Annotated in this window: 98 protein-coding genes, 16 tRNA genes, 1 rRNA gene and 1 pseudogene (1 of these 116 running past the window's edge); 20 read left to right on the top strand and 96 right to left on the bottom strand. The window is 63.5% G+C overall.

Translation table 11 applies throughout. The features are described from left to right. Positions 1-934 carry the 3' portion of a PdaC/SigV domain-containing protein gene (locus BMZ79_RS14470; RefSeq protein WP_177222146.1) on the top strand. 206 nt of this gene lie to the left of the window's left edge, so the window shows 934 of its 1,140 coding nt (coding positions 207-1,140); the start codon falls outside the window, past its left edge; its stop codon occupies positions 932-934. Positions 935-1,075: 141 nt separating this feature from the next. On the opposite strand, the gene BMZ79_RS14465 is transcribed toward BMZ79_RS14470, so the two are convergent. The 6 genes from BMZ79_RS14465 to BMZ79_RS14440 form a co-directional block, all read right to left on the bottom strand. Beyond that, entirely contained in the window at positions 1,076-2,155 is a 1,080-nt protein-coding gene (locus BMZ79_RS14465) for a sulfate ABC transporter substrate-binding protein (RefSeq protein WP_090641224.1), read from the bottom strand. Positions 2,156-2,231: 76 nt separating this feature from the next. Next, positions 2,232-3,296, bottom strand: coding sequence for a sulfate/molybdate ABC transporter ATP-binding protein (locus BMZ79_RS14460; protein ID WP_090641223.1), 1,065 nt, complete (start codon positions 3,294-3,296; stop codon positions 2,232-2,234). 3 nt (positions 3,297-3,299) lie between these two features. Continuing rightward, complete coding sequence (locus BMZ79_RS14455; protein ID WP_090641222.1) at positions 3,300-4,097, bottom strand: sulfate ABC transporter permease subunit; 798 nt, start codon at positions 4,095-4,097, stop codon at positions 3,300-3,302. Further along, a complete protein-coding gene (gene cysT / locus BMZ79_RS14450) occupies positions 4,094-4,897 on the bottom strand; it encodes a sulfate ABC transporter permease subunit CysT (RefSeq protein WP_371263726.1) in 804 nt (267 codons plus the stop codon). Before cysT ends, BMZ79_RS14455 begins: the two co-directional genes overlap by 4 nt. Before the next feature lie 247 nt (positions 4,898-5,144). After that, positions 5,145-5,777 (bottom strand): YigZ family protein, encoded by a 633-nt coding sequence (locus BMZ79_RS14445; RefSeq protein WP_090641220.1) that lies wholly within the window; start codon positions 5,775-5,777, stop codon positions 5,145-5,147. 9 nt (positions 5,778-5,786) lie between these two features. Then, the gene (locus tag BMZ79_RS14440) at positions 5,787-7,136 is read right to left on the bottom strand and encodes a glucose-6-phosphate isomerase (protein ID WP_090641219.1); all 1,350 of its coding nucleotides are present in this window, start codon (positions 7,134-7,136) and stop codon (positions 5,787-5,789) included. 373 nt (positions 7,137-7,509) lie between these two features. On the opposite strand from BMZ79_RS14440, the gene BMZ79_RS14435 reads away from it, so the two are divergent. After that, positions 7,510-8,418, top strand: a complete 909-nt coding sequence (locus BMZ79_RS14435; protein WP_090641218.1) for an NAD(P)-dependent oxidoreductase — start codon at positions 7,510-7,512, stop codon at positions 8,416-8,418. A 238-nt stretch (positions 8,419-8,656) separates the two neighbouring features. On the opposite strand, the gene BMZ79_RS14430 is transcribed toward BMZ79_RS14435, so the two are convergent. The 4 genes from BMZ79_RS14430 to BMZ79_RS14415 all read right to left on the bottom strand — a co-directional run bounded on the left by BMZ79_RS14430 (position 8,657) and on the right by BMZ79_RS14415 (position 13,490). Beyond that, positions 8,657-8,974 (bottom strand): pyrimidine/purine nucleoside phosphorylase, encoded by a 318-nt coding sequence (locus BMZ79_RS14430; protein ID WP_090641214.1) that lies wholly within the window; start codon positions 8,972-8,974, stop codon positions 8,657-8,659. A 105-nt stretch (positions 8,975-9,079) separates the two neighbouring features. After that, positions 9,080-11,095, bottom strand: coding sequence for a transketolase (gene tkt / locus BMZ79_RS14425; protein ID WP_090641212.1), 2,016 nt, complete (start codon positions 11,093-11,095; stop codon positions 9,080-9,082). Positions 11,096-11,403: 308 nt separating this feature from the next. After that, on the bottom strand, positions 11,404-12,300 hold the full coding sequence (purU, locus tag BMZ79_RS14420) for a formyltetrahydrofolate deformylase (RefSeq protein WP_090641210.1): 897 nt from the start codon (positions 12,298-12,300) through the stop codon (positions 11,404-11,406). A gap of 62 nt (positions 12,301-12,362) precedes the next feature. Further along, positions 12,363-13,490, bottom strand: a complete 1,128-nt coding sequence (locus tag BMZ79_RS14415) for a deoxyribonuclease IV (RefSeq protein ID WP_090641208.1) — start codon at positions 13,488-13,490, stop codon at positions 12,363-12,365. Between the two features lie 217 nt (positions 13,491-13,707). Here BMZ79_RS14415 and BMZ79_RS14410 point away from each other — a divergent pair, with 217 nt between their 5' ends. Together BMZ79_RS14410 and BMZ79_RS14405 are read left to right on the top strand one after the other, a co-directional pair. Further along, the gene (locus BMZ79_RS14410) at positions 13,708-14,139 is read left to right on the top strand and encodes a DUF2621 family protein (RefSeq protein WP_090641206.1); all 432 of its coding nucleotides are present in this window, start codon (positions 13,708-13,710) and stop codon (positions 14,137-14,139) included. Between the two features lie 79 nt (positions 14,140-14,218). Next, positions 14,219-15,124, top strand: coding sequence for a TIGR01777 family oxidoreductase (locus BMZ79_RS14405; RefSeq protein ID WP_090641203.1), 906 nt, complete (start codon positions 14,219-14,221; stop codon positions 15,122-15,124). A gap of 196 nt (positions 15,125-15,320) precedes the next feature. Here the strand turns inward: BMZ79_RS14405 and BMZ79_RS14400 are convergent, their stop codons facing one another. The 10 genes from BMZ79_RS14400 to BMZ79_RS14355 are packed head-to-tail and all read right to left on the bottom strand — an operon-like array spanning position 15,321 to position 25,985. Continuing rightward, positions 15,321-17,120 carry a DUF6382 domain-containing protein gene (locus tag BMZ79_RS14400; protein ID WP_090641201.1) on the bottom strand — a complete coding sequence of 600 codons (1,800 nt, stop codon included), beginning with the start codon at positions 17,118-17,120 and terminating at the stop codon, positions 15,321-15,323. Between the two features lie 21 nt (positions 17,121-17,141). Further along, positions 17,142-17,660 (bottom strand): A24 family peptidase, encoded by a 519-nt coding sequence (locus BMZ79_RS14395; protein ID WP_090641199.1) that lies wholly within the window; start codon positions 17,658-17,660, stop codon positions 17,142-17,144. Continuing rightward, a complete protein-coding gene (locus tag BMZ79_RS14390; protein WP_143088957.1) occupies positions 17,653-18,780 on the bottom strand; it encodes a TadE/TadG family type IV pilus assembly protein in 1,128 nt (375 codons plus the stop codon). Before BMZ79_RS14390 ends, BMZ79_RS14395 begins: the two co-directional genes overlap by 8 nt. Further along, on the bottom strand, positions 18,743-20,944 hold the full coding sequence (locus tag BMZ79_RS14385) for a hypothetical protein (RefSeq protein WP_090641196.1): 2,202 nt from the start codon (positions 20,942-20,944) through the stop codon (positions 18,743-18,745). Before BMZ79_RS14385 ends, BMZ79_RS14390 begins: the two co-directional genes overlap by 38 nt. 52 nt (positions 20,945-20,996) lie before the next feature. After that, complete coding sequence (locus BMZ79_RS14380) at positions 20,997-21,710, bottom strand: TadE/TadG family type IV pilus assembly protein (RefSeq protein ID WP_090641194.1); 714 nt, start codon at positions 21,708-21,710, stop codon at positions 20,997-20,999. Beyond that, positions 21,700-21,891 (bottom strand): Flp1 family type IVb pilin, encoded by a 192-nt coding sequence (locus BMZ79_RS14375; protein ID WP_090641191.1) that lies wholly within the window; start codon positions 21,889-21,891, stop codon positions 21,700-21,702. Before BMZ79_RS14375 ends, BMZ79_RS14380 begins: the two co-directional genes overlap by 11 nt. A 34-nt stretch (positions 21,892-21,925) precedes the next feature. Then, complete coding sequence (locus tag BMZ79_RS14370) at positions 21,926-22,780, bottom strand: type II secretion system F family protein (protein WP_090641187.1); 855 nt, start codon at positions 22,778-22,780, stop codon at positions 21,926-21,928. A 13-nt stretch (positions 22,781-22,793) separates the two neighbouring features. Next, entirely contained in the window at positions 22,794-23,639 is an 846-nt protein-coding gene (locus tag BMZ79_RS14365; protein ID WP_256252741.1) for a type II secretion system F family protein, read from the bottom strand. Next, positions 23,636-24,874: a TadA family conjugal transfer-associated ATPase gene (locus BMZ79_RS14360; protein ID WP_090641184.1), complete on the bottom strand. Its 1,239-nt coding sequence runs from the start codon at positions 24,872-24,874 to the stop codon at positions 23,636-23,638. The genes BMZ79_RS14365 and BMZ79_RS14360 overlap by 4 nt, the downstream gene beginning before the upstream one ends. A 13-nt stretch (positions 24,875-24,887) precedes the next feature. Further along, positions 24,888-25,985 (bottom strand): P-loop NTPase family protein, encoded by a 1,098-nt coding sequence (locus BMZ79_RS14355; protein ID WP_143088956.1) that lies wholly within the window; start codon positions 25,983-25,985, stop codon positions 24,888-24,890. Between the two features lie 315 nt (positions 25,986-26,300). Between BMZ79_RS14355 and BMZ79_RS14350 the strand changes: the two genes are divergently transcribed. Beyond that, positions 26,301-26,930, top strand: coding sequence for a nitroreductase family protein (locus BMZ79_RS14350; protein ID WP_371263725.1), 630 nt, complete (start codon positions 26,301-26,303; stop codon positions 26,928-26,930). Positions 26,931-27,078: 148 nt separating this feature from the next. Here BMZ79_RS14350 and ndk read toward each other — a convergent pair whose 3' ends face one another. Continuing rightward, positions 27,079-27,561 (bottom strand): nucleoside-diphosphate kinase, encoded by a 483-nt coding sequence (gene ndk / locus BMZ79_RS14345; RefSeq protein ID WP_090641178.1) that lies wholly within the window; start codon positions 27,559-27,561, stop codon positions 27,079-27,081. Positions 27,562-27,793: 232 nt separating this feature from the next. Next, a complete protein-coding gene (locus tag BMZ79_RS14340) occupies positions 27,794-29,587 on the bottom strand; it encodes a M3 family oligoendopeptidase (protein WP_090641176.1) in 1,794 nt (597 codons plus the stop codon). 291 nt (positions 29,588-29,878) lie between these two features. Between BMZ79_RS14340 and BMZ79_RS14335 the strand changes: the two genes are divergently transcribed. Continuing rightward, entirely contained in the window at positions 29,879-30,061 is a 183-nt protein-coding gene (locus BMZ79_RS14335; protein ID WP_090641174.1) for a YycC family protein, read from the top strand. Next, complete coding sequence (locus BMZ79_RS14330; protein WP_090641172.1) at positions 30,058-30,294, top strand: hypothetical protein; 237 nt, start codon at positions 30,058-30,060, stop codon at positions 30,292-30,294. Before BMZ79_RS14335 ends, BMZ79_RS14330 begins: the two co-directional genes overlap by 4 nt. A 137-nt stretch (positions 30,295-30,431) precedes the next feature. Here BMZ79_RS14330 and BMZ79_RS14325 read toward each other — a convergent pair whose 3' ends face one another. Beyond that, positions 30,432-31,130 carry a DUF2225 domain-containing protein gene (locus BMZ79_RS14325; protein ID WP_090641170.1) on the bottom strand — a complete coding sequence of 233 codons (699 nt, stop codon included), beginning with the start codon at positions 31,128-31,130 and terminating at the stop codon, positions 30,432-30,434. Between the two features lie 23 nt (positions 31,131-31,153). Beyond that, entirely contained in the window at positions 31,154-31,537 is a 384-nt protein-coding gene (locus BMZ79_RS14320; protein WP_371263724.1) for a globin domain-containing protein, read from the bottom strand. 451 nt (positions 31,538-31,988) lie between these two features. Here BMZ79_RS14320 and ylbJ point away from each other — a divergent pair, with 451 nt between their 5' ends. The 3 genes from ylbJ to BMZ79_RS14305 all read left to right on the top strand — a co-directional run bounded on the left by ylbJ (position 31,989) and on the right by BMZ79_RS14305 (position 35,733). Further along, positions 31,989-33,062 carry a sporulation integral membrane protein YlbJ gene (gene ylbJ / locus BMZ79_RS14315; RefSeq protein ID WP_090641563.1) on the top strand — a complete coding sequence of 358 codons (1,074 nt, stop codon included), beginning with the start codon at positions 31,989-31,991 and terminating at the stop codon, positions 33,060-33,062. 132 nt (positions 33,063-33,194) lie between these two features. Then, positions 33,195-33,992 carry an NAD kinase gene (locus BMZ79_RS14310; protein WP_090641168.1) on the top strand — a complete coding sequence of 266 codons (798 nt, stop codon included), beginning with the start codon at positions 33,195-33,197 and terminating at the stop codon, positions 33,990-33,992. A 1-nt stretch (position 33,993) separates the two neighbouring features. After that, positions 33,994-35,733, top strand: a complete 1,740-nt coding sequence (locus tag BMZ79_RS14305; RefSeq protein ID WP_090641166.1) for an ABC transporter ATP-binding protein — start codon at positions 33,994-33,996, stop codon at positions 35,731-35,733. Between the two features lie 195 nt (positions 35,734-35,928). On the opposite strand, the gene BMZ79_RS14300 is transcribed toward BMZ79_RS14305, so the two are convergent. Beyond that, a complete protein-coding gene (locus BMZ79_RS14300; RefSeq protein ID WP_090641164.1) occupies positions 35,929-36,864 on the bottom strand; it encodes a YutD family protein in 936 nt (311 codons plus the stop codon). A 19-nt stretch (positions 36,865-36,883) separates the two neighbouring features. Next, complete coding sequence (gene lipA, locus BMZ79_RS14295) at positions 36,884-37,891, bottom strand: lipoyl synthase (protein ID WP_090641562.1); 1,008 nt, start codon at positions 37,889-37,891, stop codon at positions 36,884-36,886. 109 nt (positions 37,892-38,000) lie between these two features. Here lipA and BMZ79_RS14290 point away from each other — a divergent pair, with 109 nt between their 5' ends. Next, positions 38,001-39,011 (top strand): M23 family metallopeptidase, encoded by a 1,011-nt coding sequence (locus BMZ79_RS14290; RefSeq protein ID WP_090641162.1) that lies wholly within the window; start codon positions 38,001-38,003, stop codon positions 39,009-39,011. A 103-nt stretch (positions 39,012-39,114) separates the two neighbouring features. Here the strand turns inward: BMZ79_RS14290 and yunB are convergent, their stop codons facing one another. The 8 genes from yunB to BMZ79_RS14250 all read right to left on the bottom strand — a co-directional run bounded on the left by yunB (position 39,115) and on the right by BMZ79_RS14250 (position 49,510). Further along, positions 39,115-40,008: a sporulation protein YunB gene (yunB, locus tag BMZ79_RS14285; RefSeq protein ID WP_090641160.1), complete on the bottom strand. Its 894-nt coding sequence runs from the start codon at positions 40,006-40,008 to the stop codon at positions 39,115-39,117. 75 nt (positions 40,009-40,083) lie between these two features. Then, complete coding sequence (locus BMZ79_RS14280; protein WP_090641158.1) at positions 40,084-42,450, bottom strand: ATP-dependent helicase; 2,367 nt, start codon at positions 42,448-42,450, stop codon at positions 40,084-40,086. Positions 42,451-42,568: 118 nt separating this feature from the next. Further along, a complete protein-coding gene (locus tag BMZ79_RS14275; RefSeq protein ID WP_090641156.1) occupies positions 42,569-43,681 on the bottom strand; it encodes a GerAB/ArcD/ProY family transporter in 1,113 nt (370 codons plus the stop codon). Next, positions 43,678-43,923 carry a hypothetical protein gene (locus BMZ79_RS14270; protein WP_090641155.1) on the bottom strand — a complete coding sequence of 82 codons (246 nt, stop codon included), beginning with the start codon at positions 43,921-43,923 and terminating at the stop codon, positions 43,678-43,680. The genes BMZ79_RS14275 and BMZ79_RS14270 overlap by 4 nt, the downstream gene beginning before the upstream one ends. Beyond that, on the bottom strand, positions 43,920-45,206 hold the full coding sequence (locus BMZ79_RS14265) for a Ger(x)C family spore germination protein (protein WP_090641153.1): 1,287 nt from the start codon (positions 45,204-45,206) through the stop codon (positions 43,920-43,922). Before BMZ79_RS14265 ends, BMZ79_RS14270 begins: the two co-directional genes overlap by 4 nt. After that, the gene (locus BMZ79_RS14260; protein WP_090641151.1) at positions 45,203-46,294 is read right to left on the bottom strand and encodes a GerAB/ArcD/ProY family transporter; all 1,092 of its coding nucleotides are present in this window, start codon (positions 46,292-46,294) and stop codon (positions 45,203-45,205) included. Before BMZ79_RS14260 ends, BMZ79_RS14265 begins: the two co-directional genes overlap by 4 nt. Continuing rightward, a complete protein-coding gene (locus BMZ79_RS14255) occupies positions 46,291-48,288 on the bottom strand; it encodes a spore germination protein (RefSeq protein ID WP_090641149.1) in 1,998 nt (665 codons plus the stop codon). Before BMZ79_RS14255 ends, BMZ79_RS14260 begins: the two co-directional genes overlap by 4 nt. 241 nt (positions 48,289-48,529) lie before the next feature. Further along, entirely contained in the window at positions 48,530-49,510 is a 981-nt protein-coding gene (locus tag BMZ79_RS14250) for an aldo/keto reductase (RefSeq protein ID WP_090641561.1), read from the bottom strand. Positions 49,511-49,743: 233 nt separating this feature from the next. Between BMZ79_RS14250 and thrC the strand changes: the two genes are divergently transcribed. Beyond that, on the top strand, positions 49,744-51,132 hold the full coding sequence (gene thrC / locus BMZ79_RS14245; RefSeq protein WP_090641148.1) for a threonine synthase: 1,389 nt from the start codon (positions 49,744-49,746) through the stop codon (positions 51,130-51,132). A gap of 99 nt (positions 51,133-51,231) precedes the next feature. On the opposite strand, the gene BMZ79_RS14240 is transcribed toward thrC, so the two are convergent. The 6 genes from BMZ79_RS14240 to BMZ79_RS14215 all read right to left on the bottom strand — a co-directional run bounded on the left by BMZ79_RS14240 (position 51,232) and on the right by BMZ79_RS14215 (position 59,489). Then, positions 51,232-51,411 (bottom strand): DOMON domain-containing protein, encoded by a 180-nt coding sequence (locus BMZ79_RS14240; protein WP_090641147.1) that lies wholly within the window; start codon positions 51,409-51,411, stop codon positions 51,232-51,234. Positions 51,412-51,690: 279 nt separating this feature from the next. Next, positions 51,691-53,019 carry a response regulator gene (locus tag BMZ79_RS14235; protein WP_143088955.1) on the bottom strand — a complete coding sequence of 443 codons (1,329 nt, stop codon included), beginning with the start codon at positions 53,017-53,019 and terminating at the stop codon, positions 51,691-51,693. Between the two features lie 109 nt (positions 53,020-53,128). Further along, the gene (locus BMZ79_RS14230; RefSeq protein ID WP_090641143.1) at positions 53,129-55,270 is read right to left on the bottom strand and encodes a GH92 family glycosyl hydrolase; all 2,142 of its coding nucleotides are present in this window, start codon (positions 55,268-55,270) and stop codon (positions 53,129-53,131) included. Between the two features lie 378 nt (positions 55,271-55,648). After that, positions 55,649-57,301 carry an SGNH/GDSL hydrolase family protein gene (locus BMZ79_RS14225; protein ID WP_090641141.1) on the bottom strand — a complete coding sequence of 551 codons (1,653 nt, stop codon included), beginning with the start codon at positions 57,299-57,301 and terminating at the stop codon, positions 55,649-55,651. A gap of 208 nt (positions 57,302-57,509) precedes the next feature. Continuing rightward, complete coding sequence (locus BMZ79_RS14220; protein ID WP_090641139.1) at positions 57,510-58,367, bottom strand: oxidoreductase; 858 nt, start codon at positions 58,365-58,367, stop codon at positions 57,510-57,512. 234 nt (positions 58,368-58,601) lie between these two features. After that, positions 58,602-59,489, bottom strand: a complete 888-nt coding sequence (locus BMZ79_RS14215) for a helix-turn-helix transcriptional regulator (RefSeq protein WP_090641137.1) — start codon at positions 59,487-59,489, stop codon at positions 58,602-58,604. Positions 59,490-59,674: 185 nt separating this feature from the next. Between BMZ79_RS14215 and BMZ79_RS14210 the strand changes: the two genes are divergently transcribed. Then, a complete protein-coding gene (locus BMZ79_RS14210) occupies positions 59,675-60,127 on the top strand; it encodes a hotdog fold thioesterase (protein ID WP_305728347.1) in 453 nt (150 codons plus the stop codon). A 125-nt stretch (positions 60,128-60,252) separates the two neighbouring features. Here the strand turns inward: BMZ79_RS14210 and BMZ79_RS14205 are convergent, their stop codons facing one another. The 11 genes from BMZ79_RS14205 to pxpB all read right to left on the bottom strand — a co-directional run bounded on the left by BMZ79_RS14205 (position 60,253) and on the right by pxpB (position 71,837). Continuing rightward, complete coding sequence (locus tag BMZ79_RS14205; RefSeq protein WP_090641136.1) at positions 60,253-61,446, bottom strand: LLM class flavin-dependent oxidoreductase; 1,194 nt, start codon at positions 61,444-61,446, stop codon at positions 60,253-60,255. Between the two features lie 81 nt (positions 61,447-61,527). Next, entirely contained in the window at positions 61,528-62,487 is a 960-nt protein-coding gene (locus BMZ79_RS14200) for a substrate-binding domain-containing protein (RefSeq protein ID WP_090641134.1), read from the bottom strand. A gap of 57 nt (positions 62,488-62,544) precedes the next feature. Beyond that, complete coding sequence (locus BMZ79_RS14195) at positions 62,545-62,856, bottom strand: 2Fe-2S iron-sulfur cluster-binding protein (protein WP_090641132.1); 312 nt, start codon at positions 62,854-62,856, stop codon at positions 62,545-62,547. Between the two features lie 117 nt (positions 62,857-62,973). Then, positions 62,974-64,689, bottom strand: coding sequence for an FAD-binding protein (locus BMZ79_RS14190; protein WP_090641130.1), 1,716 nt, complete (start codon positions 64,687-64,689; stop codon positions 62,974-62,976). 19 nt (positions 64,690-64,708) lie between these two features. Beyond that, positions 64,709-65,494, bottom strand: a complete 786-nt coding sequence (locus tag BMZ79_RS14185) for a LamB/YcsF family protein (protein WP_090641128.1) — start codon at positions 65,492-65,494, stop codon at positions 64,709-64,711. Between the two features lie 307 nt (positions 65,495-65,801). Then, on the bottom strand, positions 65,802-67,232 hold the full coding sequence (locus BMZ79_RS14180) for a UbiD family decarboxylase (protein ID WP_090641126.1): 1,431 nt from the start codon (positions 67,230-67,232) through the stop codon (positions 65,802-65,804). Positions 67,233-67,250: 18 nt separating this feature from the next. Continuing rightward, positions 67,251-68,288, bottom strand: coding sequence for an ABC transporter substrate-binding protein (locus BMZ79_RS14175; RefSeq protein ID WP_090641123.1), 1,038 nt, complete (start codon positions 68,286-68,288; stop codon positions 67,251-67,253). Between the two features lie 151 nt (positions 68,289-68,439). Then, a complete protein-coding gene (locus tag BMZ79_RS14170; RefSeq protein ID WP_090641121.1) occupies positions 68,440-69,240 on the bottom strand; it encodes an ABC transporter permease in 801 nt (266 codons plus the stop codon). Continuing rightward, positions 69,240-70,031: an ABC transporter ATP-binding protein gene (locus tag BMZ79_RS14165; protein ID WP_090641119.1), complete on the bottom strand. Its 792-nt coding sequence runs from the start codon at positions 70,029-70,031 to the stop codon at positions 69,240-69,242. The genes BMZ79_RS14170 and BMZ79_RS14165 overlap by 1 nt, the downstream gene beginning before the upstream one ends. Then, entirely contained in the window at positions 70,021-71,055 is a 1,035-nt protein-coding gene (locus BMZ79_RS14160; RefSeq protein WP_090641115.1) for a 5-oxoprolinase subunit C family protein, read from the bottom strand. Before BMZ79_RS14160 ends, BMZ79_RS14165 begins: the two co-directional genes overlap by 11 nt. Continuing rightward, positions 71,052-71,837 (bottom strand): 5-oxoprolinase subunit PxpB, encoded by a 786-nt coding sequence (gene pxpB, locus BMZ79_RS14155; RefSeq protein WP_090641113.1) that lies wholly within the window; start codon positions 71,835-71,837, stop codon positions 71,052-71,054. The genes BMZ79_RS14160 and pxpB overlap by 4 nt, the downstream gene beginning before the upstream one ends. Before the next feature lie 357 nt (positions 71,838-72,194). On the opposite strand from pxpB, the gene BMZ79_RS14150 reads away from it, so the two are divergent. After that, complete coding sequence (locus BMZ79_RS14150; RefSeq protein ID WP_090641111.1) at positions 72,195-72,959, top strand: IclR family transcriptional regulator; 765 nt, start codon at positions 72,195-72,197, stop codon at positions 72,957-72,959. A 121-nt stretch (positions 72,960-73,080) separates the two neighbouring features. Here the strand turns inward: BMZ79_RS14150 and BMZ79_RS14145 are convergent, their stop codons facing one another. The 7 genes from BMZ79_RS14145 to BMZ79_RS14115 all read right to left on the bottom strand — a co-directional run bounded on the left by BMZ79_RS14145 (position 73,081) and on the right by BMZ79_RS14115 (position 81,131). Beyond that, complete coding sequence (locus BMZ79_RS14145) at positions 73,081-74,115, bottom strand: LacI family DNA-binding transcriptional regulator (protein WP_090641109.1); 1,035 nt, start codon at positions 74,113-74,115, stop codon at positions 73,081-73,083. Positions 74,116-74,402: 287 nt separating this feature from the next. Continuing rightward, on the bottom strand, positions 74,403-75,773 hold the full coding sequence (locus tag BMZ79_RS14140; protein WP_090641107.1) for an ABC transporter substrate-binding protein: 1,371 nt from the start codon (positions 75,771-75,773) through the stop codon (positions 74,403-74,405). A 94-nt stretch (positions 75,774-75,867) separates the two neighbouring features. Beyond that, positions 75,868-76,710, bottom strand: coding sequence for a carbohydrate ABC transporter permease (locus BMZ79_RS14135; protein ID WP_090641105.1), 843 nt, complete (start codon positions 76,708-76,710; stop codon positions 75,868-75,870). A 13-nt stretch (positions 76,711-76,723) separates the two neighbouring features. After that, positions 76,724-77,614 (bottom strand): carbohydrate ABC transporter permease, encoded by an 891-nt coding sequence (locus BMZ79_RS14130; protein ID WP_090641103.1) that lies wholly within the window; start codon positions 77,612-77,614, stop codon positions 76,724-76,726. 12 nt (positions 77,615-77,626) lie between these two features. Beyond that, positions 77,627-78,727, bottom strand: coding sequence for a Gfo/Idh/MocA family protein (locus tag BMZ79_RS14125; protein WP_090641101.1), 1,101 nt, complete (start codon positions 78,725-78,727; stop codon positions 77,627-77,629). 530 nt (positions 78,728-79,257) lie between these two features. Beyond that, entirely contained in the window at positions 79,258-80,283 is a 1,026-nt protein-coding gene (locus tag BMZ79_RS14120; RefSeq protein WP_090641099.1) for a Gfo/Idh/MocA family protein, read from the bottom strand. Between the two features lie 5 nt (positions 80,284-80,288). Beyond that, the gene (locus BMZ79_RS14115; protein WP_090641097.1) at positions 80,289-81,131 is read right to left on the bottom strand and encodes a sugar phosphate isomerase/epimerase family protein; all 843 of its coding nucleotides are present in this window, start codon (positions 81,129-81,131) and stop codon (positions 80,289-80,291) included. Positions 81,132-81,299: 168 nt separating this feature from the next. Here BMZ79_RS14115 and BMZ79_RS14110 point away from each other — a divergent pair, with 168 nt between their 5' ends. Further along, positions 81,300-82,196, top strand: a complete 897-nt coding sequence (locus BMZ79_RS14110; RefSeq protein WP_090641095.1) for a helix-turn-helix domain-containing protein — start codon at positions 81,300-81,302, stop codon at positions 82,194-82,196. Positions 82,197-82,333: 137 nt separating this feature from the next. Here BMZ79_RS14110 and BMZ79_RS14105 read toward each other — a convergent pair whose 3' ends face one another. Then, positions 82,334-89,224: an OmpL47-type beta-barrel domain-containing protein gene (locus BMZ79_RS14105; RefSeq protein WP_177222145.1), complete on the bottom strand. Its 6,891-nt coding sequence runs from the start codon at positions 89,222-89,224 to the stop codon at positions 82,334-82,336. A 348-nt stretch (positions 89,225-89,572) separates the two neighbouring features. Here BMZ79_RS14105 and BMZ79_RS14100 point away from each other — a divergent pair, with 348 nt between their 5' ends. Continuing rightward, positions 89,573-89,788, top strand: coding sequence for a hypothetical protein (locus BMZ79_RS14100; RefSeq protein WP_090641091.1), 216 nt, complete (start codon positions 89,573-89,575; stop codon positions 89,786-89,788). Positions 89,789-89,873: 85 nt separating this feature from the next. Here the strand turns inward: BMZ79_RS14100 and BMZ79_RS14095 are convergent, their stop codons facing one another. Beyond that, positions 89,874-90,674: a TrmH family RNA methyltransferase gene (locus BMZ79_RS14095; protein ID WP_090641089.1), complete on the bottom strand. Its 801-nt coding sequence runs from the start codon at positions 90,672-90,674 to the stop codon at positions 89,874-89,876. A 19-nt stretch (positions 90,675-90,693) separates the two neighbouring features. Beyond that, positions 90,694-91,371, bottom strand: a pseudogene (locus BMZ79_RS14090) (TrkA family potassium uptake protein); the annotation flags it as partial. Positions 91,372-91,505: 134 nt separating this feature from the next. On the opposite strand from BMZ79_RS14090, the gene sspI reads away from it, so the two are divergent. Continuing rightward, complete coding sequence (gene sspI / locus BMZ79_RS14085; RefSeq protein ID WP_090641085.1) at positions 91,506-91,742, top strand: small acid-soluble spore protein SspI; 237 nt, start codon at positions 91,506-91,508, stop codon at positions 91,740-91,742. A 195-nt stretch (positions 91,743-91,937) separates the two neighbouring features. Here the strand turns inward: sspI and BMZ79_RS14080 are convergent, their stop codons facing one another. The 9 genes from BMZ79_RS14080 to BMZ79_RS14040 all read right to left on the bottom strand — a co-directional run bounded on the left by BMZ79_RS14080 (position 91,938) and on the right by BMZ79_RS14040 (position 102,399). Continuing rightward, complete coding sequence (locus tag BMZ79_RS14080) at positions 91,938-93,035, bottom strand: Gfo/Idh/MocA family protein (protein WP_090641083.1); 1,098 nt, start codon at positions 93,033-93,035, stop codon at positions 91,938-91,940. 233 nt (positions 93,036-93,268) lie between these two features. Further along, the gene (locus BMZ79_RS14075; protein WP_090641081.1) at positions 93,269-94,363 is read right to left on the bottom strand and encodes a Gfo/Idh/MocA family protein; all 1,095 of its coding nucleotides are present in this window, start codon (positions 94,361-94,363) and stop codon (positions 93,269-93,271) included. A gap of 44 nt (positions 94,364-94,407) precedes the next feature. Next, positions 94,408-95,031 carry a ThuA domain-containing protein gene (locus BMZ79_RS14070; RefSeq protein WP_090641079.1) on the bottom strand — a complete coding sequence of 208 codons (624 nt, stop codon included), beginning with the start codon at positions 95,029-95,031 and terminating at the stop codon, positions 94,408-94,410. A 114-nt stretch (positions 95,032-95,145) separates the two neighbouring features. Then, complete coding sequence (locus BMZ79_RS14065; RefSeq protein WP_090641077.1) at positions 95,146-96,312, bottom strand: Gfo/Idh/MocA family protein; 1,167 nt, start codon at positions 96,310-96,312, stop codon at positions 95,146-95,148. A 60-nt stretch (positions 96,313-96,372) separates the two neighbouring features. Beyond that, the gene (locus BMZ79_RS14060; protein WP_256252738.1) at positions 96,373-97,443 is read right to left on the bottom strand and encodes a LacI family DNA-binding transcriptional regulator; all 1,071 of its coding nucleotides are present in this window, start codon (positions 97,441-97,443) and stop codon (positions 96,373-96,375) included. Positions 97,444-97,620: 177 nt separating this feature from the next. Further along, positions 97,621-99,207: a peptide chain release factor 3 gene (locus tag BMZ79_RS14055; protein WP_090641075.1), complete on the bottom strand. Its 1,587-nt coding sequence runs from the start codon at positions 99,205-99,207 to the stop codon at positions 97,621-97,623. A gap of 19 nt (positions 99,208-99,226) precedes the next feature. Beyond that, a complete protein-coding gene (locus tag BMZ79_RS14050; protein ID WP_090641073.1) occupies positions 99,227-99,856 on the bottom strand; it encodes a cyclase family protein in 630 nt (209 codons plus the stop codon). 45 nt (positions 99,857-99,901) lie between these two features. Beyond that, entirely contained in the window at positions 99,902-101,449 is a 1,548-nt protein-coding gene (gene zwf, locus BMZ79_RS14045) for a glucose-6-phosphate dehydrogenase (RefSeq protein WP_256252737.1), read from the bottom strand. A 137-nt stretch (positions 101,450-101,586) separates the two neighbouring features. Then, a complete protein-coding gene (locus BMZ79_RS14040) occupies positions 101,587-102,399 on the bottom strand; it encodes a YwmB family TATA-box binding protein (RefSeq protein ID WP_090641069.1) in 813 nt (270 codons plus the stop codon). Positions 102,400-102,517: 118 nt separating this feature from the next. Between BMZ79_RS14040 and BMZ79_RS14035 the strand changes: the two genes are divergently transcribed. Both BMZ79_RS14035 and BMZ79_RS14030 read left to right on the top strand, forming a co-directional pair. Then, positions 102,518-102,931, top strand: a complete 414-nt coding sequence (locus BMZ79_RS14035; RefSeq protein WP_090641067.1) for a hypothetical protein — start codon at positions 102,518-102,520, stop codon at positions 102,929-102,931. A 258-nt stretch (positions 102,932-103,189) separates the two neighbouring features. Further along, the gene (locus BMZ79_RS14030; RefSeq protein ID WP_143088954.1) at positions 103,190-104,530 is read left to right on the top strand and encodes a hypothetical protein; all 1,341 of its coding nucleotides are present in this window, start codon (positions 103,190-103,192) and stop codon (positions 104,528-104,530) included. A gap of 2 nt (positions 104,531-104,532) precedes the next feature. Here the strand turns inward: BMZ79_RS14030 and glp are convergent, their stop codons facing one another. Then, positions 104,533-105,861, bottom strand: a complete 1,329-nt coding sequence (gene glp, locus BMZ79_RS14025) for a molybdopterin molybdotransferase MoeA (protein WP_090641063.1) — start codon at positions 105,859-105,861, stop codon at positions 104,533-104,535. 392 nt (positions 105,862-106,253) lie between these two features. Between glp and mobB the strand changes: the two genes are divergently transcribed. Beyond that, positions 106,254-106,793: a molybdopterin-guanine dinucleotide biosynthesis protein B gene (gene mobB / locus BMZ79_RS14020; RefSeq protein ID WP_090641061.1), complete on the top strand. Its 540-nt coding sequence runs from the start codon at positions 106,254-106,256 to the stop codon at positions 106,791-106,793. 143 nt (positions 106,794-106,936) lie between these two features. Here mobB and BMZ79_RS14015 read toward each other — a convergent pair whose 3' ends face one another. The 25 genes from BMZ79_RS14015 to BMZ79_RS13895 all read right to left on the bottom strand — a co-directional run. Then, the gene (locus tag BMZ79_RS14015; protein ID WP_090641059.1) at positions 106,937-107,614 is read right to left on the bottom strand and encodes a response regulator; all 678 of its coding nucleotides are present in this window, start codon (positions 107,612-107,614) and stop codon (positions 106,937-106,939) included. Further along, entirely contained in the window at positions 107,571-108,716 is a 1,146-nt protein-coding gene (locus BMZ79_RS14010) for a sensor histidine kinase (RefSeq protein ID WP_256252735.1), read from the bottom strand. Before BMZ79_RS14010 ends, BMZ79_RS14015 begins: the two co-directional genes overlap by 44 nt. A 105-nt stretch (positions 108,717-108,821) precedes the next feature. Next, the gene (locus BMZ79_RS14005) at positions 108,822-109,508 is read right to left on the bottom strand and encodes a PspA/IM30 family protein (RefSeq protein ID WP_090641057.1); all 687 of its coding nucleotides are present in this window, start codon (positions 109,506-109,508) and stop codon (positions 108,822-108,824) included. A 2-nt stretch (positions 109,509-109,510) separates the two neighbouring features. Continuing rightward, on the bottom strand, positions 109,511-110,005 hold the full coding sequence (locus BMZ79_RS14000) for a PspC domain-containing protein (protein ID WP_090641054.1): 495 nt from the start codon (positions 110,003-110,005) through the stop codon (positions 109,511-109,513). Then, the gene (locus BMZ79_RS13995) at positions 110,002-110,700 is read right to left on the bottom strand and encodes a PspA/IM30 family protein (protein ID WP_090641052.1); all 699 of its coding nucleotides are present in this window, start codon (positions 110,698-110,700) and stop codon (positions 110,002-110,004) included. Before BMZ79_RS13995 ends, BMZ79_RS14000 begins: the two co-directional genes overlap by 4 nt. Before the next feature lie 51 nt (positions 110,701-110,751). Beyond that, a complete protein-coding gene (locus BMZ79_RS13990; RefSeq protein WP_090641049.1) occupies positions 110,752-111,042 on the bottom strand; it encodes a LiaF transmembrane domain-containing protein in 291 nt (96 codons plus the stop codon). Between the two features lie 319 nt (positions 111,043-111,361). After that, positions 111,362-112,099: a M48 family metallopeptidase gene (locus BMZ79_RS13985; RefSeq protein WP_143088953.1), complete on the bottom strand. Its 738-nt coding sequence runs from the start codon at positions 112,097-112,099 to the stop codon at positions 111,362-111,364. Further along, positions 112,077-112,484 (bottom strand): hypothetical protein, encoded by a 408-nt coding sequence (locus BMZ79_RS13980; protein WP_143088952.1) that lies wholly within the window; start codon positions 112,482-112,484, stop codon positions 112,077-112,079. Before BMZ79_RS13980 ends, BMZ79_RS13985 begins: the two co-directional genes overlap by 23 nt. A gap of 188 nt (positions 112,485-112,672) precedes the next feature. Next, positions 112,673-112,754, bottom strand: a tRNA-Leu gene (locus BMZ79_RS13975). 7 nt (positions 112,755-112,761) lie between these two features. Continuing rightward, positions 112,762-112,838 (bottom strand) — tRNA-Arg (locus tag BMZ79_RS13970). A 16-nt stretch (positions 112,839-112,854) separates the two neighbouring features. Beyond that, positions 112,855-112,928 (bottom strand) — tRNA-Cys (locus tag BMZ79_RS13965). A 9-nt stretch (positions 112,929-112,937) separates the two neighbouring features. Continuing rightward, positions 112,938-113,012: transfer RNA gene (locus tag BMZ79_RS13960), tRNA-Gly, on the bottom strand. Between the two features lie 6 nt (positions 113,013-113,018). Then, a tRNA-Gln gene (locus BMZ79_RS13955) sits at positions 113,019-113,093 on the bottom strand. 24 nt (positions 113,094-113,117) lie between these two features. After that, positions 113,118-113,193, bottom strand: a tRNA-His gene (locus tag BMZ79_RS13950). 17 nt (positions 113,194-113,210) lie between these two features. Then, a tRNA-Trp gene (locus BMZ79_RS13945) sits at positions 113,211-113,284 on the bottom strand. An 11-nt stretch (positions 113,285-113,295) separates the two neighbouring features. Then, positions 113,296-113,380: transfer RNA gene (locus BMZ79_RS13940), tRNA-Tyr, on the bottom strand. Between the two features lie 5 nt (positions 113,381-113,385). Beyond that, a tRNA-Thr gene (locus BMZ79_RS13935) sits at positions 113,386-113,461 on the bottom strand. A gap of 34 nt (positions 113,462-113,495) precedes the next feature. Then, positions 113,496-113,571 (bottom strand) — tRNA-Phe (locus tag BMZ79_RS13930). Between the two features lie 14 nt (positions 113,572-113,585). Further along, positions 113,586-113,662 (bottom strand) — tRNA-Asp (locus tag BMZ79_RS13925). A 40-nt stretch (positions 113,663-113,702) separates the two neighbouring features. Next, positions 113,703-113,779, bottom strand: a tRNA-Met gene (locus BMZ79_RS13920). A 21-nt stretch (positions 113,780-113,800) separates the two neighbouring features. Then, positions 113,801-113,876: transfer RNA gene (locus BMZ79_RS13915), tRNA-Val, on the bottom strand. A gap of 76 nt (positions 113,877-113,952) precedes the next feature. Continuing rightward, positions 113,953-114,027: transfer RNA gene (locus BMZ79_RS13910), tRNA-Glu, on the bottom strand. A 5-nt stretch (positions 114,028-114,032) separates the two neighbouring features. Next, positions 114,033-114,123, bottom strand: a tRNA-Ser gene (locus BMZ79_RS13905). A 5-nt stretch (positions 114,124-114,128) separates the two neighbouring features. Further along, positions 114,129-114,204, bottom strand: a tRNA-Asn gene (locus BMZ79_RS13900). 83 nt (positions 114,205-114,287) lie between these two features. Further along, a 23S ribosomal RNA gene (locus BMZ79_RS13895) occupies positions 114,288-114,572 on the bottom strand; the annotation flags it as partial.

The following is a 114,572-nucleotide window of genomic DNA, read 5'->3' as shown; positions in this document are numbered from 1 at the left end:
CGAGACCGATCTCGAAATTCCGGTCCTCAAAGGCATGAAAGACGCCGCCTACCAAAACGCGCTGAACGCGAACATCGCGGCGCGCGCGAAAGCGGCCGCGGACGCGATCGCCAAGCAGGCAGCCGACGACTATGCCGCCAATGACGGCTCGTACGCGTTCCGCCCATACGGCGTTACCGTCAAAGCCGAGCTGATCTCGAACGGAAGCGCGGCCGCGAACGGCGTCCTCTCGTTCCGCGTCCTGACGTATACGTACACGGGCGGCGCGCACGGCGGCACGCTCGCGGAGACGTACAACGTCCGCAACGAGGCGAAGGCAACGCCGATCAAGCTGAAGGACCTCTTCGGCGCGAACTACAAGAGCGTCGTCAACCGCGCGGTGCAAGCGGAGATGAACGCGCGCCCGGACGATTTCTTCGCCGACCAGTTCAAATCGATCGCCGATAATCAGGCGTTCTATATCAAAAACGGCGTCGCCTACGTCATCTTCCAGCAATACGAGATCGCGCCGTATGCCGCCGGCATGCCGGAAGTCGCGGTCGCGATTCCGGACGGCGGCGCGGCCGTGCCCGCGGGCGCGGTCAAGCTGCCGGTCGTGGCGAACGGCCAGAACGTGAAGGCCGTCCTGTACGCCGCCCCGGGCGATACCGTCATGGCGCCGCTGCGTTCGGTCGCCTCCGCGCTCGGCTACACGGTCAGCTACGACGCGCGCACGCATCAGACCAAGGCGACCAAGGGCAACGACTGGGCGAAAGTAACGGCCAACCTGAACCGCTATGGCTTCAAAGACATGGCGCCCTTCACGCTCGGCGCCGCGCCGGCGACGAGGAACGGCACGCTCTACGTGCCCCTGGATTTCTTCGCGCGGGTGCTGCACGCCGACCTGGCGTACACGAAGCAAGCCATTATCCTGACGTCCGCGCCGGCGAACTAACGCGAGGGGATTCCCTTTTTAGCCGTAGCCGCATACCATCGCCCGCCGCCCCGCGCGGCGGCGGGCAAGCCAGCATGAACAAGGCCCTGCCGCTTCCATCGAAGCGGTCAGGGCCTTTGTTTCGGTAGGGCGCGGCGTGCGTCAGATACCCGCCAGAATTTGGTACCAAATGCCTTTCGGCGAGTAGAGCGTATTGCGGACTTCCGCCCAGCCGCCCAGGTACGAGATATCGAACAGCCCCGGCGGCGTGACGAATCGGTCCTTGACCTCCTCCATGACGGAGGCGTTCACGGGACGGAAGCCGTACTTGGCGAGCAACCGCTGGGCGTCCGGGCTGTGCAGGTAAGCCAGGAACGCCTCCGCGACCTTGCGCGTGCCGTGCTTGTCGACGTTCTTGTCGACGACCGCCGCGGGGTTCTCGATCAGGATCGTCGAGGACGGAATCACTTCCTCGTACGGAACGCCCTGCATCTTCCGGCCCAGCAATTCGTTCTCGTAGGTAACGATTACGTCGCCGAAGCCGTATTCGAACGCCGCCATGGAGGCGCGGCCGCTCTTGTCGAGCGACTCGACGTTCCGGTGGATGCGCTCCAGAAACGCCTTGGCGTACGCCGGATCCTTCTTGCCCGTCTTCGCCTCGGATTCCTTCAAGCCCGCGCCGTACATCGCGTTGATGTCCCATTGCGCGCCGCCGGACGTCTTCGGGTTCGGATAGAGCACCTTGACGCCTTTGCGGGTCAGATCGTCCCAGTCCTTGATCCCCTTCGGATTCCCTTCGCGGGTGCCCATGACGGCGATCGACCGCGTGATCATGCCGGCGTCGCCGAACTGCTTGCGCCAGTCGGCCGTGATGAAGCCGGCCTTTTGGATTTTGTCGATGTCGCTTTCCATCGCGAGCACGGCCACGTCCGCCTCGAACCCGCCGGCGATGGCGCGCGCCTGCGTGCCGGAGGCCTCGTACGATTCCTGGAACGTCACCGTCTGCCCCGTCTCGGCCTTCCACTGCTTCGCGAACGCGGGCAGCAGCTCCGCGAACGAGTCCTTCGCGACGGAATACGCGCCGATGACGAGCGTCACGCCGCCTTTGGGCGCCGTCTGCGCGCCGCCGTCCGCCGCGCCTTCCGCGCCGCCGTCCTTCCCGCAGGCCGCCGTCAGGAGAAGCGTCAGCGCGAGAAGCGCCGTACCCGCAATCCGCCATCCTTTGAGTAGGGTAGGTTTCATTGTGCACACAACACTTTCTGTTCGGCAAGCGAGTCGCCAAGATGGGACGGCCGGCTGTCGCGCGCGGCCGGGATGCTTAGATGTAGATCGGCATCGGGTCTTCCTTCAGCTTGTTCTCCATGATCCACGTGTCGTCGTCGTTGAACAAATACGCGCGGTGGATGAGGACGCTGACCGGCTCGCCCGGCGTCAGGACGTCCTTCTCGAGCGAACGGTACGTGATCAGCTTGACGTCCCCGATCTCGACCTCGACCATCCACTCGCTGCCGCGGAAATGCAAATGCCGCACGATGCCGTCCACGGTCGCGGACGGGATGCGGAAGTCGCTCCGCTTGCCGATCTCGATGTATTCCGGCCGGATCAGCGCCTTCGTCGACGGCCAGTTGGCCGCCTCCTCGAAGCCCCGCAGCCGCTCCACGTTCTCGACGATGGTCGATTCGCCGATGAAGCTGGCCACGAACTGCGTTTGCGGGCTCTTGTAAATATCCCAAGGCGTGCCTTTCTGCTCCAGCCGCCCTTTATTGATGATCATGATCTCGTCGGCGACCTCGATCGCCTCGTCCTGGTCGTGCGTCACGAAGATCGAAGTGATGCCGAGGCGCTCGATCATGTCCTTCAGCCACGTGCGCAGCTCCGTCCGGATTTTGGCGTCGATGGCCGCGAACGGCTCGTCGAGCAGCAGCAGCTGCGGCTGCGGGGCGAGCGCCCGCGCGAACGCGACCCGCTGGCGCTGGCCGCCGGAGAGCTGGTGCGGGTAACGGTGCTCGAAGCCCTTCAGTCCCGTCAGCTCGATCAGCGACATGACGCGCTCGCGGATGACGTCCTTCTTCTCCTTCTTCACCTTCAGGCCGAACGCGACGTTGTCGTACACGGTCATATGCTTGAACAGCGCGTAATTCTGGAAGACGAAGCCGATGCCGCGCTCCTGCGGCGGCAGGTCGTTGACCCGCTTGCCGTGGAACACGATGTCGCCCGACGACGGGGATTCCAGCCCCGCGAGCATGCGGAGAATCGACGTTTTGCCGCCGCCGCTCGGGCCGAGCAGGCCGATCAGCTGGCCTTTGGCGATGTCGAAACTCACGTCCCGCACGGCGTGGAAATCGCCGAACTGTTTGTTTAAGCCGCGCACCTCGATATGCATCGTTCAATGCACTTCCTTTCTCTTCTTCGCCCATTCCATGAGCAGCAGCAGGCCGACGGAGAACGCCGCGAGCACCAGCGCGACGCTGCTGGCCTCGGTTACGTTGAAGTTCTCCACGTCCTGGTAGACGAGCGTCGTCGCCGTCTGCGTCTTGTTCATAATATTGCCGGATACGACGAGCACCGCTCCGAACTCCCCGAGCGACCGGGCGACCGTCAGCACGACGCCGTAGATGACGCCCCAGCGGATCGAAGGCCATGTCACCTTCCAGAAGGTGTACCACGAGTAGGCGCCGAGCGTCGAGGCCGCTTCTTCCTGCTGCGCGCCGATCTCCTGCAGCACCGGCATGACCTCGCGCACCATCAGCGGGAACGTGACGAACAGCGTCGCCAAGATCATGCCGGGAAGCGCGTACACGACTTTGAAGCCGATATCCTCGAAGAACGCGCCGAGCGCCGAGCTCGGTCCGAGCACGAGGACGATCATAAGGCCGCCGATGACGGGCGAGACCGCGAACGGCAGGTCGACGATGCTGTTCAGAAGGCCCCTGATCCGGCGGGACAGCCAGGTCGCCCGGACGAGGTACAGCGCGAGCATGACGCCGAACAGCGTGTTCAGCAGCGTCACGATCACGACGAGCATGCCCGTCATCAGGAGCGCGTGCAGCGATTGCTCGCGCGTGAGCGCCTCCGCGAAGCCGCTCCAGCCGTCGCCCCAGGAGCCGGCGAAAATTTTGACCAGCGGCGCGACGATCAGGATCAGAAACACCAGATACGTCAGCGCGATCCACAGCTTTTTCATTTGTCGCGCCTCCTCGCCTGAACGAGGTTGACGGCGCCGAGGATGAGGAACGACAGCGTCAGGAGCAGCACGGACACGGCCGCGGCGCCCTGCGCGTTGTCGCTTTCGATTTCGCCGAAAATGTATACCGACGCGATCAGCGTCTTGCCCGGAATGTTGCCGGCCACGAGCACGACGGCGCCGAATTCCGCCAGCGCCCGGGAGAACGCCAGCATCGCGCCGCTGATGATGCCCGGCAGCATCGACGGGAAAATCACCTGCAGAAACGTCCGCGTCCTGGACGCGCCGAGGGTGTAGGACGCCTCCTCCTCGGATTTGTCCATCTCCTCGAGCAGCGGCTGCACGCCGCGAATGACGAACGGGAACGTCACGAACACCATCGCGATGACGATCGCGGGTTCGTGGAAGACGATTTCAAAACCGAGTTTGCCGGCCAGGCCGCCCACGAGACTGTTGGGGCCGAGCAGCAGCAATATCATCAAGCCGCCGACCGCGGTCGGCAGCGCGAACGGCAAATCCACGAAGCTGTTCAGGATGCTCCGTCCGGGAAACCGGTACCGGATCAGCACCCACCCGATCATCGTGCCCAGAAGCACGTTGATCGCCGTGGCGAACACAGACAGTTTAATCGTAAGGAGAACGGCTTCCCACGCCAGCTGGTCCGTCACGCTTTGCCAGAACGGCGCCCAGCCCAGCTTGAACGACTGGGTGTAGATGCCGATGATCGGCAAGACGATCAGCAGAATGAAATAGAGCATAACGGTGCTGCGAAACCCGAAGCTCCACAAGCGGCCGCGCATTATGATATTCAAGCTGAATAACCCCCTGACGCTTTCCTTGAGGAATCGCGGTGCGGAAACGGATAATCCCCATTAAAATACTTGGTATTCACACTTTAGCAGACCACGGGATGTCTAGTCAATCCTTGGAACGGTGAAAAATCTCGCGCGAACGGCAAAACACGAAAAGCTCCCCGAAGGTCCTTTCGGAACCTCAGGGGAGCTGGCCGTTCGTTCTCGATTGGGAAGCGCGGCGGCTCGCCCGCGCCTACTCGCCGTCGATGAAATACCGGTCCTCGCCGATCGCGATGACCGCCTGGCCTTGCGTCAGGTCCGTGATCCACGCCGCGAACTTGTCCGCTTCGGGCGCCTCCGGCAGGCACGCGATGACGACGCGGTCGGTAAAATCGGTGCCGCCGACGCGGACGCCGCGCGCGCGGAATTCGTTCTCGAGCTTGCCGTACCAGGTATAGTCCACGTCGACGACGACCTCCCGGTGCAGCACCTGGGTAATGGCCTCCGCCGCCTCGATCGCCGCGACCGCGCCGTCGGTATAGGCGCGGATCAAGCCGCCCGCGCCGAGCATGATGCCGCCGAAATACCGGGTCACGACGACGGCCACGTTCTTAAGCCCTTGATGCTTGATCACTTCAAGAATCGGTTTGCCGGCCGTGCCGCTCGGCTCCCCGTCGTCGGACTGCTTCTGGCATTCGTCGCGTTCGCCGACGACGTAAGCCGAGCAGTTGTGCGTCGCGTTCCAGTGCAGCTTCTTGATCTCCTCGATGAAGGCGATCGCTTCTTCCTCCGAGGCGACGGGTCTGCCGTGGCCGATGAAACGCGACTTCTTGATGACGATCTCCTTGCTGTCCGGCCGCCGCAGCGTCCGGTAGCGGTTCAGCATGCCCGCCGCTTACAGCCGAGCTTCGAGCTCGGCTTTTTCTTTCTCGTAGCCCGGCTTGCCGAGCAGCGCGAACATGTTCTTCTTGTACGCTTCGACGCCCGGCTGGTCGAACGGGTTCACGCCCGACAGGTAGCCGCTGATGCCGCAGGCGATCTCGAAGAAGTATACCAGATAGCCGAACGTGTACGGCGTCATGTCGGCGATGTTCACGACGAAGTTCGGCACATGGCCGTCCGCGTGCGCGAGCAGCGTGCCTTCGAATGCCTTCTTGTTGACGAAGTCCATCGTCTTGCCGGTGAGGAAGTTCAAGCCGTCCAGGTTGCTTTCGTCATGGCCGATCGTGATTTGCTCGGCGACGCTGCCGACCTGAATGACCGTTTCGAAGATGTTCCGGTTGCCCTCTTGGATGAATTGGCCCATGGAGTGCAGGTCGGTGGAGAAATCGACGGCCGCCGGGAAAATGCCTTTGTAATCCTTGCCCTCGCTCTCGCCGTACAGCTGCTTCCACCATTCCGACACGAAGTGCAGCGCCGGCTCGTAGTTGACGAGAATTTCCGTCACTTTGCCTTTGCGGTAGAGCGCGTTGCGGGCCGCGGCGTACTGGTACGCCTCGTTCTCGGCCAGGGCCGGGTTGTTGTAGGCGGCGGACGCGTCCGCGGCGCCTTTCATCATGGCTTCGATGTCGATGCCGGCGGCGGCGATCGGCAGCAGGCCGACGGCCGTCAGCACGGAGTAGCGTCCGCCGACGTCGTCCGGGATGATGAAGGACTCGTAGCCCTCTTCGGTCGCGAGCTTCTTCAGGGCGCCTTTCTCGCGGTCCGTCGTGGCGTAGATGCGCTTGCGCGCTTCGGCTTTGCCGTATTTGGCTTCCAGCGCTTCGCGGAAAATGCGGAACGCGATGGCCGGCTCCGTCGTCGTGCCGGACTTGGAAATGACGTTGATCGACCAGTCGCGGCCTTCCAGCAGCTGCAGCAGATGCGTTACGTACGTGGAGCTGATGTTGTTGCCCGCGAACAGGATCTGCGGCGTCTTGCGCTGCTCCTGCGGGAGAAGGTTGTAAAAGGAATGCGACAGCATTTCGATCGCGGCCCGCGCGCCGAGGTAGGAGCCGCCGATGCCGATGACGACGAGCACTTGGGAGTCGGATTGGATTTTGTCCGCCGCTTGCTTGATCCGCGCGAATTCGTCTTTATCGTAATTCGTCGGCAGGTCGATCCAGCCGAGATAGTCCGAGCCCGCGCCGGAGCCGTTGCGGAGCTGATCGTGCGCCGTGCGCACCTGCTGCGCCAGATTGTCGATCTCGTGCTGGCCGATGAACCCGAGCGCTTTGCTGTAGTCGAAGGAAACTGCTTTCGTCATGGTTGGAACCTCCTGAAAGTTTTTTGCGATGCTTCATGGTTATTCTTCAATGCGAGCAAAAACTCGCTTCGAAAGCATGGGCTAAAGTTTTTTGCGATGTTTCATGGTTATTCTTCAATGCGAGCAAAAAACTCGCTTCGAAAGCTGAGACTTACGTTTTTGCGATGCGGCTCTATGTAGGACGGAGCAGCTCCGGCCGGGCGTCGGGACGCGCCGTTCGTCCTGCCGCGGAGCATGTCCTTTTTACGTCACGATAAGGATAATGGATTTCCTACCCAAAAACAAGGGAACCCGGGCCGAATGCAGCTTGGCCGATAAGTATGGTAAAATGGTTGGAGCCTTCACATTCGGAAACTCAAGGAGATGACGTATCATGTTCAAAATCGGCTTTATCGGCCTCGGCGTCATGGGCGAGCCCATGGCGGCCAACCTGCTGCGCAAAGGCTATCCGGTCACGGTCTACAACCGCACGCCGGGCAAAGCGGCCCAACTGCTCGAGCTCGGAGCGGCGGAAGCGAAGACGCCCGCAGCGGTTGCCGATGCCTCCGACATCATCATAACCATGATCAGCAACGACGATTCGATCCGCGAAGTCTACCACGGCGACAACGGCGTGCTCGGCGCGCTGAAGCCGGGATCCGTCGTCATCGATAGCAGCACCATTTCGCCCGCCCTCTCCCGGCAGCTGCACCAAGACATCGCGGCCAAGTCCGCGGCCTTCCTCGACGCGCCGGTCACGGGCAGCAAGCCGGCGGCGGAAAGCGGCACGCTGACGTTCATGGTCGGCGGGGACGCGCAAGTGCTGGCGAAGGTCCATGACGTGCTGGGCGCGATGGGCCGCAAGATCATCCCGATGGGCCCGGGCGGCAGCGGCTCGACCGCCAAGCTGGCCCATAACACGGTCGTCGGCATCAACGTCGCCGCGCTGCTGGAAGGCATGGCCATCGCGGCCAGCGGCGGCATCGACGCCGCCTCGTTCCTCGAGCTTGTCCAATCCGGCGGCGCCGCGAGCAAAATGGCCGAGCTGAAAACGCCGAAGCTGCTGGAACGCGACTTCGGCGTGCAGTTCTCGCTCGGCCTGATGCTGAAGGACCTGCGGCTGGCTTCGGTGCTGTCGGACGAGCTGAAGACGCCGACGCCGATTCTGGAGACGGTCAAGAGCCTGTATCAGATCGGCGACGCGATGGGCTTCGCCGACGCGGACCTCTCGGCGCTGGCGCATACCTACGAGCAATGGATCAACAAGCCGATCACGAACCACGCCGGAACGAAGGCCGAATAGGATTCACGCCGCGCGGTGCATCGCGGTCTTGCCCCAGGCCGGCTTAGCCGCGGCCTTCGCGGGTGCGCGATTCGGCGCTCCCGGGTGCGCCTAACCCGGCCGGCGCCGCACGAAAGACAAAGAAGGCTGCTCCGCCTCCCGTATATTGCGGGAGAACGCGGAGCAGCCTTCTTTGCATGCCTGACGCGACCCGGAGCCTCGGCTTGAGGCCGAGCGTCCGGTTAAGCGCGCCGGATTGTTATTCTTGAATGTACGAGCAGGCGTAATCGGTGATCGACGCGACCCGCAGCTTGAACTTGGCATTGGCCGGGACCGTGAACTCGCCTTCGCCGGCGATATGGAGCCATTCCGTTTCGCCCGGCAGCAGCACCTTCAGGTCGCCGGCGAGAATTTCCATGATTTCCTTGGCGTCCGTGCCGAATTCATAGTCGCCCGGCAGCATGATGCCGAGCGTTTTTTTCGTGCCGTCCGGGAACAGGACCGTGCGGCTGGATACTTTGCCGTCGAAGTACAGGTTGGCTTTTTTGACGACGGTGACGTTTTCGTACTGGGACATAAGGGCAATACTCCTCTGCGTGTGGGATGATGGCGATATGTAAAAAGCGGAGCTCACGGCCGCCGAAGTGGCCCTAAGCCCCGCGATTGGAACCGATGATGCGCGTTACAGCAGCCCTTTGACGTGGCTGACGACGTTCTCGACCGTGAAGCCGTACTCCTGGATGACGCGGTCGCCCTTCGCGGACGCGCCGAACTTATTGATGCCGAGCACCGCGCCTTGGTCGCCGACGTAACGCTCCCAGCCGAACGGCGACGCCATTTCGATCGCCAGGCGCGCCTTGACGTCAGGCAGCAGGACGGAATCCTTGTAGGCCTTCGATTGGCGCTCGAACAGGTCGAAGCTCGGCATGCTGATGACGCGCACGTGGATGCCTTCCTCCGCCAGCGCCTTCTGCGCGGCTACCGCCAGCTGCACCTCGGAACCCGTCGCGATCAGCTGCGCTTGCGGCTTGCCGTTCGCCGCGTCGGCGATCACGTACGCGCCTTTCGCGATGCCTTCGCGCGAATTCACGTTCGTGCCTTCGAGGATCGGCAGGTTTTGGCGCGTCAGGACGAGCGCGACCGGCTGATCCGCCTGCGAAAGCGCGTAAGCCCATGCCGAGGACGTCTCGTTCGCGTCGGCCGGACGGATGACCGTCAGCTGCGGAATGATGCGCAGGGACGCCAACTGCTCGATCGGCTCGTGCGTCGGGCCGTCTTCGCCGACCGCGATGCTGTCGTGCGTCAGGACGAACGTGACCGGCAGCTTCATCAGCGCGGAGAGGCGCACCGCAGGACGCAGGTAGTCCGTAAAGACGAAGAACGTCGCGCCGTACGGCTTCACGCCGCCGTGCAGGCTCATGCCGTTTACGGCAGCCGCCATGGCGAATTCCCGTACGCCGAAGTACACGTTGCGGCCTTCGTAGCTGCCCGGTTTGAATACCGGCAAGCCCTTCAAGTGGGTCATCGTGGAGCTTTCCAAGTCGGCGGAACCGCCGATCAGGTTCGGCACGTTGTTCGCCAGGCCGTTCAGCGCGTTGCCGGACGCCACGCGCGTCGATACCGCCTTGTCCGCGGTCGTGTACGTCGGGAGATCCTTATCCCAGCCCTCGGGCAGCTTGCCGCTGATGGCCGTTTCGAATTGTGCCGCCAGCTCCGGATAAGCGGACTTGTAGGACGCGAACAGCTTGTCCCACGCTGCGTTCGCTTGCTCGCCGCGCGTCTTGACTTCGGCGAAATGGGCGCGAACCTCGTCCGGCACGAAGAACGCCTCATGCTCCCAGCCGTAGAATTCTTTCGTCAGCTTCGTTTCGTCGGCGCCGAGCGGGCTGCCGTGCGTGCCGAGATGGCCGCCTTTGCCGCCTTTGTTCGGGCTGCCGTAGCCGATCGTCGTCTTGACTTCGATAAGGGTCGGACGGCCGAGCTCCGCTTGCGCCGCCGCGACGGCTTGACCGAGCGCGTTCAGGTCGTTGCCGTCCTGGACGCGAAGCACCTGCCAGCCGTACGCTTGGAAGCGGCCCTGCACGTTCTCGGATAACGCGAGGTTCAGCTCGCCGTCGAGCGAGATGTCGTTGGAATCGTACAGCACGACGAGCTTGCCGAGCTTCAGGTGAGCCGCCAGCGAAGCCGCTTCGCTCGCCACGCCTTCCATCAGGTCGCCGTCGCCGCAAATCGCGAACGTGAAGTGGTCGACGATGTTCAGGTCTTGCTTATTGTAAGTCGCGCCCAAGTGCGCTTCCGCCATGGCCATGCCGACCGCCATCGCGACGCCTTGTCCGAGCGGCCCCGTGGTCGCGTCCACGCCGGCCGTGTGGCCGTATTCCGGGTGGCCCGGCGTCAGGGAGCCCCACTGACGGAACTGCTGCAGCTGTTCGATCGGAAGGCCGTAGCCCGAGAGGTGAAGCAGGCTGTAGAGCAGCATGGAGCCGTGGCCCGCGGACAGCACGAAGCGGTCGCGGTTGATCCAGGTCGGATTGGACGGATTGTGGTTCATCGTCTTCGCGAACAATTGATAACCCATCGGCGCCGCGCCCATGGGCATGCCCGGATGGCCGGAGTTCGCTTTCTCGACCGCGTCGATCGCCAGGGTGCGAATGGTGTCGATGGAAAGTTGATCGATGGTTTTCTGCGTGACTGTCATTCAAATACTCCTCCTAAATCGCAATGGGTACAGCTTCGCGTTTCTCTCTATTTCTAATATTGGCAGGGAATCCCGCACTGGCTTTGAAATATTGTACCATTACCTCTTGGCCATTGCCATCTTTATTGCGGTACTGTTCTAAAATTCGACACTTAAATTATGGCCCAACATTTGCATTCTTATCGCTGTCCGTACTTAATTAAACCGACCGTCCTCGCGCATAAGCGGACAACGCGAAAAAAGCGCGCCGTTCCTCGGGGGACGGCGCGCGGGTCTTGCTTCAGGCTGATAAGTCCAAAGAAAAAAAATCAATTGAAAACGACCGTTTTGTTCTGATGCACGAGAATCCGGTCCTCGACATGCCATTTGACGGCGCGCGCGAGCACGACGCGCTCGATGGTCCGGCCGATCCGTTTCAAATTGTCGACGTCGTCGCGGTGCGTGACGCGCTGGACGTCCTGCTCGATGATCGGACCGCCGTCGAGCTCTTCCGTGACGTAATGCGCCGTGGCGCCGATGATCTTGACGCCCCGCTGGTAGGCTTGCGCGTACGGCTTGCCGCCGACGAAAGCCGGGAGGAAGGAATGATGGATGTTAATGATCCGGTTGGGGAACTGCTCGATGAATTTCGGCGAAATGATCTGCATGTAACGGGCCAGCACGATCAAATCGGCTTTGCCTTTGACCGCTTCCAGCTGGCGTTTTTCGGCTTCCGCCTTCGTGTCCGGGGTAACCGGAATGTGATGGAACGGGATGCCGAACGATTCCACGAGACCCTGCATGTCGGGATGGTTGCTCACGACCATCGCGATTTCCGCGTCGAGGTCGCCGGCCTGCCATTGCCAGAGCAGCTCCAGCAAGCAGTGGTCTTCCTTGGAGACGAAGATCGCGAGGCGTTTCTTGCGGCTGGCGCGGAACGTATTCCATTTCATGTCGAAGCGGTCCGCCACGCGGCCGAAATCTTCCTGCAGCACGGGCAGCTCGCGCTCCAGGTCGCTGAGGTCGAATTCGAAGCGAATGAAAAACATGCCGCCGCCGGGGTTCAGCGTGTATTGGTCCGATTGCACGATATTCGCGCCGTGTTCGTACAAAAATTGCGACACCGCGGCCACGATGCCGTTGCGGTCCGGACACGAGATGAGCATCCGCGCGCGGTTGGCGTTGTCCGGCCGCGGCGGCCGCGGTGCTTGATGAATGGTTTGCATGAGAGACAGTCTTCCTTCCGTCGGCGAGTGGGTAAAGCAAAGCCGGCCGAAGCCGGCGTTGATCAGGCGTTTACGAGCAGCGTCTTGCCGGCGAACCATGCCGTGATGCGCTGGTTGACCGCTTCCTCGGACAGCTCGGGCAGCACGCGGTGCTCGGCCACGAGGTCGTACAGGCGGTCCATCGGCTCGCGCGGGTCGGCTTTCTTCGCTTTCGCGTCGGTTTTAAGCACGTCCCAGACGTCCAGCACGTACTGGCGGTGATCGATGTCCTGCTTGCCGAAGAAATGGTGCAGGCGCTCGACGTCTTCCAGGAACTCGCCGCCGAAACGGTTCGACGCATCGCCGCGGAGCAGCGCGATTTCGGCTTCGTACATCGGACGCTGCGTCTTGTCTTGTTGGCCGATCCAAGGCGTTTCGAGAATGAACGGACGGCCCTTCAGCGCTTCGTGATGCACGAAATTGCGGATGGCGTCGTAGCCGATCCAGCCCGCGCCGATCGGAGCATGGCGGTCTTTCGCGGCGCCGCGCGGGTTTTTGCTGTCGTTGACGTGGACGACGGCCACGCGGTCGAGGCCGACGATGCGGTCGAATGCGCTCAGCACGCCGTCGGGGTCGTTCACGAGGTCGTAGCCGGCGTCGTGCATGTGGCACGTGTCCATGCAGACGGTCAACCGGTCGTTCGCCGCGACTTTATCGATGATGGACGCGATTTCCTCGAAGCTCCGGCCGATTTCCGTCCCCTTGCCGGCCATCGTTTCGAGCGCGATGTTGACGTTCGTTTCTTTCGTGCCGTTCAGCACTTCGTTCAAGCCTTCCGCGATCCGGGCGATGCCGTACTCCGCGTCCTTGTCCGTATAAGCGCCGGGATGCAGCACGATGTTGCGCACGCCGATCGCGTCGGTGCGGCGGATCTCCTCCTGAAGAAACCGCACGGCGAGCTCGTACGTGTCGTCTTTATAGGAACCGAGGTTAATGATGTAGGGGGCGTGCACGACGATTTCGTCGATCCCGGCCTCGCTCATCGCGGCCTTGCCTTCCGGAATGTAGAGGTCCTCCATAGGCTTGCGGCGCGTGTTCTGCGGGGCACCTGTGTAAATCATGAACGAGCTGGAGCCGTACGAGACGGCTTCGTTCGTGGCGGTGAGCAACCCTTTATCGGAAAAAGAAACGTGCGAACCGATTTTCAACATGGACGTGTAATCGCTCCTTTCGTGTATACGGCGGAAGCCTGCGAAGGGGCAGGTCCTGGTTCAATGCTTGTCCCTCCTATTTTACAAGGAACGGCGAAATAAATCTAGGTTCCGATCACGGCCGATTGTTGCGGCCGAAGGCCGGCTTGGCTTATAATAGGCATGATTTGCCGATATTTTTCGAGGCATAGAGTGCCCGCAAGAGGTGATGGTAGCGATGGCTCCGAATTGGTTCATGTATTTTATCGTGTTTTGGGCGGTCGTCATGATCGTCTTCATGTCGATCGGCGGCTATTTCATGTTCCGCAAGTTTCTCAAGGTGCTCCCCCAGCGGGACGGCAAGTCCAAGCTGGATTGGCAAAACTATTGGGTCGAGCGCAGCCGCGGCATGTGGTCCGAAGATGCCAAGGCGTTCCTCGAGAAGCTCGTGTCGCCGGTGCCGAGCGCGTTCCGCGATATCGCCAGGCATTCCATCGCGGCCAAAATCGCGCAGGTGGCGGTCGAAGGCGGCGCGGCCGAAGTCTCGCCAAGCCACTGCATCGAAGGCTACATCCGGGCCACGCCCAAACGCGACTACCGCAGTTTGATTACGTTCCTGGAGAAGGAACAGATCGATTACCGGCCGTATACCCATCTGCTGAATAAATAAGCCGCCCGGTTCGGGCGGCTTTTGTTGTACCATGAGCTTGAACGTTTGCGGCAGCAACTGGAAAATTGGAGGGATTGGCATGAAAGTAGCCGTTGCCGGCGGGACCGGTTACGTGGGGCGCCTGCTCGTCGCCGCGCTGAAGGCGCGCGGAGACGAGGTCGCGCTGATTTCCCGCTCGGGAGGAGGGGCGGCTCCGGCTTCGGGACCGCGCCGGATTACGTGGACGCAGCTCGCCGCGTCGCCCGAGGTGCTGGAGGGCTTCGACGCGATCGTGAATCTGGCCGGGGAGACGATCAGCCGACGGTGGAACGAACGCGGCAAACGGGCGATTCTGCAATCGCGGCTGGATGCCGTCGATGCGCTCGCGAAAGCCGCGGCGGCGCTGAAGCGGAAACCGGGCGTCGTCGTGAACGCCTCCGGCATATCCGTCTACGGCACCGACGACAGCATCCCCCACGACGAGGAAAGCGAGGCGCGGGGAACGGATTTCCTCGCGTCCGTCGTGGAGCAGTGGGAAGCCGCCGCGGACCGCATCCCCGTCCCCCGACTCGTCAAATTGCGAATCGGTCTCGTAATCGGCCTGGAGGACGGCGCGTTTCCGAAAATGCTGCTGCCCTACCGCTTGTTCGCGGGCGGGCGGATCGGCAGCGGGAAGCAATGGATTCCGTGGATCCACGAAGAGGACATGGTGCGTCTGATCTTGTTCTGCCTCGACCGTTCCGACATCGAAGGCCCCGTCAATGCCTGCGCGCCCGAACCGTTGACGAACGACGAATTCGGACGGGCCGTCGGCGCGGCGGCCCGCAAACCGCATTGGCTCCCGCTGCCGTCGTTCGTCCTGAAAGGCGCGCTGGGGGAAATGTCCTTCCTGCTGCTCGAAGGCTCGCGCGCGATTCCGCGCAAGGCATTGGCGCACGGCTTTGCGTTCCGGTATCGGACGGCCGACGCCGCTTTGGGACAGCTGTTCGGCCGCCAGCGGAGCTAGGGCCGATCCCTGAGCCGTTAAGAGGTGCGCGGCACGCCTTGGGCGCTCGGCTAAGCCGAGCGCTCTTCGTGCTTCGCGCTTTTAGCGCCCAACTACGCTTTCATGTCCGCTCCCCGCATAACCTTTGTTAATGTCTTGCACGATACGTTTAACCCTGAATTGCTCGCAACAATATTTACTTCCGTATTAAGAGTTGTTATCCCGCCCGAAACACGTAGACCGGTCCCTGGTCGCCCGCGAGCTGCAGCTTGTCCGTATCGGCCAGCTCGTACGTCTTGTACGGCACCATGTCGCTCCCGTTCAGCGTGCTCCCGTTCCGGGAGCCCATGTCCTTGACGGACCAGCGCCCTCCGCTGGCATGCAGCTCCACATGCGCGCGGGAAATCCCCGACGAGCGGTCGATGTAATGCACGCCTTCGCGGGAGCGGCCAATGACGAATTGCTGCTGCTCGAGCGGAATCTTTTCCGCCACGCCTCCATCGTCCCGTCTTTCCAGCCATGGAATCCGCTTGTCCGTGCCGGAATCCTCCTTAGCGTCCTGTCCGAGCAGCACCGTGACATCGTCGGAACGCGGCGATTTCGCGAATGGCTGCGCGGCGCTTGAAGACGTCGCGCCGTTCCTTATGCCGTTTGCAGGCGAAGCGGTAGATAATGGGTAGCCGGAGGGCATTGCTGGCACATGCGCGATTTCGGATGAAGCCGCGACGGACAACCCGCTCCCGGACGCAGCGCCTGCTGAAGGCATGCCCCCGGTTATTAACGTAACGGGCATCGGTCCGCAATTCCGGTATGAGGCGGCTGACGCACCAAACGGCGCTTCCCGGTCTCGCGGCTCTCGCGCCTTGATCGAGACCGGTTCCTGGAGGCGGAGCTTGGCCGATTGCGGCGAATGTTTCGGGCCGGAACCGATTTGACCGGAATTCGGCACGAACGCATCCTCGGGGGTCCATTCTTTGCCGGCTCTACAATTCGCCTCGTCGGCGGAATCCGCGCTTCTTCCCGCCCGCTTCAGCAGCACGATCGCCAACGCCCCCGTCAACAGCGTCAGTCCGGCGCATAGAAGCAGATTCGTGAGCGAAGGAGAAGCCAAGTACAGGAACCGCCAGATGACGGCCGCCGCAAGAATCCATCCCGCGCCGGCCAGCCATCCCATGCGCGACGATTCTTTCGCGGCTTTCTCGGGCATTTCCGTCAATGGCAGCTCTTCTTCCGCCGGGGCATTCATCCGTTCGCGGCCAATCGCGTTATTCCAAACCGCCTCGAGCGGCGAGTGTTCGTGCTTGTCCATGAAGATGGCCGGGTTTTCGAAGGCGCTGCGTTCATCGACGGGTTCTTGCGCAACAGCCGGCGGAGCGGCGTTCTGTTCCGGCGCCGAATATCCGCGCACGTCGGCGGCCTCTCCCGTCAGGCCCGCCCGATAGCTGGACCCGAGCAGCGAAAGCAGCGTTTGCCGGAGCAGCGTCCACGAGACGAACTCGCCGCGCAAGTGCTGAAACACCTGCTGCAGGCCGAGGCCGTCCGGCTCCGCGACGGCGCCGATCCAGCGGATCGCCATCCCGAGCACCGCCTCGCCGGCCGAGTGCACCATGCGCTTGCCCCGCAGCGGTACGTAAGCGAGAACGGCATCGTCCCAGTTTTCCCCGATGAAGATGTATTGTTCATGGAGCAGGAAACACTCCGTGCGAAGCATGTAGTGCCGGCTGTCGTCCAACGCTTCGACGACGGCGAGCAGCAAGGCGTAGAACTGAAACATCGTCAACTGCTGCGTCTGCAGCCGGTGCGACAGCATCCGCCTCCCGTTCAGCGGGTAGCGGAACGTGATTCCGCCGTCGATGTCGATCCATTCGATCGGCAGCAGCTTCGGAATGCGCTGACCCTGCAGCATTTGGATTTCGACGGCGTCAAGATCGGCCCGTTCGACGCCGGACTTCAAATCCACGATCATTTCATGGCCGCGCTTCATGGCGTAATCGACCCGAAGATCGTCGAGCAGCATAGCAATCCCTCCCAGATGAAATTAAAACGGCGCCATGCACCACGCCGTAACGGCTCCCGGCAAAACCGCGATCATGAACGGAAACCGCAGGCCGCCGGAACCCGCAATATTCGTCTCCCAAGCCGCAAGCCGGGAATCCGCCGCGATGACTGAAACGGCGACGCCCAGCAGGCGCCGGGCGAAAGTCCGCTTCAGCAGCAAAAAGGCAAGGCCCAGCAGGCCGCCGTACAAAATGGCGTACATCAGCACCTGCAAAACGGCCGCTGGCCCGACGACCGCCCCCAAAGCCGCGAAAAACTTCACGTCGCCCGCACCGATGCCTTTCAGCGCGTAGAGCAGCAGCAAAGGAACCAGTCCGGCGGCCGCGCCGAGCAGCGCCTGCAGCCCTCCGTTCCAGCCGCCGGCGGCCACATGATAAACCGCCCCTGCGGCAAAGAACACGGCGTTCAGACGGTTGGGAATCGTCATCTTGCGTATGTCGCAGACGAAAGCTGCCGCGACGAAAAGCAGCGCCAAAATAGCGGTTGCCCAGCTAACCATTCTCTCCCTCCTTCGGTTTCTTCTGAACGACGAAATGCCGCGCCGCGGCTCCTCCGTCGGAGGCCGTCACGACGATTTCCCAGACGCCCGGCGTCGTGTTGCCGGACACCAGCCACGTCCATTCGGCCAGCCCCTCTCCGTCCGTGACCATATCGCCCAAGTGCTTGGCCACGCTTTGCCCGCTTTTGTACAGCACTTCAATGGACAGGCTTCGGCCCGGGCTCGTCTTCACCACCACGCGGGCTTTATGGCCCGGGCGCGCCGGCGAAGGCTCGATCAACACGATTTGGATCGGAGAATGTTCGGAATCCGGATCGCCGCCTTTCGGCGCCGGAACGGTATCCGGCGTCCAGACGCGCTCCTCCGCCCGTTCCCGCAGCACGATCGCCTTCTTCGTAAACGGGAACCCGAGCGGAAACGAATATTCCGCTTCGATCGCCAGCGTGAGGTCGGTCTTGTCCTTCAGGTCGGGAAGCGAGAGCTTCGAGAGCCGAATCCGTTCCGGATCGAGCACGGAGGCATCGGCTTCGCGACGAAGCAGCGGCTCGATGACGGGCCGGCCGACCGTCGCGGCGGCGGTGTCCCGGATCGACTTCCAATCCCCCTTCAAAGCCGCCGAAAGCAAAGGCCCCGCCGGCGACGGAAGCCACTCTTCGAGCTTATCCGCCAAGTACTCGACGGCCGGGAGCGGTTCGTCCGAAGATGAGCCGGACGATTGTCCGTTCCATGGGGATCCGGCGGCAGCCAGGCCTTCGCCCGAGGAATCGGCGGATGGATGCCCGCCGCCGGAGTTGCCGTTCCCGGTTGAATGCCCAACCGCCTCGCTGCCTGATTCCGCGCCGCCCCCCTCCGTCCCGCCGCCCGCATCCGCGTCGTTCTCGCCGGAAGCAAGCCGATTCACGGCGAGATCGATGGGATGAATATTGGCCGCCGCCTGCCGGACCGTCTGGGAGACGGCGCCGTGAAGCGCCATCTGCGCCGCGTTCAGCCGAATCAAGCAAATGAAGAAAATGATCACCATCAGCACGATTGGAAGCGTCAAGCTCGCTTCGAGCGCGATGCTGCCGGACTCGCTCCGCCATCTAGCCGTAAGAGCTGCCGATCGTCTGCGTTTTCTCATAACGGCCATCCTTAACCTTTCCGCTCAAAATCCCGGTCGCCGTGAAGCTCCTCATCAGTCCAGGCAAAAACCAAAGATTGACCGAGGACGTCATTTCGCCCGACAATCCCGTCGCGACGTTCGACAGATCCGCGCCCGTGTTATGCTCGATGACCGCGATGACGCGGGCCGTCCTTGCTTGGCCGCCGCTGCCGTGAAGCACGAGAAAGAGGCGCAAATAATCCGCATACGTCAATTCGACGGGAACGTACTTCGAGAGCTGTGCCTTTCCGGTTTCCGCCAACGCGGTCATGTCCGCGATCGATTTCTCGATGCCGTAGAGCACGGCCGCCGACAGAATCAACAGCGGGTTGCCGAGCGCGCGGCAGGCGATCAGTCCCTCCATCGTCCGTATCGCCAGCCGCGAGGCGAAAATCTCGCCGTACGCGGCGGCTATATTCGACCCCGGCTCTCCGAAACCGTACAAAATAAATTCCGTCTCCTGGTTCTCCAGCGACAGCGATTGCGCGAACGCTTCCCGGCTGCCCCCGGCGATCACTTCGCGAAGGAGCTTGGGGTCGAACCTGCTGAAACGATGCGCGACGTATTCGTTGACGTAGAGCGGATCGCGGATCCCTTGAAGCAGGTCGCCCATCCCCCCGAACATCGTCCCCATGGAGGACAGCGCGGACTTCGCCGCATCGCCTGAATCTTCCGCAGCGCTGCCGGATGGCTCGCCGTCGGAATCGCCGTCGGTTTCGGTTGCCTGATTGAACGTCAAGTTATCCGCCGCCAGCCGCTTCGCGTCCTCGAACGCTTTCCGCTGCTCCTCCGAGCCCGGCTCGGCGGACATGCCGCCGATGATCGTCTGGACTTGGCCCCACTTCGACTGTGCCGCCGCTTCGTTGGACTTGCGCTCCTCGTCCCCGGCATGCCGGCGGCGCAGCTCCTCCTGCCTTGCCTTTAGCGCCGTTCCCGGATTGCCATAGGGACGATCGTAGTCTTGAAAGGCGCGGTTCGCGCCTGCCCATGCTTGACCGAGCGCAGCGGCGCCGCCGGGCGCCCCGACGGCGGCCCGAACGGCGGCGCCGAATCCCGCGGCCGCCCCGTCCAGCCATTCAAAAGCTTCAAGCTGCCCGTTTATTTCCTCGCGGTAACGAGCGAACCAGTCCGCTTCCATCGTGAGTCCGCCGATGGACTTCCTCGTGCCGCCGAAGCCCGCGAGCTCGCCTGGCGTCATCGACGAGGCGGTCTGCCCGCCGAGCTGCGCCCCCGCGAGGTCATCGAACCCGCCGCCGTCCTGAGATTCCTCCATTCGCTTGGCCGCCTCCGCGATCGACGCGTTCAGCCGCTCCGCCGACTGCAGCTCGGACAGAGCCCGGGCGAGACCCGTCTTCAAGCGCGCCAGCTCCCCCGAAGCGGCGGAAGCCAAAGCCGCCGAGTCGTTCAGCGCGCGGCTGCGGTAGGCTTCGATGGCATCCGCGTGCGCGGGCTGCTCGTCTTCGCCGAGCGCCGCATCCTCGCGCATCCAATTCTCGTAGTCGCCGTAGCCTCCGGCGATAGTAGATGCCGCTTCGAGCTTGGATGCGATTCCGGGCAGCCGCCCGGCGCTTTCCCGCCGGATGTCCTCGACGCGTTCGAGATGCATCTCTCGTTCTTCATAGAGGTGCTTGACATCCTCCAGCGCGCCCACCGTTGCCGATGCTTCTTTCAGTGCCGAGCCCATGGGGGCGAAACGGGAGGCGATCTCCATCGTGAAATCGATCGGCGCCTTGTACTTCATTTCTTCCAGTACTTGACGGGTGAACACCGCCTGATTGCCGAGCACCTCGTACGCGTCGACGTGGGAGGCCTCCCGACGGATGCGGAGAAGCTGAAAGCCGTTCCCGTCCTCGGGCGGCCAATTATGCTCCGCGGCCTGCGCGAACAGCTCGCCGCGGTCGGAGCCGCCTGCGCCGAACAAGCCGTAACGGGTATACAGCGCGTCGTCGTAAGCCGATAAAGCCGAGCGGACCCCGGACTGCGCGGCGAGCTCGGATTGCTTGTTGAACGCGGCGATTCTGGCGTAATCGATCAGAAGCGCCGTGAACAGCAATATGGCCGCCGTAGCAACGATTAAATACAACGAGACGGATCCGTCTTCCCGCCGCCGTGCCGGATGCCGGCCCCGCCGTTTCGTCCGCATGCATGGCGGTCCGGGCCAGCCTGCCCGACGTACGTCCCTGGCCTCCCTGCTCCTAGCCATGTTCCATCCCCTGCCGCCCGATCAAGATCGCTTGCGCCTGCTTTCGCTGATCGCCGCTCATGCCGCCCTTGAACTTGCCGGCGTAATAGCGGGCCAGCTCGACGTTCCGGATCAGCTCGACGGGATCGGCGATCGAAGCGGACGCCTCCGCCGCTGGCTCCGAATGGCCCAGAAACGCCTCCAGCACCGGAATGGAGAGCGGCTGCCGCAGCTTCGCGTCCACCCGCTTCTCCAGCGTGCCGGAGTAGCGCATCGAGCCTTGGAACGGCCCTGCGACGCGGGCGCCTTCCGCCCGCATCTTGAGGACCGGCAAGGACGCGTCTTCTTCATCGCCGTCATCGCCTCCGCCAGACCCGTTCTCGCCGACGTCGATCTCGATGCCGCCCTCCCCTTCGCCGCCTGAGGCCAAATCGAACAAGGACCGCAGCGCGCCGTTATCCGTCATGCGCCAATATAAGCCGTCGTAAGTTCCGGTCGGCCCGATGCCGCTGACGGGATCGCGGGCGCTGTTGTCCCAGCGGAAAGCCGTCCGCTCCGCCGCCAGCGAAGCGCCGTGATACGCCGCGACCGTCTGGTAAACGTACATGCTCAGCATCAGCAGCGAAATCAGCGCCACGAACAACGCCGGGAACACGAGACTCGCCTCGACCGTGAAGCTGCCCTCTTCGCGCTTAAGGAGCGCCCCGAGCGGGCGATTACTTGTCATCGAAGATCCCGCTTGCCTTGTCGTCCGCGTTATCCATCAAATTTTGCAGCAAGCCGATGATCCAATCCTTGAATATCAGCGCCAAAATAATGACGACCGCTATAATGAGCACGACCTCCAGCGTCCCCAAGCCTTCCTCGTTCTTCCAAAAGCGGCGAACCGCTTGTCCCCATTTGCGCATTTCGTTTTCTCTCCCTCGATTCGAATTTCGGCCGCTACCCGCCCATCATCAGAACGGCGGGCGCCGCGACCACGACCATAAGCACGAAAAAGATGCCGACGAGCGGAAACACCAGCTTCGACGAAGCTTCTTCCCCCCGGGCGCGGACGACGGCTTTGCGCTTCTCCCACAGCGAGTAGGACAATTCCTTCAGCGAAAGCACGAGACGGTCGCCCCCGCGCCTGTAGTTCAACAGCAGCGTCGTCGTGAAAATCGAAACCTCCTGCACGCCGCAGCGCCGGCTGAACAGCTCCATCGCCCCCGCGAACGACTCCCCGTTCCGAACGGTTTCGTTCACCCGGCGCAGCTCCGCGAGCAGCGGATGACCTTCGGGCGCGCCGCTTCGTTCCGCGCAGCGGACGAGCGACCGCTGCAGCGTCTCCCCCGCGCCGAGCAGAAGCATTAATTTATTCAGCAGCTCCGGCAGCAGCAGGACGATGTCCTGTTTGCGGCGATCCAGCTTCCGGGCGACGTCCCTCCACTTCGCGGCGGGAAGAACGAAGCCGAGCAGCAGGCCGATGACCGGCATCGCGGGCTCCCCGCTCAAGACGCCGAGCCAAGCCCCCGCGCAAACCGCCGCGCAGCCCATGCCGGCGGCTTCGGCGATGTACGCCCGGCTCGCCTCGGCGGTCCAGTCGTGCCCGTGCAAGAGCAGCAGCCTTCCGTGCAGTCCCGCGGCAAGCGGCTGCATCCGGTCGAGCAGCCCGCTCCGCTGCAGCAACTGCGAAGCGGGACCCGCGATCCACCGCCGCTTCGGCTCCTTGCTCCCGCCGCCGAAACGCTCGTTCAATAAGATTCCGTAGAACCACGCTAACGTCAGGGCCGAGCCCGCCGCCCATGCTGCCACCATATGCCCATTCCCCTTACAAGCGAATATTCATGATCTTCGACATCAACGCGTAGCACAGCCCGAGCGCCAGCAAGGCGCCGGTCAGAAGGACGTAGCCGGCGCCGCTGTACAGCGGCTTCATATATTCCGGCGCGGCCAAGCTCAGAAACGCGAGAAACACGAACGGCACCGCCATCATGATCCGCGACTCGAACCGCTTTTGTGCGATCATGACCGAGATTTCCTGCTGGACTTCCAGCTTTTCGCCGATCATTTGGGACGTTCTCCGGATGACGTCCACCATGTCTCCGCCCGACCGTTTGCAGGTCGCGAAGACGTCGGCGAACTGGGCGATGTCCTCGATTTCGGCCCGCTTGCTCAAATCCGCGAGGGCGAATTCGAGCGGCTCGCCGTAGCCCATCCGGGCGGCAAGGATCTCGAACTCGGCCAGGATTTCCGTCCCCGGGCCGGGATACAGCAGCTTCAGATCCTCCTGCGCGGCCAGAAACGCGTTCTCGACGGATCGCCCGGCCGCGAGCGAGGAAGCGATGGCATACAGCGCTTCTTTAAACTGCTGCGTCAGGCGAAGCTTGCGCCGTTCCAGCAGAAACTTACGGTACAGCCGCGGAGCCGCGATGCCGATGGCCGCCAATAGAAGCGCGGCCGGCGCCGAGCGATAGAATAAGTACGCCGCCATGAAGACGGCCGCGCCGCCGGTGAGGGCCGCCGCCGCGAACTGCCGCTTGGTCAGCCGGTAATCGCCATAGCGGACCAAGCCTTCGGAGGACCGGGCGCGCGCCTTCGCGGCTTCCGCGTCCGGCCACGCGAACCAATCCGGCCAATCCCGCCGAGGCCGATCCCGGCTCTTCTTGTTCTTCACGCCCGCTCGCCCCCCATCGTCTCCGGCATGCCTGCCATCTTCAGCTTCCATGTGCGCGACAGGCCGTTCCCGCAGCGCTTCAACCCGCCGATGACGCGGCCGTTCCGCTCGCCCTCTTCCTCGAAGCGGAACAGCGGCGAGACGGCGACCTCGCCCCCGGCCATCCCGGTCACCTCGCAAATCTCCGTCACGCGCCGGGACCGGTCGCGCAGCCGGGCGAGATGCACGATGACGTCGATGGCCGAAGCGATCTGCTGGCGGATTACCGCGACCGGCAGGTCCGCGCCGCCAAGCGCCATCGTCTCGAGACGGGCGATCATGTCGCGGGCGCTGTTGGCGTGGCCCGTGGACAAGCTCCCGTCGTGCCCGGTATTCATGGCCTGCAGCATATCGATCGCTTCGCCGCCCCGCACTTCCCCGACGATGATCCGGTTCGGCCGCATCCGCAGCGAAGCCCGAATCAGCTCCCGCATCGAAATCGTTCCCTTCCCTTCGGTATTGGCGTTGCGCGTCTCCAGCGAGACGAGGTTCGGCACGGACACGATGCGCAGCTCCGCGGCGTCCTCGATCGTGACGATCCGCTCGTCCTCGGGGATGAACTGGGACAAGGCGTTCAGGAACGTCGTCTTCCCCGATCCCGTTCCGCCGCTGATGAAGACGTTGTACTTCGCCTTGACCAGCTTCTCGAGCAGCGCGGCGGCCTCGTCCGGAATGGCGCCGAACGCGACCAGGTCCTTCATAAGCAGCGGCTTCTCCGGGAATTTACGGATCGTCATCGTCGGTCCCTTCAGCGCGACCGGAGGCAGCACGACGTGCACGCGCGAGCCGTCCTTCAGCCGGGCGTCGACGATCGGCGTCGATTCGTTGACGACGCGGTTCACCCCGGCCACGACGGACTGAATCAGATCCTCCAGCCGCTCGCGGCTCTCGAAGGCGAACGGCAGCCGCTCGAGCCGGCCGTCCCGTTCGACGAACAGCTCCTCGTGGCCGTTGATCATGATCTCCGTCACGGCGGGATCGTCCATCAGCGGCTGAATCAGGTCCAGGCCGCGAAAAGCGTGAAACAGCCGGCGAACCAGCTGCACCTTCTCGCCGGCGGGAAGCGGGTGATCGGCGCACCAGCGGAATACGGCGGCCTCGATCCGCGCTTTAAGCTCCGCGTCCGTCAGCGCGCTGTCGAGCTCAAGCTGGCCGCGGATGCGTTCCTTCAGGAGCTGCACCGTTTCTTCGTTCATCCCAACCGCCTCCTCACGCGATCCCGAGCCTGCGGATGAGCGTCTCGACGGCTCCGCGGTAATGGGGGGCCATCGCCCCGGTGCCGCTCAAATGCCCGCCGCTCGCCCATTCCTCGACGTACGGGAGCACCGCGTCGATCCGCAGGTTCCGTCCGCCGTACACGGCCGGTTCGCGGGACGATCCGCCGACCTGGACGAACCGGAACTTGGGCCGCTGGGACGCGAACGCGTCGCCGAACTTCCGCTCGCCGTAGTCCAGCGCGAGCTCGTTCTTGCGCAGGCTGGCGGCATCCGGCGTCATCAGCCACAGCACGGCGTCGCACGCTTCGAAAACGCCGGCGTGCAGCGCGTCGAGCCTGCAGTCCAAGTCGACGGCGATGCAGCCGTATTCGCCCGTGCCGGCGATCGAGGCGATCAGCCGCTTCGCCTGCTCCGCGCCGAGCGCCAGCCGCTCGTCCGGATTGTCGCTCGCCGCGATCATGTCCAAGCCGAGCGACGGATGCCTCCTTCGCAGCGCGGCGACGGCGGACGCGCCTTGCCCGGAATCGGACTGCAGCGCGTAGAGCAGCTTCGCCAGGTCCCCGCCTCCGTCGTCGTCGGCGGGCCAGGAGGCGTTCCACTGCTCGAGGTTCAAATAGAAGCTCGGCGCGCCGAGAATGCCGGCCTGCTTGGCCGCTTGCATCGCCAGCGTCGTCTTGCCCGTGCCGCCGGAAGCCGAATAGACCGCGACGACGGCGGGTCCTTTGCCCTCGCGGACGGGCTTCGGCAAGCGATTGCCGCCCGCGGCGTACAGCGCGGCGAACGCCTGCAGCAGCTGCGGCAGCGGCTGAAACTGCAGCACCTCCTGCCCGTGCCGGGACTGGCCGAGAAATTCGACGAGCGCCGCCACCGGAAGATCGGCGGGCAGTTCGCCCAGCTCGCCCAGCATGGCGGGCTGGGCGGCCAGCAAGTCGATTGCGTAGCCGCCGCGGATGAAGCCGCGAAGCGCCGCGGGATTCGTGAACGCCGTCAGCTGCCAGCTCTCGCCGAACGCGGAATCGCGGAGATAGTCCGCGAACCTCTCGACGTACTCGCCTTCCTTGACCGCCACGATCAAATGTCGTTTGCTCATGATGACGATTGCCACTCTCCTTCGAGGATGAAACGAACGCAAAAAAGCACCGTAACGTCGCAGAACTGCTGCGCGTTACGGTGCTTCCGTAGCGTAAGATGGGTTGATTTGACCATAATTTACCACGGACATACGTTCGGAGTCAACTTTTTTCTTAGGCTATCGGAACCAGAATTCTGACAACAAAATTAGTTGCTTATCTTTTGTAAGTTAATTATAATGACTATACCGACAGCACAAGAGATGCTTTGCGCATCATCCTTCGTATAAATACAAGTATTCCAATTGGAGAGGGAGAACTTATCTATGAGCCGAATCGATACGACCGCCAACCTGACGGCCGAAGAAGTCATGCGCGCGCGCGCGTCCGTGCGCCAATACAAACGCGACGTCGCGATCCCGCAAGAAACGCTGAACGAAATCCTGGAGCTGGCCGCGGCCGCGCCATCCTCGTGGAACCTGCAGCAATGGCGTTTTCTCGTGATTCAGAAGCAAGAGCAGAAGGACCTGATCCTTCCGATCGCTTACGGGCAAAAGCAAGTGTCCGACGCGTCCGCCGTCGTCGTGGTGCTCGGCGACCTGCAGGCGCACGTCACGGGCCGCGAAATCTATGAAGCCGCCGCGCGCGACGGCTACGTGCCGAAAGACGTGGCCGACAACCTGATCAAGCAAATCGAAGGGGCGTACGGAATCGAGCAAATCGCGCGCGACGAAGCGAACAAAAACGCCGGCCTGGCGGCCATGCAGCTGATGCTGGCGGCCAAAGCGAAAGGCTACGACACCGTGCCGATGGGCGGCTTCGACAAAGCGAAGCTTGTCGAAGCGCTGAACATTCCGCCTCGCTATATCCCGGTCATGATGATCCCGATCGGCGAAGCGGCGACGCCTGCTCGTCCGTCCGGCCGCCTGCCGCTCAGCCAGCTCGTCATCAACGAGTCGTTCTAATTCGAACCGGTCCAAACGCGCTACCCCATAACCCTTTATATAACGAAAGCCCTCCGATCCCGAATCCGGGACCGCGAGGGCTTTCCCTTGTTTCCGCCGCGTGTTCCGAACACTTCGGCAAACCGCCGTTTCGCGTCGAACCCGGCGGTCAATGGACCGTATGCTCGCCGCCGTGCGCTTCGTCGAGCCCCGCCAGCCAGCCGGCGCGGAGATCGTCGGCCGTCCGGCCGAAAAACAGGCCGATCTCCCGCTCCGCGCTTGCCGCCGAATCCGAGCCGTGCACGATGTTGCCCGCGATATCCATCGCGAAATCGCCGCGGAGCGTACCCGGCGCCGCTTCGACGGGATTCGTTTTCCCGATCAGGGCGCGGGCGTTCTCGACCGCGTGCTCGCCCTGCCAGATCATGGCGCACACGGGTCCCGACGTCAGATACGCGACAAGCTCGCCGAAGAACGGTTTCGCCCGCAGCTCCCCGTAATGCCGCTCCGCCAGGGCGCGGTCGATCGTCAGCATTTCGATGGCCGCCAGCTTGAAGCCCTTCTGCTCGAAGCGGGACACGATCGCGCCGATCAGCCCCCGCCGGACCCCGTCCGGTTTTACCATCACAAACGTCTGCTCTTGCTGCTGCATGCCAACCTCTCCTTCCGTGGTCGTCCGCCTCGCCGACGATGATTGATTTGCCCGATCGATCCGAAGATCGAACATGCGGCATTCATCCGATATACGCGCGAAGGGACAGAAAAACGGCGCCGACGCCCTCGCGGGCCGCACCGTTCCTTCTCTGCCTAGTATGCCACGCCAAGGGAGCTTTCATTCCTCCGCCGCGATGCCAGAACTTGCCTGAAGTCAATCCTCCGTAGCCTTACGCTTCGGTCAGCGCCAGGAACGCGTCCACGTCCGCCAGCAGCAGCGCCACCGCTTCGCGCCAGAAGCCCGGTTCCTCGAGCCGCACGCCCAGATGCTTCGCGGCCAGCTCTTCGACCGTCATGAGGCCCGTGTCCCGCAGCAGGGCCACGTACTTGTCCGCGAACGTCGCGCCTTCCTTCTTGGCGATGGCGTAGATGCCGCCGCTGAACAGATAGCCGAACGTGTACGGGAAATTGTAGAACGGCACGTCCGTCAAGTAAAAATGCAGCTTCGACGCCCAGAAATGCGGATGCAGCTCGCCCAGCGCGCCGCTGAAGGCCTCCCGCTGCGCGTCCGCCATCAGCGCGCTCAATTCCTCGTGGCTGACCATGCCTTCGCGGCGCTTCTCGTAGAACCGGTTCTCGAAAATAAACCGCGTGTGAATGTTCATGAAGAACGCCACGGCGTTCTGCAGCTTCTCGTCGAGCAGCGCCAGCTTCTCTTCGCGGTCCGTCGCCGCTTCCAGCGCGGAATCCGCCACGATCATCTCGGCGAACGTCGACGCGGTCTCCGCCACGTTCATCGCGTACTCCTGCGCCAGCGGCGGCAGGTCGTTCATGACGTGCTGGTGATAGGCGTGGCCGAGCTCGTGCGCCAGCGTCGAGACGTTGTCCGGCGTGCCGGAGTACGTCATGAAGATGCGCGTCTGCTCGCTCTTCGGGAACGCCGTGCAGAAGCCGCCGGGCCGTTTGCCGGGGCGGTCCTCCGCCTCGATCCACGCGTCGCGGAACGCCATTTCCGTAAACGCCGCCAGGTCCGGGCTGAACGCGCCGAACTGCGCCTTGATGAGCGCGGCCGCTTCGTCGTACGACACCTTCTTCTCGACTTGGCCGAGCGGCGCGTGGACGTCGTGCCAATCGAGCTTGTCCAGGCCGAGCAGCTTCGCCTTGCGCTCCAGGTAGCGCACGAGCTTCGGCTTGCCCTCCGCGACCGCCGCCCACATCGCGTCCAGCGTCGCGGCGGTCATCCGGTTCATGTCGAGCGGCTCCATCAGCACGCGATCCCAGCCGCGCTTGCCGTAGAGCTTCAGGCGGAAACCGGCGATGCGGTTCAGCGTATCGGCGCACAGATCCGCCTGCTCGCCCCAGCCGCGTTCCCATTCTTGAAAGGCGGTCTCGCGCACGGAACGGTCGCTGTTCGACAGGCGGTTGAACATTTGCCCCGCGGACAGCGCCTTCGCGGTGCCGTCCTCTTCCGTCACGTCGAAGCGGATGCGCGAGACGATCGTGTTATAGAAGTCGCCCCAGCCGTGATAGCCGTCGACCGCCAGCTCGCCGGCCAGCGCCTCCTGCTCCGGCGGCAGCTTCTCCTTCGCCGCTTCGCGGCGCTCGTTCAGCACGAACGCGACCTGCGCCGCGTCGCCGTCCTTCAGCCACGCCTCCCACGACGCGCCGTCGACGCGCAGCAGCTGCTCGTCGTAGCGGGTCAGCGCGGAATTGAACTTCGCGGACATCGTCTTCACGCGGTCGTTCAGGCCGTTCGCGGCGGCGTCCTTCATCTGCTGCGCCTGCAGGCAGGAGACGAACGAATCGGATTGGCGCAGCCGCAGCAGAATCGACTGCACCGCGGCCGTCCAGGCGCTCAGCTGCGGCCCGTTCGGCGCGGCGTCCGCCGGCAGCGCGGCAAGCTCGCCGGCCAGCGCCTCGATGTCGCGTTCCATGCCGGCCAGTTCCGCCAGAAAAGCCGCGGAACCCGAGCCGCCCGGATAAATCGCGTCCAAGTCCCAAGTCATCGGATAAGAGGTTGTCATTGGGGGTGCCTCCTCGAATAAGTTCGTATTGTCTACCATGTCGTAAAACCAAGCCGGACAAGGCCCTTTCGTCCAAACGGCCTCGGGCGCCCGGCCGGACCGGACTCGCGCGGGGACGCGGCTTTTCGGCATCCGCCTTGCGTCATCCGCCCGAAACCGAGGCCGTCCCGCATTGCGCAACGAAGCGCATCGGTGTATAACTGATTATAACGGCAAGGGCCGTCCTTTTACCAATCCTACGCAGACAAGCCTTCCGTTCCTACGATCAGATCGACAAAGGAGTTGACGAAGATGTCCCAACCGCTGCAGCTGTCCCCCGAGACGGCCGTGAAGCTGGCCAAGGAATTGAATGTTCCGCTGGAGCATCTCATGCATATGCCGAAGCATATTTTGCTGCAAAAAATCGCCGAGCTGGTGAAGGCCGACGCCAAGGCCGCGGGCGGCGACGGCGCCGAAGGAGACGGCAAACCGTGATTCCCTTCGAGCGCGCCTGGCCTTACGACGTCTTCATGAAGGACGTATACGTCGCCTCCTGCCCGTTCTGCGGGCAAGACAACGTCCTGCTCCCGATGCGGCCGAAGGAGCTGGCCGAAATCCGCGGCGGCAAAAAGAAGCTGCTCGTCTTTCCCTGCTGCCATAATAAAGTGACCGTCCTAGACACGGACCAGGACTACCTGTTGACGGACACCGTGCTGCGCCGCGCCTGAACCGCGCCTGCCGGCCGCGGCCGCATTCGATCGGCCGGACGCGCATAGCCAGCGGGCCCCGCCGGCCGAACCCTTCCGTACGAACGGCGAAGAAGCCGCCCGGACTCCCAAGTCCGGGCGGCTTCTTCGTCTTGCCGCTACGCGATGTCGGCGGCCGTATCCTCGCCGAGGCCCGTCTGTTCCTCGCGGATCAGCTGCCACTGCTCGCGGCTCGCGCGAATCATCGCGGCGTCGGTGATCTTCTTGTCGTTCACGACGCGGGAGAACCAGCGGACGGCGTCCCGCGGCTCGCCGAGGCGCCGGTGCAGCTCCCCGATCAAATACATCAGCTTGGCGTTGTTGAGCGAGACGCCTTCCGTCTCGAACACGGCGACGTACGCGTCCAGGGCGTAGCGCAGGAAGCGCCGCTCCTGCCCGGCGTTCCCCGCCGAGCGGTACAGCCAGGCGAGATGATGAAGAATGCCCGCCACCACCCGCTCCTTCTCGCCGACGATGCCCGCGCACAGCAGCGCGAGCTTGAAGCAATCCGCCGCCTGCTCCCGCGTCCGGCTGCCGCCGTAATCCCGGCGCGTCCAGCGCGAGCCGATCCGCTCGTAGTACAGCTCCCGCTTGGCGTCCGTCATGGCCGCCGCGCCGTTCTCCGTCGTCGCGAAGCCGCAGCCCGGGCAGACGAAGACGACGTAATAATCCGGGTTAACGTCGCTCTTGTACGCGGCTTGAAAGTCGGTTTCCCGGCTGTCCGCTTTCTTGAAGCTGGGACGAACGCGCGACGTTTGAAAGGAAGCACCGCAGCAGGGGCAGGTTTTGGCGGTCGAGTATAGCGGCTCCAGTTCCATTCGTCATCACGTCTCCAGATCGTTTAGGGTTGGTTGATAAAATGATGCGCCGGCCCCGAGAGCCGGTCCACGATGATCGCCTGCAGCTCCTGCGGCAGATCCGTCCCGGCCAGCGCCTCCCGCATGCATCCCAGCCAAGCCTCGGCGCGTTCCGGCGTAATGGGGAACGGCAGATGTCTGGCGCGCATCATGGGATGGCCGTACTCGTCCGAATACAGAGGGGGACCGCCGAAGAACTGCGACAGAAACAGCGTTTGCCGGTCCATGACGGGATCGATGTCGGCCGGAAACAGCGGTCCGATCAGCGGATTGCGCTGCACCTTGGGATAAAAGGCCTCCACGATCCGCCTGATTCCCGCGACGCCTCCGACGGCTTCGAAAATAGTGCTATGGTTATTCATCGTCATCTTCATCTCCGTTTTTTAGGTCTTTGGGATTAGTATAACAAACTTTTCGGTCTTTCGGCCGGGACGAAAACATCAAAAAAATGCCCTCTCGCAAGAGGGCATTGCGGCGTAGTATGAAACTTTTGAACGACGGATCAACTCTCGTAATCCTCTTCCCCGGGAGCCACCAGCGACTCGCGGATGACGTAAACGAAGGCGCAGACAAGAATGCCGGCTAGAATACTCATACCCATCACCTCTAGCGTTTGTCTTACTCCGATTGTACCATATCGCAACCAAAAAGACAGCAGGTTTTGCAAGCGTTCTCAAAAAAATATTTTTGCGCAAAACCGGCATTTTCAGGGCTTTTCCGGACGAGGTCCCCGGGGACAAGTGATGATTGTCCGCGCCGGAACATATAGCAGTAGTAGGTCCGATTCCATTCGTCCATAGGAGGGAACTCCCTTTGCATATCGTCCGGTTCCTGCTTCGTCCGTCCGTCGTTCCCGCCTGGTCGACGGCCCTGCTCGCGCTGCTGCTCGCGGCCTTTCCCGCCCAGGCGTTCGAGGCGTCCCTCCGGGGGCTCTCGATCTGGTGGGAGGTGCTGTTCCCGGCGCTCTTCCCCTTCTTCGTCATCTCCGAGCTGCTGCTCGGCTTCGGCATCGTCCACTTCTTCGGCAAAATGCTGGATCCGTTCATGCGGCCCCTCTTTCGCATCCCGGGCATCGGCGGCTTCGTCGTCACCATGGGCTACGCGTCGGGCTATCCCGTCGGGGCGCGGCTGACCGCCCAGCTCTGGGAGCAGCGGCTCATCAACCGCGCCGAGGGCGAGCGGCTCGTGGCTTTCACGACGACCTCGGACCCGATCTTCCTGATCGGCGCCGTGTCGGTCGGGTTCTTCCACAGCGCCGCGCTCGCGCCCGTGCTGGCCGCGGCGCATTACGGCGGCGGCCTGATCATCGGGCTGCTGATGCGGTTCCACGACCGCCATGCGCCGGCCAGCGCCGAGGCGAAGGCGGCGGCTCCCCGCGGATGGAAGCGCGGACGGTTCGCCGAAGCGATCCGGGCCATGCACGAGGCGCGCATGCTGGACGGCCGCTCGCTCGGCACGCTGCTGCAGGATTCGGTACAAGCCGCGCTGCGCCTCATGATCGTCGTCGGCGGCCTCGTCGTCGTGTTCTCCGTCGTCATGGAGCTGCTCCGCCAGACCGGGGGCATCGGGGTGCTTGCCGCCGCGGTACGCCTGCTGCTCGGGTTCGCGGGCGTGCCGGCCGCGCTGTCCGACGCCGTCGTGAGCGGCCTCTTCGAGGTGACGCTCGGCGCGCGCGCCGCGGGCGGAGCCGCGGGCAGCGGGCTCATGCACCAGGCGGCGATCGCCGCGTTCGTGCTCTCCTGGGCCGGCTTGTCCGTCCACGCCCAGGTCGCCAGCCTGCTTAGCCGCACGGACCTCCGCTATAAGCCTTTTCTCCTGGCCCGCCTGCTGCACGGCTTCATCGCCGCCGCGCTTATTTACGCGCTTTGGGGATGGCTCGGACCGGCCGCGTAACGTTGTGTTCGGCCCCGTTTTCGGCTATGATGCAAGAAGAAACCGGCTGACGCGCCCCGAAGCGGCCGCCGCCCGAACGCGGCGCGGACCGTCTCTTCGGAACGCCCTGCCGTGCGGAAGGGGCTAGAACTTTTGAATTACGACGTCATTGACAGAGGCGACAAGCTGTCCAAGCAGCTGGCCGCCGATTTCCATACGCTCGCGGCGGCCCGCGGTCTGAAGCGCAACGAGGAGCGGCCCGAGACGGTCATCTCCATCGGCGGCGACGGGACGCTGCTGCAAGCTTTCCATACCCACATCGACCGGATCGACGACATCGCCTTCGTCGGCATCCACACCGGCCATCTCGGCTTCTTCGCCGACTGGAAGGCCGACGAGCTGGAGACGCTGGTCGGCATGATGGCGGAGGACGAACCGAAGATCGTGCGTTACCCGCTCGCGGAAATCGTGCTCGACACGTCCGAGGGCCTGTCCACCTACATCGCGGTCAACGAATTCACCCTGAAGGGCGTGGACAACACGCTCGTCGCGGAGATCGACATCAACGACGAGCTCTTCGAGATGTTCCGCGGCGACGGCATCGTCGTCTCGACGCCGTGCGGCAGCACCGCCTACAACAAGAGCCTCGGCGGCGCGGTCATCCATCCTTCCATCGACTGTCTCCAAATCGCCGAAATCGCGTCCATCAACAACCGGGTGTACCGGACGCTCGGCTCCTCCGTCGTCCTGCCGCAGCATCACCACTGCGACATCATTTCGCGGAAGGACCAGCGGCTGCAGCTCACGTTCGACCACCTGAACATCACGCGCGACGACATCCGTTCCATCCGGTGCAGCGTGTCCACGCGCAAAATCAGCTTTGCCCGCTATCGGCCGTTCCCGTTCTGGAACCGGGTCCGGGAAGCGTTCCTGGGCTACGAACTGAAGTGATATGAACCGGTATCGCGCCTTCTACCGCCTCGTCAAGCCGTACAAGTGGCTCGTCGCGCTGACGCTGCTCATCGGCGCCGTCAAGTTCGCGATTCCGCTGACGCTGCCGCTGTTCATCAAATACGTCGTCGACGACGTGCTGCTCGCCAAGCTGCCCGCCGCCGACAAAACCGCCCGGCTGTTCAAAGCAGTCGGGCTGGCCTTTTTGATCTTCGTCGTCCTTCGCTATCCGATCGAATATTTCCGGCAATATTTCGCCCAGTTCACGACGAGCCGGGTGCTGTACGACCTGCGCAACAAGCTGTACGCGCATCTGCAGCAGCTGTCGCTGCGGTTCTACCAGAACCGCAAGTCCGGCGAGATCATCTCGCGGATGATGAACGACGCCGAGCAGACCAAGGCGCTCGTGGAGACCGGCCTCATGAACGTCTGGCTGGACATTTTCACGCTCGTCATCGCGCTCGTCATCATGTTCGGCATGAACGTGCCGCTGACGTTCGTCGCGATCGCCATTCTGCCCTTCTACGGCTATGCGGTGAAGAAGCTGTACAAGCGGCTGCGCGGGTATTCCAAATCCCGCTCCCAAGCGCTCGCCGAGATGCAGGGCTATCTGAACGAGCACGTGAACGGCATCCCGGTCATCAAGAGCTTCACGCTCGAGCGCCATGAGGAGCGGCAGTTCGGCAAACGGAACAACGCGTTCCTCGAGCGGGCGTTCGCGCTGACCCGATGGAACGCCCTCACGCAGTCGATCATTAACACGCTGACCGAGATCGCGCCGCTGCTCGTGCTCGCCGCCGGCGGCTACCTGGTCGTCCGGGACGCGCTCACCCTCGGCGAGTTCGTCGCGTTCTACGGGTATCTGGACCGGCTCTACGCGCCGCTTCGCCGGCTGGTCAACTCGTCGACCGAGCTGACCCAAGCGTCGGCATCCCTCGAGCGGGTCATGGAGCTGCTCGACGAACAGCCGGAGGTGAAGGACGCGCCGGACGCGGCGGCGCTGCCGGCGGTGCGCGGCGACATCGCGTTCGAGAACGTCTCGTTCCGCTACCAGCACGAGACGGACTGGGTGCTGCGGAACATCAACCTGACGATTCCGCGCGGGGCGACCGCCGCGCTCGTCGGCATGAGCGGCGGCGGCAAGTCGTCGATGGTCAGCCTGCTCGCCCGGTTCTACGACGTGCAGGAAGGCCGCATTCGGATCGACGGCGTGCCGATCGACCGCGTCGCGCAGCGGAGCCTGCGCGCCCACATCGGCATGGTGCTGCAGGACAACATCCTGTTCAGCGGCTCCGTTCGCGACAATATTCTGCTCGGGAGCCCCGAGGCTTCCGAAGAGGCCGTGATCGAAGCGGCCAAGCGGGCCAACGCCCATACGTTCATCCAGTCGCTGCCCCGCGGCTACGACACCGAAATCGGCGAGCGGGGCGTCAAGCTCTCCGGCGGGCAAAAGCAGCGCATCGCCATCGCCCGCGTCTTCCTGAAGGATCCCGCCATACTCGTGCTGGACGAAGCCACGTCCGCGCTCGATCTGGAGTCGGAGCACGCGATCCAGGAATCGCTCGCGGAGCTGGCCCGCAACCGGACGACGATCGTCGTCGCCCACCGGCTGTCGACGATCACGCACGCCGATCCCATCGTCGTCATGGAGCACGGGGAAATCGTCGAGCAAGGGACGCACGACGAGCTGATGGCCCGGGACGGAGCGTATGCCCGCCTCTACAACGTGCAGTATCTATAGCTTCCGGGCGAGCGCCGGAACGAACGAAAGGACCGGGCGGCGGATGGCCGCGCCCGGTCCTTTCTTGTTCGGTTTTGCCGTTGCCCTGGCGTTGCAGCGGGCGCCAGCCGGCTCCGCGAGACGAGCCGGACGCAAATAAACGGCCATGCAGGCTCAAGGCCCGCATGGCCGTTTTGCGTCGGACGCGCCAGCCGGCTATTGCTGCGGCTTCGGCGCGGAATCTTTGTTCTTGGGCTGCGAAGACTGCGGCTTCGGCTCGGAAGCCGCGGCCGCGGGCACCTTCTGATGCTGCTGGTTCGGATTGAAATGGCGTTTGCCCTTGCTGCGCTCCGAGCGCTCCGGACGTTCGCCCCGGTCCTGACGTTCGCCGCGATGCTCCCCTCGTTCGTGGCGCTCGCCGCGGTCCTGGCGCTCGCCAGGGTTCGGCCGGTCCTGGCGTTCGCCGTGGTTCGGCCGGTCTTGGCGCTCGCCCCGGTTCGGCCGTTCTTGCCGCTCGCCGCGATCCTGGCGCTCGCCCCGATCGTGCTGCTGGCCGCGTCCGCCCTGCTGGCCTTGCCGGCCTCCGTGGTCGCGGTCCTTGCCGGCCGGCTTGCGGTTCTCGCGCCCGCCGTCCTTCTCCTTGTCCGTCTCCTTCGCCGTATCCCGGTGCCGGTTGCGCTGCTGCTCGCGGCGAAGGTCCCGCTCGTGGCGGGGCATGAACTTCACGTGCTGGTTCTCCGAAGCCGGCGCCTCGACCGCCTTGGCGGCCGCGATCGCCCGGGAAGCCGTCAGGTACGCTTCCTCGGCGCTGTCCGGCACCTCGATGATCTCGATTTCGCCGTCCACGCCCGTACCGCCGTCCTCGCCCTGCTTCGCCCCGCCGGGCTGCTTCTCGAGCACGAAGTACGCGCAGCCGAAGTTGCAGTATTCGTTGATATAATCCGCCATCGAGGAGATCAAGGTGTCCCGCGTCGCCTTCGGGTGGCCGTCGCGGAAGAACCCCTTGAGACGCAGTTGATTGTAACCCCAATCCCCGACGACGTAATCGTACCGTTCCAGCACGTCGCTGTACCGTTCCCGGAACGCCTCGAGATTCCAGCCGTTTTTGTTTTCGTGAATTAATGCGTAGGTTCTGCCGCTAATATGGATCAAGGCTGCTTCTCACTCCTTCTCACAAGGATGCGGTACGGGCTTCCTCCGCGGATTTCACCTGCTCGTGCGCGTGGTACGAGCTGCGAACGAGCGGCGCCGATTCCACGTGGCTGAAGCCGCGCTTCAAGCCCTCTTCCTTCAGCTTCGCAAACTCGTCGGGATGCACGTAACGCGCGATCGGCATATGGTTCGGCGACGGCTGCAAATATTGGCCGAGCGTCAAAATATTGCAATCCACGGCGCGCAAGTCGTCCATCGCTTCCAAAATTTCGTCCCATTCCTCGCCGACGCCGAGCATGATGCTCGATTTGGTCGGGATGTCGGGCCGCATTTCCTTCGCCCGCTTCAGAAGCTCCATGGAACGCGCGTATTTCGCCTTCGCGCGGACGCGGTCCGAGAGCCGGGCGACGGTCTCGATATTATGATTCAAAATATCCGGCTTGGCATCCATGACCGCCCGCAGCGCGTCCCAGTTCCCCATGAAATCGGGAATGAGCACTTCCACGCTGCAAAGCGGAAGCTTGCGCCGGATCGCCTTGATCGTCTCCACGAAAATGCTCGCGCCGCCGTCTTTCAGATCGTCGCGCGCCACGGAGGTGACCACGCAATGGCGCAAGCCCATTTGCTCCGCGGCTTCCGCCACGCGCTCCGGCTCCTGCAGGTCGAGCTCCGTCGGCAGCCCGGTCTTCACCGCGCAGAACCGGCACGCCCGCGTGCAGATATCGCCGAGGATCATGAAGGTCGCGGTCCGGTTCGCCCAGCATTCGTAAATGTTCGGGCACTTGGCTTCCTCGCACACCGTATGCAAAGTTTTGGAACGCATCATATCTTTGAGTTCGGCATAATTGCCGCCCGTCGTCAATTTTATTCGCAGCCAATCCGGCTTAGGTTGCTTCTCTTTGGTTTTCATCGCGCTGTACCTGCTTTCCTGTTCGCTGATTCCCGTCTTATTATAGCATGTTTCGGATAAAAACCAATGATTTGCAAACCATAACAGCTGGAAGGCGCCGCTTCTCAAGGCGTCCATTTTAAGGCAACGGCCGGACGCGGCGCGCGCCGGCGACGGATCGGCGCGGCGAACGGACGGCCCCCATGTTTGGAGGCTGAACCATGTGAAATCATATGCTTTCCGCCTCATGGCGGTGCTCCCGCTCGCGCTCTCGCTGCTTCTGCAGCCGGTCGCGGGACGGGCGGCCGCGGCGGAGCCCCGGAAAAAGGAAGCCCAAGAGGAAATCTACGCCAAACGGCGCGTGCTGTACGACGAGATCAGCGTCGTGACGGGCATCCCCTGGTATCGGTTGGCCGCGGTGGACCAATACGAGCGGACGATGACCAACGCCCGCCCGAAAACGCGCGAGCAGCTCGGCGAGTACATCGGCGTGTTCGTCACCGACACGGAGTGGGCCGGCGAGCTGAACCCGGACAGCGGCGACCAGTCTCCGCTATCCATTCATTGGTTCCACGGCCTCGGGGAAGACGGCGACGGCGACGGGCTCGCGAGGCGCACGGACGATACCGACCTGATGTACGCCGTCGCCAACCACCTGCTGCAGTACGGCACGGAGGAGGACGATTTCGCCATCGGGCTGTGGCAGTATTACCACAACACGCGGGCCGTGCAGCGCATCCGGCAGTTCTCCCGCCTGTACGAGGCGTACGGCAAGCTCGACCTGTTCCGGCACGCCTTCCCCCTTCCGATCGGCGACAATTATTCGTATAAAGGGACGTGGGGGACGCGCCGAAGCTGGGGCGGCTACCGGATCCACGAGGGCACGGACATCTTCGCGAACCACGGCGTGCCCGTGCGGAGCACCTGCTTCGGCGTTGTCGAGGTGAAGGGCTGGAACCCGTACGGCGGCTGGCGAATCGGCATCCGCGACCTCAACAATTACTATCATTACTATGCGCATCTGTCCGGCTATGACAAGACGATCGCCGTCGGCACCATCGTCAAGCCGGGGCAGACGATCGGCTGGGTCGGCAGCTCGGGCTACGGCCGCCCGGGCACGCAGGGCAAATTCCCGCCGCATCTGCATTACGGCATCTACCGCGACCGCGGACTCGTGGAATGGTCCTTCGACCCGTATCCGAGCCTGCGGCAGTGGGAAACCGAGGAACGCCGCGCGCTGCGCGCCGCGAGGCGGTAATCCCGCGGCGGGGCGCAGCCCCGCTCCCGGCGCCGCGCGACAAACAAGAAGAGCGCTTATCCGGTCCCAAGCCGATAAGCGCTCTTCTTCGCGTTGGCGGACGTCACGAATCGGCGTCCGCCTCGTCCGCGCCCGCGTCGGCGTCCGCCGGCAGCGCGTTCTCGTCCGGCGCGGAACCGCCGTCCGCCCCCGCGGAGCTGCCCGCGGCGTCGCCCGCGCCCGCGGCGTCGCCTTCCTTGGCGCCCGGATTCGCCGGAATGGCGATGCTCGGCGCGTTCGGCGCGGAATCGCCGACGGGCTTGCCGTTCCCGTCGTAATAATACGTCGGCACGTCGCCCACGACGAGCAGATAGGAGATCGGAATCTCCGTCTCCACGAGCTCCGGTTTCGTGTCGAACGGAATGATGATGGACACTTCCGCCACGATGTGCATGTACACTTCCACGAGAATCATATTGATGCCGGCGTCCTTCTGCCGGGTGTTCAAGTCCACCTTCACGGCGCCGATCGGCTCGAACTTGACGGGGATGCGCGGGCCGAACGACGCGATGATCGCGCTGCCCAGCGCCTGGCCGAGCGGGATTTTCTCGGGGATGTCCCCCATCCGGTCGAGCGTCCGCTGCACGGTGTCGATCGTCTCGGACGTGATTCGCATATGCTCGGAATAATTGAGCATGAAGCCGGAAATTTTGCCGGCGGCGTTCGTCTTCCACTCGATCAGCTTGTCGGCGTTCGTCGTCTCCGCCACCTGATCGGTAATCGACTTGTTGATCGCCTGCGTCGCTTCCTGCTTGACGCGCACCTGCGCGACGGCCATCAGCGGCTTCTGCAAATTCCGCTCGACGAAGATGAACGTCTGGAAGAAGAAGATCAAAAAGAGGAGCGCCAGAAACAACACGAGCCTCCGGCGGCGGTTCGGCTTCTTGCCGCCGGCCGCGCCGCCGGACCGGCGCCGGACGCCTCTGCTCCGCCAGCCTCTTCTCCCCCATCTGCGCATCGTGCGTCCCCCTTCCGAGCGTTTGTCCGCGTCCCCTTCCAAGCTTATGCGGGAGGCGTCCAAAAAAGAAGGCGGCTAGCGGCGCGTCAGCATGCCCGCGCCGATGCAGGCCGCGGCCGACAGCTTGCGCACGCCCATGCCGAAGCGGATCTCGACGTAGTCCCGGCCGGCCGAGAGAAATTCGCCTTCGCCGAAGGCCGAATGGACGATCGCGTCGCCCGGCTTCAGGCCGTCGAAGCTGCGCAGCGCGCGCGGATTGCGCTCGCTCGGCTCCTCGCCCGGCCGGCCTTCGGTGACGGTCACGCCCGAGCCGCCCGGCACGGGCCGCGCAGCGGCGCGGCCGCGCGCGGCGGGCCGCTTGCCGTCCGGCGCGGCCTTCCGCCCGGCGCCGTCCGCCCGGCCGGCGGCCGCTTCCGCCTGCCAGGCGGCTTCCGGCCTCGCGGAGGCGGAACCGGAGCCGGCGGCAGCGGCCGGCTCCGCCGCCTTCGGCGGCGCCTGCAGCTCGCGCACCGCCGTCATGAACTGCGATTCCTTCACGTCCTCGCCGTCGCGACGCGCGTAGCTCAGCAGCGTGAGCTCTCGCTTGGCGCGCGTCATGCCGACGTAGAACAGGCGAACCGCCTCCTCCATCAGGTCGGAAGTTTCGCCTTCCGCCTTCTTCGCGTCTTCCTTGGACGGAAGGATGCCTTCGATGAGATCGACGATGAACACGCGCTCGAACTCCAGGCCTTTCGCGCTGTGCAGCGTGGAGAAGGTGACGGCGTCGGCCTGCCGGTTCTTCTTCGACGCCTTCATCGCCGCCTCGAGATGCTTCAGCCGGGCCGCGAAATCCTCCAGCGCCGCCAGCCCGTCGGCGATGTCCTCGAGCGTGTTCAGGATGCCGGTCAGCCCTTCCTTGCGGAAGCCGAGCCGCTCGCACATCCGGTCGATCGCCCGCTCGTAGCCGAGCTTGAACCGGATCAGGCGAATCGCCGCGCGCGGCTCCATCCCCCGCATCGCCTGGAACGCTTCCTTGCACTCCTGCAGCTGCTTCGGCTGGTAGGGCTGCAAAGGCACGCGCGCCAGCAGATTGTCGAAGACGGATTCGCCGTTGCCGATCGCCTGCAGCGCGGCCATTTGCGCCTTCGTGACGTAACCGGCCATCTTCGTATGGATCTTCTCGAGCAGATCGGGACGCTTGTCCGTGTACGCCATGCGCATGAAGCCGAGCACGTCCTCCACCACCCAGTGCGAGAAGAAGCGGTTGTCGCCGTCCTTCATGTAGAACGGAATGCCACGGCGGTCGAATTCGTTCATGAGCATGATCGACGAGGCGTTGTTGCGGTACAGCACGGCCGTCTCGCGCAGCGGTTCCTTGCCTTCGACGGCCGCGGCCACGTATTTCGCCTGGCCCTTGTAATCGTCGAGCTGCTTCAGGTACACGGGCCGGCTGCCCGGATTGCGGGTGAACATGTTTTTGTCGTAGCGCTTCTCGTTGCGCTTGATGAACCGGTTCGCGACGTCCACGATGTTGCGCGAGGACCGGTAATTCTGCTCCATCATCAGCACGGCCGCATCCGGGAACACGCGGCGGAAGTCCAGCAGATACTGCGGCTCCGCGGCCCGCCACGTGTAGATGCTCTGATCGTCGTCCGCCACGACGCACAGGCAGCCGTGCCGCCGCGCCAGCTTCTCGATGATGGCGTGCTGCACGAGCGACGTATCCTGGCTTTCGTCGGTCAGGACGTAGTCGTACCGGTTCTGGTATTTCCACAGCAGCTCGTCGCTCTTCTCCAGCGCCTCGTTCGCGAGAACGAGCATGTCGTCGTAGTCGACCAGCAGCTTGCCCTCGAACGAGCGCTTGAACGCTTCGTATTCGCGCATGACCCGCGCCGCCTCGGGCACGTCGCACGGCACGTCCGCCCACCGCGCTTCCGGCAGGAGCTTGTTCTTCGCGAAGCTGATGAACGTCGTCAGCTCCTCCATCTGCTCCTCGGTCAGGTTCTCGCCCTTCGCCTTGCGGTAGAGGTCCCGAAGAATGAACTTCTTATGCAGCGGCAGCTCCTCGTCCGCCTCCGGGTCGACGTCGCCTTCGATGATCTGGAACGACGTGCGGGCGCGGCGCAGATGGTCCCGCATGACCTCGAACGCGAAGCTGTGGATCGTGGAGAACTGCACGCCGCCCTCCGGATGGTCCGGGAAAAAGCGCGCGTACCGCTCCTTCATATCCTGCGCCGACGCCCGGCTGAACGTCACCGCCTTGATCCGGGACGGATGCACCCGTTTCTCCTCGATCAGGTAGCCGATGCGCATAATGATCGTCGTCGTCTTGCCGGAGCCCGGCGAAGCGAGCAGTAGCAGCGCGCCCTCCGTGTGGAGCACCGCCTTGCGCTGCACCTCGTTCAACCGTACGCCAAGCTCCGCCTGCTTGCGCGCGAAAAAATCCATGCCTGCGGCCGTCATGCGCCTCATCCTTCCGTTCGGACGCGAAACATCCCTCTTCCGAAGCCGAAAGAGGGATGCCGTATTCCGTCGTTTGCTTACGTCCAGTATCGCAAGAACCCGCCTGCCGGCGCAAGGGTTAATTTTTGCCCGGGGCCGGCCGGCCGGCGCCGCGGAGTTTGGCGATCGCCCACAGGATAAGCGGTATGCCGAACATGTGGTACGGCAGAATGTACGGGATCGCGATCCGCTGCGGAAAAATCACGGAGCTCTCCACGAAATCGCGCGGCACGAGCGCGATCGCCACGACGGCGGGGGCCGTGAACCAGAGCATCCGCCGCCAGCGCCGCACGCCGAACCACTGCGCCGTCCCGTGCGTGCACACGAAAAGATACAGCGATACCTTGATGAACACGCTGACGATCCAGATCGCGATGACGAGCGAGTCGAGGTTTTGCACGAAATCGAAATACGAGGTATTGCGGATGAGATTGAAATACGGGTAGGTGATGCCCGCCCCCTGCGCCTGTCCCAGCACCGCGATCACGAGAAAGGTGCTGACGCAGGTAAGAAACGAGGAGACGGCAACGCCGAGCAGGACGTAGCGCGAGCCGCGCTCCGGCCGCTCCACGAACTTGTAGAGCATGCACATGATGACGCAATCGCCGAGAAACGTCATGGTCGGCAGCGAGCCTTGGACGATCTTGAGCATGCCCGTGTCCACGAAGACCGGCAGCAAATTGTTGATCTTCATGTCGCTGAGCGACAGCAGCAGCGGAAGAAAGATGCCGAGCAGGATGAACGGCCCGAACAGTTCCGCGCAGCGCGCCAGCACCTCGATGCCGGCCACCGTCACGTAGACAGCCGCCAGCAGCAGGCCGAGCAGCGGCACGAGCATGGGCGTGCGAGGCAGAATCGTCGACAAGATGAATTCCGTGTACTGCCGGAGAATCATCGCGAGGACGACGTACCAGAACAGCATGTAGAATCCGATGAGCGCGTTGCCCGCCCATTTTCCGATGATCTTCACGACGTATTCGACGAAGGTCATGCCGGGATAGAGCAGGCTGAGTCTGGCATGCACGAACACCATGAACAAGCCGACCGCGCCCGCGAGAATTTCCGACAGCCAGGCGTCCTGCCTGGCGGCCGCGATGGCCGGGTTGATGGTCAGCAGGACGTTCATGCCCGATTGCATGACGGCGATGACGCAGAACAGCTGCTTGCCTCCGATCCGTTCCCCCGTCTTCATGTGCCGGCCTGCCCGCGGTTAATAAGCGTCGAACCGAGGCGTCCGAACAAATAATCGACGAACTGGCTCGGTCCCGGCAAATGAGGGAAGAGGTAGAGCAGCACGCCGATCGTCCAGCCGATGGCGGTCAGCACCCAGTACGCGACCTTCTCCCGACGAGGCGCCTTCCGCGTCCACCGCCACTGCGCGACCGCCAAAATGAAGCTCACCGTCAGGAGGCTCGGGATGGCATACCAGATCATTCCGCGTCCTCTCCTTCCTTCTCTCCGTCGCCCTGCTCTTCCCCGGCCTTCGTCGCGCGCTTCTGCTCTTCCGCGTTCCTCGTCGTCGACTGCACGTTGGTCAAGCCGGGGCGCAGCAGCTGGGATGTCGGGTCGACCTTTACGTCCACCTCCGGGAAAATCTCGTCCCAGCGATCCTTGTTGCGGTGCCATTCCTTGGGGTAGGCGCGATGGAACTCCCCGGCAAAATCGAAGACGTCCGCCTTCAGCCCCTTCTGCACCTTCCGCAGCGCTTGCTCGACGCGGCCGATCATATCCGCGTCCATGGCCTCCTCCACGAGCTCGATGTCCCCTTCGCTGGTCAGCAAATTCGCGGACGAGGCGTTCTGCAGCGCTTCCGTCTCGGATTTGATGCGGACGGTCATGCTCCATTTGTTACCCTGAATATGCGGATACAGCCTCGTCTTGCTCCGAAGCAGCTTCGCGGACACCGTGCCCCGGGATTTCTCGGGCGTGACCGTCACGACGCCCATCCTGATTTCGTTTCGCAGCCAGAGGATGCCTCTCGTGGTCGCCGCGTCCACGACGCCGATCAGCTTGTCGCCTTTGAAGATCGCCGTGCCGTTCGTATAATTCGCCGAGGTATCGGGATTCCGCTTGGAACGCGGCGGATTCATCCGGAGCCAGGGAAGCGCGGCAGCGCCGGAATCGCTCGTCAGCATCTGCGCGAGATCCGTCATCGTCACGCTCATCGATAATTTGCTCTTGGCGATTTCCCGAAGCGCCTCGGAGGAGTCGCGCTCCAGTACCGCTTGCATTTCGAGCGCTTTTCTTGCCTTCCCCTCGCACACGTAAATGTACGCGCGTTCGCGGGGCTGCGGCGCCCGCATCAAATAATCGACGTCGTCCCCGATGCCGTACCGGGCCTGTTCTTCCCCGAAAATGATCACCTCGGCGTGCCCCCAGAACAGCTTGCGCGGCAGCCGCTCCTGCATATGCGACAGCGCGTCGGCGATATTCTCGCCCACCGCGGAGAGCACGAAGGTGTTGGAATTGCCGCCGCCTTTCATTTCCATGCTCCCGCCCCCTCCCCCGCTGCCGGCTCCTCCGCCGCCTCCCGACGCGCGGGGGATGAAGATTTGTACGGACAGCTGAATCAACTTGCTGTTGTACCGGTCGATAGCCGCCCCCGTGATCAGCCCCAGATCGTTGATTTCCGTCCGGTCCCAGCAGCCGGCCAGCGGCAGGGCGCCGGCAAGGACCGCCAGCAGCAGGACGACCCGGCCCGCTCGGCGCGCGCTCATGAAGCTCTCGCCCCTCTCGCGGCGGCGATGCCCAGCATGGCCATCGGAATGAAAATCTGGAAGATCGACGAGAAGAAAGGCACGCTGTTGCCGAGCAGCTCCGTCAGCTCCTCCAGATTCGGCGCGCACCACAGGCTGAGCAGCGTCATCAGCAGGCCGATCGGCGCGATCAGCGCGCGGTAATCGCTGAGCCGGAACAGCTGGGCGGTGCCGAGGGCGGCGGCGTAATACACGACCGTGATTTTAATGAAGATCGCGACCAGCCACGCCGCCATCAGCAGCGACTCGACATGCTCGATGAAATCGGACAGCGAGATGTAACGGACGGCAATCAGGAACGGGTAGTTGTACCCCTTGTTGATGTCGCCGAAAATATACAGCACCGCCAGGTTGATGCACGTCATCGTGACCAGCACGGAGAATACGCTGATCATGCACCATTTGAATGCCGAGACGCGCGTCTTCGTCAGATACGGCAGGAAAATCGCGATGATGAAAAACTGCGAATACCAGGAGGACGGCACGATGGCCGATCGCAGCAGCGGCAGCGGCCCGAATTCCATCATCGGAAACATCTCCTTCGTGTGCATGTCCGGCACCATGATGATCAGCATCAGGACGATGACGACGAGCGCGGCCGGAATGAGCAGCTGCGACGCTCTCGCCCACACTTCGATGCCCTGGTGAAGCGCGTAGGCGCAGACGAACATCAAGCAGATGATCACGAACACCGTCGGCGTCTCCAGCAGGAACGTCGCGGCGATGAATTCGCCGTACTCGCGGATGACGATCCCGTTCGTGTAGACGAACGAGAAAAGGTAGGACATCCCGATCAACCGTCCGAGGTACGGTCCCAGGATGGATTCGCTGTATTGAATGAACGTCTGGCTCGGATAGCGTTCGTGCAGCTTGTAGACGACGTACACGACCAAAAAGCCGATCACGGAGGAAACGATCGGCGCGGCCCACATGTCGCGGCCCGCCGTGTTCATGGTGATGGCGGGGACGGAGAGCGAAGCCGTGGCGAGAATGGTCGGATGCAAGAAAATGGCAAGCTGCAGCGGCGAAATGCGCCCTTTTTCGATCATGAAGTCTCAGTCCCTTGCGAGGCGTTACCTTGCGAATCGCCGCCCTGCGGCGCGTTGCCTTGCGGGGCGAGTCCCTGCTGCGGCGAATTGCCTTGCGGCGCGTTGCCCTGCGGCGCGAGTCCCTGCTGTGGGCCTTCGCCCTGCGGCGCGAGTCCCTGCTGCGGGCCTTCGCCTTGCGGCGCGCTGCCCTGCGGCGCGAGTCCCTGCTGCGGGCCTTCGCCTTGCGGCGCGCTGCCCTGCGGCGCGCTGCCCTGCTGCGGGCCTTCGCCTTGCGGCGCGTTGCCCTGCGGCGCGAGTCCCTGCTGCGGGCCTTCGCCTTGCGGCGCGCTGCCCTGCGGCGCGCTGCCCTGCTGCGGGCCTTCGCCTTGCGGCGCGTTGCCTTGCGGCGCATTGCCTTGCGGCGCGCTGCCCTGCGGCGCGTTGCCTTGCGGCGCGTTGCCTTGCGACGAGCTTCCTTGCGGCTCGCTGCCTTGCGATGTGCCGCCCGTTCGGTCCTGCGGCGGCTTCGGCTTTAAGCCCTGCACTTGGCGGACGGGATTCGGCGCGTTGCCCGTCAGGCTCGGACGTTTGCGCTGCATCCAAATCGGCGGGCGCATGAGCACGTCTTTCATCTCGAAGCCCTTCATCGGCGCGAGCGGCTGGAGGTACGGCACGCCGAACGACCGCAGCGAGCAGAGATGCACGACGATGAAAATAATGCCCAGCATCAAGCCGAGCAGCCCGAGCACGCCGGAGAGGATCATAATCGGAAAACGCAGCATCCGGATGGCGATGCCCGCGCTGTACTGCGGCATCATGAAGGACGCGATCCCCGTGATGGCGACGACCATGACCATCGGCGCGGACACGAGGCCCGCGGACGTGGCCGCCTGGCCGATGACGAGCGCGCCGACGATGCTGACCGCGGCGCCGACCTGCTTCGGCAGGCGGACGCCCGCTTCCCGCAGCGCCTCGAAGGATACTTCCATCAGCAGCGCCTCCACGAGCGCCGGGAACGGGATGTCCTCCCGCGACTTGGCGATGCTGAGCAGCAGCGAGGTCGGCACCATTTCCTGGTGATACGTCAGAATGGCGACGTAGAGGGACGGCAAAACCAGCGTAATGACGAAAAACAGATAACGAAGCCAGCGAATGAGCGAGCCGACGTAGAAGCGTTGGTAGTAGTCCTCCGGCGACTGCAGCATGGAGAACAGCGTCGCGGGCGCGATGAGCACGAACGGCGTGCCGTCGACGAGAATGGCGATTCTCCCTTCCAGCAGCGCCGCGGAGACGACGTCGGGCCGTTCCGTGACCTGCATTTGGGGAAACGGCGAAAAAGGGCTGTCCTCGATCAGTCCCTCCACGTACCCGCTTTCGAGGATGCCGTCGATGTCGATGCCGGAGATCCGCTGGTTCGCCTCCAGCACGAGCGATTCGCTGGCCGTGCCTTCGATATAGGTCAGATTCACTTCCGTGTCGGTTTGGCGGCCGAGCCGGTACGGCACCATTTTCAGCGAGGGCGTCTTGATCTTGCGGCGCAGCATGGCCCGGTTGACGCTGAGCGTCTCCGTGAACCCTTCGCGCGGACCGCGCACGACCGCCTCGGCCGTGGGCTCCTCGATGGCGCGCTTCTCCCATTTCGCGAGCCCCATGGCGAAGCAGACCGACAGCCCGTCGATGAACAGCAGGATGCAGCCGTTGCCGACGTGCCAGCAGGCGTCCTCGATGGCGTCCACCGTCAGCAAGTTCGAGATCGACAGCGTGGATTCCAGCTTCTCCCTCGCGTTCAGGTCGCCCATCGATACCGTCTCGCGCTGAAGCGCCCGGATGATGTGCTGGTCGAGCACCTCGACGTTGACCAGGCCGTCGATGAACAGCACGAAGGCGTCCGTCCCGTTTCCGATTCTCAGGTCGCGGAAGATGACGTCGTTGCATTTGGTATAGATGCCGCTCAAGGCTTTCTTGTTGTCGGCCAGCATGGGCGAGATCGGCTGCAGGGATGCTTCGGCGTTCATAGGCAGTCTCCTTGTCGGTATTACCTACTAATTTTTCCATCTTTGCCCACCGTTAAACGCCCCCGCGACAATCGTGCCCGCCCCTTCCGGCAGCCGGTCCGCACCGAAGCCAAAAAAAACCGCATCGCGCCCGAAACGGAAGGTTCCGGGACGATGCGGCTTGACGGCGCGGGGCGGTTAAGCGGTCTTCGGGGCACAAGAGGAGCAGCCCTTAAGCGGAGCCGGCCCTGCGGCCCGCCCGTCAGGGCAGCCGGTACACCGCGAACGGCTCGCCGCCGCGGAACGGCTCGCTGACCGCGTCCAGCTCCGCCTGCAGCTCCGGCGTCAAGCCGATGGACAGCGCGGCCAGATTGTCCGTCAGCTGCTCGGCCTTCGTCGCGCCCACGATGACCGTGGAGACGGCGGGACGCGCCATGAGCCAGGCCAGCGAGAGCGCGCCGGGACGAACGCCGTGCGCGTCCGCGATTCCCTTGACCGCCTGGCCGAGCGACAGCTCGCGGTCCCGCATGAAGCGGGTGAAGCCCCGATCCGTGTCGGCGCGGGACCCCTGGGGCGCCGCGGCCGACGCGTCGCCCGCGTACTTGCCGCTCAGAATGCCGCCGGCGAGCGGGAAGTACGGAATGATGCCGACGCCCTGGTCGAGGCAGGCCGGCACGAGCTCGCGCTCCGGCGTCCGGTCGGCGAGCGAATAGCTCGTCTGCACGGACGCGTACCGGTTCAGCCCTTTCAGCTCGCTGAGTCCGAGCGCCTTCGTCAGCTCCCACGCGGCGTAGTTGGACGCGCCGACGTAGCGGACCTTGCCCGCGCGAACGAAATCGTCCAGCGCGCGCAGCGTCTCCTCGAGCGGCGTGTACGGGTCGAACGTATGAATCTGGTACAGGTCGACGTAATCGGTCTGCAGCCGCGCCAGGCTCTCTTCCAGCTCCCGCTGGAGATGCTGCCGCGAGGAGCCGCCGCCGTTCGGGCCGTCGCGGCGCGGCAGGCCGGCCTTCGTGGCGAGCACGGCCCGGTCGCGTTTGCCTTTGAGCGCGTGCCCGATGATCGTCTCCGACGCCGTGCCCGCGTAGATGTTGGCCGTGTCGATGAAATTGACGCCCGCGTCGAGGGCGCGGTCGATGATCGCGGCCGACGCTTCGCGGTCGCAGCGCTTGCCGAACGCGTTCGTGCCGAGCCCGAGCGCCGAGACCTCGAGCCCGCTTCCTCCGAGTCTTCCGTACTGCATGTCCATCGCTCCCATCCTCGTAATCGCAGGAAGACGGATGCCTCCCGTTCTGGAATCAGTATCCCGCCGGAAGGGAAGGCTGTCAAATCGAGGGAGCCGATGCGGCCGATGCGCCGTCTTTCGCGCGCGCATCGGCCGGGCGGACGGCCCGGACCGAAATTTCGTTCAACTTCTAATGGGCATCGGGCGCGATTTTTGATACAATGGTTGAAAATTTGGTGAAGGAGATCGTTATGGATTACATCAGCACTCGAGGCAACATCGCCCCCGTCGGCTTCGTCGACGCCGTTCTCATGGGACTCGCGGACGACGGCGGCCTGCTCGTACCGAAGCATATCCCGCAACTTTCCGATGCCGAGCTCGACGCCTGGCGGGGCCTGTCCTATCCGGAGCTGGCGCTGGAGCTGTTCTCGCGCTTCGTCGACGGCGAGATTCCGCGCGGCGACCTGAAGCGGCTCGTCGACGACAGCTACGGCACGTTCCGCGACGAAGCCGTGACGCCCGTCCGCCGCATTCACGACCGCCTGCACGTGCTCGAGCTGTTCCACGGGCCGACCTTCGCGTTCAAGGACATCGCCCTGCAATTTCTCGGCAACCTGTACGGCTACATCTCCAAGAAGAACGGGTCCACCATCCATATCCTCGGCGCAACGTCCGGCGATACCGGCGCATCGGCGATCGAAGGCGTCCGCGGCAAGGAAGGCATCCGCATCTGCATCCTGCATCCGCACGGCAAGGTCAGCCGGGTGCAGGAGCTGCAAATGACGACGGTCGACGACGCCAACGTGCTGAACCTGGCCGTCGACGGCAACTTCGACGACTGCCAGCGCATCATCAAGGAGCTGTTCGCGGACGTGGCGTTCAAGCAGCGCTATCACCTGCGCGCGATCAACTCCATCAACATCGCGCGGATTCTGGCGCAAACGGTGTATTACTTCTACGCCTATTTCCGCTTGGCGGAACAGGGCGTCCGGGAGAACGTCAACTTCAGCGTGCCGACGGGCAACTTCGGCGACATCTTCGCCGGCTACCTTGCGAAGCGCATGGGACTGCCGATCGGCAAGCTCATGCTCGCGACGAACGAGAACAACATCCTCGAGCGCTTCGTGACCGAGGGCGTCTACCAGCCGGGCGAATTCCGCGGCACGCACAGCCCGTCGATGGACATCCAGGTGGCGAGCAATTTCGAGCGCTACCTGTACTACCTGAACGGCGAGAACCCGGGCGCGGTGGCCGCGCTGATGGACGCGTTCAAGCGCGACGGACGCATTGCCGTCGAGGGCGACGCGCTGCGCCGGGTACAGGCCGATTTCGCGGCGTACGGCGTCGGCAACGACGAGTGCCTGCGCGAGATCAAGGGCTGCTACGACGAGCACGGCTACCTGCTCGATCCGCATACGGCATGCGGCGTCGCGGCGGCGAACCGGCTGACCGCGGACGGCGAAGTCACCGTCGCCCTGTCGACGGCGCATCCCGCGAAGTTCGACGAAGCGATCCGGCTCGTCGACATCGCGCAGACGGCCCCGGCGCAAATCGCGGCGCTGAGCGACAAGCCGCAGTTCCAAACCCGCGTGGCGGGCACGAACGAGGCGGTCGCGGAGCAGCTTGAGCGCTTCTTCTAAACGAGCCCTTCACCGACAACACGAACAGCTCCCGGCGAATCCGTCGCCGGGAGCTGTTTTTCGTTTTCGTTTTCGTTACCCGCCGGCGACGGGAAACCGCTAGTTCTTCAAAATCGCGTCGCCGAACTGCGCCGGGCCCTTGCCGTTCGCGATGCCGCCCATGTAGGACAGCCAGCCTTTGCGGCCCGAGCCGTCGCTGTCGTTGACGACGCACGACAACCCGATGTCCTTCGAACCGGCATACCCGGCTGGACGAATATCGTCCCAGTCGGTTCGCATGGCCAGCGGAGAAGCTGCCGCCCGAGGCGCCGGCCTTCTCCCGTCGTATCCCTCCTTCCCTCGACTGCCGCCGCGCATGGCGACATGATCGTACCACCCGCCCCGCATCCGCGGACAGGGGGCAAAACGCCGATTTCTATGGCAACCTTCGGATGTTGAGCGCGCTGCCGAGGGCGGCTTGCAGGGATATTTTCGGAGGATTCAATGAGATTCTTTCGATGATTAATGCGATTCTTTCGGAGGATTCAACGAGACTCTTTCGGGGCCGCGCCGGCACCGCTAACGCGGCTGCTTCAGCTTCCCCCGGTATTCGTTCGGGGTCTTGCCGGTATGCTTCTTGAACACCTCGGTGAAGTAAGCGGGATCGGAGTAGCCGACCAGCTCCACGATCTCGTACACCTTGTAGCCGTTGTCGAGCATCAATTCCTTCGCCTTCTCCATGCGGACTGCCGTCAGCACCTTCAAGAACCGCTCGCCCGCGTGCCTGAACAGCGCCGACAGATGGCCCGTCGAGATGAAGACGTGGTCCGCCACCTCCTTCAGGGTCAGGCTCCGGCCGTAATTCGCCTTCATGTACCGTTTGGCCTCCACCAGGATGATGCTGTCCCGGGAGCCGGGCTCCGCCGCGTCCGCTTCCGGCGCGTCGTCTTCCTCGGGCGGCCGGTCCAGCTGCCCGCGCAGGCCGGTCTCCTCCCGCGGCACGGCGCCGGTCTTGACGGCGCCTTCCTCGGCGTTGCCCGCGAGCGCCGACCTGGCGGCCAGCATCGACTGCCAAATGGCGTACGGGCTGCCGACCGTGACCCCGATCCCGAGCGAGAAGGTGGACTTGAACAAGCCGATGTAACGGTGCAGATGCCCCGCGATGTCCGTGAGCAGCTGCCGGCCGCCATCCTTGGCGAGCAGGAACACCTCGAGCGACGACTTGTCGACGAGGTGGTAGCCATGCTGCCGCGCGTCCCACAGATCGGACAACATATTGTCCAGCGAAAACGCGATCAGCTTCCGCTCCTTCTCGGACGTCCGCTGCCGGCGTACGGCGATCCGGTCCAGCACCAGCACGGCGGCGGTGTAGCGTCCGGCTTCGAGCAGCACCTCGCCCTCCGCGCCGCCCTGCTCGAGCGCCTCGCACGAGAGCGGCCCTTCGAACAGCCGGGCGAGAAAATCGTCCCGCAGCACCTTCGTCAGCTGCAGTGCCTTGCGCGTCAGCACTTTCAGCCGCTCCTCGTGCTGCCGCTGTTCGTCGAGCCGCTCCTTCAGGCGCCCGATCGTCTTCGGCAGCTCCGCGAACGGCACCGGCTTCAGGAGATAGTCGACCGCGCCGTACTGCGTCGCCTTCCGGGCGTACGCGAAATCGCCGTGGCCCGACAGGACGATGAGCTTGATGAACGGATAGCGCCGGTTCAGCGCGTCCATGAGCGCGATGCCGTCCATGAACGGCATCCGAATGTCCGTCATGACGATGTCGACCGGGCTCGTCGAGATGAATTTCAGCGCCTCCAGCCCGTGGGCGCAGCAGCCGGCGACCTCGATGCCGCAGCGCTCCCAATCCCAGGCCGACAAGCCGTCGCGGATGACTTTCTCGTCGTCAACAATCAACAGCCGGTACATGCAGATCGCCTCCCGCTTGGATTGTAACCGTTTACTGCCATACGGATGCCAATCGGCGGCGTCGTCGACGCCGCCGGCTGCTCCCGGCACGGAGCATGATATGAAAGGGTCAAGCCTTGTCCGTTTGGCCGGCGTAACGGACGCCCGTGCCCCACGCTTTGTTCGGCCGCTCGCCCATGCGCAGCGTCAGCGCAGCGCCCGCGGCGATGTCCTCGTGGCGGATGCGGGGCTCCTCGAGCGGACGGCCGTCGATGTCCGCGGACTGGATATACTTGTTGCGGGCCGATACGCCTTCCGCCCGGATCGTAAACGTCCCGCCGCCGGGCAGGGCCAGCTCCGTCTTCTCGAAGAGCGGGCTGCCGATCTCGTAGATCGCCTTGCCCGGGCAGATCGGGTACAGCCCCATCGCGCTGAACACGTACCACGACGACATCGCGCCGTTATCCTCGTCGCCGCAGATGCCCGTCGGCGTCGCCTGGTACCACAGCTTCATGATGTCCCGCAGGCGGCGCTGCGCCTTCCATGGCGAAGGCGTGTAGTTGTACAGGTAGGGAATATGGAACGCCGGCTCGTTGCCCTGGCAGTATTGGCCGATCAGGCCGGTCGCGTCGGGGAACTGCCCGAGGAACCGGTACTTGGAGCCGTCGTATTGCTCCTCGAACAGCGCATCGAGCCGCGCCTCGAATTGCTCCGGACCGCCCATCAGCGCGATCAGGCCTTCGATGTCATGCTGAACGTGGAAGCTGTAGATCCAGGCGTTGCATTCCGAGAAATAATCCCGGCCGCCGAGGCCGCCCCCGTACTTCGGATCGAACGGCTCGACCCACTCGCCGTCGGCCGATTTCGGCGACATGAAGCCGTTCGCTTCGTTGTACACGTTGCGGTAGTTCTGTCCGCGTTTCGCGAACGCGGCGTAGTCCTCTTCTTGGCCGAGCGATTGCGCCATCTGCGCGACGCACCAGTCGTCGTAGGCGTGCTCCAGCGTCACGGCGACGGACTGCCGCCGCTCGAAGCCGTGCACCTCGGGCACCCGCTCGGTCTCGCCGTGGCGCAGCGCGGGGTAGAAACCTTGCTCCAGGTAGACGCGGTCCAGCTCCGTCAGCGGGCCGTGCACCCACGGCAGCATCGTGATTTGCGTCGCGTTGACCTTCATCGCCTCGAACGCTTTGGCCGCGTCGAAGTTCCGGTACCCTTTGTTGTAGACGTCATAGATGAGCGCCGCGGTATGGTTGCCCGTCATGACCGGCAGGTCCCCCTGCACGAACGGAAACTGCGGCAGCCAGCCGCTTTGCTCGTACATGCGCACGTAGGACTGGATCATGTCCTGCTTGCGTTCGGGATCCAGCAGCAGCTGAAGCGGGTGCAGGCAGCGGTACGTGTCCCAGATGTTGTCCGCCACGTAGAAGTCGCGGCCCTCGCTGTCGTGGATCCGGCCGTCGTAGGCGCTGTAGTAGCGGCCGTCCTCCGTGATGCTGCTCATGTTCAACAGCGAGCGGTACAGGGACGTATAGAAAATCGTCTTCTGCTCCTCGGTGCCGCCGGTCACCCCGAGCCGGCCGAGCGCGCGCTGCCAGGTCTCCCGGGCGGTCAGCCGCGTCTCTTCGAAGGAGCAGCCCGCCAGTTCGCGCCGCAGGTTGCGTTCCGCCTGCTCCCCGTCGATGTGCGAGATGCTGGCGCGAACCTCGAGCACGCCGGCGCCGGCCGCCGCGCGCAGCACGCAGCCCGCCTGGCGCTCCGACGCCCACGTCCGGACGAGCTCCACCGGCTGCGAGAATTCGAGCTGCGTGAAGTGGGGCACGCCGGCGACCGTGCCGCCGAAGCGCACCGCGCGGTCCGACAGCCGCCGGAAGCTGCCGCCCGCGGGATAGCCGACGATCAGCCCCGCCTCCGGCCGGCTCGCGTAGCGGAACCGGTAATGCGCGGATTGATGGGATACCGTCATTTCCGCCTCGATGTCTTCGTCCTCCAGCAGCACCTTGTAAGCATACGGGGCCGCGGTTTCCAGGTCGTGGTCGTACCTCGACGAGCGGCCGGACGGCTCCGCGGCCGCGAGGTCGCGCACGGGCAGCAGATAGCCGCAGCCGGCAGGGAAGCCGAATATCCGGTCCGCCAAATACTTATCGGCGATGCCCGGGGTCGTAATCGGCGCCAGCTTCATCATGCCGTGCGGCAGCGAAACGACGGGCGCGGTCGACGTCAGCAGGTGGCCGATCGTGCCGATCATGGGGTTGACGTAATCTACGGCTAACATGAATTCGCCTCCATTCGGATGTCCCTTTCATTGTAACAAGGCGATTTTCGCGGCAAAATACGGTAAAGCTCCAAAAACCGAGGTATTCCTATGTTTTTCCCGCGGCCGGGCGAGGGGTTGGAGGCAGGCTCGAGGCGGGAAGGGACGCCCTAGGCCTGCCTCAGGAAGCGCCGGGACGGCCTTGGGAACGGCGGGATGACGGCGGATGGCTGCGGCAAGACGGAGGAAGACGGCCGGAAGACGCAAAATGACTGCAGAAAGACCGGAAGACGGCGAAATACGGGATGGATGCGTGATGTTGCGGGAAAATGGCCGGATGACGGCGCTACGACGGCGGAAAGACGGGATTTACTCTTGCGGAGGCGCGGGCGCGTCCCGTCACGGCAGGACGGCCCGAATCACCCCGCGGCCGAGCGCCTCGTCGAAACGTCCCCAGTCGGGATCGACGTTGCCGTACGGATGGTTGACCATGTTGCCCTTCAGCGCGGTCAGAAAATATTCGCCGTATTCGTGCAGCCGCTCGAAATAAAGGAAGCCGCCGACGAACGCGCACCCGAATTCCTCGGCCATTCGGCGGTACAGCGCATGCGAAGCTTCCACGGCGCGCATGGATCCGCAGAAGAGCGGATTCATGCCGTTGTTCGTGACGATCAGGCACGGAATCCCGTCGCGGCGCAGCCGGGTCAAAATACCCCGGATCGCCGGCTCCGCCCGGCCGGTTTCGGCGCCGGAATCGTTCAGCATGTACTCCAGTACGACGAGATCGGGGGCCGTGCCGCGCACGTCCTGCTCGTAGCGCCGCGCGCCGCGGATCGAGCTTTCGCCGCCGACGGCGACGTTCGAGGAATAGAGCGGCGCTCCGGGCCGCGCGTCCCGCAAGGCCCGCATGAGCCGGTACGGCCAATGGCCGGAACGCGTCGTGCTCTCGCCGAAGAACGCGACGCGCGCGGACCGGCCTTCCGCCAACTTGCGGCGGAAGGGGTCGAGCGCATTCCGGTTGAGCACGGGAATCGCCTCTTCGACGCTTGGCGCCGCGGACGACGACGCCAGGTTCAGCACCGAATGCGGCCGGGCCGCGATTCGGAAGCGCGCGCCGATTAAGGCTGCGTCGAGGGGCAGGCCGTCGAAGCCGATCGACAGCCCCCAATCGACCGCATGGCCGTAAGCGCTCGGAATCGCGAGCGGCACGGACGCGCCCCGGACGACCGTTATCGGCGCCGACCAGCGCAGCGTCGTTTCCGTCAACGGGACGTCGAGCCCGTAGTCGATTCCTTCCGCCGCCATGGAGATGCCGATCGTGCCGTCTTCCGGCGATAGCGATACCACTTCGACCCTATACGCGCGCGGCGTCGCGTCCAAATACCGCCCGGTCACCGCGGGCAGCGCGCCGGCCGGGTCTCCCTCCGCCCGCGACACCTCGACCGCCCCGTCATGGAGCGAAGCTTCGCCCCAGCCGGTGAATACGTGCGCCAAGACGATGCCGTCCTTCACGGCGGGCGGATCCGGCAGCAGCAGCTCGCGGGATTCCGGCGCCTCTTCTTCGCCCTCGGCGACCTCGAGCCCGCCGTCCGCGCGCAGCACGATCGCGTCGTAGCGGCACAGCCAGACGTCGTAGTCGAGCAGGAGCGGCTCGTCCGGACGAATCCGGCCCTCGGGATGCCGCTTGACCGTTCCCCAATAATAGTCGTAGACGTAATCCGCGTCGGGCTCGTACCGGACGCTCCGCGTCTCGTCGAAGACGCGGAGCGTGCCCGGCACCATGCGCTGATACGGCATGCCGCCGCTGCCGCGGATGTCCTCGCCGTTCCAGAAGCAGGGCGATTGCCGCCCTTCGCCCGCAATCGCATACCGCTGGCTGCGGTAGGCCCGCCGGCCGCCGGGACGAATCGCGAGCGTCCGCTCTTCGTCGATGCGGACGATCCTTCCGTCCGCCAGGCGTACGTCGCCGGGACGCACCCGCACCTGCCACGGCGACCGCGGATCGCAAGCGACCCGGCCGGCCTCCCCGTTTTCGAATGATTCCGTCGTCATCCCGTGTGTCCCCCTGTCGGTTCGATGCTTACCTGCTTCTTGGCCTGCGAAGCCGTTCCTGCCGCTGCACCCGCCGCGTCCGCAAAAAAGACCCGAGGCCGTCGCGGCCTCGGGTCGGTGCTGTCGTCTCGTTTGCATCCGGACCTCGCTGATGGAATCGTTCGCTCCGAGGCACACTAGCTCCAGCACGCCTGCGGCCGCGTTTCCGTTACGCCCGCGCGTCGTCGTGGTCGGTCGACGTGACGACGTCCTGCCATTCCCGGATATCCGTCTCGAGCGACGCGGTCTTCTCGCGGTACCGGGCCAGCGTGTCGTTCCCGAGCAGCAGGTGGACGGGCGGCTTCTCGGCGTTCGCCAGACGGACGAAGGCTTGGCCGAGCTTGGCCGGGTCGCCCGGCTGCTGATGGTTCGCCTGCGTGGCGAAGCTGCGCATCTCGCCGACCGTGGCGGCGTAATCGTCGATGACGCGCTCGGAGCGGCTCAGGGACGAGGCGTCGAGGAAGTCCGTCCGGAAGAAGCCCGGCGCGACGACCGTCGCATGGATGCCGAGCGGCGCCAATTCGAGCGCCATCGCTTCCGTCAAGCCTTCCACCGCGAATTTGGCCGCGCCGTAGACGCCCCAGCCGGTATAGCCGCTGAGCCCGCCGACGGACGAGATGTTGATGACATGGCCCGAACGGCGTTCCCGCATATAGGGCAGCACGGCCCGAATGACGTTCAGGACGCCGAAGACGTTGATTTCGAAATTCCGCCGCACTTCGTTCGCCGTCGCTTCCTCGACGGCGCTCAGCAAGCCGGAGCCGGCGTTATTGACGAGCACGTCGATGCGGCCGAAATGCGCCACGGCCTCGCCTGCCGCTTTGCGCGCCTGTTCTTCGTCGGTAATGTCGAGCTGGGTGACGAACAGGTTTTCCGGATGATTCAGCTGGGCGGCTAGCTTTTCCGGTTGGCTGCGCACCGTCGCGACGACCTTGTCGCCCGACGCGAGCACCGTTTTCGCGATCTCGAACCCGAAGCCCCGCGCCGCGCCCGTAATGAACCATACCTTTTGATGATTTGTATGCATGAATTCGTCTCTCCTCCGTAAGTTAGGTTATCGGCCTGCAGGATGAAGCGCGAGCTTCGCGTTATTTTACGGTTTGCAGAAACGCGCTCGGCCATTCGCCTTCGGCTTGATGCCGCCGCCCTGCCTTGCCGATGATTTAACAATACCGGAGTTGTGCCGTCGCGGCTTCGCTGTGCGGCCCGGCCGGCTTGTGAATTCGGCTCCCCGGATTGAAGGGGGAGACGAACGATGCCGTCAGGCGTGCAGCTGGCGCGACCGCTGCTTGAACCAGGACGGGGAGACGCCGTACCTTTCCTTGAACGCCTTGGAGAAATGCGCCGCGTTCTCGAAGCCCGTCGCGAAGCAGACGTCCGTCACCGACATCGGCGAATGGAGCAGCAGCTCCCTCGCCTTGTCCAAGCGGCGGCCGCGAATCCACTGCAGCGGCGACGTATTGTACATATCGCTGAATTCGCGCTTGAACGTCGAGAGCCCCATGCCGGACAAATACGCCAGGTCACTCAGCGTCACCGGGTTGAACAGATTCTCCTCGACGACCTCCGCAATGTTCCGTTTCCCTTTCCGCTTGAGCTGCGCGAACTGGAAGAGGAACCGCTCGTCGGAGGCCGCCACGTCGAACAGCAGCTCGAGCAGCTTGATTTTGACGAGGCCGTTGTCGACGCGTTCCGGTTCCCGGAAGAGCGGCTTGAGCGACGCGGCGTAGCCGATCAGCCGGTCGGACGCGGCCTTGACCGAGACGGGCACCGCTTCGGCGGGGCGGGACTTCAGGTCGGCCAGCTTCACGAATTCGCGGATGAGCTCGTCGTGGAGGAAGAACATCATATAATCGAGCAAATAGTCGGCGCCCGGCTCGCCATGCTTCTCGTATTCGACGACGATGGCCTTCTGCAGCAGCACCATTTCGTTCTCCCGCACGACGTAGGATTGGCTGCCGTGGCGGACGGTGTAGTTGCCCTTCAGCACGAAGAGCAGCAGATGATGCTCCAAGAACAGCTCGCCCGTCAGCCCTTCCGTATACGTGCACGATTCGATGACGGTCAGCCCGTTCAGCTTCAGCTGGCTGCGGCTGATCGGCGCCGCCGCGAGCTCTCTCGGCGCCTTGACGACTTTGGCGGTTCTCATGGACGCTCCCTCCTTGGGCTGCAAAATCGAACGTTTTGCCTTGGATTATTATAGCGCTCACGCCTAATCGGACTCAACTCGAACAACCGCTTCGAAATTTCCCCGCCCCCCGTCATGAACCCCGCGTCCCCTCCATACGATGAAGTAATCCTGGAACAAGCCTAACCGAAGGAGGGATCCGCAATATGATCATCGCGCAGGAAGTCCTCGACGCGCATCGAATGACCTACGAGGCGTTCGCCGAGCGGATGAAGGAGAAAGCCGCGAACTCCGTCATCGGGCTGATGGGCATTTCGTTCGCCGAACTGTCCCTGGACCGCGTCGTGCTCGAGATGCCCGTCGTTCCGAAAGTCCTTCAGCCCGCGGGCATCCTGCACGGCGGCGTCTCCGTGCTGCTCGCCGAGACCGCGGCGTCCATCGCGTCCGAGCTCAACATCGACCTGTCGCGATACGCGGCGGTCGGGCTGGAAATTAACGCGAACCACCTGCGCCCGAAGACGGACGGCCGTCTCATCGCCGAGGCGACCCCGCTTCACCGGGGGCGCAAGACGATGGTATGGGATATCCGAATCGCAGACGAAGCCGGCAAGCTCGTCTGCATTTCCCGGTGCACGGTGGCGATCGTCGAGAAGCCGTGAGCAACCGGCCTCGACCGCGACGCCGCTCGCAACAATGGAAAACCCCTCTTGTCCGGGACAAGAGGGGTTCTTTCATTTCGGTTCTTCCATTTCGGTTCTTCCATTTCAAGTTGTTAACAGCCGGGTCAGACCACCGGTTCGATCGGCAGCCGCAGCCCCGCCTGCTCAAGCAGCGGGATGACGCTCTCGCCGAAGTAGGCCAGCTCCGGCTCGTAATCGTAGAAAGTGATCTGGATGCCGTCGATGCCGGTCGCGTGGAGCTGCTTCAGCTGCTCCGCCACGTCCTCCGGCGAGCCGACGATGTGCAGATGCCCGCCGACGGCGCGGCCCCGCGCCGAATGCTCCAGCCAGGACTGGCTGTCCCCGGCGGCGTGGCGCGCGGAGAAGTTGCCGATCGCGCCGAGGTCGGCGTGGTCCATGATCGCCCGGTAATAGGCGAACGCTTCTTCGCGCGTCGGACGCACGACGATCGTCGGGTTGATGATGACCCTTACCTGGCGGTTGCGCGCGGCCGCGGCGTTCTTGACCGTCGCGACGTGCGCGGGCAGCTTCGGCAGCGCGTCCGCAAGCTGCTCGCCGGCCGGGCTGGAGACGAAGACAACGTCCGAGTACCGGGACGCGTAATCGAAGCCCGCGGGCGAGCCCGAGGCCGTCGCCAGGACGGGCCGGCCGTATTTCGGGCGCGGCGAGACGTACGCGTTCTCGAGCGAGTAGAATTCGCCTTGATACGTCAAGTTGTCGACGCCGGCCCACAGCGCGTTGCAGATGCGGGTGAACTCCGCCGACTGCGCATAGCGCCGGTCGTGGTCGGCCCGGCTCATGCCGAACATGCGCGGCTCGTTCTCCGCGTAGCCCGTGACGATGTTCGCGCCGAAGCGCCCTTGCGAGATATGGTCGGCCGTCGCCAGGAACCGCGCCAGATGCATCGGATGCCACGGCCCGTACAGCACGTGGATCGTCCCCATCAGCAGAATCCGGCTCGTCACCGACGCCAGCGCGACCGCGGACACGAACGGGTCGAGGAAGTTTTCCCGGTAGCCGGTTTCCCCGCCGAAGCCGCCCTTCGGCAGCCATTGCGACAGCCCGAAGGCGATGTCGAAGCCAAGCCGCTCCGCCTGCTGCGTCAGCCGCGCGTTATAATCGAACGTCCAGTCGGTTCCCCGAGGCAGCGTCGATTGGGACCAGCCGCCCGTCTGCAGCGGCAGGAACAAGCCGAGCATCAGCGGCTGGGCGAACGCCTTGGACAGCGGACTGTCCGGATGGTTCTGCGGCTCCTCGGCCGCCCAAAGCTGCGTTTCCGATTGTTGGGATGCGCTCATCGTGTACCTACTCCTATCCGAAAAAAATATGGCGGCGGGCCGATCCCCGCCAGGCGATCGGCGCCGCCTGCCTGGCGCGTATCACGTATGCAGCACCGACGGGTGGAAGACCTCTTCCAAGGCCAGCTCCCGCTTCAGCAGGCCGTCCGCGCGCAAATACCCCATGAACTTGACGATCTGCGGCCAATTCGCGGCGACCCCGTACGGCCATAAGTCGCCGTCCGTCAGCCGCGCCGAGCGCTCGACCGATTCCCAGAGCCACGGATCCGACGTCTGGTTCTTGATCGTCTCCAACAGCGCCGCGACGCCGTCGTTCTTGACGCCCAGCATCAGGTCGTACAATTGCCGCGGCAGCTCCGGATACCGGCGAACGGTATCCGCCTTCAGCGAGACGAGGTGCATGATCGGGAAGATGCCCGTGCGGCCGTAGTAGGCCCGCTCCTCGTCCCAGACGTCCGGCATCAGCCGGCGGATCGCGCCGCCATCGCCCGACGCCGGGAAAACCTTCGCCGGCGGGCGGCGGGCCGACATCACGGCGTCCACGCGGCCCTCGAGCAGCGCTTCGAAGAGATCGCCCTCGGCCAGCATCGCCGGGATGTCCACCGGCACCCGCTCCGGCCGGAACGTGAACCACTCCATGTCGTCCGTGCCGATGCCCCATTCCTCCCGGAACAGGCCTCTGACCCACACGGCGGCCGTCATTTGGTATTCGGGAAAGCCGAAGCGCCGCCCCTTCAGCTCGGACGGATGACGCCACGGGCTGTCCGCGCGCACGTAGATCGCGTTGTGCCGGAACGCGCGGGAGAGGAAGACGGGAACGGCCGTCAGCCGCTCGTCTCCGCCCCCCTTGGCGATCAAATACGAAGCCAGCGACAGCTCCGAAATATCGTACGCCGCGTTGGAAATTTGCTCGATGAAAATTTGCTCGATCGTCTCGTGCCGCGCCTCCAGCCCGAAGCCGGGCAGGCGGCGGGCGCCGGACAGCAGCTTCTGCGTCCGGTCGCTTTCCGACATCGCCATCGTCAGTACAGGTTCCGTCATCCTCGGTCGGCTCCTTCCGTTTATCGTATCGATTCACCGGCTGACCGGCGCCCTCCGCTAGTCGAGCGAAGTCGCCAGATCCTTGATCCACGGCCGCCCGGTCAGCGGCTCGACGCGCACCTCGCTGCCGGCCTGCGCGCGAATGCTGCACAGGAAGCCGGCCTTGCCGTCCACGATGGCCGAGCACTCCTTGCACGCGTTGGCCGAGCGGCACGAATACCGCACCGCCAAGGAAGGATCCTCGTGCTCGCGGATCCAGAAGATCGCGTCCAGCAAGCTCATCCCGTCCCGGTAAGGAACCTCGTACGACGCGACGGCCGGCTCCGAGCCGGCCTCGCCGCGGGTCACCCGCAGCTTCACGGTGGACATGCCGCATTCCTCCTTCGTCTGTCAGCCTAGCTCCGTTTATCCGCTTAACGCTGTCTATCGGCGTTGCGCCGCTTCTCGTCTTGCCGCATCTATCAACAACGCTTCGATAAACCGCGCTTATTCGTCATGCTTCGCTTGCGCAAGCAGCCATTCTCCGCGGTCGTCCAGCGACAAGCTGAACCCTCCGGCGTTCTCCAGCGTCTCCTCGTAATCGAGGCGCACGTGCGCCCCGCGAGATTCGCGCCGTTCGATCGCGCCTAAGATGACGGCTTCCCCGACCTTCAGCATGTTCGCGGCCTCCAGCTTCTCGACCCGCGACAGGGCGAACGCCGACGGCTTCGCCAGCGCGATCGCCTCCAGCTCGCCGCGAAGCGCGCGCACCTCGGCCAGCGCGGCCGTCAGCCCCGCTTCCGTCCGGAGCGGCCCCGCGCCGTCCCACATGATCCGCTGCAGCTTTCGCTTGAACGCCTGCAGCGAGGCACTGTCGCGCTCGACGTCCGCCGGATGCCAGAACGCTTCCAGCCGAGGCAGCTCCGCCTCCAGCGCGCGAAGCACCGACGCCTTGCGGTCCGCCGCCGTCGACGGCCCCTCCGCAAGGCCGCGATCCCGGGCCGCCGTCTCGCCGGCGATCCGCCCGCTGACGAGCGCCTCGGTGATCGCGTTGCCCGACAGCCGGTTGGCGCCGTGCATGCCGTAGATCAGCTCGCCCGACGCCAGCAGCCCCGGCACGCGGGTGCGCATGCCTTCGTCCACGCGCACGCCGCCGAGCATGAAGTGCGCCATCGGCGCCACCTCGACCATATCCTGGGTCAGGTCCACGCCTTGATTCCGCAGGATGTCGATGACCGGCCCGAACGCTTCCTTCAGCTTGTCCTCCGGCACCATGCGGAAGTCGAGGTACGCGCCGCCGTGCGGCGTGCCGCGCCCGGCCTCCACCTCGCGGAAGATCGCGAGCGTCGTCTGGTCGCGCGCCGCCGTATATTTGCCCGCTACCTCGCCGTTATAGCGGTGCATGAACTCCTCCTGCTCCCCGTTCAGCAGGCGCCCGCCCAGCTTGTAGCGGAACGGATCCCACATGATGGGGTCGATGCCGACGAGCGGCGGGAACAGATGGGCGATGGGGAAGAACTGCACCATCTCCATGTCCCGCAGCTCGGCGCCCGCCTCCGCCGCCAGGACGAAGCCGTCCCCCGTCATGTTCGCGGACGCGCTGTTGCGCGCGTACACCTCCGTCAGCCCGCCGGTCGCCAGTATAATCGAGCCGGCCGTGACGGCGACGGGCCGCAGCGTCTCCAGCTCGAACCCGACGGCCCCGACGGCCCGGCCTTCCTCGACGACGATCTTGGTCATCATGACGTTCTTGAGCCGGCTAATGCGCTCATCCTTCCAGATGGCCCGCTTCAGCCCGTTCACGGTCGCGCCGCCCGTGTTCAAAATATCCACGTACACGCAGCGGGCGCGGGAATGCCCCGGCGCGAACGCCTGCGAACGCTTGCCGTCCGGCGTCCGCGCCCATTTGACACCGTAGCCTTCCGCTTCCAGGATGACCTCCGGCCCGCGGTCCACGATCGCCCGCACGATCCGCGGGTCGGCCAGCCCCCGGCTGCCCTTCATCGTATCTTCGAAATGAACGTCCGGGTCGTCCGCCTCGGCTTCGCCGAGCGCCACCGCGACGGTCATCTGGGCGAGGATCGTGGCCCCGCCCCGGCCGATCAAGCTTTTGTCGGCCAGCAGCACGCTCGCCCCTTCGTCGGCCGCGGCTCTCGCGGCCATCATGCCGGCCGCGCCGGCTCCGATAATGAGAACGTCCGTCTGCACTTGCAAGGTTTCCATGCGCGCCGCTCCTCTCTGCTTAATCCGAAGCGCCCGACGCCAACGTCGCGCCGACCGGCTGCACGGCGATCCCGGCTTCGCTTAGCGCCGCGCGGATCTTGCCGGCGAACTCCACGGCGCGCACGCCGTCCCCGTGCACGCAGATCGTGTCGGCCTGAATGGCGATGTCCACGCCCTGCTGCGCGCGGACCTTGCCCTCGGCCGCCATCCGGATGACCTGGGCGAGCGCGCGGTCGTCGTCCGTGATGACGGAATCCGGCTGCCGTCTCGGCGTGAGCGAGCCGTCGGCCTGGTACGTCCGGTCGGAGAACACCTCGCTTGCCGTCCGCAGCCCGATCCGCCGGCCCGCCTCGATCAGCTTGCTGCCGGCAAGGCCGTACAGCACGAGCGACGGATCGACGCGGTAGACCGCTTCGGCGATCGCCAGCGCGAGCCGCTCGTCGCGGGCCGCCATATTGTACAGGGAGCCGTGCGCTTTCACGTGCTGCAGCGCGGCCCCTTCGGCGCGCACGAAGCCCCAGAGCGCGCCGATCTGGTAGACGACCAGATCGTAGGCTTCCTCCGGGCTGATGTCCATGTCCCGGCGGCCGAAGCCGATCAGGTCCTGCAGCCCCGGATGGGCGCCGATCGCGACGCCCTTGTCGAGCGCGAGCCGCACCGTCCGGCGCATCGTCGCCGGATCGCCGGCGTGGAAGCCGCAGGCGACGTTGGCCGAGGTCACGAAGCCGAGAATATCCTCGTCCCTTCCCAGCTTGTAGGCGCCGAAGCTTTCGCCCAGGTCGCAGTTCAAATCCACGGTTTTCATGTTGTTCGCCCTCCCGTTGCGTGTTGAGTCCATCTATTCGTTCCGTTCACCGCTCGTTTCGGGTTTACGCTTAACCTTCCAAATTAACCTTCGATTCCGCAGGCTCTTTCGGCCCGTTTCTATCGATCGTCACTATCGACTGTCTCTACCGATTGTCTCTATCGACCATCACTATCGATCGCCATTATGGACTGCTGCCCGTCCGGCCCGGCCGGTTCACGCCCCCATCCGACAGGCCGGACAAGCCAAGCGGCCGCGCCCGCCGGCCCGAAGGACCGCGCGGACGCGGCCCGCGGGCCGATCCCGGTTACGGCGCCAGCCACTTGCCGCGCTCGGCGTCGCCCGGCTCGCGCAGCGCTTGCAGATCGGCAAGCTCCACGAACTCCCGCGGCACGACCGCGCGTTTCGGGAAGACGACCGGCGGCGCCGGCTTGGTGGCGTCGACGATGGCGGCGCTGGACATCCGCGGGGTGTTCTTGCCCTCCGCGTTGTACTCCCAGTTCGTCGGCAGCAGGCCGCCCGGCCCGTTCCACCGCGGAATGACCAGCAGATCGCGCTCCGCGTCGAAGCGCGTGCCGATCGCCCAAGCCACTTCCTCGCCCTTGAACACGTCGATGTCGTCGTCCACCACGACGATGTGACGCAAATTCTCCTGCTCGGTGTTGAGCGCGGCGAACGCCGCCTTCTTCACGTCCGCTTCCCGCTCCTTATGCAGCGAGATGTAGCAGTGCATCCGCGCGTAGAACGGCACGTGCACCGTCTTCAGGCTCGGCACCGCCTGCTTGACCGTCTGGTAGATGCTGCCGGAGCGCGGCACGCCGCCGACGACGAGATGCTCCCGGCTGGACGCCACGATATCTTGGAAAATCGCATGATTCCGGTGGGTGATGCGGGTGATGCGGATCGTCGGCACCGAGCCGCCGCCCAAGTAATGCCCCGGCCATTCCCCGAACGGCCCTTCGACGTGATCCTCGTCGGGCAAAATCTCGCCCTCCAGGATCAGCTCCGCATGCGCGGGCACGAGCAGGTCCGACGTCTCCGCCTGGACCAGCTCCAGCGCCTCGCCCATCAGCGCGCCGGCCGCTTCGTACTCCCCGCCGATGCCTTGAACCCGGGAGACCGAGCCCATCACGAAGCCGGGATGATGGCCGAGGGCGATGGCGATCGGCGCGGGCTTGCCCATCTTCTTGTATTTCTTGTAGATCAGCCCGCCGTGATGGGCCCCGAGGAACCAGACGCCCATGTCCGTCTTGTTGAAGATCTGGTGACGGTAGATGCCCGCGTTGATCAGGCCGGAATCGGGATCGCGGATGATCATGACGCCCGCCGACAGGTACGGGCCGCCGTCCATCTCGTTATGCACGGGAATCGGCAGCTTGGCCAGGTCGACGTCCTGCGCTTCGATGACGTTTTCCTTGACCTTCGCCCGCTCCCGGGGCACGACGACCGGATCGATCGGCTTCTTCAGCTTCTCCCCGTACACCCGGGGAATGTCCGGCACCTCGCAGCCCAAGTACAGCGCGATGCGGCCGTAGTCGGTCAGCAGATTGGACACGCAGGCGAATTCCGAGCCTTTCACCCGGTCGAAGAGCAGCGCGGGATAATCGTTCTTCTCCGCCAGCGCCGCGGCGTAGGCGGTAATGCCGAACCGCGGGTCGACCTCCTTGTCCACGAGCCGGACGGCGCGTTCGTCGAACGCCGCCAGCTGGCGGAGGTACGTTCTCAAATCCTGGGCCATGCGATCATCTCCTGTTCGTTAGTGGGGCAGCAGCGACAAGTCCACCGCGTCCTCGAATGCGATTTCCTTCTTCAGAATGCCTTGATCCAGCTGCGTCTTCTGCACGTAATCGGCGCCGTCCTTGGTCACCTGGAGGCCGTCCGGCACTTTGCCCAGCTGGTTGTTCACGGCCGTCTTCATCACGTCCTGCGGAATTTTATCGAAAATCTTCTGCATCGCGGCGACCGCGCCGGCCGGATTCTGATGCGCTTGCTCGTTGACGTCGGCGGTCACCTGCAGGAACTGCTTCATCAGGTCTTGGTGCTTCGCCACCCAGTCCGTCTTGGCCATGATGACGATGCCCGCGAAATCGAACGGCGGATCGTACAGCACCCGGTAGTCGCCGGACGCGAGCATCTGCGAGATCGTCGGCTCGGACACCATGCCGCCCGCCGCCTGGCCGCTCTCGATCGCCGCCAGCATCGTCGCGCCGCTGCCGCCGTTGATCAGGTGCACGTCCTTCTCCGGATCGAGCCCTTCCTGCTTCAGCCCTTCGCGCAGGCCGGTGTCGGAAAGGCTGCCGACCTTGGTCACCGCCAGCGTCTTGCCCTTCAAATCCTTCAGCGACTGGTACGGCGCGTCCTTCTTGACGATCAGCGAATAGCCGACGCCGTTGAAAATCTCGCCGTACGCCTTGACGCCCAGCCCGTTCTGCTGCTGCCGCAGCACGTGTTCGTAGGAACCGAGCACGACGTCGAGGCTGCCGCCGACGAGCGCCTGCACCATGTCCGCGCCCGCGGTGAAGTCTTTCTCTTCGATCTTGATGCCGGCTTTCTCGTACGACCCGTCGCTGATGCCCACTTGGGCGACCATCGGCGTCATGCCGCCGCCGACCAGGCCGAGGCGGATCGAGCCGCCCGCGGGCGCTTCTTGGGTGTCGGACGAGCCGTTCCCGGCATTCGCGCCGGCGTTCGTTCCGCCGTTCGCGGGCGTCTCCGAATTCGAGTTGCCGCAGGCGGCCAGCGCCGTCAACGAGAGCAGCAGAAGCGCGAACGCGATAAATTTCATTCTTTTCATGGATACGTCCTCCTCGGGATACCTTGAAATAAGGGCAAATCAGGCCGCTCCCGTTGTCGGGTTGAAGCAAGCGCCGGGTATGGCTTGTACAGCTTGGTAACGATGAGCAAACGATCGCCGCCGTTCGTTCATCCGGGCAGGCCGGATGCGCCTACCGGTACCGCAGCAGCCACCGCTCCAGCAGCAGCACGAGCTGCTCCAAGGCGACGGCGATGATCATGATGAGCACGAGGCCGGTGAAGATGCCCGTCGTATCCAGCATGTTGGACGAATACGTGATGTAGTAGCCGAGTCCCCGGTTGGAGCCGACGAGCTCGGCGATGACCGAGCCAATCAGCGCCATGCCGATGTTGAGCCGGACGCTCGTCAGAATCCAGACGGTAATCGACGGCAGCACCACCCACCGCAGCTTATGCGGCCACTTGGCCTTGTAAGTGCTCATCATGTCCATCAGGTCCTTGTCGATGTTGCGAATCCCCTCGAAGGCGTTATAAAACGCGACGAAGATGACCATCGCCACGACCATCAGGATTTTCGACGACTGGCCGATCCCGAACCAGACGATGAAGAGCGGCGCCAGCGACACGCGCGGCAGGCTGTAGATCGCCATCATGTACGGATAAATCCACCGTTCGAAAATGCCGCTGAACGCGAGGCCGATGCCGAGCAGCGTGCCCCCGACCATTCCGATGACGAGCCCGGCGACCGCTTCCGTGAGCGTCGCGCTCATGTGGAACCACAGGTCCCCGTCTCCGAGCATCTCGACGATCCGGCCCGCGATGAGCGAAGGCTTGCTCAGCCAGAAGGCGTTGAACGCCCGGCCGGACAGCACTTCCCACAGGCCCGTCAGCACGATGAACACGGCGATCCGGCCCAGCCAGACGGACGTCCGGGAATATTCGCGCCCCCGGAACGACGCGGCGCCGGTCTTGCCTTTCGCTTGACTCGCCATCAGCCGACACCTCCCGCGCCGGCATCCGCCATTTGCGCCCATATTTCCTTCTGCAGCTCCTTGAACGCCGGCTCGAACCGAATGTCGTAGAACGGGCGCGGCCGGGGCAGCCGGATGTCGAACTCGGCCTTGATGCGGCCCGGCCGCGGCGACATGACGATAACCCGGTCCGAGAGCGCGATCGCTTCCTCGATGTCGTGCGTGATGAACAGCACGCTCTTGCCGACCGCCTCCCACATATGCAGGAACTGCTCGCCGATCTTGACCCGGGTCTGGGCGTCGAGCGGACCGAACGGCTCGTCCATCAAGTAGATGTCGGGATCATAGGCGAAGGTGCGCGCCAGGGCGACCCGCTTCCGCATGCCCCCGGACAGCTGCTTCGGGTAAAAGCCCGCGAAGCCCTCCAAGCCGACCACCTGCAGCAGGCGGTTCGCTTCCCGCACCTGCTCGCGTTCGGGCAGGCCCTTAATGGCAAGCGGCAGCCGGATGTTCTGAAGCACCGTCTTCCACGGAAGCAGGGCGTCGTTCTGGAATACCATGCCGACGCCGTCCGGCACGCCGCTCACCGGTTCCCCGTCGATATAAGCGCCCCCCTCCGCCGGCTCGAGCAAGCCGGAGACCACCTTCAGCAGCGTGGACTTGCCGCAGCCGCTCGGGCCGACGACGGAGACGAACTCGCCGTCCTTGACGTCGAGATTCACGCCTTCGAGCGCGAGGGTCCGCCGCCCCTTCGACCGATATTCCACCGCCAACTCCCGAATGGACAGCTTCGGGGCTTTGTCATTCGCCATGCGCGTTCACCTTCCCGTTCCTGTTAGTCTGCAGCTGCTCGAGCCCGCCGCGCAGCGCGCGGATGCCCTTCTCCCGGAGCAGGTACTGCCGCTGCGCTTCCGCCAGAGCGATTTCTTCGAACCGGACCTTTCCGCCGAGCGGGGTCTGGGCCAGCAGCGGCAGATCCACCGAAGCCGCCTGGGCGATCTTGGGGTAGCCGCCGGTCGTCTGCCGGTCCGCCATGAGCACGATCGGCTGGCCGTCGGGCGGCACCTGGACCGTGCCGAACGTCACCGCGGAGGAGATCATTTCCCGCTTCTCCTTCAACCGCAAGGCTTCGCCCGCGAGGCGGTAGCCCATCCGGTCGGATTCGGTCTTCACCGCGAAGGCTTCGCCGAAGAACCGGCCCCGGCTCTCGTCGTCGAACAGCGCCAGCTCCCGGCCGGCGACGGCCCGGATCGTCGGCTGCGCGGCATAAGCCGGCCGCAGCTCGGACGCGACGGACCAGCCGCTGACCGCGGCTTCGTCCTGTCCCTCGCGGGCGAGCAGCCCCGCCAGCGCGAGGCTGCCGGGCGAGCGCGCGCCGACGGGGAGCCGGTCCCCCTTGCGCAGCGCGCGGCCCTCGTGGCCGCCGATGCCCGCGCGCAAATACGTGGACCGGCTGCCCATCCGCTCGGGGACGTCGAGGCCGCCGGCGACCGCCAGGTAGGCGCGGCAGCCGAGCCGCGCCGGCCCGAACCGCAGCCGGCTTCCCTCCGGCGCGTAGACGGTCCGCCACGCGGGGATCTCGCGCCCGTCCAGCTCGGGCGCGAGGTCGCCCCCGCAGACGGCGATCAGCGCCGCCTCCGAGAAATAAATTTCCGGACCGATCATCGTGATCTCCAGCCCGGCGTCGTGCTCCGCGTTGCCGACCAGCAGATTGGCGACGCGGAGCGCGAAAGCGTCCATGGCGCCGCCGACGATGACGCCGTACTTCTGCGCGCCGTGGCGGCCCAAGTCCTGAACCGTCGTCAGCAGCCCCGGCTTCAAGATCGCGAGACTCATGTCCGCTCCACCTCCAACCGGTCGAACTCCGCCCGGGAGATCGGGCGGAACCGCACGAGATCGCCGGCCTTCAGCAGCGTCGGCGGCATGGCCTCGGGCAGGAACAGCGGCAGCGGCGTCTTGCCGATCAGCTGCCAGCCCCCGGGCGTCACGATCGGGTACACGCCCGTCTGGTCGCCGGCGATGCCGACGGTGCCGGCTGGGATCGACAGGCGCGGCGTCGTCCGTCGCGGCGTCGCGATGCGCGCGGGCAATCCGCCCAGATAGGCGAAGCCCGGCGCGAAGCCCAGCATGTAGACGAGGTAGTCGGCCGAGGCGTGAATGTCGATCACGTCCTGCTCGGTCAGCCCGTGCTGCGCGGCGACCTCCGCAAGATCGGGTCCGAGGTCGCCGCCGTAGCAGACGGGAATGTCCACGATGCGCGCCGGCCGCTTCTCCGCGCCGCCCAGCTTGGCGAGGATGCCGGCCAGCAGCCGGGCCGCGAGCCCGTACGGATCCGCGTCCGCGCCGGAATCGTCGAAGCCGCCGCGGGCCGCCAGCAGCGCGAAGGGCTCGTAATACACCGTGACCGACAAGAAGGCCGGCACGTACTCGACCATGCCTTCGAACGGATGACGCTCGAGGTAATCCGCCAACTGCCGCACCCGTTCGTGCGTCTCGAGATCGATCGTTTCGCCGAACTGCACCGCGACGGCGCTGTCGCCGAGCGGGAACAGCTTCGCCCGGACGGCGCCATAGCGGGCATAGGAATCGTTTTCCGTTTTGTTTCCCGCTTCTATCATCGTTTCTAATCCCGTCTCTATTTCCGTCTCTATTTCCGTCTCTACCAATGTTTCTATTCCCGCTTCTATTGCCTTCTCTATCGCGTCTTCTTTTGCCGTTTCTTTCGTCTTGCGCATGATATCAACGCCCTGTTATAATTAATCCCGAAATTCGGTACAACAATCCCGAATTTCAAACCCAATATATACGATAATTATAGTCGGGATTCGACAAAAATCAAGGGGAACGCCGAAAATAACCGCCATGGAAAATGAAAGCGCATTTTCAAGTATCCGCCATTCGGAGTATACTGGTTTGGACATGCCTTGCAGCGTGGCGGGCATCGCCGCTCGAAGCGGCTATCCGGGGAGGCAACCGTGCAGAACAAGAACAAAACCGTGATCCGCTCCATGGATCTCTTGAATCTCTTTCTTACGCATACGAAGCTGAGCATGAACGATATGATCCGCCTGTCCGGCATTCCCAAATCGTCGGTCCACCGCATGATCGGGTCGCTGACGGACATGGGGCTGCTGCACAAGGACGAGGAAGGGCTGTATTCGCTCGGCCTGCTGTTCCTGCAGTTCGGCAACCTCGTCGCCGAGCGGCTCGACATCCGCGGCGTGGCCGCGGCGGAGATGCGGCGGCTGCGGGACGCTATCGGCGAGGCCGTCCATTTGGCGGTGCGCGACGGCGATTCCTCGATGTACATCGAGAAGCTGGACACCGACCATCCCGTCCGGCTGTTCACCAAGATGGGCCGGCGCGCCCCGCTTTACGCCGGCGCGTCGTCCCGGATCCTGCTCGCGTTCATGCCGGCCGATGAACGGGACGCGTACTTGGACGAGGTCGAGCCGGAAGCGATCGGGCTCGGGACGATCGTCAGCAAGCCGAAGCTGCGCGAGGCGCTGGAGGAGGCGCGCGCGCACGGTTACGCGTTCAGCCGGTCCGAGCTGGAGAACTACACGGCGGAGCTGAGCGCCCCGATATTCGACCATACGGGGAAAATGGTCGCCGGCCTCAGCATCGCCGGCCCCGAGGTGCGGTTCGGCGAGGACGGCCTGGCCGAGCGGATCCGCTTGGTCAAGGAGGCCGCGCACGGCGTCTCGCTGAAGCTCGGGTACGCGGGACCGCCGGCTTGACCCCCGCTTCCCGCGCGGATACGAAAAAAAACAACAAAGACGGTACGGCGCCCGTGGGCGTCGTGCCGTCTTTGTTGTTCGCCTGCGCGTTTGCGGGCGCGCCCCCGGAGGCGAAACCGGCTTACGGCCGCGCCGGTTTGCCGTTCGTCGAATGCCGAAGCATCATTTGATAAGGAATGATCATTTTAACGGGAATGGCGTATTGATGCTCCAAGTAGTCCAGCAGCAGCTTCGCCGCGAACATGCCCATTTCCAGCTTCGGCACGTGAATGGTCGACAGCGGCGGGGAGGTGAACTCCGAGATCTCGATATTGTCCACGCCGAAGAAGGCGATGTCCTGCGGAATGCGCAGCCCGCGTTCCGTCGCGGCCCGCATCGCGGCAATGGCCATCATGTCGCTTGCGGCAAAAATCGCGGTCGGCGCGCGCCCGCTCGTCTCGAAGGCCTTCCTCGTCAGCTCGTAGCTCAGCGAGACGTCCCATTTCACGTCGATGACCCAATCGTCGTCGACCGTCAGGCCCGCCTCTTCCATCGCGCTCCGATAGCCCCGATAACGCCGTTCGCCGCGAAAATCATCGTGAAACTCCGCGCCTCCGATGTAGGCGATGCTCCGGTGGCCCTGTCCGATCAGGTAGGCGACCGCCTCCTTCGCCGCCGCGGCGCGGTCGTAGCTGACCATCGGAATGTCGTTGTCCGCGATGTCCACCCCGACGACGGTCCGCACGTTGGCCTTGATCCACTGGTAGGCTTCCCCGTCGATGCGTTCGACCACGAGCATGCCGTCGACGCGGTTCTCCTTGACGAGCGACTTCAGGTTCTCGATGTCGGCGTGCTTCTCGATGCTGCTGACGAATTCGAGCCGCATGCCCGCTTCGGCAAGCGTCTTCTCGATGCCTTCCAGGATGACCGAGAAATACGGATTGTTGTATTTATTCTGCGGCATCGCGACGACGCATCCGATGCGGAAGGCGTGCGTCGGCTCCTGCTTTTTGGTTTTCGACGGGCGCGTCGCCGTGTAGCCGAGCGCTTCGGCGGTCTCCCATATTTTCCGGCGCGTCTCGTCGCTGACGGAGCGGTTCGCGTCGTTCTTCATGACCCGCGATACCGTCGAGATCGAGACGCCTACGCGTTCCGCGATATCTTTCAGTTTTGCCATCGTTTCTTCCTCTCCACAGTACCGAATCCGGTCAGTCACGTTGTTGGGGCAATTTTGTTCCGCAGCGCACAAATTTGCGGCAAATTCATTGTATCGGTCCTGCGGGAGGAAGTCAACCGCCGGCGGAGCGGCGCCGACGCGGATCCGGCCGCTGCTTGCGCTTGCCGGCCGCTGCTTGCCGTTTGCCGATCTCCGCCCGGCTACCGCGGCGGAAAACGACGAACGAGCGAGGGCATCCCCTCGCTCGCCGTTCATGGCGTCCGGACGTTTCCTCCGGTATGGCCGCCCTATTGCATTTTCGAAGCCAAATCCTTGATCGCCGCCTGCAGGTCGCCGTCGCCGGACAGCGGCAGCTTCAGCGCCTGCTCCCCGTACGTCCAGACGAGGTCGGTCTTCTTCGCCGTGAACGGCGACACGATGCCGTACTTCTGGGCGTCGAGGAAGATTTTGTTCGCTTCGCCGACGGTTTGCACGTACGCGTCCGCCGCGGCTTTGTTCGCCGGGATCGAGTAGCCCTGCTTCGCCAGCTCCGTCTCGCCCTCCGGGCCGGCCAGCCACGCGAGCAGCTTGTAAGCCGCCGCTTCGTGCTTCGTGCTCGCGCTGATCGCGAGTCCCGCCGGCTGCACGACCGTTTGGTTCGTCTTGAATTTCGGCAGGTAGGAGATGCCGTAATCGACCTTCGCTTCCTTATAGTTGGTCGTATTCCAGCTGCCTCCCGGGTTCATGGCGACTTTGCCGGTCGTCAGCGTCAGGTTCACGTCGCCGCCGAGCCCTTCGATCTGCGCCGGGGTCGTATTGATCTTCTTGTTCTTCGTCAGGTCGATGAAGAAGTTCAGCACTTCCTGCGCCTCCGGCGTATCGAGGGCGAGCGAGTCGTCCTCGTTCACGAGCTTCGCGCCGTTCGACCACAGCTCGGGCTCCAGGAACCAGTCCATCGAGGAGCCGGGCGATAGGGACAAGCCCCATTGCACGATGTTTTTCGGATCGAAGCCGGGATCCCCCGCGCTCTTCCCGTTCTTGTCGAGCGTCATCTTGGCCGCGATGTCCACGATTTCGTCCCAGGTCGGCTCGAGCGTCGGCACGGCCGCGCCTTTCGGATTCGTCTTCGGATCGGCGAACAACGCCTTATTGTAGTACCAGACGATGACGTTGGCGTCGATCGGCAAGGATACCTGTTTGCCTTGATACTGGTGCAGCCCGAGCAAGCTCTTGTCGATAATGTTCAGATCGAAGCCGTTCTGCGCGAGCAAGCCGTCCAGTTCCTTGAAAATGCCGAGCTGGCCGTACTTCTCGATATACGCGTAGCTGGTCTTGAACACGTCCGGCAGCGTGCCGCCCGCGGCGTTCGCCGTCAGGCCGTCCCAGTAGCTCCCCCAGTCCTTGCCTTCGAGCTTGACGGTCATGTTCGGATTGGCGGCCATGAACTTGTCCAGCAGCTCCTGCGTGCGCTGCAGCTCCTCCGCGGTCCCCCACTGCGAGTACGTGATCGTCTCCTTCTCCGCGGTCGCGGCGTTCCCGCCGCCGTTGCCCGCGTCCGCGTTCGCCGCCGGGCTTTCCCCGTCCCCGTTGCCGCCGGATTGACCGCAGCCCGCCAGCGCGAGCGCCGCCGTCAGCGTCAAGACCGTCGTGCCGAACCGCCATTTGCGCATGCTCTTCATCTTCGTCAGTTCCCCTTTGCCCCATAGTAAAAACAATGATCAAACCGATGATCCAAACGATGATTGCTTCCCGGGAACCCGGTCTTGCCTTGCGTCAGCCTTTCGAGCCCGTGAGCACGACCCCCTCTACGATGTAACGCTGCGCGAAGAAATACAGCAGGCCGATCGGGATGATGCTGATGAACGCTCCGGCGGCAAGCGCCGGGAAATCCTGGCTGGTCTGGCCGATGAGCAGCTGCAGGCCCACGCTGAGCGTGAACAGCTCGCTGTTCTTGATATAGAGGAACGGCCCGAGAAAATCGAGCCAGGAATTCACGAACGCGAAGATGACCGTCGTGATGATGATCGGCTTGGACAAGGGCATGACCACGCGGGCGTATACCGTCCACCGGTTGCCGCCGTCGAGGTAGGTCGCCTCGTCCAGCTCCTGCGGAATCGTCAAGAAGAATTGCCGGAACAAGAAAATGTAGTACGCGCCCCCGAGCCAGGCCGGCACGATCAGCGGCAGCCACGTATCGATCCACCCCAGCTTCACGAACAGGACGTAGGACGGAATCATCATGATGGACGGCGGAATCATCAGCGTCACCAGCACGATCGGAAACAGCCGGTCCCGGTACTTCGTCTGAAACCGCGAGAAGCCGTAAGCCACGATCGAGCTCGAGATCACCGCGCCAGCCGCGACGAGGATCGAGATCGAGAACGAATTCTGGATCCACTTCCACATGAGCGGCTGAATGGCGAACAACCGGTGGAACGCGTCGACATTCAACGATTCCGGCAGCAGCGACGGCGGCGCTTTGTAGGTTTCCGCCTTCGTCTTCATCATGGTCGAGAGCATCCAGGCCAGCGGCCCCGCGAAGAGCAGGAAAACCGCGCTTAACAAGAAGTATTTCAAGGCGGTGCTTGCGGCGCCGCTCTTTCGTCTGCCGTTCATTCGGTTCTTCCCCCTATCTCTCGCCTTCGTAGTACACAAACCGGTTCGACGCTTTCATGAGCACGAAGGTCACCAGCGCGATGACGGCGAACAGGAAGATGGACTGCGACATCGCCATGCTGAACTTCAGATCCGTGAAGGACGACTTGTAGATGTTGTAGACGAAGGTGTACGACGCGTAATTCGGTCCGCCCTTGGAGAGCAGCAGCGCCTCCGTGAACATCTGAAAGTTGTACATCGTCTGGATGATCACGACGAACAGAATCGACGGGCTGATCATCGGAAGCGTGATGGCGAAGAACCGGCGCAGCCTGCCCGCCCCGTCGATCTCGGCGGCTTCGTACAGATGGCCCGGCACGTTCTTCAGCGCCGCCAGGAAGATCAGCACGCCGCTGCCGGATATCCAGACCTGCAGCAGAATGATGACCGGCTTGATCGTGTGCTCGCCGCCCAACCAATCGGTCTTGCCGATGCCGAGCAGGCCGAGGCCGGCGTTCAGAATGCCGAATTCCGAGTTGAACACGAGCCGCCAGATGATGACCGTCGCCACGATCGGCACGAGCGTCGGCAAGTAGTAGAACGTGCGGAACACGGCGATGCCCTTGACGTTGAGATTCAGCAGCAGCGCCAGCAACAGCATGCCCGCCGTCACGACCGGCACGCCGATCGCCACGAAATAAAGCGTGTTGAACAAACTCTTCATGAAGATCGCGTCGCCGGCCATATGTACGAAATTAGCGAAGCCGACGAAACGGTAGTCGACCGCGCCCGGCAGCCTCGCGTCCGTGAACGCGTAGAAGAAGGACGTCCCGAACGGAATCAGGAAAAAGGCGATGAAGCCGACGATCCAAGGCATAATGAACAAGAAAAACAACAGCGTGTCGTATCTCCTCAGGCGATTCATCCCGAACACCCCTTACTTGGCTAGCTCCTCCAAATACACGTACCGCTCTTCCGCGATGGATTTCTCCGCCGCCAGGGCGATCAGCAGCGCGCTGCGCCCCACCTCCCCGGACGCGAACGGCCGCTCGCCTTCCGCGATGCAGCGGACGAATTCGATGCGCTGGGTCTGTCCGCCCGTGTGGCCGCCCAGAATCGAATCCGAGGTCACGTCCATGTCCAGACGTTCTCTTGTAGAATCGGCCCCGCCCGCGATGTCGATGACCTTGTCGTTCCTCGCGACCATCTGTCCGCCGTTATCGCCGATGAGGCCGATCTCGAGCCCTTCGCCCATCAGGTTCTTCGGCTTCAAGTACATGCACAGGCCGAGATTCGCCTTGCTCCCGTTGTCGTAATCGATGGTGATGAAGGCGTGGTCGACGATCGACGTATCGACGATCGTCTTCGCCGGGTAGTGGGTGTACGAGTTGGTGATGAGATTCCGCTCGCCCCGCTTCATGACGTGCTGCCCTCCGGAGGCGAAGACGCGGACGGGATTCGCTCCGATCATCCAATTGAAAATATCGAAATGATGGCAATCCTTCTCGACGATGGCGCCGCCCGACTTGTCCTTATCGTAGAACCAGTCCGCCGGCGGGAACGGATCGCGGAACTCCTTGCACCACATCAGCTTCACGCCGCCCAGCCGGCCGTTCCCCACTTCCTTCGCCATGCGGCGGTATAAGTTCGAGTACCGGTAGACGAGGCCGATCTGCAGGACCTGTTCGTGCTTGGCCGCCGCCTCGAGGATCGCGTCGCAATCCGCGAGCGTATGGGCCACGGGCTTCTCCAGGAAGACGTGCTTGCCGGCCTCCAGGAACGCGACCGCCACTTCCCGGTGCTTGTAGTTCGGCACGCTGACGACGACCGCGTCGAGGTCGTCCTTATCCAGCAGCTCGCGGTAGTCCGCGCAAACGGCCGGTCGGCCGTGCTTCAGCTCGGCCAGCGTGCGGGCCACGTTCGCTTCGTTCATGTCGCAGATATACTTGACCTCGACGCCGTCCAACAGATCGAAGCCGATGCAATGATGCGAGCCCATGTCGCCGACGCCGATGAATCCCATTCGTAACTTTCCCATTCGCGCACACTCCGTTGTCTCGTATTTGCGGCAATTCGCCTTCAATGTCAGTTAATATAACACAGGTAAGGACTTGATAAGATCTTAATGCAATTTTAGGATAATGTCAACCGTTTTTGGCTAAAATATATCGCGATATTTGCCGCAAATATAATGAAAACAACGCATTTCCGCAATTTAGACGCGAAAACGCTACTATTCCAGTTTATTCGGCAATGTATACGGTTACGCGCGTCTATGATTTCGAAGCGCAAATATATGTATCATTTGCGCAAACGGAGGATATGTTATTGCCTTGTCAGGTATAATTGCCGCAAAGCACATCCCATGTCGAAAAGGCGCTTCGGATGGCCGGCAGCCGGCCCCGAAGCGCCTTTCGCGCGCCGCGCCCAAGACCGGAAGCGGCCCCGCGCGCAGGCGAACACGACGAAACGGACGGAGGCATGCCTCCGCCCGTTCCGCTTACCTATGATATGGCCGCGCGCGGCGGTCGCCCTCCCGGCGAATCCGCGCCCGCGCCTGCAAGACGGTCAGCGCCGCACGGCTGCCCACTCGCCGGACGCGGAGGCGGACGCGATCTCGGCCTCGATGATCCGGATCGTCTCCTGCGTGCTCCGCGGCGTCGCGGCGGCGAGCGCCCGCCCCGCGATCAGCGTTTCCGCGAAATATTTCAGCTCGAAATAGTAGCCCTGATCTTCGGGGAGCTCGGCGTCGTACCCGGCTCCCGCGTTCGGGTTGACCCGCACGGCGCCGCCCCGGAAGAGCAGATTGCCGCCTTCGAAATTCACCCGGTAGCTCATCTCGAAGCCGAAATCGCCCTGCAGCGTCCAGTCGACCTGCGCGTTCACGACTTTGCCGTCGCCGTACCGGTAGTTCGTCGACACGATGTCGTATCCCGAACCCGGGATGACGTTCAGCGCCTGGCAGGAGACCGCGTCGGGCACGCCGAACAGCCAGTTCACGACGTCGGTATCGTGCACGTGCATGTCGAGCAGGGCGCCGCCGCTCTTGTCCCGCTCCAGCAGCCACGGTCCCCACGTCGGCGTGCCGCTGCCCCGGAAGAACGACGCGCTCGTCACGCGCCCGAACGGCTTCCGGTCCACGATGTCCTTCAAGTATTCGTACGCCGGCCAGAAGCGGAGACATTGGCCGATCATCAGCTGCTTGCCGCTCGCCTCGGCGGCTTGGATCATCGCCTCGCAATCCGCCGCGCTCGGCGCCATCGGCTTCTCGCACAGCACGTGAAGGCCCGCTTCCAGGCACCGAACGGCCGTATCCTTGTGCAGGTACGTCGGCAGCGCGATGTCCACCGCGTCCAGCCGTTCCTCGCGCAGCATCTCCTCCACGGAGCCGTACTTGCGGAACCGGCCGAAATCCGCCGCCTCGCCGGAAGACGTGTCGATGTTCCCGCCCGTGGCGCGCCCTTCCAGCTTGTCCGGATCGATGTCGCAAATCGCGGTCACGCGAATCGGCACGCCCTCCTTTTCCAGGCGCAAATAGTTGTCCAAATGCGTTCTGCCCATGAAGCCGAGGCCGATTAATCCGATGTTCAGCATGCGGTCTAGCTCCTTCCCAAAATCGCGCTCATCGAGGCGGACGTATTATAAATGATTTGCTTGGCGTGGTGCGTATACGGCGGGATCATCTCGCCGATCACGTAGCCGTCGTACCCGATCTCTTCCAAGGCGCGTACGACTTCCGGATAGTTCACGTCCCCGGCGAGCAGGTCGACGAACCCGGACAGCCCGCCGCTTTCGCGCCGGTAATCCTTGAAATGCACCTTCTTGATCCGCGGCCCCAGAATGCGGATCCAATGCTCCGGGTAGCCGGCGTACACGACGTTGCCCACGTCGAAGTACGCGCCGACGTGCGCGGATCCCGCCGAATCGATGAACTGCCGCATCTCGAGCGGGGACAGCAGGAACTTGTTCCATACGTTCTCGATCCCGATGGACACGCCCGCCGCTTCCGCCGAGCCCGCCAGCTCCGTCACCGCCTCGAGCGCGTACTCGTAAGCGCGGTCGTACGGCACCACTTCGCTGCCCGGAATAAAATCGACGCCGACCGCCCCGGGAATGACCAGAATCGTATCCACGCCGAGGATGGCCGCGGCCTCCAGCTGCCTCTTGGCGATATCCTTCGCCTTCTCCCGCGTCTCCCGCTTCGCGCTCGTCATCGAATAGCTCCAATAGAGGCCGCTCGCCAGGCTCGTCAGCGCGATGCCGGCGTCCTCCGCCTGCTTGCGCACGTCCTCGATCTCCCGATTGCCGCTCGCCAAGCTGAGCGGCCCCGTCTCGTCCAGCGACAGCTCGATCCCTTCGAAGCCGGCGTCCTTGGCGATCGCCATGCACTCGGCAATCGTCGCGCCTTCCCCGAACGACCATACGTTGATGCCTTTTTTCATCGTCCTGCTCCCTTCCGTTCCGTCTTGACTCTCATTATAGGAAAGCGGCGGCGGGCTGGATTTAGCCATTCGGCCGGATTATTTGCACCGCGTCCGGTTAGCGCGCTATGGTAAAATGAGAAGAAGACAAACGGAAGACAACCCCGCCGGACGAAAGGATGACGCGCCATGGAATTCACTTCGGTCGCGCTGCAACAATCGATCACGATCGCGAAGCTGTATTCCTTTCACTATTTCGAATATGCCAAGGGCTACGTCTTCGAGGGCGAAGCGCATGATTTTTGGGAGCTGCTGTACGTCGACAAGGGCGAGGTCGAGGTCCGCGCCGACGACCGGACCGTCCAGCTCTCGGAAGGGGAGATGATCTTCCACAAGCCCGGGGAGTTCCATACGGTCCGGGTCGCGGAGCGGCACAAGCCGCCGAACCTCGTCGTCATCTCGTTCGCATGCCCGTCGGACGCCATGGCCGGATTCGAGGAGCGGGTCACGGACCTCGGCAAGCGGGAACGGGAGCTGCTGGCGCTCGTCCTGAAGGAGGGCTTCGGCGCGTTCGCCCCGCCCTTCGACGACCCGCTCTTCCATCGGCTGACGCCGCGCCCCGATGCCCCGTTCGGCGGGCAGCAGCTGATGAAGTCGTATCTGGAAACGCTGCTGATCCTGCTGCTGCGCGGGGAGACGGCGCCGGAGCCGGACGCGCTCAAGCCGACCTATACCCAGAAAGACAACGCCGACCAGCAGCTGCTGGAACGCGTCGTCGCCTACATGAAGGAGCATCTGGCCGACCATCTGACCCTCGACCGGCTGTGCCGGGCCGCGCACGTGGGCAGGACCCGGTTGAAGGAGCTCTTCCAATCCCGCGTCGGCACGGGCGCGATGGAGTTCTTCAAGCAGCTGCGCATCGCGGAGGCGAAAACCTTGATTCGCGAGAAGCAGTACAACCTGACGGAGATCGCGGCCCAGCTGGGGTACGGCAGTCTTCATTATTTCTCGCGCGACTTCAAGCGAGCGACCGGCATGTCGCCTTCGGAATACGCGCGCTCCGTCAAGGCGCGGTCGGAAGGCTGAACGGAGCGCCGTCTTGGCGATCGCGGCTGGCCTATACATCCGAGGAGGCCGAGCCCGCCGGCGATTCGGTCGTCGCATCTCCCGGACGTAAAAAAAGGAACCGGCGACGACGCCGGCTCCTTTTCGAGCGATTCGACTTACTGCTGCTGCCGGATGAGGAAAGCGGCGTCCCGAAGCAGACATGCCGCCGCCTCGTTTGATATATGCTTCCCGCTCTGCGCGCTCACCTCGTTTACGAAGCTGTCCAAGTTCCCCTTCTCAAGCTTCTTCGACAAACTGTTCGCGATACCGCCGTTGTCGATCGATCCGTCCGCCCTGAATCCGTCCACCAGGGCGCGCAAGGAATCGATCGTTGCCGTCGTTTGGAAATGAACCGTCAGCGTACCGGCATTCCCCGCATTGTCGCTTGCCTCCGCAACCAAGACGTGGGTTCCGAGCGCCAGCCCGCTCAGCTCCACCGTTTCACCGGACTGAAGCCGCGCGCCGTCCAGCGTCACGACCGTTTTGCTCGCGTCCACGCCGGAAACCGCATCCGAGACGACGATTTCCGGTTTGATCGTTTGGTCGTCCGTGAACGCTTCTCCATCATGAACCGAAGCGGTCACGGCCGGCGCCGTCATATCCAATTGGATAAGGCTTTCTTTGGCCGCTTCGAGATTGCCCGCGGCATCGGTCGAGCGGTAACGGATCGTGGTCGACGCGTCTTCGTGAAGCGCGATCGGCCCGTCATAAGGCAGCCAGGTCGCCCCTCCGTCAACGCTGTATTCCGTTTGTGCGACGCCCGACCTATCGTCCGAAGCGGTCAACTGCAGCTCGACAGGGTGCACATACCAGCCGTTCTGCCCGTCCGGTTCGGAAGGAACCGCCGTCATATCCGTTACGGGGGCCGTCTTGTCGGCCGGAGTCGCCTGCAGCGACGACTCGGACGACAGGATCAAGTCGCCGAACTTCAGCGGATCCTTGCCGCTCGAGATGCCGTCCATGTAGGCCAGCCAGCCTTCGCGGCCGCCGCCGTCGTTGTCGTTCACGAGCACCGAGATGCCGAGATCGGTCAAATCCGCCGTCGCCGGCTTGCGGGCGTCGGTCAGCAGGCTGCTCCACGGGAACGCGATCACGTAATTCGTCAGGTGATGCGCTTCGTCGCGGGTGAATTTGTACGGGATGTCATCCACATTGCCGGTCGTGACCGGTCCCCAGGTCTCGACGCCGAGCGCGGATACGCCCGTCGCCGCGTTCAGCGACGCGATGAAGCGCGGGTGGCTGTCGCTCGAGGCCGTGCGGCCCGGGCGTTCCGGGTCGAACGACACCTGCAGGCTGTCCGAGCCCCACGAGTCGTAGACGTTGTCGGACGCCATGCTGTGCACGTCGTCGGTCACTTGAACGGCCAGATAGAGATAATCGTCGTCCCACTTCACGTATTGGTCGGCCGACCGGTCGCTTGCGCTGTACGGTTTGCCGTCGGTCGACGTCGATTGCCCCTCGCCCAGATGAATGGCCTGCGAACCGGCCCATTGATCGGGATCGATCGCGCCGTTCACGGCGATCGGATGCTCCGGATCGACCCGCGTCGCCGTCAAGTCGGTGATGTCCTTCGCGAAGGTACGGTCGTAGCCGTCCGCGTTCGTGACGCGGAACGCGAAGTGCGTGCGGCTGTCAGGCGACAGCATCGAAGCCGGAATCGTCACGTATTGCGTCGCGCCGCCGGCGATGTCGCCGAAGCCGTAGCTGGCCGCGACGGCTGCCGGTTCTTCAACCTGCACGGTGCCGCCGGCAATGCTGCCGGAATCGTTCTTGTTGGTCAGCGCGACTTTGACGTCCCAGCCGGTCTTATCCGCGTTTTGCGCCGGATAGATCTCCACGCCGAGCGAATCGTCCGTGTTTTTCGTTTGCACGGTCATCGTCTTGTAGGGCGTGCCGTTCGAGCCGACCGGCGTGATTTTCAGCTCGTAGACGTACTTCGCGTAATTGTCCGGGACGTGCAGCACCAGCGTGTCTTTCGACGCGCCCGCCGCGAACGTGCCGCCGGCGACGACCGTCCAGCCTTCCGGCATGTCGACCTGATAGGTGCCGCTCAGCGCTTTCGCGCCGTCGGTCACGCGATGGATGTCCACGCTCAGGTCTTCGCCCGGCGTGACGTTCACCGGACTGAAGGCCGCCGTATCGAAAACGACGTCCGAGCTGCTTTGCGGATGCTCGTATACGCGCACCCAGTCGATGTACATGTCGGATTGGTCGCCGTAGCGCTCGAAGCCGTAGCCCGGCGGGAACGCGTCGCTCTGGGTCATGGCGTTGTTGATCAGGAAGTAGCTTCCCTTGCGCCACGAGAGCGGCAGCGTCTTCTGCTTATACACCTCTTTGTTGTCGAAGTAGTACGTCGTGTAGTCTTCTTGGATCAGCACGCCGTACGTATGGAAGCCCATCGAAATGTTGCCGGCGTCGCTGCCGACCAGATCGACCGTGTTGACGGCCTTGCCGCCGCCGTCGAGGTTGTCGTAGCCCCACGGATGGGTCGCGATCGAGTAGCCCGAGACGTTCGGCGGGTACGCTTCGATGATGTCGAGCTCGTCGGTCGCCTCGTCGTTCACCCCGGTCAGCGTCCAGAATGCCGGCCATTGATTCGGGTTGGCGCCGACGAAGAAGCGCGCTTCGAAATATTGGTCCGCGTAGCCTTTCGTGCGGAAGCCGACGCCGTCGTCGCCCACGGAGCTCAGGAAGCCCGTCGTGTAATGGCGCTGGTAACCGTCTACGCTTGACGGAAGCGGGTCCTCGTAATACGTCGTCTTGATCTTCAAGTAATCCTCGACCTGCCGGAACGGATCGTACGCGCCGCCGCGGTCCGCGAACAAGGCGTTTCCGTAATCCTTATAGTCCGGCTTGTGCGAGGCGTAGGTCGTGCGGTTGCCTTGGCCGTCCTTCCCCGTCTTGGAGATCGTCGGCATCGTCTTGTAATCGTCCTGGAACGTCACGTCCATGTCCAAGCCGGCCAATTGCGCCGGCATCGGCGCGTTGTCCAGGCCCATGTTCCAATCGGCGCCGCCCGCGTTGTAGAACTGGAAGTAGTCTTCGATGGCCGTCGTGCCGTCCGCCTTCGTCGCCGTCACCTTCACGGCGACCGGGCCGTGCGGGAATTGATCGGCATCGAACGCGATCGAGCCCTTGCCGTCGGCGTCCAGCGTCACGTCGCCGAGCTTGACGATATACCCGGAGGCGTCCGCGTGCTGGGCGTCCGGCTGATGCAGCATGTAGGCCGCCGCCTTGGCGTAGCCGCCCTTCGCGCTGAAGTTCAGCGTCGTCTCGCCGTCGATGTCGGCGCGGTACGCCGGCGACTGCAGCGTCACCAGATTCGGCAGCGCGATCTTCGGCGCCACGACGGAGACCGTCTGCGCCGCGTACTTGACGCCGTCCGCGATCGGCGCGATTTTGATTTGGCCGTTCGGCAGCGCGTAGTCGGCCGGGACGCTGACGACGATCGTGTCGCTCGCGCTTCCGGCCGTGAAGCTGCCGCCGGACACGACGGACCAGTCCTCGTCCGGGAACGTCACTTCGTACGTGCCGGCCAGCTCCTGCGCCAACTCGTCGCGGGCAATGGTAATGCTGGCGTTCTCGCCCTGCACGACGTCGACCGATGCCGGCGCGGCGAAGCCCGGAACGGCCGCGCTCGGGTCGTGCACGTATTCGAAGCCGGAGATGACGACGGCTTCCCGCCCGCTCTCGCTCTTGACCTTCAGCTCGAGCTTATGCTCGCCGCCGCGCAGGCCGGTCTTCTCGAACACCTTCGCGTTGTTCGTCTCCGCGTCGCTTCTGGAATCGATCGTCGACTGGAACGCGCCGTCCAGATAGACGTCCAGCAGGCCGCCCTTGCTGTAGGTGCGCATGAACACCGACACGGCGGTGCCGTCGAACGTGAACGCGGTCACGTCGCCGTTATTGCCGGCGTTGTCGTACATCCAACCCCAGGAATCGTTCCACCAGCCGCCGGTCGTCGTGAAATACGCCTTGCCTTGGGTCGACGGATCGAAGTTCGTCCACGGACCGCTGGTCGGAGCCGGGGCCGTTCCGTCCGTCTTGCCGACGTACGGGTACGTCGACGAATCGACGCGGATCGTCTGGACTTCGTTCGACTTCACGTAATCGTACTCGAAGCCTTCCAGCACGATGGAGCCGCCGGGCTTCGTGACGACCAGCTTGAGCGTATGATTCCCGGCCGGAAGGCCGCTCTTGCTGAATACGCGGCGCTTGCCGCTGCTGCCGTTCGTGTCGACCGAGCCTTGCTTGACGTCGTCGATGTACACGTCGAACGAGCTGCCGCCGTCGATATAGCGGGCATACAGCCCGACGGCGTCGCCTTCGAAGGCGAACGTCAGGTCTTGGTTCGTGCCGGCCGTGATGTACATCCACGCCCAGCTGTCTTTCCACCAGTTGCCGTTGAACGCGAAGTAATCGTTCGGCTGCGAACTGTGATCGAACGACGTCCACGCGCCGTCCGTCCCGCCCGTGGACGTCACGTACGGATACGTCGCCGAATCGACGGTGCGGATCTCGCCGCTGCCCGTGATCGGCGGCGCTTCCGGCGCATCCGGCGCCTGCACGGTCACCTTGATCGGCGGATACGTGCCGTCGCTGATCGTCGGCGTAATTATGATTTTACCGTCCTTGCTCGCGTAATTCGCCGGCACCTTGAATTGAAGGGTGTCCGTGTAGTGGTTGGTCGAGAACGACTGGCTCGTCGCCGTCTGCCATTCGCCGCCCGCCTTTACTTGCCAGCCGCTCGTCGGGAACGTCAGCTCATACGTGCCGAAGCGCGTGCCCGCCGCGCCGTTGCGGCTGATGTTCACGGCGATTTCGTCGCCCCCGCCTGCCTTGAAGAACGTATCCTCGCTCCAGAACTTCGGCATGTTCGGATCCTCGAAATGACGGAATTCGAAGCCGGCGATCCGCAAGTACCGCGTGACCGAACTGTTCGCGCCCGTGATTTTGAGCGTATGGTCGCCGTCCGCGAGCCCGCTCTTCTCGAAGATTCGAACGGTCTGATCGGCCGGGGCGTTCGTGTCGATATGCTGCTGCAGCTGGCCGTCCAAGTAAATGTCGCCTTCGCCGCACTCGCTGCACTTCGTCATGTCGAGCCCGATCGTCGTGCCGTTGAACTTGAACTCCATGGCGGTCGACGCGTTCTCGTTCACGTACATCCAGCTCCAGCCGTCCCGCCACCAGCCGCCGTCGATGAAATTGAAATACGTCTCGGAATTCGTGCCCGGATCGTAAGAAGCCCACGATCCTTGATCGCCCCCGGTCGTATTGCGGTACGGGTACGTCGTCGCGTCGACGCGGATCAGTTCGCCTTCCGCCCCCGTCGCCGTCGCGCTGACGACGATCGGCGCGTAGGACGTATCGTCGCTTGCCACCGGCGTAATCGTAATGTTGGACGTCTCGGTGTAGTCGCCCGGCACGAGGAACGTCAGCGTGTCGTTTGCCGAGCCCGCCGCGAACGCGGCGTTGTACGTGCCGTTCATGTCGACGAACTGGCCGCCGCTCATGATTTTCCAGCCGTTCGGCGCATCGACATGGTACGCGCCCGACAGCGCGGCCGCCGCGTCGTTGCGGCTCACGTTGACGCGCACGACGTCGCCGGAGAGCGCCTTCACGGACGCATCGCTCTCGAACCGCACCGCGTCCGGCGCGTCCTGGTACACGCGGACCCAGTCGACGTACGTGTCGCTTTCGTTGCCGTAGCGCGTGAAGCCGCCCGGCACGTCGAAGTTCTCGAACGGATCCGCCGCGTTGCCGTCGATGCCGTAATGATCGGACACCGCCGCGTTCAGGATGAAATAATTGCCGTACTGCCAGCTGAACGGCAGCGTTTTATGACGCGTGACTTCGATGTTGTCGCAGTAGTAGTACGTCCAGTCCTTCGTGACGTACACGCCGAGCGTATGGAAGCCCATCGCCAGGTTGATGTTGTTGAACGCCGGGGTATCGAGGTCGACCTTGTAGCCGCCGCCGAGCTTGCTGGCGTCGTAGTCCGCCGCCGCCGGCTTGTCGTAGCCCCACGGATGCCACGCGATCTGATAGCCCTGCGGCGTCCCCATATAGCCTTCGAGGATGTCGAGCTCGTCGCTCGGCTGGTTCGCCAGGTCCGGATTCTGGACGTAGCCGTTGGCCGTCAGCGTCCAGAACGCCGGCCACATGCCCGGGTTCGGCCCGAAGAACATGCGCGCCTCGAAATATTGGTTCCGGCCGCCCTCCGTATGGAAGCCGCCGCCCGCCTGGTTCATGGAGGACAGGTAGCCGGTGCTGACCTTCTGCTTCCAATAATCGTTGCGGACGTAGCCCGTCGGGTGGTACGTCGTCGTCAGCTGCATGAATTCGTTGTCGGCGATCGAGAACGGATTGTACGCGCCGTCGTAATCCTCGAACGCCGCCCAGCCGAACATGCCGCCGCGCGCTTCGTCGACCTTCGCCGACGCGTATGTAGCGCCGATGCCGGACTTGTTGATCGTCGGCATTGTCTTGAAGTCGTCCGTATAGACGACGTCCATGCCGCTCGTGACCGGGTTGGCCGGGGCGTTGTCCAGCCCGTTCCGCCACTGCACGCCGGCCTTGTTGTTCAGCTGCAGGTAGGCGTTGTCGAGCTCGGTGCCGTTCTGGAACACCTGAATGCGCACGGAAATCGGGCCGTACGGGTACTCGGACGCCGGGAAGTCCACGCTTCCGTGCCCGTCCGCGAGCGTGACTTCGCCGACCAGCTCCTTCGTGCCGTTGGCGGTATTGTTCAAGTCGCCCGGCTGTTTCTGCGAATAGACCTTCGCGGTCGTGCCGAGCTTATTGTAGAATTCGATCGTGACGGTATCCTCCGTGATGTCCGAGCGATACGCCGGCGAGAGGACCGACGTGATCCGATCGGCGTCGCTGTCCGCAGCCTGAACCGATCGTGGAAAGCCGAAGCCGACAAAAGCCGATATAAGCATGGAAAACGTGAGCAATAACGCCATGGACCGGCGATTCCGGCTCCATCCGCGCTTGTTTCTCATTTCATTACCTCCCTGCATCCATCGTTGTCCTTGTCTTGCGTCATGCGTCTTTCCCCTCTGTCTGACACGGTGCCAGTTCCGCCCGTTCGCATTCGGGCGCCCTAACCGGAAACCTCCCCCTTCGCGACTGAATCGGACAGCTTCCGCGCATGTCCTCCATCATTATAAAGAAAACCTGAAAGCACTTACATATGGTAATCCTCCAAAATCTATGGTAAAACTACCGATTCCCCGGGCTCTGCCGCGGTTTGGCGGCGTGTCACTGACACGGCTCTCGCGGAATAGCCCGGCCCGCTTCCGGACATGATAGAGCAGGTTCGGCAGAATGGGGCGGGAGGAGGATGCGGCATGGCAAAACCGGATAACCGCGCGGATAACGAGGTTCATCTGCAGCAGCATATCGAGCATACGCAAGCGAACATGCGCGAAGCGGAGAGCTACCTGGATGAACACGCCGGCGAAATCAGCGCGGACGAGAAGCGAATCATCGAAGCCAAGAACGAGCGGCGCAAGGAAAGCCTGAGCGATTTCGAGGCGGAAAAGCAGGACGAGGCGGGCCGATAATCGCTTTCCTATCCAGGACGGCAAAAAAAGGCGACCAACGATAACGATAGCGTTGGTCGCCTTTCTTTATACCGCGTTCCAATCCTTACCTTGCATACCGCCGCTGCCGCAGCGCTTCGTACAGCAGCACCGTTGACGCCATCGCGACGTTCAGCGACTCCGACCGGCCGTGCATCGGAATGATCATGCGCGTGTCCACCATGGCGAGCGCCTCGTCCGACAAGCCGGTGGATTCGCTGCCGAGCAGCAGCCAGGTCGGCCCCCGCCAGTCGTAGCTATAGCACGTCGCGGTCGCCTGCAGGCTCGTGCCGACCAGATGAATCCCGCGCGTCTTGGCTTCCGGCAGCAGCTCGGCCAAGTCGCCTTCCACCACGGGCAGATGAAACAGCGAGCCCATCGTCGAGCGCACCGTCTTCGGGTTATACAGATCGACGCTCCCGCGGCCGAGCACGACCGCGTCCGCGCCGACGGCGTCCGCGCTGCGGATGATCGTGCCCGCGTTGCCGGGATCGCGCACGCCATCAAGGACGACGACGAGCGAGTCCGGACGGTAGAGCGCCGAAGCGTCGGCGCGGGGCTTGGCCACGATGCCGAAGACGGGCGGCGGCGAATCCGTGCCGGTGCACTTCGCCATGATCGCCGGCGTCGCTTCGATCAGCTCGCAGCCGGCCTGTCCGAGCGGCGCCCGGAGCTCGGTGGGCACGCCGCGTTCGGCGTCGATGACGATCGTCTCCACGTCCGCTCCCGCCTGCAGCGCCTCCAGCACGAGATGAACGCCTTCGATCAGGAAACGCCCGCTCCGGTCCCGATGCTTCTTGTCCAGCAAGGCGGCCATCGCTTTCACTTTTTCGTTTTGCAGCGACGTAATGCTTGTCGTTCGATTCATTGAATTCCGCACGTTCCCCTCAGCCTTCCGCATACGAAATCTCGAGTTCGGCCACGTCCTCGGTCCGGCCGACGATGACGAGCACGTCCCCCGCCCGAATGGCGTCCTCCGCCGACGGCGCGACGTTCATTTCCGTCCCGCGCTTGATGGCGAGGACGTTGCAGTTGTAACGAGCCCGGATCTCGAGCTGCAGCAAATTGAGGCCGACCATGAAGTCCGGTGCTTTCATTTCCACGATGCCGTAATCGCTGGACAGCTCGATGTATTCCAAGACGTTCGGCGACAGGAGGTGATGCGCGACCCGCAGCCCCATGTCCCGTTCGGGGAACACGACCTTGTCCGCGCCGATTTTGTTCAGCACCTTGCCGTGCAGCTCGTTTTGGGCTTTCACGATGACCTTCGCCACGCCGAGCTCCTTCAGGATGATGGTCGTCAGGATGCTCGCCTGGATATCCTCGCCGATGGCGACGACCACGACGTCGAAATTGCGGAGCCCGAGCGCCCGCAGCGCTTCCTCGTCCGTCGTGTCGACCGAGACCGCGTGGGTCACCCAGCTCGACACCTCCTGGATCTTCTGCTCGCTGACGTCGATGGCCAGCACCTCGAAGCCCAGCTCGGACAGCTCGTGCGCCACGCTGGACCCGAATCTCCCCATGCCGATGACGGCGTATTGCTTCTTCGCCAATCCGCAACCCTCCCGCGCGCGATGTAAAGTTAACTTATTATAACATACCTGCCGGCGATAACCGAATGGCGGGCCGCGTCAGTCCGGCATGAATTGCACGCGCGAAGGAGATATTAAACGGGAATTCAAGTGATGGAGGGATAGGCTTGAACAATCTTGATTTGCGGCAGGCTATCGTGCAACGCGTGCAAAACAAATCCGGCGCGGAATTGACCGACGTGATCGAAAGCTCCATCAACAGCGACGAACGGGCGCTTCCCGGCCTCGGCGTGTTGTTCGAAATGATCTGGCAAAACAGCAAGGCGCCGGAGCAAAACCGGATGGTGGAGCTGCTGTACAACCACCTGAACCGGGCGACCGGGGCGAACCCGAGTCCGAGCTGACGGCGGACGCCGCGAGCGTTCGGTTTGGCTTGCTTACAAGGTGCCCGGCCCCGGCGGGTTTCATGTGCGGCGCGATTAGAAGCGCCGCTGCCGAGCGCCGATAACGATAACAGCCTGCCCCGTTGTAGGGGCAGGCTGTTTAGTTGCCGCGAAGCCGGCGAGCCGGCAGGTATCCCGCCTATCGTCGCGCTGCCGTCAGACCGTCGTCGAGCCCTCCAGCGCCGGCATCGCTTCGGGACGCTCGCAGGTGCTTTCCATGACGTAGTGCTTGCCGTCGCGGGACGCGTCGTGGAAGCCGTGCATCGCTTCGAGCACGTGGAACGCCATCGCGCCGTTCGCCCGGTGCGGGCCGCCTTCGCGGATCGCGCGCGCCATGTCGGCGACGCCGATGCCGCGGTTGTTGTCCGTGTTGCCGTGGGTGAGCGCGATCTCTTCCCACTCGCCGCCCACTCGGCGCAGCTTCACGGTGCCGCCGAACATGTTCGGGTCCGGCACGAGCAGGGAGCCCGCGCTGCCGTGGACTTCGATGTTCGGCAGCGACGTGCCGGCCTTCGCGTCGAAGCTCGTGATCAGCGTGCCGACGGCGCCGCTCGCGAAGTCGAGGACGCCCGCGATGTGCGTCGGCGTCTCCACCTTCATCACTTTGCCGTGCTTCTTCTCGCTCGTGATCGTCCGCTCCGGGTACGAGATGACGGCCGAGCCCGTCACGCGCCGGATCGGTCCCAGCAGCGTGATGAACGCGGTGAGATAGTACGGCCCCATATCGAACATCGGGCCGCCGCCGACTTCATAAAAAAATTCCGGATCCGGGTGCCAGCCTTCCGGCCCGCCGCCCATCATGAAGCCGGATACCGAGATCGGCTGCCCGATCGCGCCGTCGTCGATCAGCTTGCGGCAGGTCTGGATGCCGCCGCCGAGGAACGTCTCCGGCGCGCTCGCGACGCGAAGCCCTTTCGCCTTCGCCAGCTCCAGCACCTTGCGGCCTTCCTCGCGGGTCACGGCGAGCGGCTTCTCGACGTAGACGTGCTTGCCCGCTTCCAGCGCCTGCAGGCAGACCGTGGCGTGCGCCTTCGGGAAGGTCAGGTTGACGACGATCTCGATCTCGGGATCGGACATCAGCTCGTCGACCGTGTACGCCTTGGCCAGGCCGAATTCCTCGGCCCGCATCTTCGCGCGCTCCAGGTCGATATCGGCGGCCGCGACAAGGTCGATTTCGGGATATTTTTTAAGATTCGCAAAGTAAATCTGGCTGATGTTGCCGCAGCCGACAACGCCTACTTTCACTGGCTTCATTCGTCGCATGCTCCCTTTTTTTGCCGCTCCGGACGAGGTGGTCGCCGTTGCCGGCGCGGCCTTATCGTGTTGGTTCGCGGTTCAACCTGCTGTTCCGTGACGCTGCGCTTCTTCCGTTCCGCTTTGCGCGGCTGCCGGTCGCGGCCCGGTACGCGTAACAGCCCGCCATGACGGACGGGCTGTCTTCCTTCGGTCTTCCTTCGTCATCGTCGCCGCATGCGCGGCGCCGGCCGTCAGTTGGACTGCTTCTCCAGCGCCGGCATCGGCTCCGGACGCGAGCACGTGCTTTCCATGACGTAATGCTTGCCGTCGCGGGACGCGTCGTGAATGCCGTGCATGGCCTCGAGCACGTGGTACGCCATCTCGCCGTTCGCGCGGTGCGGGCCGCCTTCGCGGATCGCGCGCGCCATATCGGCGACGCCGATGCCGCGGTTATTGTCCGTATATCCGTGCGTCAGCTCGATCTCCTCCCAGTCGCCGCCCGCCCGGCGCAGCTTGACAGTACCGCCAAAGCCGTTCGGATCCGGCACGAGGAGCGAGCCGGCGCTGCCGTGCACCTCGATGTTCGGCAGGGACGTGCCCCCTTTGGCGTCGAAGCTCGTGATCAGCGTGGCGATCAGGCCGTTCTCGAAATCCAGCACGCCGCTGATGTTCGTCGGCGTCTCGACGACGATCGTTTTGCCGCGCTTCTTCTCGCTCGTGATCGTCCGCTCCGGATACGAGATCCGCGCGGAGCCCGTCACGCGTTCGATCGGGCCGAACAGCGTCACGAACGCCGTCAAGTAGTACGGCCCCATGTCGAACATCGGGCCGCCGCCGATTTCGTAGTAGAACTCCGGATCCGGGTGCCAGCTCTCGTGGCCGCCGCCGATCATGAAGCCCGTCGCCGATACCGGCTGGCCGATCGCGCCGTCGTCGATCAGCTTGCGGCAGGTTTGAATGCCGCCGCCGAGGAACGTTTCCGGCGCGCTCGCGACGCGGAGGCCTTTGGCGGCCGCCAGCTCCAGCACCTGCTTGCCTTCCTCTCGCGTCACGACGATCGGCTTCTCGACGTAGACGTGCTTGCCCGCTTCGAGCGCCTGCAGGCAGACGGAGGCGTGCGCCTTCGGAATCGTCAGGTTGACGACGATTTCGATCTCGGGATCCGCGAGCAGCTGCTCGACCGTATACGCGTTCGGCACGCCGTATTCCGCCGCGCGCTCCTTCGCGCGCTCGATGTCGATGTCGGCCGCCGCGACGAGCTCGACCTCGGGATATTTCTTCAAATTCGCGAAATAAATCCGGCTGATGTTGCCGCAGCCGATAATGCCGACTTTAACTGGCTTCATGGGTAATATGCCTCCCTGCTGGAATCCTTATGATAATCGTTCGTTCAGCGTGCCGCCCACAGAAAGCCGCGGCGCATGAGCTCGAGCGTCTGCGGCATGGCGACGATGTTCGCCTGATGGCCGAGCGAGTTGTAGTAGACGCGCCCCTGGCCCCAGGTTTTCGTCCAGACGACCGGCATTTTGACGTCGCCGAAGTTGGTCGTCGCATGGACCTTCACCGCTGGGTCAACATGCATGTAGTACTGCTCGGAGACGACCTCGAAGTCGCCGATGCCGCTCGTCAATGGATCGTTCTCGTCGGTCATGTTAACGTCGTAGCGGACGCCGTCGTTGCCCGGATGCGCCACCCATTGGCCGCCGACCATGTACTGAAAGTCCGTCTCGTTGCGGAACGAATCGCCCATGCCGCCGTGGCAGCCGGCGATGCCGCAGCCCGCTTGCACCGCATCCAGCAGCGGACGCAGCTGCTCCTGCGTGATCTGTCCCATCGTCCATACCGGCACGATCAAGTCCTGGCTCGCCATCAGTTCCTTGTCCGCGAACGCGTCCAGCGTGCCCGACACCGTCACGTCGAACCCTTCCTCGCGCAGCAGGCCCGCGAAAATTTCCCCGACTTCCTTCGGCTGATGGCCGTCCCATCCGCCCCATACGATAAGCGCTTTTTTCATCGTCCAAAATCCTTCCTCTGTCGCGTATTCAAATGCGGTCTAAGCCCGCTATGGCCGTCTGCGTCCCAGCGCCGTTTGCTCTTCGATAACCTTCGGCCCGCCCGAAACGGCGGCTCAGCGCAGCTCCGAAATCGCGACCCAACGGCGTTCCTCGATCGACTTGTCGACCGCTTCGAGCACCGCTTGGCATTCCACGCCGTCCGCGAAGTTCGGCACCGGCTGGCGGTCTTCCGCGATCGCGTTCATGAACTCGACCATCTCGTGCGTGAACGTGTGCTCGTAGCCGATCGTGTGGCCCGGCGGCCACCAGTTTTGGCTGTACGCGTGGGCGCCGTCCGTCGCCAGCACGCGGCGGAAGCCCTGCACGTCGTCGGCGTCGTCGGAGAAGAACACTTGCAGCTCGTTCACCCGCTCGAAGTCGAACTTGATGCTGCCTTTGCTGCCGTTGATCTCGAACGAGTTCGTGCAGCGGTGGCCCGGCGCGAAGCGCGTCGCTTCGATGCTGCCGAGGGCGCCGTTGTCGAAGCGCGCGAGGAACAGCGTCGCGTCGTCGACCGTCACTTCGCCCTTCGGCGCGCCCTTGTCGCCTTTCGCGGTGAGGCCGCCGGTCGTCGCCGTCAGCAGCGGACGCTCCTTGACGAACGTTTCGCTCATGCCGATGACTTCATGGAATTCGCCGACGAGGAACCGGGCCATGTCGATGACGTGCGCGCCCAGGTCGCCGTGGGCGCCGGAGCCTGCGATATCCTTCTGCAGGCGCCAGACGAGCGGGAATTCCGGATCGACGATCCAATCCTGCAGGAAGAAGCCGCGGAAGTGAAATATCTTGCCGATGCGGCCTTCCGCAATTAGCTTCTTCGCCAGCTGGACGGCCGGCGCGAAGCGGTAATTGAAGCCGACCATGTGCTTGACGCCGGCTTTCTCGGCGGCGTTCAGCATCTCGACGGAGTCCGCCAAGTTCAGCGCCAGCGGTTTCTCGCAGAAAATATGCTTGCCCGCCTTCGCCGCGGCGATCGCGATTTCCTTATGCGCGTCGCTCGGCGCGTTGATGTCGACGACGTCGATGTCGTCGCGGACGACCAGGCTGCGCCAGTCGGTCTCGGCGCTCTCCCAGCCGAACTGCGCGCGGGACTGCTCCACCCCCGCGGCGTCGCGGCCGCAAATCGCGACCATCTGCGGACGCTTCACGTCCGGGAAAAACATCGGCAGCGCGCGATAGGCGTTGCTATGCGCCTTCCCCATGAATTTGTAACCGATCATCCCTACTCGAATGCTGCTCATCGTACGATTCCACCTCTCCGCATGATTGGGTTGAATAGAATAGCTGGAACAATCTTCAGTTCAGGTCGTGCCGTCGGGCATGGAGGAAGCGCGTTCAATCAGCTCGACGGGCAGCTTGACGTCGAACGGAGCGGCGTCCGCGGGGTTCGCGACGGCGTCGAGCAGCCGCTCGGCGGCTTCGCGGCCGATGTCGAAGAACGGCACGCGAATCGAGGACAGCGGCGGGTCCGTCATGCGCACGACGTCGGAATCGTCGCAGCCGATCAGCGCGAGCTCGTCGCCGACGCGGATGCCGAGCTCCTTCAAGCCCTGCAGGAGCCCGATCGCCATCCGGTCGTTCGCGGCGATCACGGCGTCCAGCCGGCCCGCCCGCACGAGGTCTGCAACCGCTTTCGCTTGCAGGTAACCGGTCTTGCGGCTGTAGTTGCCGAGCAGCACCCGCTCGGGCTCGTACGCCGCACCGGCTTCCGCCAGCGCCTCCCGGTACGCGTCCAGCCGGTCCCGGCTGTTGGAATAGACCGCCGGCCCGTTCAGGAACCCGATCTGCCGGCGTCCCCGCGCCAGGAGATGGCGAACCGCTTCGCGCAGGCCCGCGCCTTGGTCGGCATCCACGGAATTGTAGGCTTCGCCGCCGAACCGCTGATTGACGAGGCAGAAGGGATGGTTCCCTTCCTTCAGCTCCGCCAGCGCCTCGCGCTCGGACGGCACGTCCTGCGCCCCGATGAGGATGCAGGCGTCGATCTTCTGCGTCCGGAACAGGTTGGCGTAATCCCGCGGCTCCTCCGGCTCGCGGAACAGCAGCAGCAGATCGTACCCGCGCCGCTTGGCGGCGATCCCGATCCCGCTCAGCACTTCGGAGAAATAATACGTCGAGAACAGGTTGACCTTCGCCAGCATCGGCAGAATGACGCCCAGATTGCCGCTTTTGCGCAGCGCAAACCGCTGCGCGAGCGCGCTCGGCACGTAATTCAGCCGCTCCGCCGCCTCCAGCACCCGTTTCGCCGTTTCCTGCTTGACCGACCCGACGCCGCTAAGCACGCGCGAAACCGTCGCCTCCGAAACGCCGGCAAGCTCAGCGACTTTTTTACGGATAGGTCCTCGCTCCCGTTCTGCATCATCTAGAATGTACACGCGTACATTCTCTCACGGCGGCACCCGGTTGTCAACGGCGAATCGCGTCGAATCGCGGAAAAGAACGGCAAGCCTTTCGGACTGGCGCTCTCGTCCCTTATTTGTCGGCCATTCGGCCCGGCGCAGCGAAAAAAGCCCCGTCATCCGACTTCGCCGGACGCGGGGCCTGCTTGGTTATTAGGGCGCCATCTCCAAAAACTTGGAGGTGGGGTTCTTCTCCATGGCGGTGCGCATCGCGTATTCGTTCTCGAACAGCGCGACGTAATTGTCCTTCTTGTCTTTCACGAGCGTCGAGTTGATCCGGTACTTGGACGGATCGATCTTCTCGTCGACGATCCAGCGCGCGAATTGGAACGGCATCCGGTGCAGCATGATGTCGACGCCGTATTCCGAACGCATGCGATGCTCGAACACCTCGAACTGCAGCTGGCCGACGACGCCGAGAATCGTCTCGTCGAAGTTGCCGGTGGACTGGAACACCTGCACGGTGCCTTCCTCCGTCAGCTGGTCGATGCCCTTCTGGTATTGCTTATGCTTCAGCGCGTTCTTGACGGTCACCTTCGCGAACAGCTCCGGCGAGAACGTCGGCAGCTCGTCGAACACGATGTTTCCGCCCTGCGCGAGCGAATCGCCGATCCGGAAGATGCCGGGATCGAACAGGCCGATGATGTCGCCCGGATACGCGTTCTCGACGATATCCCGGTCCTGGGCCAGAAACTGCTGCGGCTGCGACAGCTTGATGTCCTTGCCGTTGCGCACGTGGCGCACGCTCATGCCGCGCTCGAAGCGGCCGGAGCAGATGCGCAGGAACGCGATCCGGTCGCGGTGCGCCGGGTTCATGTTCGCCTGGATCTTGAATACGTAGCCGGTGAACTTCTCGCTCATCGGATCGACCGGTCCCGACGTGCTTTGGCGCGGCGTCGGCGCCGGCGCCAGCTGCAGGAAGTTCTCGAGGAACGTCTGCACGCCGAAATTGTTGACGGCGCTGCCGAAGAAGAGCGGCGTCAGCTCGCCCGCGCGCACCTTCTCGTAGTCGAACTGGTCGCCGGCCACGTCCAGCAGCTCCAGATCCGCGATCAGCTGATCGGTCAGATAATCGCCGGCCATCTCGCGAATATGCGGATCATGGTAGTCCTCGACCTTCTGCACCTCGATCGTGGAATGGTCGTTGCCCCGGAACAGCTCGACCTGGTTCTTCATCCGGTCGTAGACGCCGCACAGCTCGCGGCCCATGCCGATCGGCCAGTTCATCGGAACCGCCCGGATGCCGAGCACGCGCTCGAGCTCTTCCATCAGCTCGAACGGATTCTGGCCTTCGCGGTCCAGCTTGTTGATGAACGTGAAGATCGGTATGCCGCGCTTGCTGCACACCTGGAACAGCTTGATCGTCTGTGCCTCGACGCCCTTCGCGACGTCGATCAGCATGACCGCGCTGTCCGCGGCCGTCAGCGTCCGGTAGGTGTCTTCGCTGAAGTCTTGGTGGCCCGGGGTGTCCAAAATGTTGACCCGGTGTCCGCTGTAATCGAACTGCATGACGGACGACGTGACGGAGATGCCGCGCTGCTTCTCGATCTCCATCCAGTCGCTCGTCGCGTGGCGGCTCGCTTTGCGCGCCTTGACGGAACCCGCTTCGCGAATCGCGCCCCCGAACAGGAGCAGCTTCTCCGTCAGCGTCGTTTTCCCCGCATCGGGGTGAGAAATGATGGCGAACGTGCGCCGTTTCTCGACTTCCTGCTTGATTTCGTCCGTAATCGTTTTGCTCATGTCTGTTCCCTTCGTCCCTTTAAATGCCGCCGATCAGAAACCCCCGCGCCGGCGCCGCTTCGACGCCGGCCAGCTTGAGCGGCGCGACGACCATGAAGTAGCTGCCGGTCGCGACGTCCCTCAGGCGCAAGCCTTCCACGACCACGATGTTGTTGCGGAACAGCGCGCGGTGCGTCGGATACCCGATTTGGCCCCGCTCGATGCCCAGCGCGTCCGTGCCGATGCCGCGGACGCCGAGCTCGATCAGGTACTGCGCTCCGTCCTCCCGCAAGTACGCGAAGTCCGGCTCGAACGCGTCCGCATAAGAATTACGCGTCTTCATCAGCACCCAATCGTTGCGCTGCAGCCCGAGCGGCTCCAGGTCGTCCCGCGTGACGGCTTCCGCGCAATGCGTCAGGTCCGCCACGCGGGCCATGCCCACGAGCGGCTCCAGGCCGATCGTCTCGATCGCGTCGCCGTCCTTCAGCATATGCAGCGGCGCATCCACGTGCGTGCCGGCGTGCGCGTCCAGATCCAGCCGGGATTGATAGACGGCCTCGCCGCCTTCGTGGCAGGCTACGTTCGTGATCTTCGGCATTTTCGATTCTTTGTTTTTGTACACCGGCATCGCCGGCTCGATCGTCATCGAGATATCGTAAATCCTAAACATCGCCGCATCCTCCGGGGCTCATCGCCGCGCAAGACGACGGCCGGTTCATTTCGGCCCGCCGGAGATCCAGATGACGTTATCCTCCGCCTGTCCGTTGACCGGCCACCAATGGAAGCCGTCCTCGGCCAGCAGCTGCTCGACGCGCGCCGGTCCCCACGAGCCCGCGGGATACAATTCGAGCGCCGGGCTGTTGCCGCGCCACGCTTCGGCGATGCGGTCCACGAACGCCCAAGCCTCCGCCACCTCGTCCCAACGGGTGAAGTACGTCGATTCCCCGCGTCCCGCGTCGTGAAGCAGGCGTTCGTACGCTTCCGGCGTGTTGATGCCGATCATGCAGCTTTGGCAGAATTCCATCGATACCGGCTGCACGACGTTGTCGACGCCGGGCTTCTTCGCGTTGATTTTAATGTAGATGCCTTCCATCGGATTCACGCGGATGACCAGCAGGTTCGGCGCCAGGTCGTGACGCTGCGCGAACAGGATGTTGTCCGGCACGTTTTTGAACTCGACGACGACCTCGGTCGTCTTGACCGGGAGCCGCTTGCCCGTCCGGATGTAGAACGGCACGCCCGCCCAGCGGAAATTGTCCAGGTGGACGCGCGCCGCGAAATACGTCTCGGTCTCCGACTGCGGATTCACGGAATCCTCCTCGCGGTAACCGCTGAGCGGCTTGCCGTTCAGCTCGCCGCCGGCGTACTGGCCGCGGATGACGTTCGCCTTCACTTCCTCCGCCGATGCGAACGGACGCAGCGAGCGAAGCGCCTTGACCTTCTCGTCGCGGAGATCCTCCGGATGCAGCCGGCTCGGCGGCTCCATGGCGATCATCGCCAGCATCTGCATCATATGGTTCTGCACCATGTCGCGCAGGGCGCCGGACTTGTCGTAATAGCCGCCGCGCTCCTCGACGCCGACCGTCTCGGACAGCGTGATCTGCACGTTGGCGATATGCTGGTTGTTCCAGAGCGGCTCGAAGAAGGCGTTGGCGAATCGCAGCACCTGGATGTTCTGCACCATTTCCTTGCCCAGATAATGGTCGATCCGGTAGATCTCCTCTTCCTTGAACACCTGGCTCAGCTGCGCGTTCAGCTTGCGCGCCGATTCCAGGTCGTAGCCGAACGGCTTCTCGATGACGAGCCGGTTCCAGCCCTTGGACTCCAGCATGCCGCCGTCGCGCAGGTTGAACGACACCGGTCCGAACAGCTCGGGCGCGAGCGCCAAATAGAACAGGCGGTTGCCCGGAATGTCGAACTTGGCGTCCAGATCCGCCGTCAGGCGGGCCAGCTCGCGGAAGCCGTCGACGTTGTTGATGTCCAGCGACATGTAAACGAAATGCGAGGCGAATCGCTCCCACTGCTGCGAATCGTCCGCTTTGTACCGGCAAAATTCGCCGATCGACTCCAGCAGGTCCGCGCGGAACTGCTCGTTCGTGCGCGGACGGCGGGCAAGGCCGACGACGGCGAAGTCTTCGGCCAGCTTGCCTTCCTTATACAGGCTGAACAGCGCGGGAAACAGCTTGCGGCGCGCCAGGTCGCCGGTCGCGCCGAACAAATAATATACCGCACCTTCGGCGGCGATGGAATCGTGTTTGCTCACGTCGGTCATGTCCCTCAATTCTTTCTATGTATTTTTTTGGCACCGCTGACACGCGTCGTTTTAATGTAGTGTAGCATAACGGGCTTGGAGAAGCTATTCGTCCCGGGCGAAAAACCCCCGTGCCCCTTGGGGAGCGCTCACTTAGCTTGCATCGTATAATCCCCGGTTATGAGCGGAACGCCGATAATTAATTCCGCCCCCGTCCGCGGCGTGCCGCGCGACTCCGCGATCTGCAGGTTCACGGGCTTCGAACCGCTGAGCACCCGGCTTCCGAGCGCCCCGCTGTAGTACGTCAAGCTGCTGGTATTCCCGTCGTCGTAGGCTTCCGTTTCCTCGGCTTCCGCCGCTTTCGCGACGCGCGCGCCCGCTCCCTCCGCCGCGGGCCGGCCCTTGACGGTGAACCCGCCGCGCAGCTTCAAGTCCGACGCTGCCCGCATCGCCTTCTCCACTTTGGCGAGCCCCGCGCTGATGACGCTCCGTTCCGTTTGCCCCGCCGCATCCAGCAGCAGCACCACGTCATACCGGGGTTCGCCCTGGCGCGCTCCGTCCTTCGCCGGCTGCGAGCGCACCCACAGCGTCAGCTTGTAGTGGGGATCGGACGCCACGACGTCGACCGGCCCCCCGTCCGCGTTCAAGCGGCCGCTCAGCTTGAAGCCCAGCGCCGAGGCGAAGTCGTTCGCCGCCTTGAGGTCCGCAGCCCCGTCCCAGCGAAACGACCATGCGGCGCCGCCCGCGCCGCCGGCGTATGCCGCGTCGCTCCAGCGCCACACCGTTTCGAAATCCGCGCGCAGCGGCCCGGCGGACGCGCCGCCGCCGCCGCCGTTTCCCCGCAGGATCGCCCACGCGGCGGCAGCGGCGAGCACGAGAAGCGCGGCAAGCACGCCGATTTGCGGGCGCCGCCCGCGCTTCGTTTTCCGGATGGGGACCGGCGTCATGGACCCTTCTGCCATCGGTGATTCACTCCTTGCGCCCGTTCTTTGCGGGGCGATTTGGGTAAATATCCATACGCAACCGCCTCTGGGTGAATACACTGTCACAGGTCTACTTAGGGGAGGTGTCAACTAAGCGATGGAACAAATTTATCCGCTTCACGAGGAGAACATCAAACGCTTTTGCGGTATGCCCGTCTGCGTAGTGACGAACGAAGGACAGCGCCATTACGGCATCCTGAGCCGCTGCCACGAAGGGCGCATCGTGCTGAACGAGCGTCCCGCGACTGCCGACGGCCAAGGCAGCCTCGGCGGACAGGCGACCTCGGGACTCCACAAAGGCAAGGTGACGAATCAAAAGAGCAAGAAGCAGAAAAAGGGGAAAGCCGCCGCGGCTGCCGAATCCAAGACGACGGGCGCAGCGCAGACGCAGGCCTATTACCCTTACGACCCATACGGCTACTACGGCGACTGGTACGGAGGCTTTGGTTTCGGCGGCGATGTGCTCGCGTTCGATTTGGCCGCGCTCGCCTTCCTGTTCCTGCTCATCTAAACGACCCTCGCGCCGCCCGAGCCTGCCGCCGCGGACTCGGGCATTCGCACGGGGATGGCTTGTCCGTTTCCGCTCGCGCCTGTGTTGGGGACATGCGTCTTGAAACAATATGGATCATGCGGTCAAGCCGGGAGGCTTATGCGGAACGGCTCGAATCGATCTCGTAGCTGAGGAGAAAATTCTCGTATGCGTCTAGTGTTATTGCCGTGTAATCTGCTATGTTTAGCATAGCACAATCCTTAGCCGGAGGCGATGTCCGTGGTCATGCCTTACGCCGTTTCGCCCGTCAGCGAGGCCGTTCGCCCGAATGACGAGCCGATTTATCCGTTGGAACGATACGCGATGTATCCGCATGCATGGGAGGAAGGCTATCCTTACCGCGGAAAAGAAGGGGGCCGTGCCGCGTCGGTCAAACGCGTAAAGCCGGCCGGTCTCTTGGACTTGCCGGCTTCTTTGCCGCGCGGCGCCGGCGCGGCGCTGCGCGCGGCCGCCGAGCATGCCGCCGCGTGGCTGCGCGAAGCCGGGGAGCTCCGCGCGGCGCTTGAGGCGCTGACGCAGCGGTTTCCGCCGCGGCCGGATTCGCGGCGGATCGTCGCCGCGGAAGGCGCGGCCGTCGGCCGGGCCGAGCCCGGCGCGGCGACCGGCCGCTTCGAGGTGCGCATCCATTCCGTCGCGCGGCCCCAGTTGAACCTGGGGTTCGACCTTGTCGCGGACGCGCCTTCCGTGGTCCGTCCCGGCCAGCATGGCCTGCGCATCCGCCGCGGGGGGGTCCAGGAGGATGCCCCGTTAACGATCGAGGTCCTGCTCGGCGATACGAACGCGGACGTCATCCTGCGCTTGCGCGATGCCGTCCATGCCGCAGACACAGGCGTCGCGTCCGCCGTGCAGGAAGCTCCGCTGGACGGCTTCGTCCGCCTGGCGCTGGCCGCTTCGGCGACCGGAACGGCGAACGCGTTCGAACCGTCGGACGAGCCGGGAAGCAGCCTCGTCAACGCGCTCGGCATCGGCCGGATCGCGCGGCCCGCTTCCGATGCCGTCTATGCGATCGACGGCGGCGCCGCGACGGTCTCGGGCTCCAATGCGGTGCCGCTGCCGCGCCTGGGCGCCGTCCTGGACCTCGAGCAGGCGGCGGTCTTCGGCTCCCGCGTCGACGTCCGGGTCGAGCGCGACCTCGCGCCGCTGGCGGAACGGCTGCGCCGGGTGGCCGCCGGCGCCAACGCGCTGCGCGAGCTGCACGTCCGCGCCGGCGGCGCCCTTCGTCCGGAGCCGATGCGGCGGATCGATGACGCCCTGGCGCAGGCCGGCGCCGGAGCAGCCGGATTCCGGCGCTCGTCCGCCGGCGCGTGGCGGGTGGACGAAGCCGAGCTGCGCGCGGCGTTCGGCGCCTCGGAGATGGCGGAGAGCCTGCGGCGCATCGCCGGGCCGGGCGGTTTCGCCGCCGCGCTGGCGGACGAGATCGACGGGTGGCGGTGTCGGCCGCTCGACGCGCTGCTCGATCTGAACGGCGGCTTGTTTCTAGCCTTTGCCCAATATGGCGCCGACGCCGCGCCGCGGACGCCGTCGGGGTTAAGCGGCTTTCGCGTCGATGCCGCGCTGTAGCGTCACAGCAGGATGACGTCGACGATCTCGCCTTCCGCGGCACCCGAAGCGCCCGGTTTCAGGCGGATCAGCCCGTCGGCGGAGGGAAGGGACGCCAGCATGCTCGATTTGCCGAACGCGAGCGGGTCGGCGTACAGCACGCCGTTCTTGGCGTAGAGTCGCGCCCGCACGAATCGCTCGTGCGGGCTTCCTTTCGCGAAGCCGCCGACGAGCCTGGCCGTCGCCTGCTTCGGCCGCGCCTGCTCCGGCGATGCCCCTTGCAGGCGGGCGATCGCGGGCCGCGCGAACAGCTCGAAGCCGACGAAGCAGGCGCCGGGATTGCCCGACAAGGCGAGGAGCAGCTTGCCGGAGACAATCGCGGCCGACGTCGGCGCGCCCGGGCGCATCGCGGCTTTGTTGAACAGCAGCCGGCTATCCGGCGGCAGCTGCGGCGACAGCTGAGGCTGCCGCGCTTCTCCGTCAGCCGCCGCCTCCCCGATCCCGATGCCGCGAAGCAGCGTCGCCATGACGTCGTAATCCCCGACCGACACGCCGCCGGTCGTGATCAGCATGTCGCACCGCGCCAGCGCGTCCGCGACGGCCCGCGCCGCCGCCTCATGCTCGTCCGGCACGCGGCCGAGCATGACCGGCACGCCGCCGCTTTGCCCGATCAGCGCGGCGACCATCGCGCTGTTGCTGTCGCGGATGCGCCCCGGCGCAAGCGGCGCCTCCACGGGCAGCAGCTCCGCGCCGGTCGCGAGCACCGCGACGCGCGGCCGCGCGTACACCGGCACGCCGGCATAGCCGAACGTGCCGAGCAGCGCCACATGGCCCGGCCGCAGCAGCTCGCCCGGCCCCGCAAACACGCTTCCGCGGCGGAACTCCTCGCCCCGCGGCGCGACGTTCTGGCCGGGCCGGGCGGCGCTCTTCACCCGCACCGCCGCTTGCCCGTCCAGGCGGGCGTCCGCCGTCTGCTCCAGCATGACGACGGCGTCCGCCCCCGAGGGCACCGCGCCGCCCGTCATGATGCGGACGGCCGTGCCCGGCGCCACCTCCGCCGAGGCGAGCTCGCCGGCGGCGACGGCGGCGACGACGCGCAGCGTCGCCGGCGAGCCCGGCGACGCTAGCGCCGTATCCGCGCTGCGGACGGCGAATCCGTCCAGTCCGGCCCGCGCGAAAGGCGGCCAGTCCGTCGTCGCGGCCGCCGACTCCGCCAGCCGCCGGCCCCCGGCCTCCCACAGCGGCACGTTTTCCCGCCGCCCCGGGACGGCCGCCGCGATGACCATCTCCATCGCGTCGTCTACTTTCACGGCGCGCCTGCGAAACCGCGCCTCCTCCTGCCTCTCGTTCATGCGACCTCCGCTGCGTCCATCCGCCCGACGATTTTCGTTCATTCGCTTCCCATACCGCCGACGATCCGAACGCGTCACGCCCTGCGTCCATCCGACCGTCCGACTTTTTCGTTTCCGTCATTCCCTGCCCGTGCCGGCTCTCGAGCCGTTCCGAACGCAACACGCCCTGCGTCCATCCGACTTTTTCGTTTCCGTCATTCCCTGCCCGTGCCGGCTCTCGAGCCGTTCCGAACGCGGCTCATCCCTCGACTTCGGCCCGGTCCTTTACACGATCGTCACGGGTGCTTATCATGTTCTTATCATTGTAGCAGAATCCGGCCGGGCCGTGGATACGCTTTATCAACCTTCCCGCAAACCGGCCAGTCTCATCGTTCTAGAAAGGAGAGCCGCGCATGCTCGACCGTTTTCCCGACCGGACGCCGGCGGACCGCATCCCGTTCGTGCTCCAGCTCGTCGGATACAAGAACAGCGGCAAAACAACGCTGACCGCCAAGCTTGTCGCCCGCCTCAAGCATGCGGGCTATCGCGTCGGCACCGTCAAGCACGACGCCCACGACTTCGACATGGACCGGCCGGGCACGGACACGTGGGAGCATCAGGCCGCCGGCGCCGACATGACCGCGATCAGTTCCTCGTCCGGCAGCGCGATCCTCAGCAAAGGCCCCGAACCGCTGTCCGTGCTCCTCGCGCATATGCGGCATTTGGACGTCGTGCTGGTCGAAGGCTTCAAGCAGGCCGAGCATCCCAAGCTTATCCTGCTGCGATCGCCGGAGGACAGGGAGCTGCTCAGGCTCGCGAACTCGCTGCTGGCCGTCGTCTGGCCGGAAGCCGCCGCCCTGAAGCCGGCGATCGCCGTCCCCGTCTACGACCTCGCGGAGGACGACGCCATCGCGCAAGCCGTCTTCGCGCGAATCCCTGCCCGCGAACGCTAAAAAGGGCCCGAAAACAGCTCACGTTCGTCCGTGCGCTCCTTTCGGGCCCTTTCCTGCCGCGCGATCTCTCGGTTGCAGCCTGCTATCGCCGCAACCCCATGCGCTTTACCACCGCCTGCTTTTGCCGCAACCCGCAGCCTTCCTTACTCCGCCAATCCGTGCTTGTGCGCGTAAATCGCCGCCTGCGTCCGGTCTTCCACGCCCAGTTTCGCGAAAATATTCGTCACGTGGAACTTGACCGTCTTGATGCCGATGTACAGCTCATCCGCGATTTCCTGGTTGGACAAGCCGCGGCCCACGCACTTGAGCACGTCCATTTCGCGCTCGGTCAGCTGGTCGTGCAGCGGCTTCGCGTTGTCCGGCTTCGGCTGGCGGAACCGGTTCATCATCTTCGCCGCCACCTGCGACTCCAGCACGGATTGCCCGCGGGACGCGGCGCGGATCGCTTCGGCGATTTCGTTCGCGCGCGACGTTTTCAGCAGGTAGCTGAACGCGCCCGCCTCGATGACCGGATACATTTTCCCGTCGTCCAGGTAGCTGGTGAGCACGATGACTTTGCAGTCCGGATACAGCTCCAGCAGCCGCCGGGTCGTCTCTACGCCGTCCATGCCTTCCATGACGAGATCCATCAGCACGACGTCCGGCCGGTACGCCTGCGCGAGGCGAATGCCCTCTTGGCCGTTGCTTGCTTCCCCGACGACTTCGATGCCTTCCTCCGTATTCAGCACGGCCGCCAGACCGATCCGCACCATTTCGTGATCGTCGACCAACAAGACCTTAATAGGCTGCTCGATGCTGTCCATTCGTTCGATCGCTTCCATTCGGTGAAATTCCTCCTCCATCCGGTGCTGCCGACGGCACCCAAATATCGATGACGACTCCGTTGCCCGGCGACGTGATGAGCTTCATGGAGCCGCCCAGTTCGTTTACCCGCTCTTCCATCGTGAGCAAGCCGTACGACGTCTGCTTCTTCTCCTCGGCGTGGAACCCGACGCCGTTGTCCTGCACCGTCAACCGCACGTACGCCCCCGCTTGTTGCAAATAAATGTTCAGCTGGTCCGCTTTGGAATGCCGCAGCGAGTTGGACAGCGCCTCTTGGGCGATCCGGAACAAATGATCCTCCGCTTCCGCCCCGAGCTTCACGGCCACGTCGGCCTCCAGCGTAATCGCCATCGGTACCTTCTGCTTCAGCTCGTCCACGAGTCCGTGCAGCGCTTGGCTGAGATGCTTGCCGTCCAGGTGGACCGGCCGCAGATGCAGCAGCAGCGCGCGCATTTCCGACTGCGCCACGGACGCCATCTCCTCGATGAGCTGGACCTGCCGCTTGGCGCGTTCCCAGTCCTTCTCGAGCGTGCGGCTGACCGCCGTCGCCGTCATGGAGATGGCGAACAGCTGCTGGCTGACGGCATCGTGCAGCTCGCGCGCGAGACGCTGCCGCTCTTCGATGACCGCCGTGAACCGGACTTGCTCCGTCCACGCCTCGTCTTCCGCGGACAGCGTTTCTTCGGCATCGTCTTCGCTGACTTCCGCCGGGAGCGTCACGCGCTGGCGTTTGCGCCGCTGCTGCTCGGCCAGCCGTTTCAGCGCCGCGCGGAGCTTCATCCCCTGTAGATAACTATACACCGCCGCGAGCACGAGCGCAGCCGCGATGACCGATAATCCGATCAAGGCCGCCTTGCTTTGCAGCGCGAACAGCTTCACGTATCCGGTGCCCTGGAGCACCAGCACGCTTATGCCCAAAATCACGAACAGCCAAAGCACGGTTTCCGCCGCGTTTTTGCGTTTCGCTTCAGCCGGGATTCGCGGATCCGGCCCTTGGCCCCGAAATCCGACCGGCGTTTCGCTCCGCTTGACGGGCGCGGTGAGCATATCGTTCTGTTCTTGCGCCTCTCCGCGTTCCGGTTCGGGCGTTCGTTCGCTCATGGCCGTTCCTCCTCCCTATGTATGAACGCGCGAAAACATGCCAGTGGCCGATGCCGGTGAAGCGCATCGACCAAGGCATATCGCATGGACGTATTCGTGCCCGCGTTATTCGGCGGACGGCGGGTTCAGCCGGTTTTTGAGCGCCTGCAGCTGCTCTTCCACCTTCAGTTGCTTCGAAGGATCGACCGGTGCCGCCGATGCCGGGCGGTTGTAGGAGTTGTAAGGCACGCGCATGACGTCCGCTTCCGCTTCCATTTGCATGATCTTCTCTTCCATCCGGCCGAAGCCGCGCGACGCGTTGCCGCTTTCGATCGTGTGCACCGCGGTGACTTGCGCCATTTGCTTCTTCGCCTTCGCCATTTGGGCGCGGGCGGCGAGCTCGTTGCGCTTGTTGCGGAGCTGGTAGTACTCGTCTTTCATGCCGTGCAGCTGACCCATCAGTTCTTCGGCTTGCGCTTTGGCATTCGCGTGCAGCTCCGTGAATTCGACCGTCTTCTGGTCGAAGAAAAGCTTCTCTTCCAGCAGCTTGCGCGCCAGCTCTTCCTGTCCCGAACGAAGCGCCGTCTCGGCTTTCGCCTCGCGGTCCGCGCCGCCTCTCGTCGCCTCTTCCAACCGCTGCAGCATGCGGCGCTCGTTGGCCATTTGCTTCGCGACCGTCAGTTCCGCCGCGTGGATCTCGGCCTCCATGTCGCGCAGGTATTGGTTCAACATGACGACCGGATCTTCCATTTTATCGAGCAGTTCGTGAATGGACGCTTTCGTCATGTCTTTCATCCGTTTGAAAATACTCATTGTTAAACATCTCCCTTCTCGTGTTTAGCCAGTTTTGCGCGGAGCTCTTCGATTTCCTTCTTCAATGCGCGTTTCTCCAGGTCTTCCATCATGGCATCGATATTGGAAGGCGGGGTCGCCTGCGTTTGAGCGGGCGGCTTTTGCCAGCTCGGTCCGGATGCGCCGTCGTACGAATTGCCGTACGTGCTGCCTTGTTGGCCGTAATTGTTGTGCCCGCCGAAGTGATTGCCGCCGAAATGGCCGTTGTGATGGTTGTTGTTCCAGCCGCCGCCGAATCCGCCGGGGCCGGGACCGTATCCGCCGCCGAAATCGTAAGGATTTTTCGGTACGACCAGACCGGCCAAAACGTATACCAGAATCAATGCGCCGCTCGTAAAGACCGTGACGACGATCAGGAGAATCCGAACGAGCGTCGCATCCACGTTCAGCATCTCGGCGAGCCCGCCGCAGAGGCCGAACAGCTTCTTGTCGCGTCGCGATCGATACAGCTTCTTCATTGCGATTTCCATCCTTCCTGCTGCAGTTTCCGCTTCAATTGCTCCATTTCGCGTTCAATGCTGGATTGCAGCGTTTGTCCTGCTCCGCTCACCCATTCCTGTCCGGCTTTGCGGAGGTCGCGCAGACTGCGCGCTTCGAGTTCCATATCGTTCAGGCGGTCGTCGAGCCGACGGAAGATGCCGGCCGACTGCTGACCCGGCGCGTTGTTGAACACGCCGCCCTGCGCATAGCGTTCATTCAGCCGCTGCTGCAGACGGAGCGACTCCATCCGTGCCGCGAAATACTCCCGCTTGTCGTACACGCTCTGATATTCGCTGCGCAGCTCCCGGAGCTGCTCTTCCAGCTCTCTGACGTTCTGCGCCGCTTGCTCGTAAAGTTCCCCGTATTGCGCGGCGCGCTCTTCGCTCGATGCTTTCTCCATCAGCGCGATGCGGGCGACGTGCTCTTCGCCCGCTTTAAGGGCGATGATCGCTTGCTGCTCGCGTTTCTCCTTCAATTGCTCCGCTTGCAGCCACTGGGCCTTCAAATGATTGCCGTGGCCGTTCACTTGCTGATACAGCTTCTCGGCCTGAATGATCTCTTCCCGCGTCGACCAGAGAAACTGGTCGATCAGCTTGACGGGATCTTCGGCTTTCTCCAACCGCTCGTTCAGCGTCGCGACCGTCATGTCCCTTACTCTCCGCATAATGCTCATTGCCTGATCCTCCTTCGTTCCGAACGTTCAATGACGATTAGTGCCGATTGCCTAGACGCGTTTCTCGCGATTTTTGAACATTGCCACGCCCCACACGATCAAGCCGATCGCGATCAGCAGCGAGAGCAGGCCGAAGAGCTTCGGCAGCAGCATCAGACCGCCGACGACGATCAGGATCGAACCGATCACCTTGCTGTTGTTGCGAACGCCGACCACGCCGAGGCCGATCAGGATGAACGGCATCAGCAGGCCGACGATCCAGCCCAGGTGAATGCCGAGAAACTTCATCACCATCAAACCGCCAATGACGACCAGGAATGCGCCCAGTGCATTTTTCCCCATGTTTTGTCACCGCCTTTCGTTTTTCGCTTTTACTTGCTTTACGTTTTGGCCTTGCGGATGTTTCGTTTCTTGCTTATGTCCTTATTTTAGGTTCTTTTCGGATTTCCCAAAACGGACCCGCGACGGTATTTGACCCTAGACCTCAGGCGGGGTGCTCGCAGACACTTAGACCGAACGCGTCTACGACTCGAGAAACCCGCCAGGTCCGCTGTTTCGCATAGGCTGGCCGCCCTTTGCAAATCCTATAAAAAAAGCCCGTGAGACGATCCGTTTCACAGGCAGAGGTTATGAAGGCTTAGTAGAGCGATGCCTGAAAATCCTAAATCATCCTCGCTTCGATCCGAGGCTCCGCTTTTTTGAGCTCGGCCTCGATCCGTTCCGGCCGCTCGTCGGTTAGGACGACTTTAGCCGACGGCCGATAATGCCGCTGCAGAAACTGAATCCGGTAGGCGCCCGGGGGATGCGTATAATCGAGTCTGGAGCCTTCCAGCAGCTCCACTCGGCGAATTCGTTCTCGTTCGCGTTCAGGCATCGCTAGCGCAATCGCTTTATAGGCATCGAAAAAGCTGCCTTGCTGCCCATTAAGCACATGCCGCTGCAGCGCCATACTGAACGTCAGTTCGCCGTACAGCTTGTCATTAAGACGCATCATCGCTTCGGTGCCGCTCATCTCCGCGCTCAACGCATCCGCCAAATATTCTGCTCGCTGCGATTCGTAATAATAAAGGTGAATGAAACCGACGGCCATGTACAGCGGAATGTAGGATAGCAGCTTAAGTACGTTTTTTGAAAGGAATACCGCCCAGTTTCGTTCCAAGATTAACGAATCTTGAGGATGCAATAGGTCATGCCATCGAATCAGCGTACGGTAAGCGGATAACGTGAAGAAAGAGCGACGCGCATCGCGATTGACCCCGTGCGCGATCTCATGCCCGATCAGGGCGATCCTTTCTTCACAATCCAAAATCCCAAACAACGGCAACCCGAGCGTTATGTAGCGCTTCATGCGCCAGCCCGCTTGCGCATACGAAGCATTAAACCGATGGTCCAGGATCAAGCCGCCACCACCGCAGCGAGCAAATAAAAGAAGTAATACCCTGAATGCACTTGACGATCAAGTACCAACAGCCAATGAATAAAGCCGCCGTCACGGCATGGACGAGCCCCGCGAACAGATTCGTCAGCAGCCTGTCTCTAAATAACTTCTCCTGCGCATCCGAATCCTGTATCATGTCTTGCAGCAATTTCTTGCCCATACGCTGGCCAAGCTTGAGGTACGTCGCCTCAATACGACCTTGGGACGCGTCCTGGTCTGACGGCTCCAAATTCCATCCGCATTCGCACCAGGATCGATAGTGCACATGCGCCGGGATGCGCCTGCTGCATGACGGGCAGGCTTGATATGTTTCATCGGTTTGACTTGCAGTCGCTTCTGCTTGCACCTACGCGCGCTCCCTTGACGATATTATCGAGTTCCTCTTCATTTTACAAGAAAAGGAAAGCGCCGAATAGCAACATCTTATGAAGGGTCAGTAAAGCCTGTCGCACGCAGCCATCTAAAGATAAAACAAAAACGTTGACCGGCATAGACCGATCAACGTTTATTTTAAAGCGTTTTGGTTTCACAAGTTGGTGCCGGTGAGAGGACTCGAACCTCCACGGTTTCCCTCACGATTTTGAGTCGCGCGCGTCTGCCATTCCGCCACACCGGCTTATTGATGGCGTGCCCTAAGAGATTCGAACTCCTGACCTTTTGATTCGTAGTCAAACGCTCTATCCAGCTGAGCTAAGGGCACAAAATAAAAAAAATGGTGGAGGCGCCACCCAGACTCGAACTGGGGGTAAAGCTTTTGCAGAGCTCTGCCTTACCACTTGGCTATGGCGCCACATAAAAATGGAGCGGAAGACGGGAATCGAACCCGCGACCCTCGCCTTGGCAAGGCGATGCTCTACCGCTGAGCCACTTCCGCATAAAATGGCTGGGGATCTAGGATTCGAACCTAGGCATGACGGAGTCAAAGTCCGTTGCCTTACCGCTTGGCTAATCCCCAACATTTATGAATTTTAAGTTGAAATGGGGCGACCGATGGGACTTGAACCCACGAATGCCGGATCCACAAACCGGTGCGTTAACCCCTTCGCCACGATCGCCATACAACTTATGAAATTGGCAGGGGCAGCAGGAATTGAACCCACACTAACGGTTTTGGAGACCGCTGTTCTACCTTTAAACTATGCCCCTAAATAATTAAGTGGTGGAGGATGATGGATTCGAACCACCGAACCTGGAAGGAAGAGATTTACAGTCTCCCGCGTTTGGCCACTTCGCTAATCCTCCAAGAATGGTGCCGGCGAGAGGACTTGAACCCCCAACCTACTGATTACAAGTCAGTTGCTCTACCAATTGAGCTACACCGGCAATTGATGCGTCGTTCATTCATAGCTTGTCTGAATGGTGGCTCGGGACGGAATCGAACCGCCGACACGAGGATTTTCAGTCCTCTGCTCTACCAACTGAGCTACCGAGCCTGACATGGTTATAATGGCGGAGCCGACGGGATTCGAACCCGCGGTCTCCTGCGTGACAGGCAGGCATGTTAGGCCTCTACACCACGGCTCCACATTATAGGCTAGTCCTCGGTAGTGAACCGAAGGTAAATTGGTTGCGGGGGCAGGATTTGAACCTGCGGCCTTCGGGTTATGAGCCCGACGAGCTACCGAGCTGCTCCACCCCGCGTCATTATTAATGTTACTATTATGGTGGAGGCTGAGGGGATCGAACCCCCGACCCTCTGCTTGTAAGGCAGATGCTCTCCCAGCTGAGCTAAGCCTCCGCATTTGAGCGACAAGTAATACTATAGCTTATCAGTCATGCTCAATGCAAGTCTTTTTGAATAATTTTGGAGAAAATGGTGACCCGTAGGGGATTCGAACCCCTGTTACCTCCGTGAAAGGGAGGTGTCTTAACCCCTTGACCAACGGGCCTTATCTGGCGGAGAGCGAGGGATTCGAACCCTCGATACGCGGTTAACGTATACACGATTTCCAATCGTGCTCCTTCGACCACTCGGACAGCTCTCCATTAATGGCTCCCCGAACAGGACTCGAACCTGTGACAACTCGATTAACAGTCGAGTGCTCTACCAACTGAGCTATCAGGGAACAATATTCAATTCAGGTATTTGCCACCCTGAAAACTGGATACGAACCTTTGCGAAGGTCTTGCTTAGCTGAAGCGATGTACCTTGGATAAGCCCTCGACCGATTAGTATTCGTCAGCTCCACGCATTGCTGCGCTTCCACCTCGAACCTATCTACCTCGTCGTCTTCAAGGGGTCTTACTAAATTGGGAAATCTCATCTTGAGGGGGGCTTCACGCTTAGATGCTTTCAGCGCTTATCCCGTCCGCACTTGGCTACCCAGCGGTGCTCCTGGCGGAACAACTGGTACACCAGCGGTGCGTCCATCCCGGTCCTCTCGTACTAAGGACAGCTCCTCTCAAATTTCCTGCGCCCACGACAGATAGGGAC

The sequence above is a fragment of the Paenibacillus sp. UNC496MF genome, assembly GCF_900113915.1.
GTDB classification, from domain to species: domain Bacteria; phylum Bacillota; class Bacilli; order Paenibacillales; family Paenibacillaceae; genus Paenibacillus_Z; species Paenibacillus_Z artemisiicola.
This window is presented reverse-complemented; position numbering and strand designations above follow the sequence as displayed.

Coding starts and splice junctions, on each gene's coding strand:
- cysT (WP_371263726.1), bottom strand. CDS start 4,897: ATGCGCGGCCGCTTGTGGAGCTTCGGGTTTCGCAGCACCGTTATGCTC.
- BMZ79_RS14225 (WP_090641141.1), bottom strand. CDS start 57,301: ATGACGACGGAATCATTCGAAAACGGGGAGGCCGGCCGGGTCGCTTGC.
- BMZ79_RS14400 (WP_090641201.1), bottom strand. CDS start 17,120: ATGCTGCTCGACGATCTTCGGGTCGATTACGCCATGAAGCGCGGCCAT.
- BMZ79_RS14035 (WP_090641067.1), top strand. CDS start 102,518: ATGGAACAAATTTATCCGCTTCACGAGGAGAACATCAAACGCTTTTGC.
- BMZ79_RS14200 (WP_090641134.1), bottom strand. CDS start 62,487: ATGACGGAACCTGTACTGACGATGGCGATGTCGGAAAGCGACCGGACG.
- BMZ79_RS14235 (WP_143088955.1), bottom strand. CDS start 53,019: ATGTACCGGCTGTTGATTGTTGACGACGAGAAAGTCATCCGCGACGGC.
- BMZ79_RS14325 (WP_090641170.1), bottom strand. CDS start 31,130: ATGGAACTGGAGCCGCTATACTCGACCGCCAAAACCTGCCCCTGCTGC.
- BMZ79_RS14040 (WP_090641069.1), bottom strand. CDS start 102,399: ATGGCAGAAGGGTCCATGACGCCGGTCCCCATCCGGAAAACGAAGCGC.
- BMZ79_RS14170 (WP_090641121.1), bottom strand. CDS start 69,240: ATGGCGAGTCAAGCGAAAGGCAAGACCGGCGCCGCGTCGTTCCGGGGG.
- BMZ79_RS14215 (WP_090641137.1), bottom strand. CDS start 59,489: ATGAGAACCGCCAAAGTCGTCAAGGCGCCGAGAGAGCTCGCGGCGGCG.
- BMZ79_RS14280 (WP_090641158.1), bottom strand. CDS start 42,450: ATGACGGCCGCAGGCATGGATTTTTTCGCGCGCAAGCAGGCGGAGCTT.
- BMZ79_RS14250 (WP_090641561.1), bottom strand. CDS start 49,510: ATGCAGTACGGAAGACTCGGAGGAAGCGGGCTCGAGGTCTCGGCGCTC.
- BMZ79_RS14240 (WP_090641147.1), bottom strand. CDS start 51,411: ATGCGAACCGACTGGGACGATATTCGTCCAGCCGGGTATGCCGGTTCG.
- BMZ79_RS14135 (WP_090641105.1), bottom strand. CDS start 76,710: ATGAACGGCAGACGAAAGAGCGGCGCCGCAAGCACCGCCTTGAAATAC.
- BMZ79_RS14390 (WP_143088957.1), bottom strand. CDS start 18,780: ATGAGAAAACGCAGACGATCGGCAGCTCTTACGGCTAGATGGCGGAGC.
- glp (WP_090641063.1), bottom strand. CDS start 105,861: ATGAACGAGAGGCAGGAGGAGGCGCGGTTTCGCAGGCGCGCCGTGAAA.
- BMZ79_RS14260 (WP_090641151.1), bottom strand. CDS start 46,294: ATGATCGAAAAAGGGCGCATTTCGCCGCTGCAGCTTGCCATTTTCTTG.
- BMZ79_RS14410 (WP_090641206.1), top strand. CDS start 13,708: ATGGCTCCGAATTGGTTCATGTATTTTATCGTGTTTTGGGCGGTCGTC.
- BMZ79_RS14270 (WP_090641155.1), bottom strand. CDS start 43,923: ATGATCTGGTATGCCATCCCGAGCCTCCTGACGGTGAGCTTCATTTTG.
- BMZ79_RS14460 (WP_090641223.1), bottom strand. CDS start 3,296: ATGCATATCGAGGTGCGCGGCTTAAACAAACAGTTCGGCGATTTCCAC.
- BMZ79_RS14075 (WP_090641081.1), bottom strand. CDS start 94,363: ATGAAGCCAGTTAAAGTCGGCATTATCGGCTGCGGCAACATCAGCCGG.
- BMZ79_RS14405 (WP_090641203.1), top strand. CDS start 14,219: ATGAAAGTAGCCGTTGCCGGCGGGACCGGTTACGTGGGGCGCCTGCTC.
- BMZ79_RS14165 (WP_090641119.1), bottom strand. CDS start 70,031: ATGGCGAATGACAAAGCCCCGAAGCTGTCCATTCGGGAGTTGGCGGTG.
- BMZ79_RS14320 (WP_371263724.1), bottom strand. CDS start 31,537: ATGACGATGAATAACCATAGCACTATTTTCGAAGCCGTCGGAGGCGTC.
- BMZ79_RS14375 (WP_090641191.1), bottom strand. CDS start 21,891: ATGCGCAAATGGGGACAAGCGGTTCGCCGCTTTTGGAAGAACGAGGAA.
- BMZ79_RS13990 (WP_090641049.1), bottom strand. CDS start 111,042: ATGGGGAAAAATGCACTGGGCGCATTCCTGGTCGTCATTGGCGGTTTG.
- BMZ79_RS14115 (WP_090641097.1), bottom strand. CDS start 81,131: ATGAAAAAAGGCATCAACGTATGGTCGTTCGGGGAAGGCGCGACGATT.
- BMZ79_RS14220 (WP_090641139.1), bottom strand. CDS start 58,367: ATGCATACAAATCATCAAAAGGTATGGTTCATTACGGGCGCGGCGCGG.
- BMZ79_RS14095 (WP_090641089.1), bottom strand. CDS start 90,674: ATGAATCGAACGACAAGCATTACGTCGCTGCAAAACGAAAAAGTGAAA.
- BMZ79_RS14275 (WP_090641156.1), bottom strand. CDS start 43,681: ATGAAGACGGGGGAACGGATCGGAGGCAAGCAGCTGTTCTGCGTCATC.
- BMZ79_RS14360 (WP_090641184.1), bottom strand. CDS start 24,874: ATGAACGAAGAAACGGTGCAGCTCCTGAAGGAACGCATCCGCGGCCAG.
- BMZ79_RS14435 (WP_090641218.1), top strand. CDS start 7,510: ATGTTCAAAATCGGCTTTATCGGCCTCGGCGTCATGGGCGAGCCCATG.
- BMZ79_RS14430 (WP_090641214.1), bottom strand. CDS start 8,974: ATGTCCCAGTACGAAAACGTCACCGTCGTCAAAAAAGCCAACCTGTAC.
- tkt (WP_090641212.1), bottom strand. CDS start 11,095: ATGACAGTCACGCAGAAAACCATCGATCAACTTTCCATCGACACCATT.
- BMZ79_RS14195 (WP_090641132.1), bottom strand. CDS start 62,856: ATGTCCACCGTGAAGCTGCGGGTGACCCGCGGCGAGGCCGGCTCGGAG.
- BMZ79_RS14145 (WP_090641109.1), bottom strand. CDS start 74,115: ATGGCAAAACTGAAAGATATCGCGGAACGCGTAGGCGTCTCGATCTCG.
- purU (WP_090641210.1), bottom strand. CDS start 12,300: ATGCAAACCATTCATCAAGCACCGCGGCCGCCGCGGCCGGACAACGCC.
- BMZ79_RS14065 (WP_090641077.1), bottom strand. CDS start 96,312: ATGAGCAGCATTCGAGTAGGGATGATCGGTTACAAATTCATGGGGAAG.
- BMZ79_RS14080 (WP_090641083.1), bottom strand. CDS start 93,035: ATGAAGCCAGTGAAAGTAGGCGTTGTCGGCTGCGGCAACATCAGCCAG.
- BMZ79_RS14370 (WP_090641187.1), bottom strand. CDS start 22,780: ATGGTGGCAGCATGGGCGGCGGGCTCGGCCCTGACGTTAGCGTGGTTC.
- ndk (WP_090641178.1), bottom strand. CDS start 27,561: ATGCAGCAGCAAGAGCAGACGTTTGTGATGGTAAAACCGGACGGGGTC.
- BMZ79_RS14015 (WP_090641059.1), bottom strand. CDS start 107,614: ATGGAAGCGATCGAACGAATGGACAGCATCGAGCAGCCTATTAAGGTC.
- BMZ79_RS14290 (WP_090641162.1), top strand. CDS start 38,001: ATGGCGGTGCTCCCGCTCGCGCTCTCGCTGCTTCTGCAGCCGGTCGCG.
- BMZ79_RS14305 (WP_090641166.1), top strand. CDS start 33,994: ATGAACCGGTATCGCGCCTTCTACCGCCTCGTCAAGCCGTACAAGTGG.
- BMZ79_RS14380 (WP_090641194.1), bottom strand. CDS start 21,710: ATGACAAGTAATCGCCCGCTCGGGGCGCTCCTTAAGCGCGAAGAGGGC.
- BMZ79_RS14205 (WP_090641136.1), bottom strand. CDS start 61,446: ATGAGCGCATCCCAACAATCGGAAACGCAGCTTTGGGCGGCCGAGGAG.
- BMZ79_RS14130 (WP_090641103.1), bottom strand. CDS start 77,614: ATGAATCGCCTGAGGAGATACGACACGCTGTTGTTTTTCTTGTTCATT.
- BMZ79_RS14190 (WP_090641130.1), bottom strand. CDS start 64,689: ATGGAAACCTTGCAAGTGCAGACGGACGTTCTCATTATCGGAGCCGGC.
- BMZ79_RS14105 (WP_177222145.1), bottom strand. CDS start 89,224: ATGAGAAACAAGCGCGGATGGAGCCGGAATCGCCGGTCCATGGCGTTA.
- BMZ79_RS14185 (WP_090641128.1), bottom strand. CDS start 65,494: ATGAAAACCGTGGATTTGAACTGCGACCTGGGCGAAAGCTTCGGCGCC.
- BMZ79_RS14055 (WP_090641075.1), bottom strand. CDS start 99,207: ATGAGCAAAACGATTACGGACGAAATCAAGCAGGAAGTCGAGAAACGG.
- BMZ79_RS14100 (WP_090641091.1), top strand. CDS start 89,573: ATGGCAAAACCGGATAACCGCGCGGATAACGAGGTTCATCTGCAGCAG.
- BMZ79_RS14175 (WP_090641123.1), bottom strand. CDS start 68,288: ATGAAAAGAATGAAATTTATCGCGTTCGCGCTTCTGCTGCTCTCGTTG.
- lipA (WP_090641562.1), bottom strand. CDS start 37,891: ATGGACGCCTTGAGAAGCGGCGCCTTCCAGCTGTTATGGTTTGCAAAT.
- BMZ79_RS14000 (WP_090641054.1), bottom strand. CDS start 110,005: ATGAAGAAGCTGTATCGATCGCGACGCGACAAGAAGCTGTTCGGCCTC.
- BMZ79_RS14385 (WP_090641196.1), bottom strand. CDS start 20,944: ATGCGGACGAAACGGCGGGGCCGGCATCCGGCACGGCGGCGGGAAGAC.
- BMZ79_RS14070 (WP_090641079.1), bottom strand. CDS start 95,031: ATGAAAAAAGCGCTTATCGTATGGGGCGGATGGGACGGCCATCAGCCG.
- BMZ79_RS14355 (WP_143088956.1), bottom strand. CDS start 25,985: ATGAGCAAACGACATTTGATCGTGGCGGTCAAGGAAGGCGAGTACGTC.
- BMZ79_RS14445 (WP_090641220.1), bottom strand. CDS start 5,777: ATGCTGAACCGCTACCGGACGCTGCGGCGGCCGGACAGCAAGGAGATC.
- thrC (WP_090641148.1), top strand. CDS start 49,744: ATGGATTACATCAGCACTCGAGGCAACATCGCCCCCGTCGGCTTCGTC.
- pxpB (WP_090641113.1), bottom strand. CDS start 71,837: ATGATAGAAGCGGGAAACAAAACGGAAAACGATTCCTATGCCCGCTAT.
- BMZ79_RS14455 (WP_090641222.1), bottom strand. CDS start 4,097: ATGAAAAAGCTGTGGATCGCGCTGACGTATCTGGTGTTTCTGATCCTG.
- yunB (WP_090641160.1), bottom strand. CDS start 40,008: ATGCGCAGATGGGGGAGAAGAGGCTGGCGGAGCAGAGGCGTCCGGCGC.
- BMZ79_RS14395 (WP_090641199.1), bottom strand. CDS start 17,660: ATGGTTAGCTGGGCAACCGCTATTTTGGCGCTGCTTTTCGTCGCGGCA.
- BMZ79_RS14005 (WP_090641057.1), bottom strand. CDS start 109,508: ATGAGTATTTTCAAACGGATGAAAGACATGACGAAAGCGTCCATTCAC.
- BMZ79_RS14160 (WP_090641115.1), bottom strand. CDS start 71,055: ATGAGTCTCGCGATCTTGAAGCCGGGGCTGCTGACGACGGTTCAGGAC.
- BMZ79_RS13995 (WP_090641052.1), bottom strand. CDS start 110,700: ATGAGCATTATGCGGAGAGTAAGGGACATGACGGTCGCGACGCTGAAC.
- BMZ79_RS14125 (WP_090641101.1), bottom strand. CDS start 78,727: ATGGGAAAGTTACGAATGGGATTCATCGGCGTCGGCGACATGGGCTCG.
- BMZ79_RS14010 (WP_256252735.1), bottom strand. CDS start 108,716: ATGAGCGAACGAACGCCCGAACCGGAACGCGGAGAGGCGCAAGAACAG.
- BMZ79_RS14440 (WP_090641219.1), bottom strand. CDS start 7,136: ATGACGAAAGCAGTTTCCTTCGACTACAGCAAAGCGCTCGGGTTCATC.
- BMZ79_RS14230 (WP_090641143.1), bottom strand. CDS start 55,270: ATGTTAGCCGTAGATTACGTCAACCCCATGATCGGCACGATCGGCCAC.
- BMZ79_RS14120 (WP_090641099.1), bottom strand. CDS start 80,283: ATGCTGAACATCGGATTAATCGGCCTCGGCTTCATGGGCAGAACGCAT.
- BMZ79_RS14180 (WP_090641126.1), bottom strand. CDS start 67,232: ATGGCCCAGGATTTGAGAACGTACCTCCGCCAGCTGGCGGCGTTCGAC.
- BMZ79_RS14210 (WP_305728347.1), top strand. CDS start 59,675: ATGATCATCGCGCAGGAAGTCCTCGACGCGCATCGAATGACCTACGAG.
- BMZ79_RS14050 (WP_090641073.1), bottom strand. CDS start 99,856: ATGTTTAGGATTTACGATATCTCGATGACGATCGAGCCGGCGATGCCG.
- BMZ79_RS14110 (WP_090641095.1), top strand. CDS start 81,300: ATGGAATTCACTTCGGTCGCGCTGCAACAATCGATCACGATCGCGAAG.
- mobB (WP_090641061.1), top strand. CDS start 106,254: ATGCTCGACCGTTTTCCCGACCGGACGCCGGCGGACCGCATCCCGTTC.
- BMZ79_RS14465 (WP_090641224.1), bottom strand. CDS start 2,155: ATGAAACCTACCCTACTCAAAGGATGGCGGATTGCGGGTACGGCGCTT.
- BMZ79_RS14340 (WP_090641176.1), bottom strand. CDS start 29,587: ATGACAACCTCTTATCCGATGACTTGGGACTTGGACGCGATTTATCCG.
- BMZ79_RS14335 (WP_090641174.1), top strand. CDS start 29,879: ATGTCCCAACCGCTGCAGCTGTCCCCCGAGACGGCCGTGAAGCTGGCC.
- BMZ79_RS14415 (WP_090641208.1), bottom strand. CDS start 13,490: ATGTTGAAAATCGGTTCGCACGTTTCTTTTTCCGATAAAGGGTTGCTC.
- BMZ79_RS14265 (WP_090641153.1), bottom strand. CDS start 45,206: ATGAGCGCGCGCCGAGCGGGCCGGGTCGTCCTGCTGCTGGCGGTCCTT.
- BMZ79_RS14140 (WP_090641107.1), bottom strand. CDS start 75,773: ATGAAGAGCATGCGCAAATGGCGGTTCGGCACGACGGTCTTGACGCTG.
- BMZ79_RS14255 (WP_090641149.1), bottom strand. CDS start 48,288: ATGAACGCCGAAGCATCCCTGCAGCCGATCTCGCCCATGCTGGCCGAC.